Genomic DNA, 115343 nt, shown 5'->3' on the forward strand with positions numbered 1-115343 from the left:
ATGATTTCTTCCCCTATAATATGCTTCCTTGTGGCGGCTTTCTGTCATCTATAAAATGAGACTTAAGCTTCCCCTTTTCTCCCACCTTTTTCCATGTACCAATTTTCTTTCTTATTATAAATTATTTATGCACTTTCCTGCAGAGAAATAAGTGCATTTTTTGTTCTCAAAAAAAAATTAGACAGGTGTCTGTCTAATTTTTCATATTGATCGTCTCCTTTGCTATCTTACGATAGGTTTATTAGCAATTTTAAGTTGTATCATCCTATCCAGTTCTTCCTCAGTGATGTCTCTAAAAGTTCTAAATTCATAGCCTTTATTTTGAAGCCTCGTAATAACCTCCGGTAAAATTTCCGCCATTTTTGTGTTGCGGCCCACATCATGAAATAGTATAACAATAAAGTCCCTATTTTGTAGACCGTTAAAAATATTTTGTAGCATTTTATCTTTGCTAGCATAATCAGCACTGGCATCTCCAGAAGACACATTCCAATCGATGTAAGAATATCCTTTTTCTATGATATCCCTTGTAAGCTGAGGCATAAATTCCTCTCCCCCGTAGGCAAAGGAGCTATGATTAGAGGACCCCCCAGGAAAACGAAAAATTTGAGGCAATTGGATTTCTAATATATTTTGGAGGATTTCCTCAGCTTTATAAAAATCATCATAGAAGGTCTCAAAGGTACTATAGATTGCATAATCGTGAGAATAGGAATGAGGCAGTATCATATTTCCTTCAGCATAAGTCCTTCTTACTATCTCAGGGTACCTTTCTGCTAATCTTCCTATAACAAAAAAAGTAGCTTGTACATCATGTTCCTTTAGAATATCTAATACCTTAGGCGTTAAGGAAGTTGGTCCATCATCAAAGGTAAGAAATACCTTCTTGTTACTTACTGTATTATCTTTACCGTTATTACTGTCGCTTTTATCATCTTTTGTTTCTTCTATTTTTTCTACCTCTTTGGTATTGTTTTCATTATTTTCTTCTGAGTTTGCATGCTCTTCTTTACTGTCTACCGCCTCCACCTCAGTCTTATCTGGTACGATTTCCTCCACATCCGCAGCAGCAAGTGTCTCTACTGTAAGAAAAAAGGATATTCCTCCCATTACAATGCCTATAACAACTATTCCTATCACAAATATTAGGGGCACTTTTTTCATCTCAATCCCTCCAGACCACATCATTTTTCTTTTGTTCTATATACCTATAAAAAACAGACTTAAGCCCCTATGGAAGAACTGTTCAATTATTTTAAAGAACTGTTGAGCGACTTAAGCTGTACAATTATTTAACATCCTGCTGAAAATTATTACAGAATTTACACAAGTTCAGTTAATAAATTATGTATCTATTTTTATTGTAACAGTTTCCCACAAATTCTTCTATATTTCTACAAAGTTTCTTACAAAAAAATAAAATTTTTTTATAAAAATTACGCAAAACAGCATGAATTTATACAAAACCCTCCAAAATCGGAATAATAAGCTACAATAACTGATCTCTTGACACATTAGGAGAACCTTGCCATAATATAAATGATAGGATGATTTAAAATTTTCAAAAAAAATATATGTGCTTATAAATTATCCATTCGTTTTTCTACGTATATAAAAGGGGGGGACTTTTATGAACACGGAAATAGACAATTATACAAAAGATTTATGGCAAAATGCAGTGGATATATTTGATGGGTTAGAAAAGATTAAAATGACCTTAGTCAATATCAAAATCAGCGTTGCTAAAATGAACAATTCAGAGGAAGCAAGAGTAATGAATGCCATCGCATCCTATATTGAAAGCTCTATTGACTCAATAGAAGAAAAAACAGAGTATATTAGAAATATTAGCAAAGAAATAGGTATCATTAATAAGTCCAGTCAGGAAAAATGAAGCATAAACTGGTACATAAAAAACCTGTATTGACTTTTTAATACAGGCTTTTCTTTTTATACATTAAGTTATTGGACACTACTCTTTCCAGCAATATAACCGGTAGAAAAGGCTATTTGAAGATTAAATCCCCCTGTTAAGGCATCTACGTCTAACAATTCCCCTGCAAAAAATAGTCCTTGGACTAGTTTGGATGCCATTGTTAAAGGATCTACCTCCTTCACCGCTATACCTCCTGATGTAACAGTAGCATATTTAATATCTCTTAATGCTGTCATCGTAATTTTAAAATATTTTATCCTATCTATGATTCTATTCCTATCTTTCTTGTTTAATTGATTTAAAGTAATCTCACTGGAAATATTTAATCTATTTAACATCTGAGTAAAAAACTTTCTAGGCAAGTAGTCCACCAGTATGGTTGAAACTTGTTTATTGCTCTTTTCAACTGAGATAAATATTTCTTTTAATTCTTCCTGTGAAATCTTAGGTAAAAGATCCACTAGGATTGTATGTTCTTCCAGTGACACCTTATTAAGATGTGCACTTAGCTGAAAAACAGCTGGTCCAGATATTCCATAATGGGTAAATAGTAGATCTCCATAAGCAGTTATTGATTTATTACCTATCTTGCTTTTCATTACGATATCCCTTAAAGAAATTCCCATCATTTCTGTTAACCACTTTTCTTTGGTAACCATAGCTATTAGACTAGGCTTTAAGGGTATAATTGTATGACCTAGCTTTTTACAAATTCTATGTCCTTCTCCTGTACTTCCTGTGTGAGGATAAGATACACCTCCAGTTGCCATAATAACAGCATCACATTGAAATTCCTGCTGATTATTTGTTGTAACACCAATCACCCTCTGATTCTCTATTAAAAGATTTTTTACTTCGCACTGAGAATATACTTTTACATTGTTTTTCTGTAGCAATCGATGAAAGACTTCCATAATATCTTTAGATTTTTCGCTGGCAGGAAATACTTTTTGTTCCTCTTCTATTTTAAGAGGGCATCCATTTTCCTCTATAAGTTCCATAAGTTCTCTACTGGTAAAGCTATGTAAACTTTTGTATAAAAATTTACCATTTGTAACAACATTTTTCATAATTTCTTCAGGAGAAGAATTATTTGTTATATTGCACCTTCCGCCTCCTGTAATCCTTAATTTTTCTCCTATTTTATCATTTTTCTCCATTAAAATTACACCATCACTATACTGAGCTGCAGTGATGGCAGCCATCATACCAGCAGGCCCTCCACCTACGACTATCACCTTTTTATTTTTCATTTCATACATCCTTTACTATACTTATTACAATCATTTTCTTTTATATTATAATCAATATAAAAGAAGGTTTAAACCTTGTAAAAAAATTTATTGTAATCTTAGCGAAATATTTTTTGATATATTGTGTCTAAAACTTTCATGCTTTGTCCATACTATAGTTAATGAGAATATAATGATTCCTAGGTATTTTAGTCCCCCTTTAATCCTAGTAGATCAATATATTCTCATTTTAATTTTTACTATAGTTTTATCTTCAATTTGTTGAAATAAGCTCACTTTGAAATACTGTTTTTATTGTACTAGTTGTAAATCTTGGTACAAATGTTTATAATAAATATAAATTCATATAGGGAGATGATCTTATGCCAGTTATTAATATTGACTGTGGTAAAATAACAAAGGAACAAAAAGAAAAACTTGTTGAAGTTTTAGTATCAAAGGCTAGTGAAATTCTTAATTTACCTGAAGAAGCCTTCCTTACTTTTATTAAAGAAAACGATTTAGATAATATCGGGAAAGGCAGACAACTTTTATCTGAAATACATAAGAATAAATAAAAGCTGGGGAACCCAGCTTTTATTTTAATACTTGAATCTATGTATATTCCGCTGCATTTTTTCAGCTAAAGTTGCTAAAGATTCGCTGGCAGCAGCTATTTGTTCCATAGAAGCAGTTTGCTCTTCTACAGATGCTGAAGCTTCTTGGGTACCGGCTGCATTTTCCTCGGCAATCGCCGCTAAGTTCTGCATGATACTGGCAAGTTCATCCTTTTTGTTATTCATTGTTTGTACTGAACCCATCGACTTATTTACAATAGTTTTTACAACATCTACTTCCCCAGCAATATCATTAAATTTATTTTCTGTAGTTTCTACACTTCCTACCTGAGCCTCAATAATAGATAAAACTTCTTGCATAGTATTTACAGCACTCTGAGAGTTTTTCTGTAATTTTTCTAGCATCTCTTCTATATCTTGTACTGAATGTGTTGACTGCTCAGCTAATTTACGAATTTCTTCTGCCACTACAGCAAATCCCCTGCCCAATTCTCCTGCCCTTGCTGCTTCGATCGCTGCATTTAATGCCAATAAATTTGTTTGTTCTGCAATACCCTGAATAATTTTGCTGGCTTCACCAATTTTTTCTGCGCTTTCATTTGTATCCACAGTGCTTCTATGAATAATTTTTATTGCATCTGCATTGTTTTTACTTTTGACGGTTAATTCTTTTATCAGCCCCATTCCCTGGTCCTTCAAACCTACTAGTTTTTTTACAGCTTCCTCTATTTTATCCATGTCCTTTAAATCTTCATCAATAATTTTACTCAACTCCTCTGTTTTTAAAACCCCGTCTTCTGTATCTTTTGCTTGATCATTAGCACTCTTAGCTATTTCTTCAATGGTTCTAGCTATTTCATCTGCTGCAGTAGCCGATTGCTGACTAGTGGCGGTCAACTCCTGCGAAGATGATGACACCTGCTGGGAGGTCTCGGCTACCTGTTTTATAAAATTTCTAAGATTATCTATAATTGCTTGAAATGCTGTAGCTAAAGCTCCAATTTCATCCTTTCTTTGCAGTAAGTCTTTAGGAAAGTCCTGGGTTATGTCTAGCTTTGCAATCTTTTCCCCATGCTTTACTGCTGTAACAATAGGCTTTGCAATGGCAGTGCCTACTAAAGAACAAAGAAGAATACCTACTGCCAAAATTACAAAGGTTATTAGCATAAGATTTCTTTGCATCGTGAAAAGGGCAGCTAGCACCTCCTTTTCATCGGCAGTAATCACGATCACCCAATCTCTTCCTTCTACAAGAGCGTATGCAGAATAGATCTGATTGCCTTCAAAAGAATAATAACCGACGCCTCGTTTTTCCTCTAGTACCTTTTTATAATGTTCTGCCACCGCCCTAAGGGTAGCGTCAGTTTCCGCTTCCTCGATTGGATTCACCTGACCTATTACCTTTTCCCTATCTGGATGGGCTATAATGGTTCCATAATTGTTGATAATATATGCATAACCAGCCTTTCCAAAACCCATATTATCCGTTAAAGTGCTTAAAAAATTGCCATCTGTTCTGGCAATCAAAGCGCCTATAACTTGTTCGTCATCTACTATCGGTGCTGCAATCATAACAACTGGAGCGTTTGTTACACGACTTATAATCACATCTGATACATTGGATTTACCTGCAAATGCTCTCTGTATATAATCCCTGTCCCCTAGCTCAGCAATACTACCATCTGTATACCTTGCTGTTCCATCTAAAGAAACAATACCTAAATCAAGAAAAGATTGTGCTTGAAACTCTCTTTCTAGTATAAGTTTTTGTATTTCCCAATCCATGCTTCTAATCTCTTCCATTCTTGAAATAGTTTCAAGAATGGCTATATCTACATTAAGCTCACTTGCAACTAACTTTGCACCTTCTTCCGCTAACGCCCTCATGGCTTCTTCTACTTCTCTTGCAACTGCTTTTTCAGTAGCCCGCAAAGAAACAAAACCGAATATAAGAGATATGAATAAGATCAAGACAGAAAAATAAAGAATCAGTTTTGTTTTTATACTCTTCACATTTCATTCCCCCTTTTAATTATTTGAACTCTTTTGTGCCATCTACAATAATTTGCAGCTAATTTTCTCATTTAATTTCACAATAGAATTCCATAAAACAACTGATTCGACAAATAATTGCATATTCCTTCATATTTTGTCAAATAATCTAAATGACAGATAATAAGGATTTAGATATTCCGAGTAAATCTATTTATAAATAAGGCATGAAGCTTTCTTCCAATATACTTTTTCTGTAAAATTAAATGAATTTTAATCCTTAAAACTAAAAAAAGTATGCTATTTTTAAAAAGCATACTTTTTTTATAGTTTTAGTCATTGCTAAGACTTATTAAAAAAATCGCCTATTTTACCAGTTAACATTGTTGCAAAATTTCATTTACAGACTTCAACACTTTCATTATGCAAATTTGCTCATTAAAAAAGATGGATTTATGCTTGATATCCTTCATATAATTCCCTAACAATTTCTTCTATAATAAAGTTTCTAAAAGAAACATCCTTTAGGGTTTTATCAAATATTACCTTGTTAGTCGCTGTTCCAACATACCTACTCAAAGAGTGTATTTATTTCCCTAAGAGGGTAAGGTACACTCTTTTGATCTATTTCTTCCCACTGTTCTGATGATACACTTACAAACCATCTAGGTGGAATAAAAAATGGTTTCTCATAGCATTCATGGTAATAGAGGCCGTTATGTTCATATATACTTCCCAAGTAATTTACACCATCTTTTGGTTGATGTTGATATGGGTTAGTTTTAAAGCGTAATAATTCCATAACAATTTGAGAAACAAAATTTCCTATAGGATGTAAACTAGAATCGATATTATCGACTGCGTTCTCCACTTGCAGACTAAAAGGCATACCTTTTCTCATCAAAGTAGCAAAATGCTCACAATTATTTGAAGCAGGGTGATAACCACCACCAGTTCTACCTAGATTTTCTAAAGAAAATCTTACCACTTCATCTGGGTCTCTATTCTCCATTGAACAGTATTCATCTAATAATTTACGAAACTTATAACGTTTATACATGTATGAGAATGAATTTCGTATTTCTTCATAGTCCACCACTTTGATAGATCCATTTTTGGCAAATGTCCTAATATTTGTTCTAATTACTTTAGCAGTTTGACTTGTAGCACCAGTAAAATGTACCACGGTATTATCTCCTAAGTCTATTCCATGATGTAACATTCCAGCAGCTACCCAACCATGCGGTCTTTCAACAACAATATGATCCCCTTTAGCCATGTTTTACCCCCATTTGTGAATATGTACGCTCTCGAAAACTCTAAGAGCTTTAAATTCTAAGAATTAGCTCTACAGCGTCATTCCTAAACAAGTCTCTCTACAAGACATTGTTAAGTTAAGTATCATACTTTTTAATTTTTATATATCCCGCTAGTAATTTCTCTGAAGTTGCTCCAAAACCTGTAAAAAATCCGGACAGTTCGCTGCCGTTAGCATGTAATTCCAGTAACATTTGTCCAAATTGAACTATTTCATTTTTCCCAATAAAGTAATCAAATTTTAAAATCCTTTCTCTTACAAAACGTTCTTTAACAAATTGACCAGTTGCAATCATGGTTTCTTCAGTTTTTTCATGAGAATCTTCAATCCAAATTTTACTCTCAGCACGAAACTTTCCTTTTATATTCGTTATCTTACATGTTATCAAAAACTCAATAGGGCTTTGACCCATTTCATGAATTTGATACACTTTTCCTCTCCAAAATCCTCTAATTAAATTCGAATTTTTTTTGAAATTGTATAATGCTATACTAGAGTAAAAATACTTAATGATAATAGTAAAGAAAACAATACCAAATCCTGAAAACAACCATTCTTTGTTTCTATAAATCAAATTCAATATGTTTATCATTATTTCCACCTACTATCATAGACTTTAAAATTTCATTTTAAATATATTCTTTTTTACAAATTTACCGCTTCATTTCACCTTTCAACTTTCAACTTTCCATTATAGGCATAATGAACAAATATTTCGATAATAAATCTTTAATAGTTTTTTTAGAAACACACCTTAATATATATCAGTGTTTCTCTTTATTAAAGCTTCCAACAAATACAATATTTCGGTAATTTTTGTAAATTTCCTTTGACTAATTTTGTCGATAATCCATTAATGGCAAATAATTGTTGCATTTATTGTAATTTATTACTACTTTGAATTTTAATACACATAACTCTTGTCATAAAAACTTAAAATGAAACAACTTGTGCTTATTATATAAAAAATACTACAAACGTAAATCAAAACTATAATATAGATAAAAAAAATCTACACTACTCAAAATAACTAGGAAGTATAGAGGAACATAGCAGCAATAAGGAAGCCTTTAGGGCTATATTGAGATTTTCGTTTACAAAATGTTTGCAAATAACCCCTAAACTGCAAACAGCCAAAAAAAGTGAAAAAAGCTGGATACCAGTTCCAGCTTGTCAGCACTTTCAATTTATTGTTTATACTTTTATATGCTAATGTAGTCTTTTTTTTTACTAATCGATATTTCAAGATCTAGTCCATCTAATATTTTTATAAGGTTATCTAAAGTAGGGGCATTTTTTTCATTTTCAAAGCGTGAAATAACTTGTTGAGTCACACCGACTTTATTAGCTAATTCCTTCTGGGTTAATCCCATTTCCTTTCTGGCTTTAATTACTTGCTGAATTAAAGTATATTCTTTTTTAACCTCTTCATAAGTTTTTGCAAACTCTTTATCCTTTTCAATTTTATCCTGAAGCATCTTTTTTGCATCTATTTTTTTAAAAGGCATCTATGCCACCCCCCTTTCCTAATAATCCAGAAGCTCACTTGCTCTTTTTTTAGCTTTATCCAGTTCAAACTTTTCTGCCTTACCCTTTTGTTTTTTACATGCATTATGTTGTATCTTATTATACATCATTTTTGTTGTATTTTTAATTATTTCCTATTGAATTTTTAAATTTTTCTCCGAAGGCATAGGGGGGTAGTTCGTCTGCTTCTGTTAGCTTTGCTTTTACTGGATTTTGCTGAATATATCTTAAACACGTTAATTAAATATTCATCTATTTCAACTACTTCACTATTGTATCTATTTTGAAATAAGTGTCCTGTTCTATCATGCTTAGCATTATGCCACTAAACATATCCCACAGTAATTCGCTTCATACTGGTACCTATCTCTTCCTGCTCTTCTATTAGTATATTTCCACTAACTTATAATCTTCGTTGCATTGTCTTTAACCTCATTGATTATATGAACGAATTTTTTCTGTATCTCAGGATCAAATAACTTGATAAAACTTTGAGGTTTATCAAAGGGTGGTTTGGTTAGCTCTGCTATATTCTCCACATAACCGTTCTGCTCAATATAATCTATTACTTTATTTATAAACACAATTTGATTAGCATTAAGGTTCTGTTCATTTATGAAAGAGGAGAAGGCCTTCATTGCTGCTTCTCTTTCCATCTTTGCAATTCTGCGGACTAATAGACCAAAGGGGGTATCCTTGAAGTTGCTTTCGTAATCCGCTTTTGTACCAAGCTCTCCTGTAAATATCTTTTCTAGGGTCTTGTAGTCAGCTTCATTGAGAGAAATGTTGTTTCTTAGCTTGTGAATAGCTATATTATGCTTGTTTTCCTCAATATATTTATTGACCTTCAGTTTGTAATTCTCAAAGTCATAGCTCATTTCAAATTCCTTGCAAACTGTACGCTCAAGCTCTACATCATGAAGATTGGTATAAACGGTGCTTTGCCCCTCTGTTATTGCGAACTTCATTAAATCCCTAAGCTCTGTACGGATTTTTTCAAAGTTCAGAATACTTGCTGTATCCCAAAACTCATCTTCTACAACCTCTTTTAATATAGGTACTTTAGCCTTCACCTGAGGTATTGTAGTTTTCTTTAAAAGAATGGAGGTCTTAGAAGTGGTACTGTTTTTAAACCTTTTAAAGCTTTTACCACCTTCTAGCTGTGTTAACATCAATCCATACATTAGATTATCAAATTCAACCGCCTTATCATCCTTATCATTCATGGATACAAGGTCTGCTATATGCTCTATTAAATCAGATTTATCTCTTTCAGAAAGACAGGTAAAAGCATCCTTTGCATTATACTTGTCAACATATTTCCTTTTCATCTTAACATCTATTCTATCTGGTGTTAGACTTGTTATCTGCTGGAAAACTTCATCTACCAATGTATTTCTCAATGTCTGGTATTCTTCATCACCAAAAGCTGTATCTTGCATATGAACAATTAATTTTATTCTTTTGGAGAAAATGCTTGCCTGTGTTGAGGTGTTTGCGCTTGCTTCAATACCATTTTTATTTTCTCTAAAATACTCAAAGTTCCCTAAATAATCAAAGATATAAAAATATTCTTTATCCTTTCCTTTACCGAATAGGTCTGGTCTTATTCTTGTACCTCTCCCTATCATCTGCCAGAACTTGATCTTTGAACGAACACGCTTAAAAAATACAAGGTTTACGATTTCCCTAACATCAATTCCTGTATCCAGCATATCTACTGATACCGCTATGTGGGGATCTTTATCAGGACTTTTGAATTGGGTGATTAAATCCTGTGCATAGTCATCATCACATACGATCCTCTTACAGAATTGTCCTTTGTACTCCGGGTATAAAACATTGAAACGGTCAACAATAAATTGAGCATGATTCTTGTTCTGGGCAAAGATAATGGTTTTCCCTAATCTATTTCCACTTGCATCTTTTAAACCACTTGTCATGAGGTCATTAATTACATAGTCCACTGTGTTTTGATTGAAGATGAATTTATTGATTTCTGGTGCAGGGATTTCATCCCTCATCTCTCCATCTTCATCTGTAAAGTCTTCTTCGTACCTTTCTTTATCTTCCGGAGATAGATCATCATAGGTAATACCCTCTGATAAAAACTTAGTACTGACTTCTGTATTATGATAAGGAACCAGCACATGGTCCTTATGGACTGCCGTATCATAGTCATAGGCAAAGGTAGGTACATCCTTTTCAACCTCAAAGAATTCATAGGTGCTACTGTGGACATCTGACCTTGGGGTTGCTGTAAGCCCTACGATATAGGCATCGAAATATTCAAAGATAGCTTTGTATTTTTTGAAAATACTTCTATGACTCTCATCTACAATGATAAGATCAAAATGTGCAGGAGTAAACAATCGGCTACCATCTGCATTTCTAGCACTATCAATGGCATTCAGCATAGTAGGATAGGTTGAAAATACGATCCTAGCATTTTTATCATCCTTATTGGATAAAAGGTTGCATAAAGACATATCTGGAAGATAGTTTTTAAAATCATCCTTTGCCTGGCTTACTAATGCAGTTCTATCGGCTAAAAATAAGGTATTGGTAACATATCCACCTCTAGAAAGGACATCGGTTAAACTGGAGGCGGTTCTTGTCTTTCCTGTTCCCGTTGCCATAACTAGAAGGGAACGCATGTGACCCCTTTCTATGTTATCACAAACAGCCCTGATAGCTTCCTTCTGGTAGTATCTATCGGTAATTTTATCATCAATCTCTATTTCGCTAAGTTTCTTTCTTGAAGATCGCCTATTAAACAATCTTTGTAAATCATCCCTTGAAAATATGCCACTGACCCGTCTTTGGGGTCCTATCCTGTCATCCCAAATATAATAATCGTAACCATTGGTATTAAAGATGATGGGTCTATGGCCTGTCATTTTTTCTATACAGTTGGCATATAACCAAGCTTGATGGGTACCTTTTCTTGCATCCTTGAAGGTTCTCTTAGCTTCAATTAAGGCAATAGACGTGCCGTCTTTTCCCCAAAGAACATAATCTACAAAGCCATTACCTGAACCTGATTCCTTCGGCATACCAACAACAGTCATCTCTTCTTCTACACAATCTTTCCTTGCACTTTGAGAGAATTGCCAGCCTAAGAATTTTAGGTCTACATCAATATATTTCTTTCTAGTTTCATATTCGGATAAATCCTCTGGTGTAAATTCCCTTTCTTCCTTATGCTCATCCTTCAATGCAGTAATTACTTCGCTCTTTTTCTTAAGTTCTGCAATAAGCCTTGCAATCTCTTTATCTTTTTCATCAATGAGCTTGTTGGTTTTTTCTTTAAACGTTTTTAACTCATTGGATAATTTAGCTTGAATTTTCTTAGCTTCCTCTGCATTGTCTCCTACTTCAGGAATCAACTTTTCATTGAATTTTCTTTCCTCATATTCCATGCCATAGCAATAATCAATCCATTCCACAAATTCAAATAAAATGGATAAGGAAAGAACAGCATCGTTATGGGATATGGTCTTCTCTGTGTGCACTGCAATATTCCCGATTTTAATAATGTATTGTAGTTTTCTCCATGTTTCAGGATCTACTGCATATCGAAAGGATTCTTCGTGTACTAAGGCCTGCAGGTTATCCTTATATGGCATCTTCATAGTAGAATCCGCAGAATATACCCATTTAACAGCTAATTCAAACGCCTTCCTACTTCCAATGGCCGACATAGCTGGAGAGGTTGTTAAAACATCTTCTGCATCAATGCAGGCATTAGCAAACAGTTGATATTCACTTATATTTTTCAGAAACGAAAAATTTGTTGCCATAGAATCACCTGCTTTCTTGTTTAATCGAAGTATTTACTCATGAGGCTGTTGAATAGGGTTTCACTTTCTGTGATAGATTGTTTAACTATGGATTTTTGTTCTTCTATGTTTAAAACTATTGAAGTGAATTTCTCTTGTAAATATAATGGTGGAACAATTATTTTTATATTTTTCATGATACTAGTATTTAAATTAGGTTGCGTTCCACTTGGAGCTGTCCTGCGAAAATGTTCAGTCATTTCGTTAAGCTGTTTCAATAAAAAAATATTATTCAATTTATCACTCTTAATATCAAAGGCCAACCAACCATCGTGAATACATCCATCAAAAGTTATAATCCTAGCAAATCCTAAGGATACTCCACAATTTGCGAAGATCATACTTCCAGATTTAATATATCTACTTTTTTTAATTCCATCTTCAATAATGTGCTCTTTGGTTGAAGTCAAATATAGGTCATCACCTTTTGTAGCATCCCCTATTTTAATCCAAGGAATTGTTCCTCCTAAATATTTTTCAATTGGCCTCGGTGAACCTCCTCGAACAATAGTGCACATATCTCCCAATTTATGTTCCTTCCATTCTTTTTTATTCACAATAGGATCACCAAACATATCATAAAAAGTTGCTTTAATCAAATTATCAAGTTCTTCAAGCTGTTTTTTATGACCATTAATTATTTCTTGTGCTTTGTCTAGGGTGTCTGCAATGTGTTTTTGGATATCGAGGGGTGGTAGCGGAATTTCTAAATCTGATATGTTTTTTAAAGATAAATTCAGCTGTGCAACCCCTTGCTTTTGCTTTTGAAATTGTCTATATACAAAGGAAGACTTCAATGTCAATTGAATATATTTATAATCAATATTACCTTTTGAAATCCTAATAATAGCTAGCGCTTGATTAGTGTTTGCTGGTAATATACTTGCATCTACAATAGCTGTTCTTCCTAATGCTCCTGCAATGGAAAACAAGATATCATTTTCACAAAGTATTGAGCGTTTCATTTTATCATTACATTCTGTAGAAATATATTGAAACTTATCTTTAATAAACATACCTGTCTCTGTTATACTTTCAATCTTAACAAAATTAACACCGATATCTTCAAACTGAAATCCGATTGTTGTAGGAGTTGTCCCTTTTGTTATTAGTGATGCAATGTCCCCTAACTTCACCATCTTCCACTTACTCATTTTCCAACAACCCCCTCAATTCCTCCATCTTAGAGCTTAAATCAATAGCCAACTCATCAAGGCGGGTCATAATTACTTCTGGTTTCTCATATTCTACCTTTTCATATTCAATCTCTTTGTATCTATTAATAGACAAGTCATAATCATTGTTCTTGATCTCTTCCTTATCCACTAAGAAGCTCCGCTCTGTTTTCTTTCTGTCTACTTCCTTGTCAAGGCTATGGAATCTATTAATGATATCCGTGATATCTCCATCATTGCCTAAATCTTTTCGCTTATCATCTAGGGAAAAGCCGTCTGATTTCATGTCGTAAAACCATACTTTATCTGTTCCTCCTGCATTAGTCTTTGTGAATATAAGGATTGCAGTAGAAACTCCTGCATAGGGTTTGAATACACCACTAGGCATAGAAATAACAGCCTGCAGGTTATGGCTTTCAACCAATTCTTTTCTAAGGGATTTATGTGCCTTTGTTGTCCCGAATAATACGCCATCTGGCACGATACAAGCACATCTTCCACCTATATTTAGCATACGAATAAACAAGGCTATGAAGAGCAACTCTGTCTTTTTGGTATTACAGATGGCCTTTAGGTTGTCATGTATACTTTCAGCATCTATAGTGCCCGTGAAAGGTGGATTTGCTAGAATGACATCATAGGCATCGGATATGTCATTTTGTTTTGATACACTATCAGCATAGTTGATATCTGGATTTGAAATAGAGTGCAACATCAGATTCATTGCAGATAGTCGAAGCATGGTTCTGTCGGTATCAAATCCTGTAAAGGCATCTCCCTCAAATTTTTCCCATTGCTCTGTAGTCATTTCACTTTCATATTTCTCCCTAATATATTCAGCAGAGGAAACTAAAAATCCAGCAGTCCCACAAGCAGGATCACAAATTCTATCATCTGGTGTAGGAGCTAATAATTTCACCATCATATTTCTAATATGCCTTGGGGTTCTAAATTGACCGTTTTGACCGGCAACAGACAGTTTTCCAAGCATATACTCGTATAAATCCCCCTGCATATCAAGATCCTTAATGTCATGTTCATATAGCTCATCTAAGCCAGTAATGACCTTCTGTAATACCTGCGGAGTTGGCATAAGGAATATGGCATCCTCCATATATCTTGAAAATGCTGAGGTTTTATTGCCATTCATAGATTTGATGAAGGGAAATACCTTTTGACCTATAACCTCAAAAATTTCCCTTGGATCTTTATCTTTAAATTTAGACCAACGCATAGCCTGGCCGTCTGGTGTATCAGGAAAAATCTTATTTGGCACTTCCATCCCTAAAGCTTCTAAACTCTCATTTTCAATTTCTTTTTCATCTAATGAACGAATGAACATTAAATAGGTTAATTGCTCAATTACAGTTAATGGTTGTGTAATTCCTCCTGCCCATATATCTGTCCATATCTTATCAATTTTGTTCTTAACTTCTCCTGTTATCATTTGTTGTATCTCCTCTTATGTATAATTTCTTTAGTACAAATAGCGTATTAATTATTTCATTAACTTTTATATCTTCTCATATTTTATTAAATAGGCTCATTTAGCAACATTATACCACACAAATAGGTCAATTTCCTTCTAAGTTAAGTTTGGATATTTGTTTCCATATATAAAAGGAAATAACTGTATAGCTTCTACAGTAGAAAAGATATGTGCAGGTCTGAATATAGAGGTAAATAAGTACTTTACTATACTAGACAAGAATAAAAAGAATAATGAGCGTAAAAAAGCAAATAGTCTCCAATTTAAAGTTATATAAACTATAGGCAAAAAATAAAAAACTCCTGTACCTTAGTGGATACAAGAGTTTCATCTGTGTCATTAGTACAAAATAGATGCACCCTTTTAGAACAAATAAAATCAAAAGCCACCCGTTTTATAAAGTAGTAAGTATTTCATTATAAACATAATGAGAAGTTAATCTGTCCTATAACTTGGAATTTGTTATTTCCTGTTTGGTTTTCTCGTTAGAAACAATAGTGGAGAGGCAGTCGATTTTATTTACTTCCGCACTGGTCTGATATACTTAAAATACCGTTCCGGATTAAAACAAAAGTAAATTATTCTACCGGGGGAAGTATCAAAGCAGTAACCAGTGCCTGCAAAATCAAAAGTTGTCATTGCCTTTTCAATCTTTTCCTCCACACTACGATTTTCCTGCTCATAATCGAAGGGCCCATGTTCAAAAACAATATACTCGGCTTCGGGAACATCAATCGGTCATTAATGTACGCCATAATCTGACCGCTGCCGCCGTTAGATTCGCTCCCACCATCGTCATCCAATTTGCCCTTGATACTATCGAGTAATCCGCAAATTGTTTCGCAGTCCTGTCCCGGAATAAGACTTTGCTTTTGCCAAAAATCCCAATACCCATTACTCTCATAGTTTTTAATGTGCAAAAATTTGTGTGCGGGAATTGTTACAAAATAAATTTTAACATTATCTGTAGATTTCATCATCCCAATCTCTCCCAATCCTAAAAAGTAGCGGTCGAAAGGGTTTATTTTTGTACGAAGAACGACAGGCTTAGGCTTTTTTCGGTATTCACTTGGAGTTACACCATATGTTCCCTTAAAAGCTCTGGTAAAAGCTTCATGTGATGAAAAACCATAATCAAAAGCAATATCTAAAAGGCTTTTTTCACTATCCCGAACCTCTTTTAGTGCAAAGGCTAATTTTCTATGCCGCAGATAATCCCTAAATTGCATACCCGATATTTCTTTGAATTTTCTCGTTGTATAAAATTCAGAATAACCCAGCCTGCGAGAAAGAAAGCGTAGTGTCAAGGCTTCATCATTATAATTTTTAATACATTTGTCAATTTCATCAACGATTATTTGAATTTGCTTCTGCCATTCGTACATTCGTCCGTTCACCTCGTTTCAACCACCCTACATTTATTATAAAGAAATAGAGAGATTACTGCTTGATTTTACTTGCTGTTATTTCATTTTTCTCTTTTAAGTTCTGCATCTTTGCGTCTGGCCTACAATATGAGGTTTTTAATACCTCTATCAAAGAAATTTTTGTCTGCACCGTTGGGGCCGATCAGCCCCATGATAAACCCCTCCGACAAACGGATGGTGATATTTTCAAGCGTAAGATTCAAATTTGCACATTTACTAAAAAGCTTCGACTCATATTGCTTTGCTAAGTTGCAAACAAGTTATCCCCACCAATATAATGCTTGGTTTGTTTTTGCATATTCCTTTTCTCTATCATATCTGTTGGTTCTTTTTTCCATATCAGAAGACATATCTACTAATACAAACTCAAAATTCTGGTAATTTAAAATCATATCTTTGTATTTATCAATATATCTAGGGTTTCTTTTCCAAGATTTAGTTCTTAGACTACTACTATATGGGCATGATTTGCATTCATGGATATCAAAACTAGCACTATATCCATTATTCCTTCTCCTTGCAGGATATTTATCTGTACAGTCTTTACATTTAGAATCATCTTTTATTAATAGCTTCACTTTTCTGTCTGCTTTCTTCCTGATAAGCCGCTGCTATCATAGTAATGTACTTTTTTACTCGAGAATCATTAGAGCAAATATCCTCAGTTTCAAAGTAGACAACTACATTTAATTTTGATAATTCATCGAGCATAAGCAGCACATCCAATGTATTGCGTCCAAAACGACTTAGAGATTTCATCAAAATCAAATCTACTTTTCCATCTCTGCAGTCTTTCATTAATCGCTGAACTTCATCTCTATTATATACTCTTGTGCCAGATTCCTGTTCAGCGTAAATATCGACAAAATCCCAATCCGGGTTATCGCAAATTTTTTGCGTATAGTAAGCTATTTGTGATTTTAAACTCTGTCTTTGTTCCTCATGCTCAGTACTGACACGGCAATAGGCAGCAACTTTTAACCTTTTATCAGATTGATCTTGTCTTGCAGGAATAGTAGTAATTTGTTTACTCATTTCAAAGCTTCCTTAACGCAAAAATGCAATACCCAAGTAGGTGCTGCATTCTTCAAATATTATTCGAGATTTAGGTATAAAAAAGCTAATCTTCATTGGTTTATTACCAACAAAAATGTAGCTTATAACTTAGTCTGGCTGACAGGACTTGAACCTGCGACCTCCAGACCCCTAGTCCAACAATATGTTAGTAACAAATAATACATCAATATGAATTTTTTCATTTCCTGCTCTTACTGCTTTTTTAGACCTTTTTTTAACAATTTCTTGAACTAGATTAAAATCCGCTTTTGACACAATTGGAGGATAATAATCATAATGTACTATGTGATCTTCTTCATTTGTCAGTTTTTTCTTTCCCTTAATATTAGTTAATTTTGTCTTTCCATTTCTTAATATACATCTATTGCTTTATTCTTCACAAGTGCTTCAATTTCTAATATACCATCACGGTCAAAATTCATACCTGTACAATTATCATCATCAAATATTTCAATAATTTTAAACCCTAATTTTTCAGCATAATCTTCAATGATTCTCTTCTGTCCTAATAAACTTTCCTTTTCATCATCATCATCTCTCGACAATCTAACATAACCATATACTCTCTCTATATTTTCATCCCCTGTTAAGAAATAAATGTGTATGACCTAACATCATTTTATTAGGTTAAAATCATTTCTAACATAAAAAAACTACCTAAATTTTAGATAGTTGAATTTACATGGTCGGAGCGACAGGACTTGAACCTGCGGCCTCATGACCCCCAGTCATGCGTTCTACCAAACTGAACTACGCCCCGAATTAACAAAACATATTTATTGTTTTAAAGTTACTATTAAATAAAATTAACCATAAACTAACGCTACCCCAGTCTGGCGCGCTACCAAACTGCGCCACAGCCAGATGAAATTAATACAATTACTTTAACTACCTTATACATATTATGCTAATTCTCAACTCTTGTCAAGTAGTTTGTTCATATTTTTTTCTATATTTAAGTATATGTCTTTCCTTTTCTATTTATACGCAGAAATATAGGGGTATGTACTTACATCCCCTATTTTATGTTAAGCTCTATATTACTTAAGCTATTTATAAAACTTCTAATAGAATTTTCCTGCCAAAGTCTCATAGATTATAAAATAATAGCAATAAAGCCCCCATTTCCTTCATTAATAATTTTTTGCAGAGTCTTTTGCAACTTAATTCTTGTATCATCTGGCATTGTTTGAAGTTTGCTTTGCAATTGTTCTTTTACCATATCATGGAGGGATTTACCAAACATGTTGGTTTCCCATATTTTTTCTGGATTTTGTTCAAACTCCTCCAACAAATATTTTACTAGTTCCTCACTTTGTTTCTCAGTACCTACTACTGGGGAAACCTCTGTCGCTATATCCGCTCTGATAAAGTGTAAGGAAGGTGCATTTGCCCTTAGTTTTACACCAAATTGATTACCATGTTTGAATATTTCTGGTTGTTCTAAAGCCAATTCCTCTAAAGATGGCGGTACAAGGCCATAACCAATGGCTTTGACATCCTGTAATGCTTTTTCTACCCTATCATATTCCCTTTTTGCCTTTGCTAACTCTGTAATCAAACCAATCAATTGATGATCTCCAGCAATATCATAACCGGTTTTTTCACCTAAAATTTTATAAAACAAGTTATCATCTGTAGTTAGTTCAATTAAGGCAGAACCTTCTCCCATTTTAATATTTTCAAGAGAGACCTTTTTAATATTTTCAATATCCTTTAAACTAGCTATCATCGTTTCTACATTTTTTATTCTTCTTGTATGACTGGCAATTTCTCGAATACCCTTCATGATGGTAGATTTTAACCAATGTCCCGATTCGATACTTTCCACCCATCCCGGCAAGTTGAAATTGATCTCTGTGATAGGAAATTCAAATAATACACTTTCTAGGATCTCATGTATATCGTTAATATTCATCGTTGCACAGTCTTTAATCACCACAGAAACCCCGTATTTTTCCTGCAGACTATTTTTTAAAGTCTGTGTTTCTTCCGCATCTGGGGTTTTACTATTTAGGACAATAGCAAAGGGTTTATCAATTTCCTTCAGTTCATTAATAACTCTTTCCTCCGCCTCAATATAGTTCTCTCTCTCGATATCAGTAATGGAACCATCGGTTGTTACCACTAAACCTATGGTAGAATGTTCCTGAATGACTTTTTTGGTACCAATTTCTGCTGCCTCTTCAAAGGGAATTTGCTTTTCAAACCAAGGGGTATTTACTAATCGTGACTGTCCATCCTCTTGATGCCCTAAAGCCCCCTTCACTAAATAACCAACACAGTCAATCATGCGAAGCTTAAAAGATGCATTCTCTTTTAAAACCAGCTCAACTGCTTCATTGGGAACAAATTTAGGCTCCGTCGTAGTAATGGTTTTTCCCGAACCACTTTGAGGAAGCTCATCCTTTGCTCTTTCTTTCTTATAGGTGTTTTCTATATTAGGTAAAACCAACAAATCCATCACTCTTTTTATTAAGGTAGATTTTCCTGTTCTAACAGGTCCTACAACACCTATGTAAATGTCACCTTGTGTACGCTGTGCTATATCTCTGTAAATATGGTACTTTTCCATCCTATCCCTCCTTATTGTATATAGATAAATAGATATATCTCCATACTTTATAACATTATAAATATATGATTCTTCAAAAAAAATATGACAACGCAATCTATCTACTACTTTATATTTTTTATGAGGAGGATTTATGCTTCTTTTTTGATAAAAATTACAAAAAAAGAACCCTCTTATCAGGAGATCACTGAAAAAATATTTTGTCATGATACTATCATAAAAATGATACTTTTTCAGTCTCTCTTTCTCAGGGTTCTTTTTGTGGATGATAAAGTTTTACTGCCAATCGACATTACTGTCGTTTACAATTTCTTCCATTTCATTTTTTCTATCTCTTGTCATAAGATTGATCACAGCATCTTTAGGATTTCTACCTTCATAAAGTACTTTATAGATTTCTTCTGTTATAGGCATTTCTATATTATATTTCATAGCCAATTCATAGGCAACATTGGTAGTAGTAATACCCTCTACTACCATACCAATCTCCTGCAATGTTTCTTTCAAACTTTTTCCTTTGCCAATTAAAATCCCTGCACGACGATTTCTACTGTGCATGCTTGTACAGGTAACAATCAAATCCCCAATGCCAGAAAGCCCCGCAAAAGTGGAGATATCTGCTCCCATAGCCTTTCCTAGTCTAGCAATTTCTCTGATCCCTCTTGTCATTAAAGCCGCTCTCACATTATCACCAAAACCTAAACCATCGGCTATACCTGCCCCAAAGGCGATGACATTTTTAAGCGCACCACCCAATTCTACCCCTGCTACATCAGGATTTGTGTATACTCTAAACTTTGATGTCATAAAAGCATGTTGTACAAATTCCGCAGTATCCTTTTTAAGAGAAGCTGCTACGATAGCTGTAGGCATATTGGTAGCTACTTCTTCTGCATGGGAAGGTCCTGACAACATTGCATAAGGCTGTTGTGGCAACTCCGCCTCCACTACTTCTGAAATTCTTAACTGGCTTTTTTGTTCAATTCCCTTAGCAGCGTTTACAATAATCTGGTGAGGCTCTACATAAGATTTAATAGATTTTAATACCTCTCGTACTTTTTGCGTAGGTACCGCCAACAAAATAATATCTGTACCCTTTATGGCAGCTATACTATCAGTAAATAGATGAATATTCGAGGGTATCTTTACCTCCGGCAAATACTTTCTATTTTCTCTGGTTTCTAGCATTTGATGATATTGTTCTTCCCTACGCATCCATAGGTTCACAACATGATTGTTGCTGTTAAGCACAAGACTTAAAGCAGTTCCCCAACTTCCAGCACCTAAAACAGCTATAGAAAGCTTTTTCATAATCTTCCCCCCTATTTAACTTTTAATTTTTCCGTAATTTTACTTTCTGTCCCCTGTAATAAACGTTGAATATTTTGTCTATGTCTATAAACTGCCAATAAACATAACACTAGACCAAAAACAAAATAATTCCACCCTTGGAAGATTAAGAAAATAGGCAATAGGGTGATGGCGATCATGGCTGCTAAGGAAACATACTTAAATAAAATAAGAATAATAATTCCAATGAAAATACATATCAATGCAGTGTTAAAATGAATGCTAAGAGCTACCCCTATTGTTGTAGCGATTCCTTTACCTCCCTTAAAATCCAATAACGCAGGCCAATTATGTCCTACAACCACAGCAACACCTGCCATCATAGCAAGGTTCTCTGAACCAAATTTTCTTGCTATATAGACAGCTAAGACCCCTTTTAAACAATCTATTAGAAGCGTAAAAATTGCAGCTTTATAGCCTAATGTCCTCATAACATTGGTTGTACCAGCATTTCCACTACCATATTTCCTTATGTCAATATCAGCAGACAGCTTCCCAATCACGTAGGAAGCTGAAAAGTTCCCCAGCATATAGGCTATTACTAAAACAAGTAATTGCACCTATTTGTCACCTCCTGTTTTCTCTCTATTGATAAATCTTATAGGGGTTCCTTCAAAACCAAAGTTTTCCCTAATCCTATTCTCTATATATCTTTGATAAGAAAAATGCATTAATTCCTTGTCATTAATAAATAGTATAAATGTTGGTGGTTTTACGGAAGCTTGTGTGGCATAAAATATCTTAAGTCGTTTACCTTTATCAGAAGGCGGTTGATTCAATAGCATCGCTTCGCCGATTACCTCGTTGAGTGTTCCAGTAGGTACCCTCATGGCATGTTGATTGGATACGAACTTTATCTTTTCTAAGATTTTTATCACCCTCTGTCCTGTTACAGCAGATACAAATAGTACTGGAGCATATTCGCAGAAGGATAGTTCCTCTCGAATATTCTTTAGAAAATGATTCATTGTATTGGTCTCTTTTTCAATTAAATCCCACTTGTTAATGACAATAATAAGACCTTTTCCATTTTCATGGCTAAAGCCGGCAATTCTTTTATCTTGTTCTGTAATACCTTCTTCTGCATCCACCACTAATAAGCATACATCAGCTCTTTCAATAGCAGCCAAAGATCTTATCACGCTGTAGCGTTCCACATGTTCTGTTATTTTGCTTTTTCTTCTTATGCCTGCGGTATCAATGAAAACATACTGATCTTCACCGTCGCTAAAAGGTGTATCTATAGCATCCCGCGTGGTTCCCGCCACGTCGCTTACAATTACTCGATTTTCCCCTAGTATTTTATTGATGATGGAGGACTTCCCTACATTAGGTTTGCCTATAATAGCTACCTTCATTACCTCTTCATCATAATCTTCTACTCCTTCTTCAGGGAAATGCTGCACAATTTGGTCTAATAAATCCCCCATATTTAAGCCTAATGCAGAGGAAATCTCTAGAGGATCTCCTATACCCAACTCATAAAAATCATAATAATGGGGAGATTGTTCCTTCGTATCTACTTTATTTACAACCAACAAAATCGGCTTTTTAGACCTTCTAAGCATATCTGCAATTTCACGATCTGAAGAAATCAGTCCTTGTCGACCATCCACCATGAATACAATAACATCTGCCGTCTCGATAGCTAGTTCTGCCTGTCTACGCATTTGGGCAGGAATAATTTCTTCTGATTCTGGTTCAATACCGCCAGTATCAATTAACGTGAACTTGTGGTTTAACCATTCCACTTCTGTGTAAATCCTATCTCTTGTAACACCAGGTTCATCCTCTACAATAGCGATTCTCTTTCCAGCAATTTTATTAAAAAGTGTTGATTTTCCTACATTAGGTCTTCCAACAACTGCTACAATAGGTTTTGCCATACCCCTTCACCTCATACTTTCTTATGATTTAAAATCTAAAATCTTATCAATTAAGTTACTTCCTTCTACTTCACAAACCTGTACTTTGGTCTGCAATTTTTTTTCTATATCACTTATTGTGATATCATCTAAAAATATTTCTTCCTCTGACTTTAACATGGATTCAGGAAGAATTAACTTTGCTCCTAAATCTTTTCCCTGTAAGTTTTTTAATAAATCAGTGGCAGTAATTAATCCTGTTACCGACACTTGACCACCAAAAAATTCATTTTTTACTGCTTCTACTTGTATGGTAAGGTTCTTTATCTTTTTCATTAAAGCTTCACAAAGAGCACTTATTTTTTCATGAACTAATGTTCCTGTAACCAAAGTTACTTTTTGTGGTGTTTCTAGTGTCATCTCTTTTATTTGCTGTAAATGCTGATAAAATTCCTGTTGAAATTTTACCACCATACCCACACCATTTTCCAACTGTGGAAAACCATCATAGGCCTCATAGGAAGGAAATGCTTTCTTTGCTAAGAGATAAAACTCATCTGATAAATAGACAAAATTTCTATCTAGCTTTTTTATGAGTTTTTTCTGCCAAACCTCTATTTGTTCTATTGTCTTTAAGGCAGTTGCTGCATTAAATGCTTCTAAAGGATAAAGTTTCTCTCTATACCTTGTTAATCCCACCGGTACCACCGCAACACTATTAACGGCGTAACTTAGTTCCTGTAAATCTTTAATAGTAGCATCTAATACTTCTCCGTCATTGACGCCGCGACATAAAACAATTTGACAATTCATTTCTATATGATGCTCAGCTAACTTTTTTAATATTTCCAAAATATTTCCTGCTCTTGGATTACTAAGCATTTTTTTTCTTAAGTCGCCATCTGTAGTATGCACTGATATATTTATGGGGCTAATTCTATACTGAATAATTTTGCCTATATCTTCATCCTTCATGTTGGTCAAAGTAATATAATTACCATGCAAAAAAGACAATCTAGAATCATCATCTTTAAAATACAAGCTTTTTCTCATATTATTAGGTAACTGGTCAATAAAGCAGAACATACATTTATTCTTACAGCTCTTGGCCTCATCTATTATAGGGTTCTCAAATTCTATTCCTAAATCCTCATCATAATCCTTATCTACTTCAATAATCCATTGCTCTCCATCAGGTTTTTGGATTTCCAGCTCCAAGTATTCATCAGATAAGTAAAATTTATACTCAATAATATCCTCTATCTTTTCACCATTAATACTTAACAGAATATCCCCTACTTCAATCTCCACCTCTTCTGCAATACTTCCAGGAGCAACTTTACTAATGACATTTTTACTATTTGATTCCTTCAAAAAAACACCTACTTTAAGTTTTTTAGTACCTGCTACTAATATTATATCATAAATATATAATTTTACCATCAAATTATATTATCATTTTGACTTCAAGAAGGTCAAGCATCTTTTACGGAATTGTTTCCTGCACGTTTTTCACTAACTCTGTAAAATAGTGATAATTTTTTCGAATGCCATAGACAGTTAAAGGTCTTCCTACACCTACAACATTTAAACGTCTAGATAGAAAACCACCGAGTCTTGTAGCGTTGTTGAGTAAAGAAGTTACATTGATAATCACCAAATCCTTTTTATAGGTAGTCATCCACTGACTGTAAAGCTCATAAGCCATTTTTGTATAATAGTCTCGGGAATGCCCCATTCCCATTACATAAATCCTATGACTTTTCTTATCTACCCCCATATGTAGAGGTTTACCTATTTCTTCATTTTGTGCTTTGTCATAAAAAGGTATTGACAGTATTTCTTCTTTCGTTGGCTGCCGATCTATGGGTAAATAACCCATATGAATGGATGCCGTAACAACAGAGGAATGTGCTCCACCAAAACAGCTGTATATAATATTCATCGCCAAACCCTCCTCCTTTTCGCCCTTATTTTATGTCAATAATCTTTATCTCTTCACCATAAATAGAAGCTAAGCCCTCTATAACATTTTTATAGATGGTTAAATTTCTGCCGCCGTCAGCTACATATACCTCATTTAAATCCTCATCTACACCTAAGTAATAGGGCTTTACTTCCCTATTTGCTTTCTTTAACACCTCTTGCGATAGAGCATTTGCATCCAATTTTAAATGAAGATATGCAGCTTTGTAGGCTGCATACACATTTTTTTTATAGACATATACTATTTTCATATAAATCACCTAATGTTTCACAATGATATAAGTGCCTCCCTCTAAGTCGTGCACCATACCTCTTGTGGTTTTTGAAATCAGTAAAGCCATTCTTTCCAGTTCTTCCTCATTCTCCACGTAAAATATAGGGGCAGAGCCACCTACCTTATCTTTATGCATTGTAACGACTGCTATAATCAACTCTGTAATGCCAATTTCCATTGTTCTTCCTCCCCGCTGCGCCACGGGGACAGTTCCATCGTTTTCCCCTCAAACCGTCCCCATGACTCCGCTCCTTTGTGCTCGATTATAGTATGCTTAGTGTTATCCATATAGCCTGATTTTTCCCTTGAGCATAGGTTTTCACCAACTTTAAGCGCTAGCGTAGACAGAACCTTTCATTTAATCCTTCATACTAACCTTTTTACCAACATAAGAATCTAATGGTTTTCGTTTAGATGATTCTATGATGGGGGTTCTTCTTACTGCTTCAATAAGATATTCAATATTAGGCTCCATCGCTACAATTGCCATAACAATATTACCATTTTCAGGATTTCTTCTAGCTATAGGTGTAAAATCAGGCTCATCTACATCCTTTCTAATACCCAGTTGAATTGCCGCATTATGCTGTATTGCTTGACGTTGTCCTATATTCGATAAAATTGCTATAGCATTCTCATCTTTAGGAACAATTTCCACTGCAATGCCATTTTTCATAAAAACTTCTCTTGCATCCTTTAGCCCTATGTTCATAATAATTACCCCTGCTATGGCTAATAGAGGACCTTCAAAGGTAATTTTCGCTTCCTTCACTTCAGCTATATCATCAATCAATTTTGTCTCTAACATTTTATTTAATGCATTGATAACAATAGCGCCTATAACAATCCCGAAGATTGCTCTAATGAAGATAGAAAGCTGTAATAGCTCCCCTATATACATAACCGTTCCAGTAGCAGTTGCTGTGATAATTGCCATATAATTTCTAGCTTCAAAGGTCTTCGCTATATCTTCGATATAAGCAGTTCCCTTTGGAACTAATTCGGTAGGCTCAATATTATCTAAACTCTCCCTCTCCATACTTCTAACATCCCTAAAGTGTTGGGCAGCAATAGCTAAAAATGTAACCGCCACATACTCTTTTTCTGTAATAGCTGGAATAACAACAGCTCCTAAGCCCGCTGCTATGACACCTAATGTGAAATGAGATAAATAGGCTTGTGGGTAAGTAGGATACTGCCTATAGTCTATTTTCATCATGTATGTTCTAGCGATTACACCCATGATCATTGAAATAATTATTGTAATAAAGTGTTTATCCAATTATAGCACCCACCTATTTTCTCTTTCTTCTTCCTAAAAAGTTAGCAAACTCCTGTTTAAAATTAGAAAACTTTGATTTCCATTCTTTTCCTCCACTACTTAAAAATAGAAAGGCAAAACCTCCTATGGCTATTACAGCAATAAGACCAATAATTCCTGTGCCAGAACCTGTATTACTCTCTTCCACTCCCCCAGTCCGCTGAGGTCCTGGAGCAACCCCTTCCTCATCAGCAGCCTCTTCTTCTATAATGCCTCCAAACAATGCTGTTGTCACTACTTCAGCTAAATAATCTGCCGCTTTTTCTGCTCTTTGTCTTGTATGCTGATAAGTGCCCATTTCTACTAACATAGCTCTTGGCGTCAAATCCTGATTATAATCACCCTTTGCATAGAAAATATCTTTAATTAATCCTGGACGACTTTCATCTGCTACTGCCTTTACCTGCATAGCTAGTTCCTCATTAGCTTTAAAGTTTTGATTACGCCTGCCTATAACCAACCTTACCTTAGAAGCAGGCTCCCCTTCTATTTCTGTCAGATATGCCTCTGCCGGTACGGCATCCCTATGAACGTCGATTAAGGTATTAATTCCCTGATCCCGCATCAATTGTACCGCAGTCCTTCGAGATCTCTTATAAGCTCCTGCATCATGGGGCTCATGAGAGGTATTATCAAATACGCCTTCAACACCATAATTATCAAAGCTGTTTTTTAATATCTCAGCTACCTTTAATATACCACCTCCACCTTCAATACTTTCGCTGCCATCGGTAGGTGTATAGGACTCAGCACTATGGGTTGCATAGATTCCGACGCGTCTATCCTGCTCTTCCTCTCCTCCACCTTCTTCACCTTCTTGTGCCAAAATCAATGCGGCTAATCCCCCCTCTTTTAAGGCTAGTTGCACTTTTTGAAGGGCTTCCTTATTCACTTTTGGTAATTGCACCTCTTCAACAAACTCCGCATAAGCTAAATGACTTTTGGTGTTTACCCTTACGATGTGGTACATTTTGTTATCACCACTTAAATATTGGTCACCTCGTGAAACCTCTCGAGCTGTTTCAAACAATAATTGATTATTTTCAGCGTCATAAACTCTGTAATATTTACCATACTCTCCATACCAGTCATCTCCATGAACCACTGGAACACTAAATACCATTAGGATTAAGATTATAACAAGACATAGACTTAATCTATTTTTCATCTTTGTCACCTCTTTTTTCTTCATCATCCTTTTGTGATTTTTTTTCACTTTCACCTAGTGTACTAACGAAATGCCCTTTTTCAAAGTGCATTTCTTTTTTTTCTGTCCCTCCCTGTAATCTTTCCCTAATTTCTCCTATAATTTCAGCCAATAAAACAGCCAAAACTCCAGCAATCACCGTAGTATCTACTCCGCCAGCGCCGCCAAACCTAGTGGGTGCTGGTATATTATTGATGGCGTTTATAACCATCTGTATTATATCCGTAATCACTACCCCCATGACCCCAGCGATAAAAGCGGCTCTTCTAGACCGTCCAAGAACATAAGCAATGATTCCTGCTATTATTGCATAAACATAGTTAGGTTCGATATTTTGTGCCTCAGGTTCTGCAGGAAGTATGTATCTTTGCGTTGCATAAATAACCCCTCCTGCCACAACCGCTGCTATAACAGCCCTCCATCTTTCTTTTCCTGTCTCAGCTTTAATAAATAAATAAATTGCTAAAGCAACGGGAATAACAAAGCCTCCTACGTTAAAGGATACGTTCTCGGTGACATTAATATCTGGTAAAAAAATAGTAGATACAACAATTGCAATAATAATTGCTATTGCTGCCTTATCGCTTAATCTCAGTCGGTCCAATACTCTTTCTGCTAAGCCTGCAAAAATCAATATGGATACAACGATTAGTAAAATCATTCCTATGGCCATTATTTTTCCTCCTTGTTAAAATGAAAATAATATTACTTTGCCTTATTTTTATAATTCCCTTGACAGTATGAAACTATACAGAAGGTTTATTATTGCTTGATATGATAAAAAAAAGGAAGATATCTTATGATAAAATATCTTCCTTTTTTATTGAAACAAACTTTCACTATGCATTTATAATAACATTTTTTCACTTTTTTATAGGAAGGATTACCGTGAATTCAGTACCTTTTCCCTCTTCACTATTTACTTTAACTCTTCCTTTAAAAGATAATACAATATGTTTTACAATGGCTAAACCCAGTCCAGTTCCCCCAACCTTTCTACTTCTAGCTTTGTCCACCCGATAAAATCGCTCAAAGAGCCTTGGTAAATCCTTTTTTGGGATACCAATCCCAGTATCCTTCACCGTGATAACAATATTATGGTGCTTTTTATAGCCAGTTAAAAGAACCTTTCCTCCATGAGGGGTGTACTTAATAGCATTATCTGCTAAGTTAATCAACATCTGCTTAAACCAGTCCTTATTGCCATAAATGTTGGGTAGATTCATATCTATTTTTGATGATAATGCGATTCCCTTGTTGGCGGCAATAGGATGCATCATTTCCTCTACTTCCTTCATAACATTTGTTGGAAAAATCTCCTCTTGCAAAACCCGATGTTGAGAACTTTCTATTTCAGACAACGTCAAGATATCTTCAATGAGACGTGTTAATCTTTCTGTCTCTATGTCTATAATATCTAAAAAACGTTTTTTCGTTTTCTCATCCTCTATCGTATTTGATTTTAAGGTTTCCACAAACCCACTGATAGAGGTTAAGGGGGTTTTTAGTTCATGGGATACATTGGTAACAAAGTTTGAACGCATTTTTTCTAGTTTTCTTATTTCAGTAACATCTTCAATCACAGTGACTAATCCTATTGTTTTGGTGGGATCATTTTCTAGCTTTATAGGGTTTGTATAGACTTTTAAAATTTTTTCCTGAGGATTCTTCACATTGATCTCTATTTGTGTATCTATATTCTCTTTTAAAACTCTCTTAATTTCCTCATCCAATTGATTATTTCTAATCACCTCTAAAATATGCTTGCCTATTGCATCTTTTCTCTCAATACCAAATAACTGCTCGGCAGCAGTATTTAACAAAATAATGTTTTTCTTATGATCCACCGCTATAATAGGATTGGTAATACTGGTTAATAAAGCTTTAAATTTTGTATTACTATCCGAAAGCTCTGCTATTGTATCTTCTAGTCTATCTGCCATATGGTTAAAATGATCTGCCAGCTCACCGATTTCATCCTTAGAAGGAACGCAAGCCCTCATGCCCAATCGTCCTGCTGCCATTTTTTTTGATACTTCTGTAATCTCCTTAATAGGTTCCATAATCTTATCAATAAAACGATAACCTATCAAAGTAGCTATGATGAGACCACTGCCAATAGAGATAACAATATAATAAAATAAAGTTTGATTGATTTTTTTAATTTCTAAAAGGTTCACAGCTAACCTAACAACAATACTGCCTAAATCTGTATCCAGCGGCAATGCAATATATAACATATCTAAGTCTACTGTATTGCTATAACGAATAGCTTTACCAACTTCTCCCCTATAGGCGGCTTGTATTTCTGGACGATTTCTATGATTTTCAATAATTCCTTCTTTTTTAAAGGTTTCCACTAAAACATTACCCGCTTCATCAATAATGGTTATCCTAATACCAATTTTTTCACCTAAATCCTGCATCTTTTCTTGAAATACTTTAGAACTTAATGCATGATGATCTTCCTTTATAAACTCTTGGATAAGCACTGCATTTGAAATTAGTTTTTCTTCTAATTGATCCATATAACTAGAGCGAATAAGACTTAAAGACAAAAAACTTGTCAATAGTATCCCCACTAACAAAATAACAAAAAACACTAGGAAAATTTTTTTTTGCATTTTTTCCACCTACTTCATCTTATATCCCACACCTCTGATGGTTTCTATATATTTTCCTGTTTCATCATCCCCTATTTTTTTTCTCAAATGACGAATATGTACATCTACAGTTCTGGTTTCTCCAAAATAATCATAACCCCAGACTTCATCTAAAAGAACATTTCTTGACATAACTTTATTCTTATTTTCTAGCAACATCTTCAATAGTTCAAATTCTTTCAAGGTCAACTCTACTTTTTTTCCGCTTACTACTACCTCATGCTTTTCTAAATCCATCACGATATCTCTTAATTGTAATACTTTTATCTCCTGCTTTTTTATATCTTCACTTCTTCTTAAAACTGCTTTAACTCTAGCTACCAGTTCTCTCACACTAAAAGGTTTTGTAACATAATCATCAGCTCCCAGCTCTAAACCTAAAATACGATCAGTTTCTTCACTTTTTGCTGTTAACATAATGATAGGCAATTTACTAAAACCTTCTATTTTTCTTATTTCTTTGCATACCTCTAGGCCATCTATACCTGGTAGCATTAAATCCAATATAACTAAATCTACTGCATTACTATGGAGTAGTTCTATACAATCCTCACCATTATCACTGGTAAAAACATAGAAACCACTTTTTTCTAAGTTAAATTTGATTAACTCTAAAATATGCTCTTCATCATCTACTACTAAGACCCTTCTCTTATCCATCACTTGCCTCCTTATTCAGTTAGTTCAATCACAGAAGCCATCCTTCCAGTCAATCCCTTCTCTTTACGATGAGAATAAAACAAATCTGTGTTGCAGGCAGTGCACATATTTGCTATGAATATATTTCTATCTAATACGCCTATTTCCTTTAAGGATATTCGGTTAGCCTCCCATAAATCTAACATATATTTCCCTTCAGTATTTGGAAATGCAATGTTTGAAGTATATGTAAAATTTGTGTTAAATTCTTTAACAACCTCATTAGACACTTCATAACAACACTTTCCTATGGAAGGGCCTATAGCAACAGTGATATCTTCTACCCTGCATTCAAACTTCTTTATCATCTTTTCCACTGTTTTTTGTCCTATCTTCAACGCTGTCCCCCTCCATCCGGCATGAGAAGCAGCGATAACCTTCTTTATAGGATCAACAAATAACAGGGGTACACAATCAGCATGATAAGTCATAAGGGCTATTCCTGATACATTCGTAATTAGTCCATCAACACCGCTATAATCTTTTTCACAAAAAATGCCTTTTCCTCTATCTTCTATCGTAACGAGCTTTATTTCATCTCTATGTATTTGATCTGCAAGCACTAAGTTTTCAACTTTTATATCTATGGCCTCACAAAACCTCTGTAGATTCGTCATTACGTGAGCTTTATGATCTTTTGTTTTAAAACTTAAATTTAAACTGCTATTATGAGCTGTGCTCACTCCTCCTATTCTTGTACTAAATCCATGTTTCACCATGCCTAGTTGTTGAAACTCTTCTACAATGATAATCTTAGTTTCTTTTTCTTCGATTATTTTAAAACTCAACCCCTTCACTCCTTTACATTAATTTATTAGTTTATATACTCATTATTTCCATTCTTATTTTGCTTTATCAAAACCAAATAGGTCTTCTTCAGTCTATAAGCACAAAAAACCCAGCCAAGACAGCATATAAAACATGCAACTGTGCAAGCTGGGTCTTTGAAGTAATTGAAAAATCCTAATTCGTCTTTTCTTTTAGTAATTTTCTTAATTCACCCATAAAGGTATTAATATCCTTAAACTCCCTGTAAACAGAAGCAAATCGAACATAGGCAACCTCATCTAATTTTTTTATATGATCCATCACCAATTCTCCAATAAACTCTGTTTTTATTTCTTTCTCCATAGAATTATAAAGCTGTTTTTCTATTTCATTCACGATGCTCTCTATATCATTTAATGCTACGGGTCTTTTTTCACAAGCCTTAATCATACCTTTTAAAATTTTATTGCGATTAAAGGATTCTCGATTTCCAGTTTTTTTGATAACCATCAAAGGTATTTCTTCAATTTTTTCATAAGTAGTAAATCTTCTACTACAGGAAATACATTCTCTTCTTCTACGAATTGACTGACCTTCCTCCGTAGGTCTTGAATCCACAACTTTTGATTCACCATCACCACAAAAAGGACAATTCATCCTATGCTCACCCCCCAAATGTTACACTGCTAAGTTCATTATAATATACAGATTACAGTATGTCTAACGAAATCCCATCTATTTTTTGTTTTTGCCTTCTTTTGAAAAAAAGTCCTCGTCTTCTTCATAATGCCTTAGATGAGGTTCAATATTGTTTTTAACCTCTACCAATATAACATCAATGCCTATTTTTTTAATTTCTACCCACGTAATTTCATTCTCCAATTCCTTCCCAAACAAACCAAAAAATTTTTCACTGTTTGGAACAATAATAGCATTGATTTTCCCCTTTTCTAAATTTACATCAATATCAGAAATTAAACCTAATCTTCTGCCATCGGTTATATTAATTACTTCTTTTTCTGTTAAATCTGATGCTCGAATCATCTTTTCACCTCCATAAAATCTACAAATATACGTTTATAACTCTTCCTCTAGTCCTTTTAGACGAGACCCTAGCCATTAAAGCCCTAAGTATCCAGCGCATATTTAGAGCAAATACCAATACTATGTAATATATTTATGGACTTGCTTTTTACTTTATGCCTAAAAAATAAAAATCACCCAAAGGGTGATTTTTATATGTATTTCTTCATATGTTTTACTGCTGTTTTTTCCAATCTAGAAACCTGTGCCTGTGAAATACCTATTTCCTCTGCTACCTCCATCTGTGTCCTACCTTCAAAAAATCTCAAGGTTAAAATTAATTTTTCTCGATCATTTAACTTTCTCATTGCTTCTCTTATGGCAATACCATCAATCCATGTCTCATCTTCGCTTTTTTCGTCACTCACTTGATCCATTACAAATATAGCATCACCACTATCATGATAAATCGGTTCAAATAGAGATACAGGATCCTGAATAGCATCAAGGGCAAAAACTACCTCTGCTCTAGGTAAATTTAACTGCTCAGCAATTTCTGATATTACTGGTTCCTTTGCATTTTTATTAATGAGCTGGTCCCTTACTTGTAATGCTTTATAAGCAGTATCTCTTAAGGATCTGCTTACCCTAATAGAATTATTGTCCCTTAAATATCTTCTGATCTCTCCAATAATCATTGGAACAGCATAGGTAGAAAATTTTACATTATGACTTAAATCAAAGTTGTCAATTGCTTTAATCAATCCAATACAACCTACTTGAAACAAATCATCCACATGTTCTCCTCTATTGTTAAATCTCTGAATGACACTTAGCACTAATCTTAAGTTCCCTCTTATAAATTGTTCTCTAGCAGCATAATCTCCCTCTTTAATGCGACCAAATAGTTTATACATTTCATCATTCGTCAACACTGGTAATTCTGATGTGTTTACTCCGCAAATTTCTACTTTGTTGATATGCATTGTAAAATCTCAGTCCTTTCACTTTGAATTACCCCTTTAATATTTAGATTATTGACTGAATGATTATTTTTATGCAGTAGTTATGCTATGAAAAATAAAATTCGAAGATATAGTGCTTGATCTCCCACTTGCATAAATAGCTAATCCAAATCTTTGATTTGGTGTTAGTCACTTAGTTTGTTCACCTAGAAGTGGAGGTCTTAGCAATACACCGAAGGATAAAAAAGCACCACATGTCACTGTGACAAGTACCTCTTTATATCATTCTATTAATTTCCTTTTTAAGTCTTGATACGATTCTTTTTTCTAGCCTTGATATGTAAGATTGAGAAATCCCTAGGATATCTGCCACTTCTTTTTGCGTTCTTTCTTTACCGCTATTTAACCCAAACCTCAGTTCCATAATCTTTTTTTCTCTCTTTGAAAGTTTATCTAAAGCTACCTTCAAGAGTTCCTTATCTACCTCTTCCTCTAAAAAACGATAAATAATATCGTTATCGGTTCCTAAAATGTCTGATAATAACAGTTCATTACCATCCCAATCAATGTTAAGAGGTTCATCGAAGGAAACCTCCATTTTGATTTTACTATTTCTTCTTAAGTACATTAAAATTTCATTTTCTATACATCGTGAAGCGTAGGTGGCTAACTTAATGTTTTTTTCTGGGTTAAAAGTATTTACTGCTTTAATTAACCCTATTGTTCCTATGGATATTAAATCCTCCACACCTATACCTGTGTTTTCAAACTTTCTTGCAATATATACCACTAAACGCAGATTTCTTTCAATTAAAATCGTCCTCACTGTACTCTGGTCATCTTTTAATTTCTCTATGAGGAAACTCTCTTCATCATTTGATAAGGGGGGCGGCAAAGTTTCACTACCCCCAATATAGTAGATACTTTCCTCTTGATAAAGCTTAAAGTACTTTAATAATTTAATATAATAATAACGGTATAATAATTTCATTTTCAATAGTGATTGTCTCATTTTTCTACCTCCTAAGTTTCGTTAAAAAGCTTACATTGTTTATATCTTATATTAAATCTGGATGTAAAAGGGCTCTATATTCTCCTGCCTTCGATAGTTTTCTGTCATAAATAGCAACAATAATTTCTTGAATACTTTTACTATCTGCTTCTTTTTGTATAGACACAAAATCAGGTTTAAAGCCAATCAACATACCATTTTCTGTTCCTAATGCATTATAAGGAATCATTCTGAACCGCGTTATCCAGCTGCTGCCATGCAAAAGCAAAGCCATTTGTGTAAAATTTGGTTTTCCTGTACAACTAAAAAATCTTTGCACCTCTAAAGGTAATAAATCTATAATAGCATCATACTCTACAATGATTACAGGATACTTGCTAATAGGATCTACCAATGAGTTACCGGTATCTACTATACCCATTACCTCAACTGTAGCGCCATCGATCTCTATCTTTATATTGATAAGGATTTTTTCTTTAGATAACTGCTTTTGCAGATAACCCCAACAAAAGTTGATAAGCATGTAACCTACACCTACAGCAATAAAAATATTTTTTGCAGAAATGTTCGTGATATAAAAAATACCATTGCTTATGATGCCATTAAAGTTCGTAAAATAAAATATAGCAAAACCTGCTCCTCCAAATACCAAAGTAATTAAATAAAATATCCCTAAAAGCCGAAAAAACTCTTTAAATTTGTAGGGAGTAAAGGCCAAAATAATAATCATCATAGAGCAGGCCAACTTCATAACAATAGAAAATAAAAAATGCAGTGAAGGAAAAAAAATAATAAACGCATATAGAGCACTAATAGCTGAAGCCAATAATATCTTTCTCTTTTTTGCAGGATTTTTTCCAAATTTAGCTGTTAAAGACAATATAACGAAATTCATAATAAAGTTTTCCAAAAAAACATATTCCGCATAGACAATCATTTATTTTCCCTCCCGAGGGACATATCCTTCTTATTATACAAATATTCATTAGAAAGACGTTTTATGTATATTATATAGAATAGAGAATCGCTTTTTTGTCATTTTCTGAAGTCGAAAGACTAGTTTGTTCTTCTCATTTTAAAGAATATTGTAAACAGCTTATAAAATCCCAAAATGTAGTGCTTGATCTTCTCACTTTAAGAAGTGGGCATCTTAGCAATAACCGAAGGATAAAAATATTTTTTTATATAAATAGAAAAAGACTTGCTGGCAGCAAGTCTTAAGTGTTGAACGCCTATAGATTTATATGTTTGTTTCAAATAGAATATTTATTTTTTTCTTCTTAAAAAGATAGGAATATCTAATTCGTCTACTTGTTTTACCTGATCTTCTGCAGCTGCCGCCACTTCTTTATGAACGGCAGTTACACTAGCCTTCTTTTGCGGTTCTATAGGTTTTGTTAAATCATGTTCAAAACCTGTAGCTATTACTGTAATTCTAATTTCATCCTTTAGCTCTTCATTGATTACAGCACCAAAAATAATATTCGCATCCTGGTCTGCTGCCTCAGTGACTAATTCCGCGGCTTCATTCACCTCAAACAACCCTAAACTAGATCCTCCAGTAATATTTAATAATACGCCCTTTGCTCCTTGAATAGAGGTCTCCAACAGCGGACTTTGAATAGCTTGTTTTGCTGCTTCTGCAGCACGATTTTCACCACTAGCTCGTCCTATACCCATATGTGCTAAGCCTTGTTCTACCATAATCGTTTTAACATCAGCAAAGTCTAGATTTACTAGACCAGGTACCGCAATTAAATCGGATATACCTTGTACACCTTGCTTTAATACATCATCAGCCATTCTAAATGCATCTAACATGGTTGTCTTCTTTTCTATTACCTGAAGCAAACGATCATTTGGAATCGTTACTAAAGTGTCCACTCTACCCTTTAATTCTTGAACACCTTGTTCAGCATGTAACATTCTTCTTTTACCTTCAAATGTAAAGGGTTTTGTTACAACACCTACAGTTAAAATCCCTAGTTCCTTTGCCACCTCTGCAACAATTGGCGCTGCTCCTGTGCCTGTGCCGCCTCCCATACCAGCAGTAATGAAGACCATATCAGCTCCCTGTAGTAACTTATAGATGTCTTCCCTGCTTTCTTCAGCAGCTTTTCTACCAATTTCAGGATTTGCACCAGCACCTAATCCCCTTGTCAGCTTCTCACCTATTTGTATCTTATGTTCAGCCTTAGAAGTAAATAAAGCTTGTTTATCTGTGTTAACGGCAATAAACTCCACACCTTTTAATTCCGATTCAATCATACGATTTACAGCGTTGTTTCCACCTCCGCCCACACCGATTACTTTGATCTGAGCAAATTGATCCATATCCACATCAAATTCTAACACACTATTACCCCCTTAATTATATGAATGCCATGTTTTGATTTTAAGTTTTTAAAAGTCTCCAATTTTCTCTACATTATCATAATTCCATTGAGTTATCTATAGGACATAGGGCTATGATTATGATAAAATTTATGTATCCTCTATATCACACTGAATCTTATAGATCAAATATTGTGAATATAGAGATTCATAGTTTTTTATGGTCACAAGTAAACCCATACATATTATTATAAATTCAACATAAATTTAATTTTTCCTTTTTTTCAATTTCAATTTATAACATAAAAATTTTGGAAAAAATTAATAAACTTTTTATTAAAAACGTATTTTTTCTAGTAAATGCCTTCTTAAGATGGCAAAGTTTTGGAACAATCTTGCACCAAAGGCAAATATTGCTGCATAATATAGGGGAACCCCTAGACGATCGCCTATATAAGCTAAAAACCCTGCCAGTATTGCATTACCAAAAAAGCCTGATACAAAAATCCCTGTGTTAAACTTATTTTCTACACTAGCTCTAAGTGCTCCAAAAACAGAGTCCATTGCTGCCAGTATTGCAACAGAGATATAAAGAGAATAAGTGGCAGGATAAGTTATGGGCAGATATAATCCTAAAAAGATTCCCAGTGCTAAACCAATAATTGCAAATAACATCTTAATCACCTTCCATCATTGAAATATATTTTAAAGAAATATCACCTTGATATTTTGATATTTTCACTCGGTCACTTGTATAGGATTCTATTGTCAAACCAAATACCTCTCTTAAATACCAAGCATAAGAATCAGGCGCCTTTATAGCAGCATCTAAAGTTTGTGGATCTCCTATGGCTCTTATGGTAAAAGGCTGTCCATAGGTATAATTATTAATGGTAATCGTAGGACCGGCGCATTTTATTTCTGATGTATTTAATACCCTCTGACCATTGATAGAAATCACCTCTGCCCCTGCAATTTTTAAGTCATTTAATATGGTTAATACATCTCCATCATGAATAATAAGATCATTAGGGTCCTGCCCTTCGTATAACTCCCGTTCACTATCACTTAATCTTATGATAATTCCTGGCCCTTCTACATCTACAAAGCCACTGGTTAATCGCATTGTATTAATTTCATTAATTAGTACTTCTTTAATACTACCATCTTCTTCTAACGCCCTCTGATACTCACTTAATTTTGCTTCCTTAGAAAGAATCATCTGCTTTTTATTATTTATTTCTTCTTTTTCTGTATCAATGGCTCCCTGCAAATTACTGATAGTTTTTATGCTAATAAAGCTATAATCCTCTAAATCGCTTCTAAACTGCAAGACAATCATAAAGCCTAGTACAAAAAACATAAGTCCAATTGTTATTTTTCCATAGAAAGATCTCATAGTTCTCCCCTCCAATCCTATTGAAGTGGTTCAACGGGTTTAGCATAATCGAATTGAATTACTTTACTATACCTTGGTACTTGAACAACATTTTCTTTTCTCACATTTACCTGCAGGTTATAAACCTGCCGCATTCCCCAGACAACGCCATACCTCATGTTCAACGCTGCTTCCAATGTCTCAGGATTCCCAATAGCCTTAATAACAAAAGGAGGTCTTGTAGGTACAGAATTAATCAGTACCGTATTTGATGTATAATGTATTTCAGTATTGGCAATGTATCTTTGATCATTAACGGCAATCGCCTCTGCTCCTGCAGCGTTTAATTGATTGATTACTTCTAAGAGCACATCGTAATTATACATAATGAAGCTTCCCTCCCCCTCCAAAAAATAATCATTAGGAGGATCATCCACCGTAACAACAACCCCTGGACCCTCACCTTCCTTATAACCTGCTAATAATTGATAGCGTTCTAAATCTCTTTTTAGATTTTTAATCATAAGATTTTCATCAGCTTCAGAAATTTCATATTCCTTCAAACGCTTTTCCAGATTGGTTAGCTCTTCATTTAGCCTTTCCTTCTCAGTTCTTAAGTTTCTTAACTCCATTGCCAGCTGTTGTGCTTTTTGTGTAGATAAAAAGCCCCCTCCAGGCCCACTTTTCACAGTATTAAATTGTATGGATATAGTAAGTCCTAATATACCACAGAGTAAAGCAATGGCAATTTTACCTTTGAAATTCATCAATTTTCCTCCCAATTTTCTCTATTTCTTATAGATATTTGTCCTTTATATCGCATATCAACTATAACACTTTTTATATTCCTTGTATATAAGTTGGTTAATACTTCCTTTAAAGCCAACACAGAATAAGCCATATCTGTTTTATTCCCTATTAAAACCTCTATACCATCAAAGGTAACCAACTTGATATAATCTTCTTGCCCTATATTAATCTCAGAAATGAGTTCTCCAATTGTAACTAACTTAGAGGCCTCAATCAGTTCAATCGCTGCATCTAATAGAGGTTCTTTACTTATGTCCACCTGGTCTCCTAAGTTAAAACTTTGAAATTCAACACCGGTGATTAATATTAAATCCTCTGCTAAATAATTTTCAGAAACCTGCAATACTACTTTATCTTGATCTATATAAATATACGACCCCATATATGGTATTATAGCATATTTTTCTCGCTCTCTCACAGTCACTATGATTCTATTCGGTAACTTTCTTTGGAGGCTTACTTCCTTAATAAAAGGATGAGATAGTAAGTTTTTTTCTATATCTATTAATTTATATTGAAATATATTTCTATTTAAAAATAATTGCCCAGTATCGATGATCTCTTCGGTTGTTAAAATGATGTTTCCCTGAACCTCAATTTTTTTTAGATTTAATAAATCCGATTGTAATAAAAAATATATCCCCCATAAGAAAAAAACGATAATAAAGAAAAAAGCAGTTAAAAACTTTTTTATCTTCCGTTTTCTTATGTTTTTTATCCTTTGCTTCTCTCTCTTTTTTTCTAGATATTCCATTTTTCATCCCTACCTTTAATGGCTTGTACCTTTTTTGGAAATTTTAAGGGCAGCTTATGGCTGCTACTTAAAATTTAAAACAAATACACGTTTTCATAACTATAAATATATCATCCTATGGTGTAATGTGCTATATAAAAAAAGTAAAATTCATCTATCAAGCGTCATAACCTGTTACAACTTATAAATTTCCGCCCCTGCAGCTTTTAAAACTTCTTCAATATGATCATAGCCTCTTTCAATATGTCTTGCATTTTCTATAATCGTAGTGCCTTCGGCAACTAAGCCTGCTAAAATCAAAGCTGCTCCTCCCCGCAGATCATTGGCAGATACAGTAGCTCCAGTTAATTTTGGTACACCCTTTATAATAGCTGTTCTCCCATCTACTTTAATATTTGCTCCCATTCGAACTAGTTCATAAGCATGCTTATATCTATTTTCAAATATATTCTCAGTGATAATACTGGTACCATCGCTAATTGTCATCAATGCCATGATTTGAGATTGCATATCCGTTGGGAATCCTGGGTAAGGCAAGGTTTTCGTAGACTCTATCGCATGCAATTTTTCAGGCGCCATTAACTTTATGCTATCCTGCGTGTACAAAATTCTACAGCCAGCCTCCTTTAGTTTATAAATCGTAGACTGAATATGCTCTGGCACAACATTTTTTAATACAATCTCTCCCCTTGTAATGGCTGCAGCGATTAAGTAGGTTCCCGCAACAATACGATCAGGAATGATGGTATGTTTAACCTCATGAAGTTCCTTTACGCCTTCGATGTAAATTGTAGCACTTCCTGCTCCTGAAACTTTTCCCCCCATGGCGTTGATAAAATCTTGCAAATCTTTAATTTCTGGCTCCCTTGCCGCATTTCTAATGATCGTCGTGCCCTCTGCAAAAACAGCCGCTAGCATAATGTTCTCCGTTGCCCCCACACTAGGGAAATCCAATTGAATTTCACATCCCTTTAGTCCTTCAGTTTTACATATTAAAAATCCATGTTTTTCTTTGATAACTGCCCCCATCTCTCTCAAAGATTTCAAATGCAGATCAATGGGCCGAGGTCCGATTTCACATCCACCGGGATAGCTCATGGTGGTTTCTCTGCATCTTGCCAGCATCGCTCCTAAAAATACAATAGAAGATCGCATCTCCCTTATCAGCTCTTCTGGAATTTTATGATTGTTTAATTTACTAGAATCTACAATGATTGTGTTATTTTCCCGCGTTACTTCACAACCTACAGATTTTAAGATTTTAATCATTACCTCTACATCAGATAACTTAGGAATATCATGAATTACATTTAATTTTCCGTTTAATACAGTCGCAGCTAATATTGGCAATACAGAATTTTTAGCCCCGCTAACCTTCAATTCACCCTCGATTTTATGTCCACCACGAATCACTAGCTTACTCACCTTAGGCCACCTCCAGAACTTAATTAAGTATATTTATATAGAAAATTACGTTTTAAAAATGATTATTTGGCAGAATATACGTTATAAAACAAATATATAACCATATTATGCAAAAGTTCTAAAGGTGTTCCTATAATTTGTCTATTTAATGCCTAAGAGTTTTCTTATTTCCTCATAAATATCTTCCGTAGCAAGTTTTTTAGAAGCATCTAGACTTGCTTTTTCCATAGATTGTAGTTTTTTACTATCATGTAAGACCTCTTTTATCTTATTTAGCAAACGACTGCTCTCTAATTCCTCTTCTTTAATAACAAAGGCTGCACCTCTAGCCTCTAATGCTCTAGCATTATATTCCTGATGATTTTCAGCTGTGTAAGCCTTTGGTATTAAAATAGAAGGTTTCCCTACTGCATTTATTTCTGTAATAGTGATTGCTCCTGCACTACAAATAATTAAATCACAAGCCTTTAAGGCATAGGGCATATCCTCCATATATTCTATAATACGATTATACTTTAACACCTCTTCATGTTGGGAGAGTTTTTCCATAAGTTCTTTATAGTGTTTTTTTCCTGTAACCAATAGGATTTCAAAACTATTTTTAGGATGCTTTACCAACATATCGATTACCGTTTTATTGATGCTAACAGAACCACCACTTCCTCCCACAATTAAAACTAAGGGTCTTTCCGATTTATATCTGGACTTTGCCTCCTGAGAAGTAACTTTAAAAAACTCTTCCCTTATGGGATTTCCTGTAACAACTAACTTGTTTTTCTGCTTAAAATATTTTTGTGCTTCTTCAAAGCTTATCGCTATTTTATCAACATAGTTACCTAATATTTTATTCGTAATGCCTGGAAAAACATTTTGTTCGTGAATGAGGGTTTTTATACCCAGCTTTGATGCCATATAAACAACTGGGCCACACACAAATCCACCTGTACCTATAACAACATCTGGATGAAAGTCCTTAATAATTTTTCGTGCCTGCCATAATCCTTTTAACAACATTCCAGCACTTTTTAAATTATGGAGAGATATTTTTCGTCTTAGGTAACTGACGGTTATGGTCTTGATTTCATAGCCTGCTTTAGGCACAATATCACTTTCTAATCCCGCAGATGTACCTATAAATAAAATCTGACACTTGGGATGTTTTTCTTTTATTTTATTTGCAATAGCTATCGCAGGGTAGATATGACCTCCTGTTCCACCGCCACTTATGATCACTTTCATGTTTTCAGCTCCTGTTCATATTCGTATATTTTGAAATGTTTAATAAAATCCCCATAGATGCCATAAATACCACTAAGGCGTTTCCCCCAAAGCTAATAAAGGGCAATGGCATCCCAGTAACTGGCATAGAGGAAGTCGCCACTGCAATGTTAATAACCACCTGAACAATGAGCATGGTGGTAATTCCTGTTGCCATTAAGCAACTTAAAAGGTCTGGTGCATTAATAGCAATACGAATACCACGCCAAATCAAAATCATAAAGAGCAACATGATGGCAACGCCCCCTATAAACCCCAGTTCTTCTCCTATAATAGCAAAAATGAAATCATTTTGGGGCTCAGGTAAGTAAAAATGTTTCTGCACACTTCTTCCCAGTCCTCTTCCAAAAAGCCCCCCAGAACCTAGCGCTAACAGAGACTGTACTGCCTGAAAACCGCTATCACTGGGATCCGCCCAAGGGTCTAAAAAGGCTGTAATTCTCTTAGCCTTATAGCCTTTACCACTAATGAAGATGTAACCAATCATAGAAGCCAATCCTATAAAACCACTTGCCGCTAATCCAATAAAGTGGGAGAGTTTCATGCCTCCAACAAATACCATAGAAATAATCACGACTGTCACCACAAAGGCTGTACTAAAGTCTGGCTGCTTGTAAATTAGACCAAAAAACATCCCTGCAATGAGCAAGTAGGGTAGAACCCCATAGGTAAAAGTTTGCATGCTTTCTTTTTTTCTTGTTACACTTGTGGCTATAAAAATGATAGCAGCAAACTTTGCAACTTCAGAGGGCATCACCGTAATAGAACCTACCCCAATCCATCTTTTCGCACCGTTAACTTCTTTGCCTAAAGGTGTTAGAACTAAAACCAATAGAAGGATACTTCCCACCAAAATGATATTGGCATATTTTGACCATTTCCAATATTTTACTCTGGCACAAAAATTCATAGCAACAGTTCCTATTGCCGCCCAAGCCAATATCCTTTTCAAAAAATAATACCCATCACCCATGACCACCATAGCATAAGAAAAGCTGGAACTAAATACCATAACGATACCAGTCGTCACCAAAAGTGCTACAGTGACAATAATCGTAAAGTCATAGGGATTTTTTTTTCCCATCTTTTAAGACCTCCTTAAATTTGCTACTATTTTTTTAAAATGATCTCCTCTTTCTTCAAAGTTCCTATACATATCCCAACTGGCGCAGGCAGGAGAAAGCAAGATAGTATCTTCTTCTTTTGCTATAGCATATGCATCGCTTGCAGCTTCTTCCAAATCTTTTACGATGGTTACATGATGAAAAGCTAATTTTTCTGCTGTAGCATAAATTTTTTCTGCAGTTTCTCCGTAGGCAAATACATGCTTTACCTTCTGATTAAATGCCTGAATGAAATCTTCAAACTCACTGGCCTTATCTAAGCCTCCTGCTAACAAAATAATAGGAGGGTTTACAGCTTCAATTGCCTTAATAGCTGCATCTGTATTGGTAGCCTTTGAATCATTAATAAAGTGAACACCCTTGATGGTATCTACATATTCAATGCGGTGAACTACACCTTTAAAATGCATTAACGCAGTCCGAATTACTTCAATTTCTACCCCCATTAAAAAGGCCATTGCTGTAGCTGCTAATGCATTTTCTAGATTATGTAGACCTGGGATTTTTATATCTTCTATGTTGATAACAACTTCTTTTCTATCATCATATGAAATCACAATGTGGTTGTTTTCTACAAATACCCCCTCTGACAACTGTACCTTTCTACTAAAGTACAGCTTTTTACTTGAAAGGCCTTCACTGGCCTTTCTGCAAATGCTGTCATCATAATTAATAACAGCATAATCATTTGGCCCCTGATTTTTGAATAGATTAAATTTAGCACTTTGATAATTTTCCATAGTTTTATGACGATTTAAATGATCTGGCGTTAAGTTTAATATCGCCGCTACCTTCGGACGAAATTCTTTGACACTTTCTAGTTGAAAACTGCTAACCTCCATCACCATAACATCTTTTTCAGTTGTCTCCAGCGCCTTAGATATAGCAGCTACACCAATATTGCCTACAACAAAGGTGTTTTTTTTCGCCCTTCTAAATATTTCTCCTGTTAAAGCTGTGGTTGTGGTTTTTCCATTGGTTCCAGTAATGGCAACAATGGGCGCTTTATTTAGTCGATAAGCTAGCTCTATCTCCCCAATGATTTCAATATCTGTTTCCTTTAGCTTCTTGATAAATGGTATATCTAAAGGCACACCAGGGGAAACCACCGCTAAATCCAAGTTGCCCAGCTCTTCTATACTTTCAGGATGCTTTCCTAAAATAGCCTGAAACTTTAGCCCCTCCAACTCCTTTAAACTCTCTGCTAGCGTTTCTTCTGGCTTAAGATCATTCACAATTACTGTGGCCCCTAAGCTTAATAATGTCTTTACTAATGGTACGCCTGTTATAGCTAATCCTATGACTAAAACCTTTTTATTTTTTAAATTCATACTGCACCTTCTTTCTTAGTGTAAAGCTAAAATACCTATTAAACATAAAATAACTGTCACAATCCAAAAGACCGTAACAACTTTTGTTTCTGCCCAACCGCTAAGCTCAAAGTGGTGGTGCAAGGGACTCATTTTAAAAATCCGCTTTCCAGTAGTTTTAAAAGAAATCACCTGTAAAATAACAGATACGGACTCTGCAAAATAAATACCTCCTACAATCGGTATGATTAAAGGAACATTCATCAGTATGGCCATTGTAGCCACTGCCCCCCCTAAGGCCAAAGAGCCAGTATCCCCCATAAACACTTGAGCAGGGTGGGTATTGTATCTTAAAAAACCTAAACAAGCTCCTGTTACAGCACTTGCAAAAATCGCCAAACTAGTATAACCCCAACTCATGGCTAATAGACTGAAGAAACCAGTAATGATTAAGGTCACTCCTGCTGCTAAGCCGTCTAAACCATCTGTTAGATTTGCACTATTTACTGTTGCTACTACGACAAATACAATAAAAGGAATATACAAAATACCTAAATCTAAATATTGAGGTATAACAATATTACCTATCTGCACACTTCCCTCAATAAAAGGAATAATAATTTTTGTCTGTACAATCGATGTATTGGATTGATAAACCGCTAATAGTACCGCCACAATGATCTGTAGCAAAAGTTTTTGATATGCCCTCAATCCAAGATTTCGTTTTAAAACCACCTTAATAAAATCATCAATAAATCCTATAAATCCAAAGGCCACGGTGGCTCCTAATGCCACCAATAAATCTGTATTCATCATTCCCGAAGTAAGGGATGTCATTAAAACAGATGCGATAATAATAACACCACCAATCGTCGGTGTCCCGCTTTTGGACATATGGCTTTGGGGTCCCTCTTCTCTAATGGTTTGACCTACCTTTAGCCTTTTTAAAAAGGGAATAATTAATGGTCCTAGTATTAGTGTAATGAAAAAACCGATAATTATTGTATAAATAAGCTGGTTTTGCTGTAACATCTAATTAACTCCTCTCTTGTAAACGATCAACAATTTCCTCCATTGCCATTCCTCTTGATCCCTTCACCAAAATAACATCATTGTTTTTTATTATATTATTTAATATTTCTATTGCTTCTTGATTTGTAGTAGTAATATACACTTGCTTTTTAAATCCCTGGCTTACTGCTTCCTCGGCAATCCACTTAGCATGCTTTCCAACAGTAATAAGGATATCCGTTTTATCAACCGCACAAGCGCCAACAATCCTATGGCCTTTTTCCGAAAACTCTCCCATTTCAAACATATCTCCTAAAACAGCTATTTTTCGATCCCCTTTCATATTGACCAGCACAGATAAGGCAGCCTCCATAGAGTCTGGACTAGCATTATAAGCGTCATTAATAATTTTTATATGCTGATGCTCTATTACTTCCATTCTCATCTTAGAAGGCGTATAGTTTAATAAACTTTTAGCAATAGCTTCTACTTCAATTTTATTTTGGCGTCCTATCCCTATAGCTACTAATGCATTGTAAACATTATGTATTCCAGGCTGTTTTATCCTAAAGCTACAGTCCTTTCCATCGATGTTGATATCAAAGGTAAAACCTTCTTCCCTTAAATTTATCAAATTCTTAGGGTAAATATCGTTGGTGGGTTCTAAACCAAAAAAGATCTTTTTGTAGTTACTCTTTTGAAATTTTAATGTCTTTAAAAGATCATTATCTCCATTTAAAATCAAGTAATCGTCACTATCTAAATCGTTGGCTATCTCCATTTTTGCCTTCATAATATTTTCTCTACTACCCAGATGTTCAATATGAGCTAAGCCTATATTGGTAATAACAGCAAGGGTAGGTCTAGCGATTTCTGTCAACTTCAGTATTTCTCCAAATCCAGACATCCCCATCTCTAAAACAGCCATTTCATGGTGGGTGTCTAAATTAAATAAAGTTAAAGGCAGCCCAATATGGTTATTTAAATTACCAATATTTTTTAATACATTGTATTTACTAGACAATACACTGCTGACCATATCTTTTGTTGAGGTTTTACCTGTACTTCCTGTAATAGCAACAATAGGAATATCAAATAGATTTCTATAATACTTGCTAATATCCTGTAAAGCCGCTAAAGTATTTTCCACTTCTATTATATAAATATCCTTGAAAGTTTCCCTAACTATATTTTTTCCTTTTTCATAAAGAATAGCAGATACTCCATTCTTTACAGCGGTCTCAAGAAAATCATGTCCATCAAATCGCTCACCTATCAAGGGTATAAAAAGACTATTTTTTTCAATGCTTCGAGAGTCTGTAGATATTCCCTTGACCCACTCTTCTAAACCCCTTTGTATCATTTTCCCACCGCACGCCTTTGTAATATCTTCAATAGACTGCCTGATCATATTATCCCATCCTCCTTAGCTATTTCCAAAGCCACTTTTCTATCATCAAATTCAAACACACTATCACCAATAATTTGATAGGTTTCATGACCTTTGCCGGCAATCAGAATAATATCGCCTTTTGTTGCACTTTTTAATGCAAAAACGATGGCTTCTCTACGGTCTTCTATCACATGATATTTTCCCTTGGTCTTATTCATTCCCTCTTCGATCATTTTTAAAATTTTCATTGAATCTTCTGTTCTTGGGTTGTCGGAGGTAATGATTGTTAAATCACTGTATATACCAGCAATTTCTCCCATCACTGGTCTTTTTGTCTGATCTCTATCACCACCACAGCCAAAAACAGTGATGAGTTTATTATTTGTGAAATCTTTTACTGACTTCAGCACATTCTCTAAAGCATCTGGAGTATGGGCATAATCAACAATTACAGCAAAATCTTTAAATTCTTCTACAGCTTCTAACCTTCCTGCCACCCCTCTGAGATTTTTTAATCCTTTTTTTATATTCTTTATATCTATATTCATGCTATAGCAGGCAGCAATAGCCGCAAGTCCATTATATACAGTAAACATGCCTGGAATGTTTAGTTCTATCTTTTCTGTATACTTTGGTGTAATTAAATCAAAAGAAACAGATGTCATAGTCATTACAATATTTCGTGCTGTAATCTCCGCCTGTTCCCTAATCCCATAAGTTAACAATGGCGTTGATAAATCTTTCATTTCCTCGGCAATTTTTCTACCATCCAGATCGTCTATATTGATGACATTGCATAGAGAAGTTTTATAAAATAGCTTTTTCTTAGCATTTCTATAGTCCTCTAACGTTTTGTGAAAATCTAAATGTTCAGGCGTCAAATTAGTAAAAACCCCTACCTTGAATTCGCATTCCTCTACTCTCTGCAGTTCTAATGAATGAGAGGAAACCTCCATAACACAACTATCTGCTTCAACTTCTAACATATTTTTAAATAATCTCTGCAAATCTAAAGCCTCTGGGGTGGTCCTACTGGCATCCATTTTTTCCTCACCAATCCAGTTAGAAATGGTACCAATCAAGCCAGTCTTTTTTCCACAGGTTTCCAATATTTTTTTGATCATATAGGTTGTAGAGGTTTTTCCATTGGTACCAGTTACCCCTATTAGATTAAGGGATCTGCTGGGATGGCCATAAAATCGACTTGCTATGGCTGCCATTGCTTTTCTTGTATCCTTTACCCTTATCACTGTTACACCTTCAACCTCCACAGTTCTTTCCACCATAACAGCAGTAGCTCCCCTTCGTATAGCATCCTTTATGTATAAATGTCCATCTGTCTTGAATCCTTTGATACACAGAAATAGACTGTTTTTCTTTAGATTCCTTGAATCATACCCTATATCATCAATATTTATTTTATCATTTCCTACAATTTCTTCAATCACCATTCCCTTTAATAATTCTGTTAGTAGCATGGATATCCTCCTGTCCCATCATATTCTTTTCCATAAAAATTTACCTTCTATTTATGTTGTATTTCCATTTACGAGACTTTTTAAAAGGCAACTTGAAATTAAAGTTTAAAATCTTTAACTTCAGTTGCCCTTTTCATTATTGAAGAAGTATGAAAAAGTATCTAGCGTACTAGGACACTATTTTTAATCGGGCCTAAACTCTACACTTACTATTGTTCCAAGCTCTACTTCGGTTCCAACTTCTGGCATTTGACTATAGGCTAAACCACTTCCTGCAATTTTAAGCTTCAAGCCTATTGCATTTAAGATGGTGTTAACTTCTCTTATGGTTTTTCCCTTTAAGTCTGGAACAATCACAGCAGAAGGAAGATGCTCGTTCACCTTTGTATACAACATAATCACTGATTTTTCTGGTACCTTTGCACTTGGTTTTGGAAACATATCTACAACAACACTGCTTGGATCGACAATGAATTCCGGTCCAGTAGCATATTCTAGTTTGTTTTCCAAAAGAATTTTTGATGCCTCGCTTATGCTTAAACCTCTTACTTCTGGTACGATTACCTCTTCCTGAATCAATGTTTTTGCTTCTTCTTCTGTATATTTAGGTTTAACATCTAAATATCTTAAGCTCTCTTCTAATATCTCCTTTGCAATAGGGGTACCTACTACACTACCAAAATGACTATATCCTCCAGGTTCATCTACAATAGCTAGCACTGCCAGTCTAGGATCATCACTGGGGGCAATCGCTACAAAAGAAGATACATATACTCCTTGAGCATATTTTCCGTCTACAACTTTTTGCGCTGTCCCTGTTTTTCCTCCTACTCTGTAGCCTGGTATATAAGCACTTTTTCCTGACCCCTCCGACACAACAGATTCCATAATTTCCCTCATGTCCTCTGAAGTTTTTTGAGAAACTACCTGCCTCACCATAGTTTCCTCAAAACGGTGAACAATTTTACCATCAGCGTCGATAAGTTCTTTTACAATTCGAGGCTTCATTAGCTTACCATCATTAGCAATGGCGGATACAGCAGTAATCAACTGAATAGGTGTAACGGAAATACTCTGCCCAAAGGAAATCGTAGCCAATTCTACAGGACCTACGTTATTTAAGCTATACATAATAGATCTTCTTTCCCCTGGCAAGTCTATCCCTGTAACATCTGAAAATCCAAAACCATCTATGTAATGATAAAAGGTTTCTGCCCCCATTTTTTGTCCTAATTCCACAAAAACAGGGTTACAGGAATTTTGTACAGCCTCCGTTAAAGTTTGCTGTCCATGGGGATTATACCATCTCCAGCATCTTATCGTTTGTCCTGCAACTTTAATTGTTCCACTAGAATAAAATTGACTAGTAGGCGTAGCAACAGCCTCTTCAATAGCGGCAGCCGTAGTAATTAGTTTAAAGGTAGAACCTGGTTCATAGGTATCATTAATCACTGGATTTCTCCACATACTAAACCAAGCTTCTAATTTCTCCTCATTATCCATTGCTTCTATCTGCTGTCTTAAAGTTTCATCTAAAGGAATTCTAGGTTCATTTGGATCATAATCTGGCTTAGCAGCCATGGCTAAAATATCCCCTGTTTTTATATCCATCACAATCGCCATGACTCTCTTTGCCTGATTCACCTTTAAAGCATTTTCAACAGCCTTTTCTGCAAAGTGCTGTATCACTTCATCAATGGTTAACACAATACTTAGTCCATCTTCTGGAGGATAATATCTTTCTACACTAAAGGCCAACTGTCTTCCTGCACCATCAGTATTCTTAATCCATCTTCCTGGCAACCCGCTTAAATACTTTTCGTATTCTAACTCAATTCCTGCCATCCCTGCATTATCATCAGTAGTATGTCCTAGAATATAAGCCGCAAAGTTTCCATAGGGGTAATATCGTTTATTGTCCTCTGCAATCCAAACCCCCTTTAATTTCTTCGAACGAATTTCATCTGCTAAATCATCCTGAATCCATCGGGCGATTCTTACTAATCCTTGGGTAGTGTTACTCAATTTTTTCACCGTATCTTCTACCTCTAAGGCTAAAACTTCCGCTAAAACCCCTCCTACTGCTTCAGGATTTTCAATTTCTCTAGGTCTTGCCCAAACAGTATTCGTGCTGGCACTGATAGCTAACTCTTTGCCATTGCGATCATAAATGGTTCCTCGTTTTGCCGGAATCGGAATATCTCTTGTCTGTTGTGCGTTTGCTAATTCTTTATACCTTTCTCCCTGTACAATTTGTATCCATCCTAGCCTGATAATTAGACCAAACATAGACAAACATACAATCGTAAAAATAAATATAAGTCGTTTCTTGCTAGAAATACTAGGTTGTGACACTAGATTTTTCCCCCTTTAAATTCTAAACAAACCAAGGAATCGGTTCAATGTTTCACCGAAGATATTACCAGAACCGTTTTGAGCATCAAGCTGTTCTTCACCATATTGAAGTTGATGGGAAAGTTTGGCAATTTCAGTAGGATCCACATGAATATATACAACCTGCTCTGGCAAAGGATACTGCATGCTCAGTCTTTCCATTGCTTCCCTTTCAATCCATCGGGACTTGGATACCTTCTCTACTTCAATTCTTAAATGTTCCTTCTGCGTCTCTAATTGCTCTAGCTGTTTATTGAGATGATTCACTCTATGTCGTACCTCCGTAACGGTGGCAAACCTTGTTAGCAACATTAAACTTAAAGATAACACCGTAATAATTCCCATGCTTAATACAATTTTTTCAAACCTATAACTTCTTTTTAATTTTTTCTTTTTTATCGTTTTTTCCTGCTGCTGTCCATGGTTTTCAATAGGGTTATACTTTTTTCTTGCTACTACCAAATTTATTCATCCCCCCTTCCCTTTAGAACAAATGGATTCTTAGACTTTTTCGGCTACTCTTAACTTAGCGCTTCTTGATCTAGGATTTATTTTTAATTCTTCATTGCTTGGCACAATGGGCTTTCGTGTAACAATATGTACTTCTTTCTTTCCCCCACACTGACATACTGGAAATTGTGGCGGGCACACACAAGGATCATTTAATGCTTTAAAAACGTTTTTTACAATTCTATCTTCTAAAGAGTGGAAAGTAATCACACATATTCGTCCTCCTACGTTTAGATAATGATTCGCTGTTTTGATTGTGTCTTCGATGATATCCAACTCTTCGTTCACTTCAATTCTAATAGCTTGGAAAGTTCTTTTGGCGGGATGAGAACCTTCCCTTCTTGCTGCCATAGGTATGGCTTTTTTTATAATATCTACCAATTCATAGGTAGTATGAATTTCTTTTGTTTTTCTATGTTCCACAATAAAAGCAGCAATTCTTTTCGCCCATTTTTCTTCTCCATATTGCCAGATAATTTTTGTTAACGCTTCTTGACTATATTTATTTATAACTTCTTTGGCAGTTAAAGGATTTCTAATATCCATTCTCATATCTAACTCGGCATTATGCATATAAGAAAATCCTCTTTCAGCCTCATCTAACTGATGAGAAGATACCCCCAAGTCCAGCAAAATCCCATCAATTTTATTAATGTTCAGTTCTTTTAAAACGCCTTCTAAATTTCTAAAGTTATTGTGTACAAGTTTCACTTGACAAGTACTGTCCTTTAATCTTTCACCAGCAGCCTTAAGAGCATTGGTATCTTGGTCAATCCCTATTAATAGGCCTTCTTTACTTAATCGTTTTGTTATTTCCTTTGAATGTCCAGCCCCACCTAGTGTGCCATCTACATAAATGCCATGACTTTTTATATTTAGGTTATCTATACATTCCTGCAATAATACTGATACATGTTGGAAGTCCATTTCATCACCTTCCTATTTAGATTCCTAGTTCTTCCATTTTTACGGCGATTTCATCATAACTCAAATTGGCATCATCGTTATATTGCTGCCATTGTCCGGTACTCCAAATCTCTATACGGGTGGCAACACCAATAATAACAGCTTCTTTATCTAAAAGCGCATGTTCTCTTAAATTGTTGGGTATTCTTATTCTTCCCTGATTATCCAGTTCGCATTCTGTTGCTCCAGCAAAGAAAAATCTCACAAAGGCTCTAGCATCTTTATTGGTTATAGGAAGCTTTTTTAACTTATCCTCCATAACCTTCCATTCTTCAAGAGGATAAAGAAATAAACAGTTATCTAAGCCCTTTGTAACAATAAAGTGCTCTCCCAATTCCTCTCTGAATTTTGACGGAATACTCAGTCTGCCCTTTGAATCTATAGAATGATTATACTCACCAATAAACATTTTCTCTTCCCACCTTAGGGATTGCTTCCCACTTTGTGCCACTTTGTGCCACTTTAATATTATTTCTATAGGATTTTATAAAATCCTTCTAAATCTACTAAAATTATTTTTTATAGGGCTAAAGTTTTATAGTGTTTTTTTGACACACATAAAAACTGTCGTCATTAGACGACAGTTTTTGATTTCTATTATTTCATCATCACATATTTTTTGCTTCTTGATACAAAAAGATAAGCTCATCAAGCTCCCTACTCAATTTCAAGATACTCTTTATATCCTCTGGCTCCTCAATCATCCTAAAATCCCGTAATATTTGCTGTAAATCTTTCATTTCTTCTCTTGTCATTTCCTTCACCCCAAATAATCCTTAGTAGTTTTCTTGTCTCTTTTTTTATTCCTGTATACTAATTTAAATGAAAATAGGTTAATTTGTCAAAGTATACTTATAGTAGTTTTTTACATCTTAGTAGAATTTTTCTAATTTTTTCTCTACTATCCTTCATATTCTATCAATATTTTCTGTTTCATGTCAATATCTTGTTATTTTGTCTAAAGTGTTACGTTATTCACTACAATATATTGTAGTATTCCATAACCTTTTAGCCTATTACCTTATGACTTCTAGCCTTTAATACCTGCATAACAGCCAAAGCTCCTATAACCGTAACAACACTAATCACCTGTGCTGTTCTTAAAGGACCTATCATTAAACTATCAATGCGAAGCCCCTCTACGAAAAATCTTCCAACAGAATATAGAATCAGATAGAGTAAGAAAATTTGTCCATCCATTTTTTTTCTCTTGGTATAGTAAAGTAAAAAGATAAATACACCAAAGTTCCATAGGGACTCATATAAAAATGTAGGATGTACCATAACACCATCTACTTCAATAGCCCATGGCAAATCTGTGGGTGTACCATAAGCCTCTTGATTAAAATAGTTACCCCATCTACCGATAGCTTGACCTAGAATGATACTAGGAGCACAGATATCTGCCATTTGCCAAAAACCAATTCCTTTATATCTGCAAAATAAATATCCCGCTAATACACCGAAAATAATAGCGCCATGAATAGCCAGCCCTCCTTGACGTATTCGAAGAATGCTTATAGGGTTTTGTCCATAATAATCCCACTTAAAAACGACATAGTACAGTCTAGCCCCTATCACTGCAGCAGGCACTGCAATAAGGGATAAATCCAAAACAGCATCTTCGTATAAACCTTCTTTTTTTGCTCTAATCATAGCAACAAAAATACCTAAAAAAATTCCAATCGAGATAACAATACCATACCAAGCTACCTCCACACCAAATATCCTAAAGGCTATTGGGTTCATTTGTAATCATCCTTTACTTTTAAATTTTACGCTAATAATCTGCAATAAATTATAGTGAATTTTTGCATAAATGTCAAATTTATAGGTTTCTTAGCAAAATTCTACGGCATAATTCCTTTGCAATAGCATCATTAAATCTCCAAGGATCTACCTTATGAATGTTTACACTATAAGGTACCTCTAGTCCTTCAATGATTTTTTCTACTGTTAAATAATGCCTCATTTGCTGTAAATCCGTCGTGGCTAGAAACAAGATAATCTCTCCAACGCCATATTCCATTAGACCTTCTATGGCAGCATGAATATCCCTTTTTTGTAAGAAAGTCAACTTAATTTTATTGTTATTATATCCTTCCTTAATCAAATAATCCTTTATTTTTTCTCGAAAAAGTATATCTTGCTTTATATGAGGGAAACTTACTTCCCTCTTTTCCACGCTGGGACCAATTAGAAGGATACCTACATTTTGTTTATGTGGACTAACAGTAGATTGAATCGTTTGATTTACAAAGGACTTGGCAATAAATTCACTGTTCCATAAAGCTTCTACCATCCGAGGTTCCACGTTATACTGTTGAAGATTTAGTCTCTTTACTTGGTTTACTATCCCTATAAAATCCCTACACTCTGTCAACAAAAAGGGACTTACAATAATTCTTTGGTTTCCCTCCTGCACTGCCCTGTCTATGGTTTCAATAAGATAAGGGGTATTGGCTAAATATGCAGGATATATATTGTAGTCTTCCCCCAGTTCTTCTCTAAGTTGATTGACGAATCTCCTACTACTATCATGCACACTAGCAGCTACTTCTATCTTCTCATAGGTCAACTTTTCCTTAAATAATATAAAGGGTAAAATAGATACCTTCCAGAAGCTATTGTTCTCGATAAAATTTTTTGTTGCCAGCGATGTATTATAAGTAGTTGGCTCCCCTTGAAATACTAAAATAATAGCAGTTTTTTGATTAGAAACATAATTTGTTGCTATATAGTTTGCTTTAGGAATGTATCGAAAATATATCAATGAGACGATAATAATAAGATAGCCACAAGCAGCTCCCATGAAGATATTTTTATAATTTATTTTGCTCTGATGTACATTTTTTTTGTTTTTTATATATTGAATTCCTATTAGAAGAAAAAAAAAGCCCAGCAATCCTCTTTCTACCATACCCTTTGTAATTAACGCAAAGCCAAGTATAAGTGTTAATAGCAATGATTTTACGAAAATATTCATGGTATTTTCTCCTTTAGATAAGTATAAAACATGAGATTTAACATACTGGGAACTATATTTTCCATCCTTAGCTAGGTCTTTTAATAAAATAGGTTATCTATATAAAACCTTTCTTATAAATACTATGATGTTTTTCTTAATAAAATGAATAAAGATGGAGTCAACCTCCATCTTTATTCATTTTATGCTCCAGGCACAATTCTTCTGAAGATTTCTTCTATTTCTCTACCAAAACCACTTAATGGTCTGCCTTCTCCAGCTTCTCTTGAAATATCTCTAATTCTTTGAAACAAATCAGGATCTGCTGTTACTGCTACTCTCTCAATGCTTCGGTCTGCTTGTCTAGCCGTATCTTCAATCTTTTTTTCAATGTCTCTGTTTATTTCTCCATCTGTATCATCTGTTAATGTAACTCCTACTAAAGCTGTATTTTCAAAAATCACCACTGAAGCACTGCGTACTTCTTCCATTCTAACAACTTCATTTACAATTCTGTCAGCCCTCACCATCAAGTCCTGTTCCATTTCTGCTGGCTGCATGTTTCTAGGTGCAGTTCTGGCATCTTCAGGTGTTCTGGCGTCTCTAATTATACCATCATCAGCTTGCTCTCCTGGTACCCTTTGTCCTGGGCCTGGCACACCTGCGCCTGGAGTTGGTGCTACACCTTCTTCACCTGGCACTACTGGTGCTCCTGGCGCCGCTGTTCCTGGACCTGGTACAGTTTGTTCTGGTGCTGTTTGTTCTTCTGGTAAAGGCCTTCTAGCAGGTCTACAACCAGTTATAGCCATTGCTACAATAACAAAAATACAAATCGTTAATAGTAATTTTTTATTTTTCAAATTATCACCTCCTATCATATATTTTCTCACCAGTTAAGCTTTTTATTTAACTACTTTTTTCATTTATTCACATACTTTGACAATCGTTTGTTAAAAAGAAAGTCCTATATTCTAAATTTTAGAATATAGGACTTTCTTTTTAATATCTATCCTTTGGAGACGCAATACCTCTAACAATATTTACAGAAGCACTGGCACCAATCCTAGTAGCTCCTGCTTCAAGCATTTTTTTAGCTTTTTCAACATCTCTTATGCCTCCAGATGCCTTAACCCCCATGCTGATACCAACAGTTTGTCTCATTAATTGAATATCTTCCACTGTTGCTCCAGCTGTACTAAAACCTGTAGAGGTTTTTACAAAGTGAGCTCCCGCAGCTTTAGCAATTTTACAGGCCAGTATCTTCTCATCATCCTGTAATAAAGATGTTTCAATAATTACTTTAACAATAGCATCCTCACCAACTGCCTTTACAACCGCCTCTATATCTCTAAATACATAGTCTTGGGCTTTGCTTTTCAAAGCACCTATATTCATCACCATATCAATCTCATGAGCACCCTGAACAACAGCATTTTGAGCCTCAAAAGCTTTCGCTTCTATAGAAGAAGCTCCCAAAGGAAAACCTATCACAGAGGTGACTTTTACATGACTATGCTTTAGCTCAGTGGCTACAAAAGCTACATGACAGCTATTAACACAGACAGAATAAAAGTGATATTGTTTTGCTTCATCACATACCTTTTTTATATCTTCTTGTGTAGCATCCGCATTTAAAATTGTGTGATCTATATATTGTGCTATGTTCATTTATAGTATTCACCTATCTTACATTGTTTTACTGAATCCAGATCCTTACCTTCAGCTTTCATTAGGCTAGTCGCATTTTTATTCAACAATTAGCTCAACCATTTCTCCATTTTTAACACCAGCAGCATTTCCTTCATCAACATCCACATGCATTTCTAGAGCAAAAGTTTGATGCGCCCTTACTAGTACATTTTCAAAAACTACTGCCCTTTCTCCACTTGTCTTTACCTTTACCCTTTGCTTGTCCACCACACCAAATTTAGCTGCATCATCCGTATGCATATGTATATGTCTAGCAGCAGCAATGACACCCTCTTTTAGTTCTACTTCTCCTTGTGGACCTACAATCTTAACACCAGGACTTCCTGCAACATCTCCAGAATCTCTTACAGGTGGTGTTACACCTAAAGCAAATCCATCTGCTAAAGATACTTCGATTTGTGTACTAGGTCTAGCTGGTCCTAAAACACGTACACCTTTTATGGTGCCTTTAGGGCCTACTAAATCAACTTTTTCAACAGCAGCATATTGTCCAGGTTGAGATAAATCCTTAAATTTATTTAACTCATATCCCTTACCAAATAATGTTTCAATATCTTCTTGACTTAAATGAAGATGACGATTAGATAACGCAATTGGTAACATTTTTTCACTCATTATAACTCCTCCTTACAAAATATTGTTAATTTTTTATTTATTTCCTATCCAATCATATTATACGATTTTTATTAAGAAAAATCAAATCTTTAATAAGTATATGACTACCAATTCATAAAAGTACATCGCCACACATTCATCCTTATAAATGTCGAAACAAATTTTCTATATCTTTCCACTCCCCTTGTTTTTGCCTTTTTTCCTTAAAATATACAAATATAGTTGTCAAGGTTAAAAATAGCAAAATACTAACGATAATCATATAGTACTTCGTATAAGGGATATATACAGCAATAATCGCTAGATAAACGCTTAGTAAAAGATAGCCTTTTATTTTTTTATTGTTTAAGACTGCTAACTTATACTTCTCCCAACTCTTTTTTGATTTACTAATCTTATTTTCAATCATTTCATCAATTTCTTCCTCAGAAGGAAACATATCACTTGCTTCTATTACATCCAAAAACTTATCTTTATTTACCAAAACCATCGTATATTTTTCATTTAACTGGTCTAAGAAACTATGACAATCCTGTGTAAAATCAGAGGTGGTAATAAAAATTCCTCGTTTTGTATTGCTGTTGATTAACTGACAGAGAAATTCCTTTAAATCTTTTAAATCTACATCAAAATTATTTTTATACATATAACATAAAATCATTACTTTATTATGATGATAAAGTGCCTCTAGGCGTATGAAGTTGTGGCTATGATCTAAACACTTTATTTCATCAAAACCTCTTTTATTAAATATCTCTGCAAGATACTCCTTCATCTCATCTACAGTTTTATTTAATATTTCTTTATAAATTTTTTCGTTAGCGATTGCTTTTCTTTTTTCCTTTTTAAAATGAGTTAATTTTTCTTTGCGAATATTTATTGAAAAAATATGATAAATGGTTAAAAAAACAGCAGCTATTACTGTTGATGCATAAATATAGCCTATTTTAAGATATGCTATTAAAAATACTGCAAAAAAAATAAACATTCTTCCCAATAGGTAATCTATAATTTTGGCCAGTCCACCTCTTTTATCCTCTTTACTACTACTATAAAAAGCTCTAAATCTCCTACTATTGGATCTGTTTTTTCTGTAATTAAAATACTTTTCTTTCATATCTTTTAACATGGTTTCTATTACATTCATTTTACAACCCTCCTTCTTTAAAGGATTACCAAAAAAATCCATAATATACCATGGATTTTTTGATAAGCTATTCTAATTCTTTAAGAAAAGTTGCTATATTTTCTATGCCTATCTCATCAATATTCACCATTTTTACAAATTGATTGTAGGAGGGGATATTGATTTTACCTGTCATATTATGGGCTAAATAATGCCGAGAATGATTTGAGTAAATAATGGCATCAATCGGCTCCTCTGCTTCGTCTATTGTTGTTACTTTGTATCCTTTTCTTCTTAAAACCTCTGCTACTTCATGAAGACCCTCTTGCACAGCTACTAATTTATTTTGCATTTTTTCAACCTCCAGATTATGTTTAAAAACAAAAACCTCCTTAACAAAATATAAGAAGGTTTTTAAGTCTTTTTATTAAGCCATTGCTCTTTCTAACTTATCAAGATGCTGTAATGGAAAATGTTTTAGTAGTTCTTTAAATTGTTCTACTGTAAGCCCCTGTGTTGTTGTATAGATTGTAATTTTCTCATCTATATCAGCTTGAATAAAACGTTGTTTTATTTCTTGGAAGTCTACCACTGCATTCATTATTAAAAATCCTCCCATACTATAGATTTAATTATAGTATGGGAAATACTTTAGATAACTATACAAATTTTTTATACTATTCATATACTTCTTTTTTTAATGTAGCAATAAATGGCAAATTCCTATACTTTTCTGCAAAATCAATACCATAACCTACAATAAATTCATCCGGAATTTCAAAACCAACATAATCAATATTTAAATCACACTTTCTTCTCAGTGGTTTATCTAGCAAAGTACAAATTTTAAGACTGGCTGCCTTTCTAGATTTCAAGTTTTCGGTTAGATACTTTAAAGTCAGTCCTGTATCTACGATATCTTCAATAATCAATACATGTTTATTCTCTATCTCTAAATCTAGATCCTTTAATATTCTTACCACACCAGAGCTTTCAGTGGAAAAACCATAACTAGATACCGCCATAAAATCAATGGATAGAGGGATGTTTATCTCCCTTACCAAGTCACCTAAAAAAATATTTGCTCCCTTTAGTACGCCAATAACAATAACTTCCTTCGAAACATATTCTTCACTAATTTTTCTTCCTAATTCCTTTACTTTTTCTTGTATCGCTTCCTTGGTAAATAAAACTTCTTTGATATCCTTTTCCATGATGTTTTCAACTCCTCTAATCAAACTATTACTTTTTAAATACTACATATTTTAATTCTTTTTCTAAATACCTTGCAATGGCATAAATAAGATCAGATAATCGATTAATATACTTTATCAAGATCGGGCTAACATCTGCTTCTGTACTTAGAGTCAATACTCTTCTTTCAGCTCTTCTACATACAGTACGTGCCACATGTAAACTAGCAGAAGCTTTACCTGTTCCAGGAATAATAAAAGCATTTATCTCGTCTATCTTTTCTAAATATTCATCTATCGTCTTCTCTAAAAAGTTTATATGTTCTTCTCGGATTTTCTGCGAAAACTTATCTTTATTCACTGTAGCCAGTTCCCCTGCTACATCAAATAGTTCTGCTTGAATTCTATATATAATTTCAATAATTTTTTCATCCTCTATGTAATTTCTTGCAAAACCCAGAGAAGCATTTAACTCATCAATCGTACCATAACTTTCTACTCTAATATCATCTTTTCTAACTCTTTTTCCATCATACAAACTAGTTTCTCCATAATCTCCTGTTTTTGTATATATCTTCATATTTTCCCTCCTTTTTTAAGTCTCATTTTTATATTTTCGACATACTTCATCTTTTTCCTCCATCATCATCAAATCTAGTTTCTATTTTATCTTTTATAGAGACAAGCTATGTATGTTCTATTCTCGAATGATATAGTGATTGAATACCATGCTAAAAATTGTACAAGTTAAATTTCATTAATATTTTGTATCTCTACTATAAATATGATACGCTAATCATAGTTTCGGAAATATTTTATTATAATACTAATAGAGGTGGATATAAATATGAACTATGAAAAAATTATAAAATCCTTCCAAATCAATAACAAAAAACACGCTTCTGCCCTACTAAAATCATCGGTTTTAGTCCCTATTATTACTGTTAAGAATGAGCTGCATATATTATTCGAAGTTCGTTCTCATCAGTTAAAGAGCCAACCAGGAGAAATCTGTTTTCCTGGTGGAAAAGTAGAAAACAATGAAACCCTTCAAACCTCTGCTTTAAGAGAAACTGTTGAAGAATTAAATATTGATACAAATAACATACAGATTATAGGAAAGCTTGACCCTGTTATTACAATGTTTAATATGATTATCTATCCCTATTGTGGCATCCTCCATAATATAAGACCAGAAGACATTTGCTACAATAAAACAGAAGTAGCCTCTATCTTCACCGTACCTATAAAAAAACTACTACAACAAACCCCCTTAAGCCATAAAATTAAAATCAATATCTCCCCTAATGAAGATTTTCCTTTTCATTTAATACAAGAGGGAAAAAAATACAATTGGAAAATTAGTGATTATGACGTATACTTTTATCAACATCAACAGTATGTCATTTGGGGCATTACTGCAAAAATATTAAAAAACTTTTTGGAAATTATACAAGCATAAACACACCAGCACCTGTTACTCTCCGGCAACAGGTGCTGGTGCTGTATTTGTTTTAAAAAAGTTTTGTAGCTCTTGGGACTTTTTATTATTAATAAAAAAGTAGTAACCTTCAATGTAAATATATTCATTATTCATCAGCCCGTAGATGTCTTCATTATCGGCAAAATAGAAGTTAATAGGTCCTACCACTTGTCCTTGCTTATTGGTGGTGTAGTCCTCTTCGACTTTGTATGTAAACAACCCTTCCACAAAATTTGCTATCTTTTCTTTTTCCCTTAGCATCCCTATGGTATGATTGTCTACATCTTTTAATTCTATTGCTGCTGATTCTAGTAGCCTTTCCTTTAGTTCATCACTTTCTATAAACTGATTTGTTTCTACCCCTTTATAATGAATATCTTCGTCATTGTTTATAAAGTCTGCATAATTCTCCGGCTCACTTGACTTGTCTGTAGAACAGCTCATTAAAGAAAGGGTCATTGCTATAAGTATTAGTATCGTCCATTTTTTCATCTTCATCTATTTCACCTTCCTCTGTCATTTCCTTTATTATATCATAGATTTATAGCATTATGCATAGGAATGATACCCAGACAAGACTGTATTCACCCCAATATAGGTAAATAATATCGCCAAAAATCCCAATATCGCAAACCAAGCTGCTTTTTTATTTTTCCATCCCTTAGATAGTCTAACATGGAGATAGATAGCGTAAATAATCCAAGTGATAAAAGACCAGGTTTCCTTTGGATCCCACTGCCAATATCTTCCCCATGCCTTTTCTGCCCATATAGCACCACTAATGATCACTACTGTCAACATGATAAAACCTAATGCGATGGCTCTGTAACTTATGCTATCCAAAATTTCAGAGGTTGGCATATATTTTGTGATAAAAGGATCTTCCTTTAGCCTATCACGAATTAAGTACATCATAGAAACGCCGCAACCAATAGCAAAGGCACCATAACTAAAAATAGCTGTACTCACGTGAATCGTAATCCAATTACTTTGTAGTGCTGGCATCAAGGGTCTTATCTCCTTGGATTGTAGTGCTGCGTAAAAAGCAACCAATACAATCAAAGGAGTAACAAAGGTACCCAATGCTTTAAACTTATACTTCCATTCAAAACCTACAAAACTTACAGCAATTCCCCATGCAAAAGTTGTAGCAAATTCATATTGATTCGATAGCGGTAATCTACTAGCTTCCACGCTCCTAGAAGCTAAGGCTACCGTATGAAAAATCACACCTAATTTCACCAATAAACTTCCATAATTAGAAAATTTTTCGTTACGAAACATAAAAAAAACGAAATAAGCCAATACAGATAAACCATAGAATATTAATGTAGCTATAAAGCTATAATCCTCATTCAACATATAAATTTACCTCCCTAAACAACTTATTGTTTGTATCAAGATTCTTTCCAAAAATATGTACTTCTTTTCCCTGCTGAACAATCATTAACTCTTTAGGCTTCTTATAAAAACATAGTATCAACCCAAGGAGGATGAACAAAGCACCTATAGCAGCTCCAGTCTTACCCTTCATTTTGTTTACTTGAAGATACGTATACATTTGAGGATCATCAAATACAAAGGTAAAATCCTGCCAATGGATAGCTTCCCCTATAGCAGCCACATTCATAGAAATCCTCTGTCCCATAAAAAATAGAGAGTACAGCACTTTAGGATTATTAGGCTGATTAGAGACACTTAGTATGCCATTTTCTGTTGCCATAAAGTCAGGATAAAATTTTTGAAATTCTATCGCAAGTATACCATTTTGATCCGCTATTCCAGTTGTTTCATAAAGTATATCCTCCTGAATCAATTCATCCCTTCGATATACTTTTATACTGGTTGCCCATCCAGCTGCTGATTGATAGAAAGCATATCCCTTATGCCTCATAGGATGATTTACATAAATATTTGATGACTTTAATGGGTCCCCCTTTTGGTTTTTCAAATCTATATGAGAGACATATTGCTTTATTGACCCATCTTCCCTATAATCTATATCAAAGTCATGAATATCTATCCTATACTCTGTTCCCTGTACTTCCTTACTCTCTCCAGGCAGACCATAGACAGAGGTGGTAAAATAAGTAAATTGACCATAGGCATAAAATACGATGGTAAGCAATACCCCTAAGTGAATAAACCATGAACCTAAATAACCCATTTGACTTTTCTTGCTATAGTACATTATTTTATTATTGTCTTTCTTGATTTTGCTAAACCCATTAAACCCATAGGTTTGAAAAATCTCTTTAAACACAATTTTATGATCCACTTTATTTTGCATTTCACCTGAAGATATTTTATCCATTATGCTGGGATTAGGAACTGCTCTAACTCTTTCTATGATCTTACTGAATCTAGAGATGCTGCATAAAAATAGATTTAAACACAAAGCACCGAGTAATACAATAAAATAAGGTGAATGATACAAATCATCTATCTTAAACATTAAAATTCCCTTTGCTATTGCCTGAGAATAACTATGCTCATAAAAGTTTACTTCTCTACCCTGTGGTACTAGAGAACCCACTACAGAAAAACCTCCGAGGATTCCCAACAACATTAAACCAAATTTCATGGACTTTAGGAAATCTACAATACCTCTAATCCTCTTTTTTCTTTTCATCTCATCACATCCTTAAACTTTATAAAAAATTCATAGGCGTTAACTTAACCCTATTATTTTCAAAATTCCCTCGCGAACTATCATCCTGAGCATAGCGAAGGATCTTGGAATGATGACAAATTATGGTCTAAGTTAACGCTAATGATAAAAAATTATAAAATAAGACTTAATTCAGTGGGCGCCTTAGCAATACACCGAAGGAGCAATTATCTTAATAGAAAACTACCACTATCTAAAAATTTCTTGATAGTGGTAGATAATTAAGTCTCATTTTATCTACTGCTGCTCTGCTAAAATATCTAACGCCTGCTGAGCAAAGTCTTTAGCCTGCTCTAAGGCTTCTCTAGCCTTCGCCGCATGATGGAACCCAGTAGAGTTTTCCACCATGACAAAATCCCAACGATACTGTGCTTTCCTATGTAAATCCCAAAGCTTTTCTACTGTATCCTCATCTAAATTTCTCTCATCTAGTGCAGTGGCAAAATCTTCTATAAGCTGCACAATCATGCCGCTGACCTCTACCTGCATTGCATCTATTTCTCTTTGAATTTCTTCTGTTTCAGCGATAATGGCCTCAGTATCTGTATGACATCTTCCGCAGGATTCTTCAACGGTTTTTAGTGGACTCTTTGCCCAGTGAGAAGTATAGGTTTCACCTTCTTCTTCTACCGTTGGCATATGGCAATCGGCACAACTTATCCCCATTCTATCATGTACACTACCTGTATACATTTCAAACTCTGGATGTTGTACTTTAATGAGTGGTGTTCCTGTTCTAGGATGCTTCCAATCATAAAAATCTCTTTCATCAAAATAAGCTTCTATCTCTTCAATCCCTATACCATTATCCCAAGGTAAAACAACTTCTCTCGTTTCTGGATCAAAGTAATATTCTACATGACATTGGGCACAGGCCATAGTTCCTGGTGATGGCTCCTGCTGCAATTTGGTTAAACCTACCGTAAGATGTGGCGCAGTTACCTGTATATTTTCTCCTGGTTCATTTCTATGACAATTATAACAGCTAATCGCATTTTCTATCCCCTGTACGGTTTCATGAAAATCTAATGTAAATAAGTCTTGTCCATGCTCTACAAATAACTTTTCATAATCAGCTGTTTTACAAGCTAGACAAGAGGCACCTGGTTTAGGTCGAGCAGTGTTGATTACATCCTCTAAAGAATAATAGTGTCCTCTAGCTACAAAATATTCTTTAGAAAATCCTATCCCATCATAAAGTATCTTTATGTTAGGATATTTTTCCAAGTAATCAACAGGGTGTAGTCCACCTAGTGTACTATCTTCCACTGTATTGTCTCCCATTCTAGAAGTTCTTAAAAAAGACTCATAAATCATAGGATACTCCTCCTGCCAATGGGCTGCTTCTAAAATCATATCCTCTGGCGCTGGCACTTCCCCTAGCGGTCTTTGAGGTACTTCTTCAGGAGTTTCTTCTGGCGTCTCCTCCTGCTGTCTTGCACAACCTATGTTGGTGAGCACTAATGTTAACACCATCACAAAAACCAACAGTGTATTGATATATCGTTTCATTTTATTTTCTCCCTTCTTGTAATCTTTAGCTTACACTTTATTATTCGCTATATTAAGAAATTCTATGATGATTTTTATATTTTTTTATACAAATATTCATAAGAAGCAAGTCATATATATTAATATTACTCATTTACTACAAATAAAGGAGGAAATAAAATGGTAATGCTCCCGCTGCAACCCCCTAATCCCACCACAGAAGAACGCTATGAAATGGTGCGCTTTGCGCTGGAAATGGAAAATCGTCCTGAGGATTTCAAAAATGTTATTTCTCTGCTAAACCCTCCCCCTGATATTACTACAATTCGCCCTCCCGGCTCTTGTAAACACATAAAGGTGGCCATTTTAGGAGCAGGGACGGCAGGCTTATCAGCTGCCTTTGAACTAAGGAAGCTCGGGGTTCATACTACTGTATTTGAAGCACAAGAAAAAAGAATTGGGGGTAGAATTTACACCCATTACTTTGACAAAGCAAAATGTTTTTATGGAGAGCTTGGGGCGATGCGTTTTGCTGCCAGTCATAATGTTATGTGGCATTATATCAACCTTTTTAAGTTAGATACTCGCCCCTTTATACAGACCAACGAAAATGCCTTTATCTATGTACGGGGCGTGCGAGTTAGAAATGACCCTGAAGGTAGAAACGTACAAAGATATATTTACCCAAAGTTTGATATGACGGAGCAGGAAAGGCTCCTGACATGGCAACAGTTAGAAGCCATTGCCTTTGAAGAACCCCTGCTTTCCATTCCTCCGGAAATCAGAAAAGAAATTCTACAAATAAGAGCCTTCTATAGTCCTCAGATAAATGTTGCGGACTTTTTCAATATTCGACAAAGTATGGAGAAGGCTGGGTTAAGCGATGGTGCTATAGCAATGCTAAGTAATGTGAATCCATCGACTGGAGGATTTCTCTATAAAAGCTTTTTCGAAATATTGATGGAGATATACGGGGTGAATTTTTCTTTTATGTATGAAATTCCCGGTGGTATGGCAAAGTTTCCCGAAGCCTTTCAACACTCTCTCCTGCAAGAATATCCTCAATATCACTATCCTACGATCTCCCCTGATGACTTAGGAAAAGTTCATTTAAAGCTTGGGCATAAAATTATGGGACTTAGTCAGTGTAGATTGGATGGAAGTGTAACCCTTCAGTATAAAGTAAAGGATAACCCCTCTATCCAGCAGGAGGACTTTGATTTTGTTATTTGTACCCTCCCCTTCTCTAGTGTCAGACAATTGAAGTTAGAACCTCTATTCAGCAGCAATAAAATGCAAGCCATTAGAATTTTAACCTATATAGCTGCTCAAAAAACTGCTTGTTTCTTTAAAAGCCGTTTTTGGGAAATGGGAGAAAAGAAGATCGTTGGAGGCAGTTCCTCAACGGATTTACCTATTAATACCATCTGGTATCCTTCTGATGATGCCCTTAGGTTGGAAGAAGAAGTAGAAAAGGACCGTAAAAAAAGCTATCATGACGCCTACGGTTGTAAATGGGACACTACATCACCTCAAGCTCCCAAGGGTCCTGGCGTTTTACTGGCTTCCTATAATTGGGGCCAAGACGCTGTAAGATTAGGAAATGTACCTGAACCCTTCCGAATTTATTTTATAAAGAGACAGGTAGAAGAGGTGCATGGCCTCTATCCCGGAAGTCTGGATCCCTTGCTGATCGATCATAAAACTGTCCATTGGAATACAGAACCATGGTTTTGGGGAGCTTATTCCTTCTATTCCCCTAGTGAAAATAGGGTGTTCTCTAAGGTAGCTATAACACCAGAATATAACAATAGGGTGTTTTTCGCTGGCGAACATGTTTCTGTATCTAGGGCATGGATTCAAGGCGCTTTGCAAACTGGTATGATGGCAGCTAACGATGTAGCAAAAGCTTGCAATAGAATTCTCTAGAAAGAAGTCTTCAAGTTGACATTTTAGAAGTGTTAATGCTATACTAAAATCAAAATAGTAAATCTATTAGAGATGTGCCCTTTAGAGGGTGAGAAAGGATTTTATACACCTCCCATTAAAGCTGGGTGGTGTTTTTATTTCAAAGGAGGAAAAGTTGGATGACTATAGATTATAGCTTATATTTAATTACAGACCGCTATTTAGTAGGAAACAAAAACTTTTTTGATGCTGTTGCAAAAGCACTAAAGGGGGGAGTTACACTACTGCAGGTAAGAGAGAAGAATGTTAGTTCCAGGGAATTTTATGCTATTAGTTCAAAACTTAAAGAAATCACAAGACAGTTTGATGTGCCTCTTATTATCAATGATCGACTAGACATTGCCTTAGCGGTAGATGCTGATGGTCTACATATAGGTGAAGATGATTTGCCGATTGAAATAGCAAGAAAATTATTGGGTAATAATAAAATCTTAGGCTACTCTGCATCTACTGTAGAAGAAGCCCGTTATGCTGAAAAAATGGGGGCAAATTATTTAGGCACTGGAGCCGTATTTCCTACCGATAGTAAAAAAGATGCAGGAGCTGCCATAGGTTTGGATAAACTTAGAGAGGTTGTAGAGAGTGTTAATATTCCCGTAGTAGGCATTGGAGGTATTTCTCCCCAAAACATAGATGCGGTAAAATCAGCCGGAGCTAATGGTATAGCCCTCATATCCGCCATATTATCCCAGGAAGATACTTATAAAGCTGCTAAGGAGCTACTTACCCGATGGAAAAGATAAGCTATGTTTTTTTTGTGGACTTTGATGGTACCATTACAAAAACGGATGTGTGTGAAACGATTATAGCAAAACTAGCAGGTCCTGGTTGGAAAGAAATCAATAAAAAGTGGGAAAGAAAAGAATTATCTACATTAGCCTGTGCTAAAGAAACCTTTAAGCTATTTACAAGAAAAGATCCCGAAGCCTTTCAGGAAATCGTGGAGACTGTAGAAGTCAATGAAGGCTTCAAAGCTTTTGTGGCCTATTGTCAAACGAAAGGTTATCCTATTTATATTTTAAGTGATGGTTATGACTACTATATTGAGTATATTTTAAATAGAGAGGGTTTAACTTTACCTTATTACTCTAATAAGTTGACTTTCTCTGCAGATCTTGAAGTAGCAACACCTCACCACTCAAAAGATTGTGGCTTATGTGGTGTATGCAAAACAGCCTTAATACAGCAGTTGAGAAAAAAAGCTGAAAAAAGCATCTATATTGGTGATGGTTCTTCCGATTTTTGCCCAGCGGAAAAAGTGGATTATGTATTTGCAAAAAAAAGGCTTCTTAATCACTGTTTAAGCTTAGGAAGACAGGTTTATAGTTTTAACAACTTTAAAGACATATTAAATCAAATGCAGCGTTTAGAGGAGGGACAATGATGAAACGTTTGTTAACAATTGCTGGCTCCGATTGCAGTGGAGGAGCTGGTATTCAGGCAGATTTAAAAACCTTTTCGGCCTTAGGAACCTATGGCATGAGTGTTATCACAGCCATCACTGCGCAAAATACACAAGGAGTAGATGCTGTTGTCGATATTGATAAAACTATGGTGAAGGCGCAGATTGATGCCATTTTTGAAGATATTGTGGTGGACGCAGTCAAGGTGGGTATGGTTTCTAGTAGTGAAATCATCCTTCAAATTACTAATTCTTTATTGGAGTGGCTTCCCCCTTTTCTTGTAGTAGACCCTGTGATGGTTTCCACAAGTGGTCGTCGCTTGCTGAAGCCAGAAGCAAAAAATACCCTTATCAAAGAACTATTCCCTATCACAACATTAGTGACACCTAATATTCCTGAGGCAGAAACAATACTAGATACAAAAATTGTTGGCATCGAGGACATGGAGCGAGCAGCTAAAGCAATCTATGCTCTAGGACCTAAAGGTGTATTGGTAAAGGGAGGACATTTACTAGGAGATGCTGTTGATATATTCTATGATGGTACAACAATAACAAAATTTACTTCTCCAAGAATATACAAAAAGAACACCCATGGCACTGGATGTACGCTTTCTTCCGCTATTGCTACTCACCTAGCACTTGGCTTTGATTTAGTAACCGCTATTAGTAAATCAAAGGATTATGTCACAAAAGCTATTGATTGCGGAATAGCGATCGGCAAAGGAGTAGGCCCCCTGCACCATTTTCACCAATTCTATCCTTCTACCGTCAGTGATTAAAATAAATCAGTAAATCCTTCTTAATTTATCATCTTAAGAAGGATTTACTTATAAAATACTCTTTTTTATAATGTAGCTATCCGCCTATGCATCTTAATACATGAAAGGCCGCATTCCCGATCATTCACTATATTTTTTATCCAAAATCTATATCGTGTATATAAAAATAATTATTTCTTTTTACTTTTCTTATAGATTGAATAAAGTTTTTGAATGATATCTAAGGGATTATCCCACTGAGTTATATGATTAGCACCATCAGTAGTGACAGCTTTTTCTATCTCATTATCTATATGATTTTCTAGAATTTCTTCCTTGCTTATAGAAGCCTCTTCTTTATTAATTTCTTTCTCTATAGGAAATGTTTCAAATATTTCGAGTGCTTCAGCTTTTTCTTCACTTATGCTCTCACTTTCTTGATGTACACGATCTTTAAAGTAATTATCCTCTTCACTTAACAATTCCTGATTTTCTGCTATGCTATCTTTAAAATCACTTGCTTGTTTATAAGGAGCATTACTTTTTTCTTCTGTTTCCTGAGCGGAGCAAACCTCCTCTATATACGCTTCGTTATCAAAGTTTTTTTGAAAACTACTTTTGTCTTCATCGCTATTCTTTTCATAGGTTTTTATCGTGTTGTTGTACATCACCCATCGTGATGTGTACATATCACTGTTTTTGGATTTTGATGAATGATTTTTCATATTGCAAAATTCTCCTTACTTTAAGTTTGACGCTACTTTTCAACTTTATTATTAAACTTTGTTATCTTTTTAAATAATCTGTAAATTTCTTCTTGATTAAACTTGCATTTTTCAGTTAAATAGTTTATTACCTTTTCAGGGTTAGAGGAAATAAAAAAGTTTTGATTTTTTGCTATTTCACTCAAAACCTTTTCATAAAGTATCTTTTCACTAGGAAATAAAATATCCTCCACTTTTATTTTATACGACTTAGGTCTGCGGTGAGAGCCTCCCTTATCTACATATTCTTCCACCCATGTATGTCCTTGCTTACATTGAAACCTAACATGTTCTGGTTTGTTTATTTTTATAACCTCAGTGCTGTTGCATTCTTTACATTTCACGTATATCCCCCCTAATTACGTTTAGAAATACCAAATACCTTAATTCCTGGTTTTACCTCAAAAGTACTAAAAGCCTCACCATTGATGCACACGGTACCTTTGTCATCTATATTTATATTTAGATCAAATCCTTCTAAATTAAATTTTTCAACGTAATAAGGAGAAACCAATACAAAAATAGCATTTGCTTGAAAAGGCGATGTACTATAAGCATTCGTCAGATTTGCTTGGTTCGATAAGTTGGCTAAAAAATTGTAACATCCACTATTTTGTATACTACTTTCTTTAGTACTTTGTTTGTTACTTATGCCATTATTTTCTTTATTAATTTTATCCTCACTGGTTTTCTTGATCTCTTCATTGATTTTTTCGTTATTTTTTTCATTCTTCTCGATATGATCTGTCAAACTTAGTTTACCCCCTTTTCTCTATGATTTAAGACTAATTATTTTCATCTGTTATTTTCTTGTCAGAATAAATGAAAATATTGCTATCATTTATTAAGTCTTCATCAAGACCGTTTATCGTTAATTCCCCTGCTTTATTAATATCTATAGTTATGGGTATAGCCTCTTCCCCACCACCAGTATTTAAATACTCAAGTCCTAAAATTACAAAAAAGTTAAATTGCGATAAATTTGATTTTCTTGATTTATATACATTCGCCTGATTAGAAAAGTTCAATGCCATTGAAGATTTAATATTTTCCAAAACCAATCACTCCATATATTCTTTCATAATTTTTTGTACTTTTTTGTTTTTTTCTTCATTAGATAGAGACTTTTCATTACGTATCCTATATAATTTTTCTAGTAATTCTATGGGATTATTGTACTTTTTACTATAAATCGTAAACTCAGCATCCTCTATCGAAGTAACTTTTATAAAAGTATTTTCTTCTCCCATCGTGCCACCTCCAATACACCTTTAAAATTTAACAGTTGTACTTTCTTTACGATCTGGTCCTTTAACATCTTTAATGGTAACAGAATCTCCTTTTTTCATTTTCTTTCTAGCTTCAATTATTTTTTCAGTCTCTTCACCTACATTGAATCGATTATGGTTTTCTACATCTACGCTTAAAGTTTTATATTTAGAATTCGCTTCATCATATGGTACGCCGTCCATGTACACTGTTCCATCCATATTAATCTGAATTTCTGAGGGTGCATTCCTATGTTTTTTTCTTGTTTTGATTTTTATCCACTGATTAGCAGGATGATCATTTATAGCCATGCTTCTACTCCCTTCTTAGCCAAAATTAATATTTACAGTAGAACAACTTTGTGTTGTAACGCTATAGGCTGAAAGAGCCATATTGGATTGTTGATTTGTGTTTATCTGATTAGAAATTTTAGCTGTCATTCGAACATTATCTTTATGCTGAATTTTAGACAAGTCCTTTGGAATAGCTTTGTTCATAGATATATCCTCTCCTTTACATAGCCTAGACAATTAAAAGTTTTATTGTATAAGTGGGCTTTGAAACAGGTGGAGTAGTGTCTCCACCTGTTTCCCCGATCTTCAGCTTTAGCTGGATGAATTCACTTAGCTCTACAGTTCAGACCTATAATATGATAAGTACTCTGCATTAACATACTATGCAATAAAGAAACTAAATGTTCTTAAGTTTAAGAAAGATCCACCTTATTCCAACGCTAAAAATGAAAGATGACAATACAGCAGAGGGCTATATTGTCATCTTTCTATTTCTTTAGCTATTCATCTTATCCATTGCTTCTTTTAAACCTTTAATTTTATCTAGTTTTGTAGCTTTTTTTGTTTTTATTGAGCTAAGGGCCTCCAATAATTCTACCGCATCTACGGAGTTAATTGCCTCATTAGACTCTATTTCATATCCTTTAATACCCATATTTAATGGATGGAATTTTTTAGAGTTAAAGGTTAATCCCCCTTTAGAGAATCCAATTTTCAATTTTTAGCGCTCCCTTCTGTAAAGATTTCTAATTAAATGATTTCTTTGTTTAACATAGCACTTTTATAGGTCTAGAATATCATCATCAGTTTGTAGTGCAAAACCAATTTGAGCTTCAATAATGTTAGTAACTTGTGCTGCTATTAATGTTAGTACCTGTAATTGTACCTGGGTTACGTTTTTTTGATTTACTACAGAAGCATAAACTCTATCTGCCATTGTATAACCTCCTTCTTGAATAAGTTATTCTTTTTAAAGGAAATTTAAGCGTCTATTACATCATTGTCAGTTTGTAAAGTAAAACCAATCTGAGCTTCGATCAGGTTAGTAACCTGCGCTGCTATTAATGTCAATACTTGTAATTGAATTTGAGATACAGTTTTTTGGTTTACTACAGAAGCATAAATTCTATCTGCCATAGTTGATTCTCCCCCTTTTTTAATTAACTTCAAAATTAGATGTCTATTACATCATCGTCTGTTTGTAAAGTAAAACCGATTTGAGCTTCAATTAAGTTGGTAACTTGTGCTGCTATTAATGTTAAAACTTGTAACTGTACCTGAGATACAGTTTTCTGATTTACTACAGAAGCATAGATACGATCTGCCATTGTGTTTCACCTCCTTTCACGTCCTCCCTTTTTTCTACTACAATATATGAAGATGTACTTATTGCGTGCTATTGAAAAAAAGTTTTTAATTGAATCTTTTTTAGTTCTTCTTTTGGATGTATGGGAATCAATGGCTTCAAATAAGTTCCAAACTATTTTTTGCTTTTAAAAAATTAAAAATGGACACATCGTTATAACACGATGTGTCCAAAGCTTTCCATCCTACTATTTAATTAAGCTTATTTGCTAAGTATCTAAAAGTTCCCCAATCTTGCTTTGGTGTTTTCATTGCTAATGCTATTTCTCTTAGTTAGGTTGTTGTCTTGGATCCTGAAAACTTGGTGGTGTAGGGTTTGGTGCTTCAAATCCATTGGTTGCAGGGGAAGGGTTTGATAAATTGAAGTAAAGTTTAGCATCTGGTGTTACCCCGAAATCTCTATTAGAAGCCGTATCTTGTATCCTATTTAATGCTTCTCTAAACATAGCATTATGCGCTTCTTCTCGATTCAACAAAAAGTCTATTGTTTCCTTTACATACTTATCATTAATCTGTCGATATAAGTATTCATAAACTACTTTAGCTCTTTGTTCTGCTGCTATATTTGATAATAAATCTGCTGCCAAGTCTCCTGTGACATTAACATAATTAGCTGTCCAAGGCTCTCCAGAAGCATTGGTCAACATAGGTGCTAATCCACCTAACACTTGATTCTCAATAACACCTGATGTAACCTGCTCTACCTTTAAATCATGTCCATTTAATAAAGTAATTGTTTGCGCTACCATCTCCATATGACTTAGTTCCTCTGCCCCTATATCCAAAAATAAATCCTTGATATCAGGATCCTTCACACGAAAACTTTGAGAAAGATACTGCATAGCGGCTTTCAGTTCTCCATTAGGCCCCCCCAATTGTTCCTGCAGTAAAGCAGCGTATTGAGGATTAGGCGCTTCGATTTTTACTTCTCGCATCATTTTTTTATCATGATTAAACATAATCATTCACCTCCAATCATTAGTATAATCAAAATTGTCTTTATTATAAGATGAAAATATCAAAAGCTATCCTTTTAAAAAAATTTCTTATAAGGATAGCTTTTTTACCTATAGCTCTTCAAGTGCTGTTTCGTTACATTCTTGAAACCTATTCACTAACTTTCCGTCAACCTCAACCTCCTCTAAAAACATAGCAAGAGGTCTTACCCATATACCTCCTTCTCCATATAACGCTTGATATACAACCAATTCCTCCATCGTTTCAGAATGCTTTGCTATATGTAACACCAAATATTCTTTTCCCTTAAAATGTCTATACTTTTTACCGATTTGGCACATACTATTCCCTCCTTACTGAAAGATATGGACACTACTGGAATCTTGCTCCCATAGTGTCCTAAAAGATTTCTTACATTTAAATTAACATTCCTTCCTTTTGAAATATATTTTTTTTATTTGCACATTCTTTACAAAGTACCTTTTTGGGTCCTCCTTGAGGATCAAGTAACTTTCCACACGTATCACATATGATACAGCAGCAGCTGGCAATCTCTGATGTACTCCTAGTGATAGGTTGCCCCTCATAGTTATATCCTATAACTACTTTTTCTTTTTTCTCTTCCATGTCACATCACCTCCCACATTACCTTTTTTTACTATATTATATGCATTTAGAAATCTTTTTGTTTTTTCTAAAACCTACTATCACTTCATTATATCATGGATAGCAAAATGTATTTCATGAAATAGCACCAACTTTCTGTTACTTCATATGATAACTAGTAGGAAGCTTTTCTTAAAAGAGTTTTAAGAGAAAGGATGGTGTGTATGGTGGCACTAACATTAACTCACTGGATCTATGTTGTGATGGTTTTCGTTGTTTTAGTAGTTATGGTAATGAGAAGAGATACTTTAGTTCCTTGTATCTTAGGAATTTTTCTAATGGGATTAACAGCATCAAAGGGAGTTTTTGGTGCAATAGGAGGAATTTTTGATGCCTTTGTTGTTGCCGGTACCGAACTGTTAGGGATTATATTTGTTATTTCAGTCATTGTATCTATGTCTAGATTGTTGGAGGATTTAGGGGCAAATCAATTGATGGTCAAGCCCTTTACCAAACTGATTAAAACGCCTGATCGCGCTTTTTGGTTTATGGGCTTTGTCATGTTTATCGTATCTTGGTTTTTCTGGCCATCTCCTGCTACAGCCCTTGTTGGTGCTGTATTACTACCAGTAGCTTTGAAGGTAGGTCTTCCGGCTATAGGAGCTGCTATGGCTATTAATTTATTTGGCCATGGCTTAGCGCTTTCTACAGACTTTGTTATCCAAGGGGCTCCCACAATGGCGGCCAATGCAGCACAGGTAGAAGTAACGGATCTAATGATTCAAGGACTTCCCCTCTTTGCTGTAATGGGAATTGTTACTATTATTACTGCCTACATTCTATTAAAAAAAGATATGAAAAAAGGGCTCCTTAAACCTGAAGAAGACTTCATTGAAGAAACCCTCACCGAGGAAAAATTAAAACCTACTGCAAAGGTAGCAGCTATTTTGGTGCCATTGGTTTTTACTATTGATATTATTGCAATGTTTGTTTTTCAACTAAAAGGCGGAGATGCAACAGCTTTAATCGGAGGAACAGCAGTTTTGATTCTACTGGTTTTATGCTTTGCTGAACATAAAAAAAGTGCTTTAGAAGCAGTAACCAAATACATCAAGTCAGGATTTGTATTTGGTATGGAGATTTTTGGTCCCATCATCCCTATTGCTGCCTTCTTTTACATGGGAGATATAAGTACCTTTGCCCAAGTAATGGGAAGAGAAGCTCTGCCTGCTGCCTCTCAAGGAATTTTAGCTGACTTGGGAAATGCCTTAGCCTCCATTGCACCTATGAACAAGCCTACGGCAGCAGTAATGGAGATGACTATAGGCGCTATTACTGGCTTAGATGGTTCTGGCTTTTCAGGCGTACCTTTAGTGGGAGCTTTAGCTAGAGTTTTTGGTACGGCAGTGCGTGGGAGCGTCGCTACCCTTGCAGCTTTAGGGCAAATTGGTGCTATTTGGGTAGGAGGAGGAACCATCGTTCCTTGGGGTTTAATTCCTGCTGCCGCTATTTGTAAAGTAGCCCCTATGGATTTAGCCCGGAGAAATTTTATCCCAGTTATCATTGGATTAATTGTAACTACAATTGTTGCTATGTTTATTATTTAAACAAATTTTATAAACAATGCATTACAGATGAACCTTAAAAGACCTTGAAATAACCTTCAAGGTCTTTTATTTAAAGGATCTATCACGACATATAGTTTTTATCATCTGTTTTTTAAATAAAGCGCAATGCCTCAACTGGATCCAGTTTTGCAGCTTGATAAGCAGGATAAAGACTGGAAAGGATACCAATCACCAGTGCTACAATTATAGAGATCAATAAAAGATCTCCCCTCCAAACTACAGCAATATTCATACCTGCAAAAAAAGGTCCCCCATAGCCAGCAATTAACATACCTACTAAGTAGCCTAAAAATCCTCCTGCTAGACTAATAAAAACGCCTTCTAAAAGAATCATTTTAGCGATATGGGATTTCCGAAAACCTAGTGCACGGAATACCCCAATTTCCCGAGTGCGTTCTCGAACAGAAGCAGACATGGTTAAGCCAACTACTAACATTCCCACAAGGAGTACTAGTAAAGATACGGTCATGCCAAAACGCACTAACCGCGTCAGCATCTCATCCCGCCTCAGCGTTTCTTGACGCAAACTAGTGACCTGAGTGTGGGGAAGTGCTTCATCTATCTCTAGAAGTAAAGCTTCTTCAGATCCAGCCAAGTAATCAACCGACATTTCAATAACGGTTATTTCATCAGGACGATTTAATAGTTTCTGTGCTGTTGGAAGATTCATAAAAACTTGTTGATCTTCTACTGATCCACTTTCCACCAAAATCCCAAAAACCTCCAATACCTGCCCTGAAAGGGTTATTAAATCACCTTCCATTGCCCCCAAAGATGCTGCAGCACTAGATCCAAGCACTATCTGATCATCTGAAGGATTCAATCCTTCCAAATCCTGCCTTGTAAGATCGATGGTTTCAAAATCCATCTTTTTACTATCTCCAACTCCTTTGGTCTCTTGCATCTTCTCTTCTACCTTTGATCGTTGATCCTTGTCTCTGATCCTCAACCAGGGTTTTAATAGAAATTCTTCTTGTAGGTCAGTACCCACCATAATCATCTTTTGTCCATGCTCTAATGTACCTAACCCCAATAACTTTGGCGCCATAACTTTAATCATGTTTCTTGAGGGAAGTCCTTGAATTACATCTATATCAGTTGTGCTTAATTGCGCTACATCATACATTATCTCTGGAAGAGTAATACCCCCATAGGAAAAAGTTAAACCACCAGCCTCCGGTGTAATAACAACATTCACACCAAATTCTGCCACCTGACGGGTCATCTCTATCTTCATAGCTTCTATCACCCCATAGACCGATACTATGGTGGCAATACCAATCATCAGCCCCAAAAGAACAAAAAACATTTTTGCCTTTCGACGGCGGAGGTTGTTGAATGTTATATGATAAAACTGCATTTTATCCCTCCGTTAGTTTTTCTTATTAGAAAGTACTTGAAGGATTTCTTCTTGATCTGATAACAGACTTCCATCCTTCATCATAATGCTACGCCCCATATAACGGGTGTTATCTGGATTATGGGTAACCATAAGAATCGTCAAACCTTCTTTGTTTAATTGTTGAAAAAGTTCCATAATCTCATCACCAGTTTTTGTATCAAGGCTACCAGTAGGCTCATCCGCTAATATAAGTGGAGGCGCATTTACAATAGCTCTTGCAATTGCTACTCTTTCCTGTTCCCCTCCAGAGAGTTGATTAGGAAGTCGCTTCATTTTATTGGCTAAACCCACCCGATGCAGGGCATCCTCTGCCATTTCCCTCTTTTCTTTGTTTGATCGTTTTGTAGTAGTTAAAGGAAGCATAACATTTTCATGTGCCGTTAAATAGGGAATTAATTGAAATTGTTGAAAAACAAACCCTAAATATTCACGCCTAAAATCAGCCCGTCTCTCCTGGGATAGCTTATAAATATCGATACCATCTATTTCAATGATTCCAGAGGTAGGAGGATTCAGCGCTCCTATAATAGATAAGAGGGTACTTTTACCAGATCCAGAATGCCCCATTACGCTGACGGATTCTCCTTTCTCAATATCCAATGTTATAGACTTCAGGGCTTGAACTTCCTCACCCATGGACTTATATACTTTCTTTATATCTCTTAATGAGATCATCGTCTCAGACATATTTATCCTCCTTTAATATTTTTCTTCGATACGCTATTGGCTCTTTTTAAGTCTACTAAATAAAACGCAAGGCTTCAGCCGGATCAAGTTTCACAGCCTTTAGCGCTGGATAGACACTGCTTAAAAGTGCCAATCCTACAGAAAGTACTACAGCAGGTAGAAGTAATTGGAGTTGTAGGGAAAACCCTCCTTGGATTTGTACCAAATACGGGCCAGCATAAATGGCAATAAAACTGCCTAGAAAATATCCAGTTAATCCCCCTAAAAAACTAACGATCCCTGCCTCCAAGAAAATCACCTGCATAATATGAATACGTCGGAAACCAATAGCTCTAAAAATTCCAATTTCTCTCTTTCTCTCATTTACAGAAGAAAGCATGGTGATGAATACAACCAAAGCCGCAACCAGTAATACCGTTCCTGCAAGGGCAAAACCAAAAACTGAAAACTGCTGAATTGTTTCTTCACGGAAAAGCGCTGCCTGTCGCATAGGGATTGCACGACTGTTTGGCAAAGCGTCTTCTAGCCCCATGGCTATTTCTTCTATAGGACAACTATTACAATAAGCTGAAATTTCTATCATCGACAATTCCTGAGGTCTATTCAACAAGTCCTGAACTACCGCTAGATTACCATAAACCAGGCCATCTTCTTCACTTCCCAACTTATTTAGCAGGCCAAATACTTTAAAAGTCTGCTCATTTATCATCAGCAAATCTCCTGTTTTTACTCCTAAAGCTTCAGCAGCAGAACTTCCAACAATTAGCCCATCTTCAGGTATATCCATAAGGGCCAAGTCTCCCACCTTTTCCCCTGGACCAATTCCCATCTGCTGTTGCAGTGAAAACCAAGGTTTTTGGGTAAATTCTTGTCTAGTTTCTACCCCTACCATCAGTGCCTTCTGATCCCCTATTTCCACAGCCCCCACCAATTTAGGTGATACAATGTTGATATACTCTGCTACTGAGGATGAATAGATTTTAGGAACATCCTCCATAGTAAGCTTTTGTACATCAAAGGCCAGGTCAGAAATAACTGTATTACCATAGTGTATCTCCTCGGAGCGTGGAAGAAGGATGGCATTTGCACCAAACTCATCAATCCTATCTCCTAAATCCACATGCATTGCTTCGATAATATTCAAGATCCCCACTACAGTGGCCACGCCTACTACTAGGCCAAGCATTAAAAATAACATCTTTATTTTTCGTCTTTTTAAGTTGTTTAAAGCGATTTGAAAAATATTCATTGCTTCACTCCTTATCCAATCATTGCTAAAGGTAATTCTATCATAGCTCGTATACTTGACCATTCGCATAGGTCACCTTCATCACCAGCTCCCCATCTTTGTAAATATGGATTTCTTGGTGACAACCAAAATTTCGTACAACTGCTCTTACTTCTTGACCGTCATCTCCGTAGTTTTCAACATAGTATTCCAAAGCGATTTGACTAAGCCTACCATCCCGGGGCCCAAATACATCAGCACTTCGTGCAAAGACAAACTTCATACCTATGAGAATGATTAACACTACTAAACCTGTCTGAATATATTTTCCAACATCAGAAAGTTTTTTTCCATCTTGTTTGTATCTATCCACAATTTCATCCTCTCTTCCTTTTTAAAAACAACGATTACCCACGAACTCTCCAGTTTAGAACTTCCTCCAGATCAATCATAATGATTTCATCTTGTATCTCTGGATTCATATTCACAGGAGGATAAGATCCACATGCAGAAGACCCAGAAATAAATTCATGGTTCTCAATATTGTAGGTGGTACGGCATGTATCGCATACAAGGGTATCACCTGCAAGAGAGAATGTCCTGCCTCGGCAAGGCTCACACATACTACTCCCAACAAAAATGCGGCCTGAAGGGGTAATATAAGCCATCAATGGAACTAAATCTCCCTCATTATTTTCCACTTCAAAAAAAACAATATTGTTTTGATCCACATCTTGTAGGGCTATTTTAATTTGTCCATCTTCAACAATAGGCGCTATAGGCGTCATGGAGATAAATTCACCTACATAGGACCGAGAAGCAGCCACTGTATCACCAAAATACTTCTCCTCTTCTTGTTTGCTAGCGCCAAGGACTACAAATAATACGACAACAGCTAGAACAGCACAGCAGGCCGCTATCATTAACGGTAACCTACTTTTTGGAGCCTGCATAAATTGTTCTTTTTTACTAGGTAATTTCTTTGACATTTTTTCTTCCTCCTCATCGATTATAGATATGCTTTTATGAACTTTAGCCCATCAAAAACTACGTTTGTGTCTTTTTCAGCTGAAATAACAATTTCACCCCCTTAAGGTTATTCTTTGTATGTTTTGTCATCTACAGGGTAATTTATACCTTACCCCTTGTAGATTAGGCACTAATAAAAGATAGCACCATAACTACTGTGTCTTTTCCTACACTTAGCTGTAAGTTATCCTACTTTTTTTCACAAATCTCATTGCTATAATAACAACTAAGGTTATGCCAAGGTTAAAGATATCAGCAATGAATATAGGCTCAAAATCATGGGATTTATTGTCGCAGCTTCTTCCCAATACTAGTAGTCTTATGTATCAAATTTTTTATGATAGCTTAAGACATCTTTTTTTATGCAATATTGATGCCAATCTTGAAATAAAATTTCTTTTTATCTAAACATCAATAATAATTTGGAAAAATTGAGATTATTTTATTATATTGTAAAAAAAACGGGTATATAAATCAGTGATTTATCTATCTGCAATAAACATTATAAAAAACATTTAATTTTTTATAATGTCATAACTTAAGAAAGGAGGTGAAAACAAGATATGAAGATTCAACCTAGAAAAAATCAATGGTTTAGTGCTGTGACAATCGTTGCTCTTTCTCTCGTAGCTATTTTAGTTTTTCAGCTAACGATAGACAATTCCCCAGAAGGAATTATCTATGCTGAGGATTGGGCGCAACAATATCCGCTACAATATGAGACTTACTTAAAAAATGCAGAGATGGAAAAAACAACTTTTGGCGGTTCTGAACCCTATGACTATCTAGAAAAGTATCCAAATCTTCTAGTATTATATGATGGTGTAGGATTCAGTAAGGAATATTTAAGAGCTAGGGGGCATGTATACGCTTTAGAAGATGTTATACATACAGCGAGACCAAAGCCAGGTGCTAGTTGTTTAAGCTGTAAAACCCCTGATTATGTAGCTATGATCAATGAACTGGGCAGTGAAGTACATGCAATGAATTTTGATGAGGTTGCCGCGCAGGCTATTAGTCCTATCAGTTGTTATGATTGTCACCAAAATGCACCTGGAGAACCTGTAATTACTAGAAATCATCTAAAGGTAGCACTAGAAAAAGTAGACATGGACTTTAAACAGGGGGATCTTGCCTGTGCACAGTGCCATGTTGAATACTATCTCCATCCTGAATCAAAGGAAGTTATCCTTCCTTGGGAAAATGGTATTACTGTAGCTGGTATTGAGAAAACCTTTGATGACATGGGATACTCTGATTGGATTCATCCTACTACAGGAACACCCCTTCTGAAGGTACAACACCCTGAATTTGAAACCTACCAAGGAAGCCTTCATAGCAACATAGGTTTAAGTTGTATTGACTGTCACATGCCAAATATGAGTACCGATAATGGTGATTTATTTAGTTCTCACCACTGGACTAGTCCGCTAAAAACCATCGAAGCCTCTTGTATGGGATGTCATTCAGAAACCCCTGATGCATTAATAGCACGGGTCGAAACAATTCAAGCAGAAATAGAATCTACCACAAATGAAGTCAGTGATTTAATTGTTGAACTAATTGATGAACTTACTAAAGCTGTTGAGGCTGGTGAACACACTGAGGAGTTTTTAGACTTAGCAAGAGACTATCATCGTAAAGCTCAGTGGAGATGGGATTTTGTGTTTGTAGAAAACGCCACAGGTTTCCACAATCCTCAATTAGCTCGTGATACCTTAACCGAAGCTCGTATGTATGCTGAAAAAGGATTAGAATTATTCAGGCAAGAACTATAAATGTTGGGGCTATTTTATAGCCCCAACGATACAAGATGAAAGGAGCGTAAGAGGATGAAACAGGACAGTGTTTTAAAGGAGTCTTGGCAGGCTCTTCATTCCATGAAGTTTGGAATTATTCTATTGCTTCTTATCGGTATATCCTCTATTGCAGGAACAATCATTCCTCAAAAAAATCCATTGTTATTTTATCAAAGGGAATATAGTTCCCTCGTATATACGTTGATTACTACCTTAAGTTTGCATAATGTATATAACTCATGGTGGTTTATTACAATGACGGTTGTACTTTCCATCAATTTAACTTTGTGTAGCATTATCCGTTTACCCATACTTATAAAACAAATGACGAAAACACCTGAGCTATACAAGGAGTTGAAAAGAGAGAACTATTTAATAAAAAAAGAACTAAACAAAGAGATCAATGTTGAAAAATTTTTCAAGAAGGCAAGGTTCTTTAAAATAAAAAAGCTAGAAACTGAAGAAGGAATGTATTATTGGAGTTGTAAAAATAGATTTGGTATTTTAGGATCTTGGTTGACGCACATTGGATTGTTATTCATCCTTGTATCCTATATGTTTGGACAAATTGCTGGATTTGAAACTTATCTTTATGGCGTACCTGGTATTAAAGAAAAGATAGATAATACGCCATATGAAATACAGATAGATGCTTTTGAAATACAATTTCGTGAAGATCATAGTGTCAGGCAGTATATTAGTGAAATTACTGTTCTTGACGCCGCTACTGGCAATCAGCTTACAAAAGGAGAACTTTCTGTGAATCATCCCTTTAGAATGGACAATTTCAGTATCTATCAAAATGGTACAGGTTGGGCTGTAGATATGACTTTAGAGCGTGATGATCAAGTAATAGCAGAGCGCATTCTATATCAAAATGAAATTCATGTGGATGACAATCAAAAAATTGCCCTCCAGTTTGTAAATTTTTATCCAGATTATCATGTTTCCATGGGTAGACCTTTTACAATCAGTCCTTACCCTAACAATCCACAGTTACTTTATACTGTTTTTTATGAGGGTCAACGGGCAGATATGAATGTAGTTGCTATGGGTGAAACCGTTACATGGGAAGAATATACCTTTACGATAAAAAATCCAAGACAATTTACTTTTCTACAGATAACAAAAGATCCTGGGATCTCTGGGGCAAAGTTAGGCGGATTCCTACTGCTTCTTGGCATTCTTTTTGCTTTTTACTTTCAACCAAGACAACTACAAATCTTAAAAAGAAAAGATGGAAAAGTTTTATTATGGGCAGATACAATAAAAGACCAAGAAAATTATAAACATCAAATAGAACAACTTTTGCAAAAAATATAATGAATGGAGGACGAATGATGGAACTACAAAATTTACTACAACTTGAAAATAGTTTTTTCAATGTGGCTATATCTACCTATATTATTTCGATGGTATTATACTTTTTGTTTTTTGTTATGAAACATGAAAAAGCCGGAATGTATGCTACGTTTTTAATTAAAATCGCCTTTATCCTGCATACTTTAGCGATTATAGTTCGGGGGATTGGCGCAGAACGGATACCTTTAACAAATCAGTATGAGTTTGCAACAAGCTTTGCCTGGGGGATTAGCCTATGTTTTATTATTTTTGAACATAAATATCATTTCAGAGCTATGGGTACCTTCGTTACACCAATTATCTTTATTATCATAGGTTATGCCGCAATGCAGTCAAAGGACGTACGTCCTTTAATGCCAGCTTTACAAAGCTATTGGCTTGCTCTTCATGTGGCTACAGCGGTTATTGGTTATGGTTCCTTTGGTGTGGCTTGTGGTGTTTCCTGCATGTATTTACTAAAAGACAAGTTTAAGGAAGACCAATTTATCCATAAACATATACCTACTTTAGAAAAATTAGATGCAATAAGCTATAGAGCCACTGCTTTAGGCTTCTTATTTCTTACTTTAGTAATTGTCACAGGCGCCATTTGGGCAGAACAGGCTTGGGGAAGATATTGGGCATGGGATCCTAAAGAAACTTGGTCTTTTATTACTTGGATTATCTACTCGGTTTATCTTCATCTTAGATTAACAAAGAGATGGCGGGGAAAAAAGGCTGCTTTATTTAGCATAATAGGTTTTATCTGTGTGCTGTTTACTTATATAGGCGTCAACACATTATTACCAAGTATACATAGTTACGCCTAAAACGACTAAAAAAACAAGTACCCATAACAAATTCATGTTATGGGTACTCAAAGGTATGATAGTAAACCTTTATCAAGGCTTTAAAATCCTTATAGTATAACTTCACTGAAGTTTTATCTAATAACTAAGCAGGTATCATTTGTTTTTTGTTTTGACGAATCCAATGGCGATGTTGAGCCATGCCATTGATAAATTCTTTGGTAAAATTCTTCATATCTGTGACATTTCTTACTGTTATGACACCCATTTCAGTTATTACCTGTGCTTGGGTATCTGCACCAGCCATAGCCACCCCTTGTATAGCAGAAGCCATCAACAAATCTATCCCTTCATTAGTAGCTCCAATTGTCTTTGCATGCTTAAAAGCTTCATTAATGAAGTGCAGCGCATCACCCTGCATCATTAAAGTATTTATGCTTTGCTGACCTCCAGCTATGTAGACTGCATCATACTTGATAGATCCAGTGGTTACGTAGTTTTTTCCAACCTCCAACTGTTGGCCATCAACACTTGTAAGCATACCTAAATTCTTGCTAATGATTTCTGAATGTACGCCAGCAGCGGTTAACGCCTCCATTACTTGACTTACCTCCTGATGATTAAATCCATTTTCTAGTAATATAGCAACCTTCCTAGTCTTTGCATCCTTAACGGTGTTCTCCTGACTTACAGCTGGGGATGAAGCTGTAATACCAGCATTACCCGGATTTGCTGGCGGTGTAGCACCGACTCCAGCAGCAATCTGAGCAGCCAATTGTCCATCTACATTATTAAACATGTCTACCACCCGTTGCTTGATTTGTTTATCCATCACACTTCCTACCTCAAAGTGGAAGGCTTCTATAATGTGCTGCTTTTCTGCAGTAGACATACTGTTCCAGAAAAGCGTAGCCTGGCTATAGTGATCTTGAAAGCTCTGGCTACGTTGACGAACCTTTTTGCCCTCTACTTTCTCTTCGTAATGAACATATCCGCCTTCTGTTTCCGAAGCCGGCATTGGTGCATTCCCCTGAAGAGAGTTTGGAGAATAACTAACAGAGCTTCGATCAATTGTCATACGATGGTAGCCATCCCTTTGGTTATTATGTATTGGTGCTACAGGTCGGTTAATAGGAATCTCATGGAAATTAGGGCCCCCTAATCGGATAAGCTGTGTATCTAAATAAGAAAACAGTCTTCCTTGTAACAGAGGGTCATTGCTAAAATCTATCCCTGGCACCACATGACCAGGATGAAATGCAACCTGCTCTGTTTCAGCAAAGAAATTATCTACGTTGCCATCTAGCGTCATCTTACCTATTCGTCTCACAGGAATAATTTCTTCAGGCCAAATTTTAGTAGGGTCAAGAATATCAAAGTCAAAATTGAACTCTTCTTCTTCTTCTAACATCTGTACCCCTAACTCGTACTCAGGATATGCCCCCATGTTAATGGCATCCCATAGGTCGCGTCTGTGATAGTCAGGATCTTTGCCCGCCAACTTCTGAGCCTCATCCCAAACCAAGGAATGTACACCTAATAAAGGCTTCCAGTGGAATTTAACAAAGCGAGCTTTTCCTTGATGATTAATGAATCTAAAGGTATTGACGCCAAAACCCTCCATCATACGGAAACTCCGTGGAATGGCCCTATCCGATAGGAGCCACATGATCATGTGTGCCGTCTCTGGCGTATTAACGACAAAATCCCAAAAAGTATCATGGGCAGCAGAAGCCTGTGGTATCTCATTATTAGGTTCTGGTTTAATAGCATGAACCACATCAGGAAACTTGATAGCGTCCTGAATAAAAAATACGGGAATATTGTTTGCTACAAGATCATAGTTGCCTTCTTCAGTGTAAAACTTAGTGGCAAAGCCTCGTACATCTCTAACAGTATCAGCTGAACCCCGAGAACCTACCACAGTAGAAAAACGCACAAAAACGGGGGTTTTCACCGATGGATCTTGTAAAAATTTTGCCTTAGTAAATTCAGCCATTGATTCATAGACCTGAAAATAGCCATGTACGCCAAAACCGCGGGCATGAACCACTCGTTCTGGAATTCGTTCATGATCGAAATGGGTGAGCTTCTCTCTGAAATGAAAGTCCTCCATCAGTGTCGGCCCTCGGTCACCCGCCTTCAAAGAATCATCAGTATTGGAGACACGCACCCCTTGATTTGTTGTAAGAAGCTGCTCCCCATGACTTTTACGATAATCTTCTAACTGATGATTTTTTGTATTTTTTTGTATAGAAGTATGACTCTGCTGTTTTTTATCCATTTTTTCCTCCTTCTTAAACTAAAGCGCAAAACATCTTGCTTCAGTGTCTAATAGCGACTTTGGTTAATTTTTACACTATTATTGTTAATTGTATAGTCCTATTCTATACTGGAATTTGTTGGTGAATTAGAGGCTCCATCGTAAAAAAGTCATGATAATATTTTAAAAGACTGTCTGGCAAGACAATCTTTTTTCATTACCTATTCTTTGTTTTAATCATTACAATAACTTTACCAGAATTTAATTTAATTTTAAAGAATGTTATAGATTTCTTTTATATAATGAAGGCAGAGCAAAAAACTTACTCTGTCTAATGCTTACAATCGATAGTTTTATAACTTAAAAGAAAAATTACTGAAAAGATGGGAGGAATAAGCAGTGAAACATTTAAATCTATGTATTGATATTGATGGTACCATTACTGAAGCTTATGATTGGATTCCTCGAGCAAATGATTATTTTTCCAGGAAAATTGCGCCTAAAGATGTAAAGGTCTATGAAATACATGAGGTTTTAGGCGTAAGTAGAAAAGCCTATGATGAATTTTACACATTATATGGAGAAGTACTTCATGAAGAGGCGAAAATCCGAGAAGGAGTAAAAACTATTGTAAATGAATTATATAAACAGCATAAAATCCACTTCGTTACAGCTCGTGAAGAAAAAATGAAAGATGTGACAAATAGATGGTTTATACATCATCAAATCTCCTCCCATTCTTTGTCTCTACTGGGTAGCCATAATAAAGTAACTAAAGCACAGGAATTAGCATGTGATATTTTTATTGAAGATCGATACGAAAATGCTATGCAGCTTTCACTAGCAGGCTTTGAAGTATTACTTATGGACTGCCACTATAATCAAGGAATCTTACCTCCCAAAGTTACTCGAGTCAACAATTGGTATGAAATCAGTGATATTATAGAAAAGCGCCTGCACAAATTATACCCTCTTTTTAAAATTGCCACTTGATCCTTCTCTTTTGCAAAGCAACACCTTCAGTACAACTGAATATTAGAGGTTTAGATGGGCATACTACCTCATCTATAAAAAGTAGTACCTTATAAAAAGCACAAGGCTAAAAGCTAAAGCATAAACATTAAGATAAAAATTCATAGAGGAGCAGTATATTTATGGCAATTGCAATGATTAAAAACAACTTAAAACAGGAATATTTTAATATCCTTAAAAAACAAGAAATTACCACCTATTTTCAGCCAATCATTTCCTTAAAAGATGGTGGCGTTTTAGGTTATGAGGCTTTAAGCCGTGGTCCAGCAAATAGCCACTTTCATTATCCTGATGAACTATTTCATTATGCTAAAAAGGTCAATAAAGTATGGGAGTTAGACCTCCTCTGTCGCTTAAAAGCTATTGAAAAAGCAAAAGAGACTATTTCTGATAAGCTCTTATTTATCAATATAGATTCTGATATTATTAAAGATATTAAATTTAAAAAAGGCTTCACAAAGGAATTTCTAAGACATCATAACATTGATACTAATCATATAATTTTTGAACTTACGGAACATACTGCAGTAAGCGATTATAAGACATTTAACCAAATTATCGAAAACTATCGCCATCAAGGCTATCGCATTGCTATAGATGATGCAGGTGACGGATACTCTGGCCTACGGCTTATGACAGAAATTCGTCCTAATTTCATAAAAATTGATATGGCCCTTATTCGAGATATCGATAAAGATATGATGAAAAAAGAATTATTAAAAAGCTTTCAGCAATTTTCACACATAACAAATATTCAAGTGATTGCTGAAGGGATTGAAACCTCGGAGGAGCTTAAAACCTTGATTGAAATTGGTATTCCCTATGGTCAAGGTTATTATATTCAGCGTCCTTCAGAGGGTTTTGTTGCTATTTCCCCTAAACTAATGGAGGAAATTCAACGACTCAACCAACAGAATAAAAAAATTCAACGACTGCCTACCACCCTGACAATTGGCATGTTACAGCGTCGTGACTCTCCTTTACAACAGGATGATACTTGTGACAAAGCTAACAATATCTTTAGTGAATCCTACAATTTACAAGGTATTGTCGTATTAAAAGAAAAGAAGGTTATAGGACTAATCATGCGTCATAAGTTTTACTATCAAATGCGAAAAGAAGGGAATCAAAATAACTTTTTACTACGTCCTTTAAGCAGTATAATGAATCATGCCCCTTTAGTCCTTGATCATTCAATAAATATTAGAGAGGCTTCAAATATAGCTATGTCTAGGGAAGAAAGCACCGTCTATGACTATATTATCGTAACAAAAGGAGAAGAATATAGCGGTGTGGTTCCCATTGCTTATTTATTAAATGCCTTTGCGCAAGCAGGTGTAATTCATGAAGCTGAAGTATCGAAGAATCAGAATTTACTCCACTTGATGGAGAAACCTGTCTACCTTGATGCTTAGAAATAAATAAAACCTTATGCTAAAATATATAGATCATTTTATCCTTCGGTGTATTTGCTAAGACGTCCACTTCTAGGTGAACAAACTAAGTGACTAACACCAAATCAAAGATTTGGGTGACCTACTTATGCAAGTAGGAGATCAAGCACTACATCCTCGAAGTAAATTCGACTATAATGAAAACTGGTTGACAAAATACATTATTTGTCAACCAGTTTGTCTTGTATTTTAGATTTTATTTCTCTAAGCTAAATTCTAGCTAAAAGGTTAAGTGTTAATTCTTTTCCTTGAGAAATCTTCACATTTTGGAACTTAGAATAATTTACTTGCACACCATCATCTAAATCAATCTCTATTTTTTGATTAGCTATATGTGCAATGATCTGATCATAGATAGCACATTGTGCTATTTGCCTTTCTATATACTCTTTTCTCTTCATTGCAGCAGTCTTTTGCTTTTCAGGCAACTCTGATTTTATAAGTATATTTAGATTTTTCACCTCATCCTCATATCTCTTTTGCAATTTATGAAGATAATCTGTTCTGATTCTATCCACCGTTGAAACATCATAGCGATGCATATAGATCAGGGCTTTAAATCCGTTTTCTTTACCACTATCAAATAACCAATAAATAGGTCGTTTGCTATAGATTTTTAAATGATCGCTATAAAAGTCCTCTAAGAAATATCTTCTTATGGTTTGTCTAGAAGTTTCATTGGTTTTCTTACTTAATAAGCGTGCAATATAATCAAGATTTTCCTCTAACATTTTTTCACCAAAGGTTATTTTTACAAACGTTACAAATCTATTGACAATATCGTCTTCAAAATAATCATCCTCCACTATTGGGATAATATTATCTTTTGCAGGGATAAAGGTCTTGTACCTGTCTATCTTAAACTCTCCACCTGCATAAATCAACCCTTCTTCATCTAAAGAATATCTTCCAAACATGCATCCTACCGCATAGGAGATAAAGGATTGAATATCTCCTCTCCTTCTCATCGTAATCTCTTTCACTTCGGGTGTCAGCTCATTCTCTAGCCCGTAGATTTCAATAAATGTTTTATTTAGTTCTTCCTCATAGGCTTTCATCTGATAAAATTCTTTATGAATAACATCTTCCCATTCCTTAAAAGCAGTTTCTATTTTACTTGCATTAAAATCATTTTTTATTGCTGAGCCTCTTAGTAATGGATGCTGCTTGAAGTTCCATGATGTTTCAAAGGAATCCCAATCTTTTTGCGCCTTTCTAATGCATCTAGAAACCAGGGCCTTAATATTTTCTTCCTTTTCTTTGTCTAAGATTACTGGAATATTTTTAATATCTCCTACCTGGATATTAATGGTGGGGTTCAAAATGTCCATATAGTACTTGGACAACTTAGAGGCCATTAACCCTAAAATATAAAGTAGTTTCTCATCTTCAATAAATATCATAGACCCAGCAACATCAAAAATAAATCCATTTGGTGTAAATCTAGGGCCTACATCCTTACCTATAAATGTATAGGTGATACCTGATTGAAAATAAAACTTTTCATTTTTGATTGTCCTAGAGTAACTACCATATAATTTTTTTGCATATTCTTTGACTTCTTCCCCATTGTTTTGCCAGTTAATTATGAACTCATTATTTCCATACCACTTTCTATAGCCACCCCCCTTGTTGTAAGGTGCCCATTTTAAATGAAAATCTTCTGAAGTTTTGGAAAAAAACTGTATTTTACAGATGTCAACCTCATGCCACAATCTAAGGAACTTATTATTATCTGATGTAGCCATACCTTGACGTGGTTTTGCAATAGCTTCCAGCCTTTTTCCTTTTAAAAATGTTCTGATGGTCTGTTCGGTAGCCCAAAAAGCAATTTTATTATCTGGTATACTCTTAAATAATTCTGTATTTAACACATGGGTATTTTTAGAAAACAACTTAGCTATAGCATCAACTTTTTCTTGTTCCTCAGCTTCGTCAAAATCATTGTCTAACTTTATAAAGGTTGTATGATACTTACCAGCTTCCTTTCTCATAACAAAGGTACTAATTGAAACGGAAGCATCTTTAAAACCATTATCGGCTAACTGTATCAAACTCATCAATTGATAATTATTTATGATAAGTTCTCTCAAATTTCTATAAGATGAAATATATTGCCATACATTTGGCGTCATCAAACCAATAAATCCCGATTTTTTTGTGTAATCAATGTTTTTAGCAAAAAAAACTGAAAAAAGATCATACTTACATGCTTGAAAATTATCTTCTATATACTTTTTCAGCTGATCATTTAATTTTCTTAATCCGCTATAGGGTGGATTTGCTATGACTGCATCATATTTTTGACTCATGATTTTGGCCTGTTTGATTAAGCTAGGTAACTTTTCTAAAATGATTTGTGTATAATGAAGTTGAAACAAGTCTAAAATTTCTTCCTTTTTAAGCTCTTCTAATCTATGTTCAATAACAGCATAATTTATTTTCTTCACATCTAAAATAGCACCATATTCCTTTGCATCCTGAAACACTGCCAATAAATATTCCACATCTTCTTTACTGACAGTTTTTACAATATCGGCACCCTTTGAATTTATTAGATATTCTATTGCCTCTTTCGGAATTTCGTTACTTTCTTGAATAGCACAAACATTTAAATCAATCTTTTCCTTAAAAATTCTTTTATTTTTACTTCTAGCCTTCATCATAAGAGCAAAAACTGTTAACTGCCCTGCCCGATCATCTATATCTAGTCCATATAAGTTTTTTTCTAGTATTAGCTGTGGTATATCTTTTTCCTGGTAATTTGCCTTTAAATAAATAGAATAAAGTACATCAAAAGCATATACTAAGATATGTCCCGATCCCATCGCAGGGTCCAATACTCTTATTTCTTCTGGAGATAAATTAGGATTTTTTAGTTCATCAAGCTTTTTTTGCACTTCTGAATCTTGTTCCGCTTCTTCTAAATAATACTTCCACTGAGCCTTTAATCCTTCATCTGGGTGAGAGGTCAACCAAAGTCTTCCCAAGGTATTTTCCACCATATATCGTACGATCCATTTTGGCGTAAATAGTTGAGTAGCAGCTGGAATATCCTCCTTAGCAATTTTCTTGTTCTTTTTTAAATCTGCAAATATTTTATCTTTTTTTTCTGAGCTATAATATTGATATAACCATCCAATAATCTCTACTTGATCTTTATAGTCATCCTCTTGAATAGACACTACTAGATCTCTAATGACGGAGGTTTTTGACAGCAAACCTTCTGGCAAAAGAAGTTCAGTATAATCAGCTATTTCTTCAAATACCGTAGGCATAATATGCCCTAGCTGGTTACACTGTTTAATGATCAGATATTTATAGAGATCCTCCATATCATTTGCATCTATAAGCTTGCAAACAAGATTTCTATCAATATCTAAATCTACATTTAAAGCTTTTTTTATGATGTCTGGCTCTGTTCTGCCTTCTTCTACAGAAGATAACACCCTCACGCCTATTGGGAGGTAACCATTAACCTCCATAAAACGCAGCGCAATAAAGCGATTAAACCATGTATAGGCTACTTCCTCAATTACCTGTTCAAATCCCTTTTCCCTAATCTCAGATATTAATTTTTCTCTTTGCTTTTTTTCGTACTTTTTATAAATTCTACGATTTTCTACTCCTTTAATTTTAAACCCATTTTCGAGGATCTCAATATCTTTTCTTTCATTCTTCATAATACCAAGCCCATGGGCTTTTTGGGTTATACCTTCTATTAACTTCTTCCTTGCTCTAATAGCAAAGCTTTTAATAGCAGTTTTGTTCATCATTTACGCCTCCTCATCTTTAGATGAGTTTTTATTTCTTATCTTCTCTTAATTTATTCTTCGCTGTATTGCTAAGACTCCCACTTCTAGGTGAACAAACTAAGTGACTAACACCAGATCAAAGATTTGGGTTATCTACTTATCTAAGTGGGAGGTCAAACACTACATCCCCGAAATAAATTCGACTACAATTCAGTAAGAGTAAAAACTCCCCCTGAATTAAGTCTCATTCTATTTTCATCTTTTCTTAGATAATTCTTAACCCTTCAATTGTACCCTATACTTAAGCCTAGATGCAAATGTAGTTTATATTTTAAAATATATATCCTATAATTACGCTAATTATTGTCTTCAACACATTTTTCCTATACTTTACTGTGCTATCTTTAGTATGTTTGTTTTTATTTTTCTACGGTTGTATTTCTATTTGTTAAAGGATCTTGCCCTGTGTATTTCTCTTTTTCTACTTTTTTATTTACATTCTACTGTAGTTCTATTAACGGCCCGCCTTATGGTCCTTACTGCTTCTTTTTTCTCATATTTACATTCTACTGTAGTTCTATTAAAGGGGATATGTCAAAACTGAAATAGATTTACTTATTGGATTTACATTCTACTGTAGTTCTATTAACGGGCGATAGATGAAGTAGCACTGCTTATAATACATCTATTTACATTCTACTGTAGTTCTATTAAAGGATGATAGAAGGTTATAATATTTATGTTCGTGATACATTTACATTCTACTGTAGTTCTATTAAAGGAAATATGCTGTCTCAGCACAATAAGCACCTTCCATCTATTTACATTCTACTGTAGTTCTATTAAAGGTAACTTTAGATATGCTGCTATAATTTTGGCTACCTTATTTACATTCTACTGTAGTTCTATTAAAGGATTCCTCCCTTATTTTATTGTATCGAGGGACAAGTATTTACATTCTACTGTAGTTCTATTAAAGGGATACAGATTATCAATATAGGGAAGAATTTCCTGAATTTACATTCTACTGTAGTTCTATTAAAGGGAGATCATATCTTCTGAAAGGTATCTTGAATCTGTTCTATTTACATTCTACTGTAGTTCTATTAAAGGTTAAAATCACTTCAGGTTTCACAATGTTAATAGTTCTATTTACATTCTACTGTAGTTCTATTAAAGGGCTATACCCCTTGTAAAACACTCTGCTTTTTTATCAATTTACATTCTACTGTAGTTCTATTAAAGGGATTAGCAGCTATTAACGCAAAGACCAATATACAAGCATTTACATTCTACTGTAGTTCTATTAAAGGTTTACCTTTTGCACTCTTTTTTTATTTCTTTAACCAAATTTACATTCTACTGTAGTTCTATTAAAGGAATTTTCAAACGCAAGTGAACTATAATCATGTTTAAATTTACATTCTACTGTAGTTCTATTAAAGGTGTATTTTTGCAGGCTTTGCCTGCAATATGTAACAATATTTACATTCTACTGTAGTTCTATTAAAGGACTATAGTCCGAAAGGGTGGTAGAGATGATCCAAAATTTACATTCTACTGTAGTTCTATTAAAGGGCAGATCTTGCAAAAGAAGATTATTCTTTTCCTGTATTTACATTCTACTGTAGTTCTATTAAAGGGAAGCCAATCAAGTATTTGTTTCACTGTTTTTGGGTTATTTACATTCTACTGTAGTTCTATTAAAGGGCCGCATGAGCATCTTCAAAATCTACAAACAATTGTATTTACATTCTACTGTAGTTCTATTAAAGGTGTGCCAGTAGAAACCGCAACGGAGATTATTAAGAATTTACATTCTACTGTAGTTCTATTAAAGGCTTCTGTTACGTTAAGTGTTCCAGCTGCTTCTATTAAATTTACATTCTACTGTAGTTCTATTAAAGGTAGGGCAACATCAGGGGCTTTGTGTGAAGCCTTATGATTTACATTCTACTGTAGTTCTATTAAAGGCCATATTCATCCCCCTTTTGAATATCTGTCTAATAAATTTACATTCTACTGTAGTTCTATTAAAGGTAGCTTTGTGAACTGAACCCTCTACAATAATATAAGGATTTACATTCTACTGTAGTTCTATTAAAGGCAACTTTTTCGTTTGATATTTTGGGTGTTGCTATTGTTATTTACATTCTACTGTAGTTCTATTAAAGGAAGACAATACAGTATTTTAGACAGCAGGGTTTTAAAAATTTACATTCTACTGTAGTTCTATTAAAGGTTTTAGAAGGGTGTTTTTTTATGCCTTTTAAAAAGGATTTACATTCTACTGTAGTTCTATTAAAGGTCGCTCATTTTAAAGCATTTATACTACTGGCTTGTACACTTACTTTCTGTCCAAGTGTGGTTTAAAAGTCATTTAAAGTTATATTGAGTACATCTTTTTTCTAAAAAATACTTTTTACATAAGATATAAATTGACTTTGTCGATACCGTCTGTTTTTACATTACTAGAGATCGACAGATTGTTATCTAAAAAAAATTAGATGTCTTATCATCTTTTAACCCTAAGAACTCCTTAGCTAGCCATTTTTCATCCCTACTCTTAAATATTACCAGAGAATCTTTATGATCCCTTATATACTGACCTAATTCTTTTTTTAACTTCATTAAATTTAATTCTGTTAAATTCCCCTCAAATACAGATTTTTGTATATGGGTTAAATATCTCTTGCATATTTTAAAGGTATTTCTCTGCACTTTAGCACCATCTTTATCCATCATTATATCATACATTAAAACTACATACATAGCATCACCACCAAATTTTAAATCCACTATATTTCTTTTCTTCAATTATATCTTTTATAAGCTTATAACACTCTAGTCTGATAAGATATCTATAGGATACCTGTCTTCCTAAATCTCTGTGACTAATAGTTTGCTTGAGCCGACGATCATACTCTAAGAGTATTTTCTTTTTACCGCTTTCTTTTAAGTATAAGAAATTAGACTCTTTTTCAAAGTCTTCTTCAGTAATTTGATTTTTATTAAGCAATGAAAATATCATTCTTTCTCCAATTAAAGGTTTAAATATTTCTGATATATCTAAAGATAAGGAAAATCTTTTACTACCTGGTTCATGCAAAAAGCTTATTGTAGGATTTAACTGAGTTTTATATATTTCAGAAAGTACAGTTGTGTATATAAGACTATTTACAAATGAAATCAAGGAATTTATCATGTTATCAGGTGGTCTTTTTACTCTTTTTTCAAAACATATATCTTGTTTTATAATGCTGTTCCAAGTGGCATAATATATTTTTCTTATATTACCTTCTATTCCCATAAGTTGATGTATATCTGTTCCAAAGTCTAGTTTATTCATTAAACTTTCTATTTCTTTCACAGGATTGTCCAAATCAATACCTCTACGGTTATAATATCTCAAATTTCTATATATATTATATGAAGCTGATTTCAATATCTCTTTGGCTATCCTTACTCTTTCCTCTTGATCATCGTATTTTTTCACTTGATTTACCAGCAAATAGCCACTTATATTGCTTTCTCTAGGATAAAAGCTACCACTATAAAAGCCATAATAGTTAAATATATGCATTGTTATCTTCTGTTGAGATAAAAAATTTAGCAGCTTAGTATTCATCTGTACTTCTCCAAATAGGTAAATCTCTTCTGTGACTTCAGCCTTTAAATTTTTCTTTTCTCCTTCTAAGGTTGTTATAATAATGTTATTATCTTTTCTTTTTAAATCACCATCTTTAAAAATATAAAAAGTCTCTCCCATATCCGCCTCCTATATGTAGCAAAGTTCATAGTAAGCACAATTTTTACATATAGCTTTTTTATTGATTGCTGGTGGTAATTTTGATGACCTTATTTTGTCTATCTCCTCCAGAACCTTTTGCAGTTCTTCTTCATCTTGTTTGTCCAAAAATACGTCTTCTCTTTTTCTTAAAAGCGGATAATCTAATATACCTTTTTCTATATCCACACCTTTTTGTTTTAATAGCCATATGTAATATTTTAGCTGCCATTTAGATGCTTCCTCTATTTTTCTTGATTTTTTCACTTCGTGAATAACTTTCCAATCTTTTAGAAAATCTATATTGATGTTTTCATCGATTAGAATATTTTTCTTTTCTCTTTTGTAGGATGTTTCATCTATTAATTTTCCCATGCTTACTAAGTCACTACCTTGTTCCATATTAAGATCATTCATAAAAAACCATAGTTTTCTATCACAAATGAAATAATAATAAATCATAACACCAGTTACTTTTTTCATATTTACCACCCTGCCTAATAGAACAATTTTCTATATAAAGTAATCTATAGAATCTTCTTTAAACCTGTCTTTTTCAATATACTCTACTCCAATTCTACTTGAATACTTACAGTTCAATATGGGAATGGTTTCATACCTGTTCAGTTTTATACTTTTTATAAGATTTTCTTTAGTTTTATGATAGGGAACACTTAAAGTAAAATCCATCAATTTACTTCGAGCTATGACTTTTTTGCCTTTCAGTTCCCCTCTTTCCTTCTTGCTCATGGCTTTATCATATTCTTTCGATAAAATATCAATATAACTACTAATTACTTCGAGATTTTTATTATATACCTCTTTTGGAATAACTGTCATAGAATTAATGTTTCTAAATATTTTTTTCACTTCATTTTTACACTTTTCATGATCCTCTATACTTTTTACATAATCGATATTCGCCTTTATTAGTTTATAATATTTAGTATTCTTTAAGTTTTCAGTAGTATAGAGGTTGCTTACTAGCTTCATCTTGTCTTCTTCTTTTAGTTGACCATCTATATTTCTTAAAGCTTCTTTCGATAGCTGAAAAATATCTTTATCTATAACATAGCCAACACCACTACACTCCTTGTCCCCTCCATCAAAAACATAACAATTATATCCACTTTCATTAAATTGTCTACTTCTATAGCATCTTCCCATCCTCTGAAAAAGCCCATTTAAGTCCGACAACTCTGTAATTAGTATATCAAAGTCAATATCTAGCGATGCCTCCACCACTTGAGTAGTTACCCATATACCATATTCACTTGAGTCTTTGTTTCCTATACTTAGTATGTTATGTTCTTTTTCTTTACGATCTTTTTTTATAAAATTACTATGGAACAAATTTACACATTCAACCTTGTGTTGAATTTTTAGGTTTTTATATACCCGCTGTGCTTCTTTTACAGTATTACAAATAACTAATACTTTATTTTTATTATATAAATTTATAATATAGTCTGTATTCATCTGTTCCCTTATGATTTTTACACTATGTCTTACTCTATCATTATTTGTGAAGGTTTTGGGAGGAATAAAATCTATCCCCTCTTCCTTTAATAAATCAATCACTAAGTTGGGTAATGTGGCTGTTAATATAGCAAACTTTCCACCAATTTTGGTAATATAGGATAAACCAATAATTAAGTATGCCAATAAATCAGAAGAGTACATTTGAACCTCATCAATTACAGTTTTTGAATAAGCTAAAGTAGCAAGCTTTGATTCAAATCCTCTATACCTATACACAAAGTCAAACACTTGATCTAAAGTACAAATTGTAAGAGGGAGAGATAGTTGTTTTGTTTTATTGTAGTATTCATCAATATCTACTTCTTCCAAATCCTTATTTAAATATTCACTGTAAGTATCAGAATGCAGCAAACCTACTTTATCTTCATAACCCTCTTTAATAATTTTTCCTGCTACTCTATCGTACATTGCATTTATAGCTGTTTTTAATGGAAGCGTAAAAAAACCTTTCTGATCTCCTATCCATTGAAGTCCTGCTTCTGTTTTTCCCATACCGGTTTCTGCTATAGCAATGATATTATCTTCTTTATGAGATAACATGTGTTTTTGTAAGTCATTCCAAGTCGCATGGATATCTTTTTCTTGCCATTCTTCCATTAGATTACTTAAACTCTTCATCAGAAAGTCATTTGGCTTTTCAACATCTATATCTCCACTGGCAGCGTAATCAATTCTATTTAATAAACCCTTCACTAAAATATAATTGAAAAACATTTTTTCATTATCTTTTTGGTATATTCTGTCCTTGGCAAAATATTTGGCTCCTAGCTTCTTAACTTGAATATCCTTAATCTTTTCATACATGAAGTTCTCTGCTTCTTTTTCAATAAGTTTTATTTCTTCTTTTAGTTGATGATTATCAAAATTAAATTCTCTTTCATGATGATATGCTACAGCATGTGCTAAAATTTTTATTTCATCATCATTAAATCCTCTATCTTTTAATGCTTTTGCATTTATAAAAGCCAAGCTTAAAATTCCATGAGGTATTTCACCTTCTATTTTTTCTTGACTCTCAATCTTTTGTTGAAATTTAATATTCATCTTTCCAAGATCATGATATAAGCATGCTAGGTATAATATATCCCAATTTATTTCTAAATTAGGATATATGGATTTTAAAATATTATAATTCTTTAGTAAATGATCTGTATGTTGTTGAATTGTTTCCTGCGGATTTGATTTAGCTAAATATCTATTCACATTTTCCCTCCTTTGAGGTTATTCAAGAAGCAAAAACAATATTCTCATCTTCATCTATTAATATAGTTTCATATTCACTGGCAATAATGTTAGAGGTGTACAAAACATCTACTTTATTCCATTTCCTAAAAACTTTAGGTGCTTTTTTAGTTCCATAGTTTACTAACTCATAGTTTTTATTTAATTTATACTTTGTACCTCTACTCCTAATACCAGCATCTGGTCCACTTAATATGATAGCTCCACTATCAATTAATTTTAACGGTATATAGGCTGTATAATTTTCTTCTAACTCAATATCCTCTTCTAATTCTTTTTCTAAAACATCTACTACTTTTACTTCTTGGATAACAACTAAATCTTCTCTTCTTCCTAGTGAAGGATATTCTCTAGGATACAGCAAAGCACTTTCTATCTCAGCAATTAATCTTTGATCATATGGAATGATATGAATTAAAAGCTCTACATCAACCAAAAGCTCCGTTGTAGCAACACCTCTGCTGATGCCAAATTCTTCAACCTTTATTTGGTGTCTAGCACCATCGAATGTCATTCCACTCTTAAACTCATACCTTGTGAATAAATCGTTCACTTTAGAGAAGTATTTACCTTGAACACTGATATCCATCTCTTTATACTCCTTATAATCACACAAAGTATGCACCATTCCTATAACAGTAGAGTATGGTGGTAAGGGATAGCTTTCCTTTAACTGAAAACTTGTAGGTTTTTTATAGTTGGTCATTTCCTGGTATAGTTTTAATCTAATAGCCTTCATAGTAATCCTTTACCTTTCCTTTTAAAGTCTCAAAAAGTTTTGGCATCGATTGAGGATTTAACCTTTCTTTGATTTCTTTATCATTTTCAAATTTACCTTCAATTAACCCACAATAAGTATCTTTTTTAATATTTTCAAATAATACGCCTTCTATCTGTTCAACAATTAACCGCTGGTCTTTTACATCCAAAACATTTTGAAATATTGGATTTTTAATATCATATACTCCACCTATAGCAAATAGAGGTTTTAGATCTTCTCTCCTCCCCCTTATATCTCTATACAATAATGCGATTGTGTCTAACAATTTGTGAACCCTTCTTGCTTTTTCTGTATTATCTATTTCTATCTCATATTCTTCATCGATGCCTATTTGCTCTAAATCCACAGTTACAGTATATCGATAGTAAGACTTATGTATCTCAGCTTGTGCTATGTTCATATTTTCCTTTATTCTATCTGCTAGTCCTTTGTTGGTTAAGAAGTCTAAATCTCCTTTAAAGGTTTCTAAAGATATTGCGTTTGAAAGTCTTACCTTAGCTGATCTCTTCTTTCCTCCTGTCCCCTTCATGGTTTTAAGATAGCCAAAAAAATCTACTTCTGGATAGTCTTTTATGGTTGCATCTGGATGGAATTGTATTACTTTTTTATCGCCACTACCCTCTGCCCTTACTTCTGCACAAGCTTCTCCAAGTTGTTCAACGATGTTATACCTAATGGCTTGTCTTGCTATATAGGTATACTGCTCGCCTTTTCCTCTAGCTACCTTTTTCAATGAAGCTACATTCCCCACAGATTCTCCATAATTTGCACTTTCTGCTTCAAAAACCATAGATAGTGTTAATCCTTTTGGTTTCATATCATTTTTCATTATTCATCTCCCCCGTTCTTTTTAGTACTCTCTTTCCCTTCTATTAATCCTGTAACAAAAGCGTACCCAATAGTTTTATATTTTTCATCGTCTTTTAAAGCTTCTAAAAATATACTAGGTACTGTCTTTTGTGAATATAAATAACAATTTAATAGAGTATCCATAAACATATCTTTATTATTAGTTTTTAAAGCATTAAGCAATCTATAGGAAATCCCATTTAATTTGTCCTGTGCTCCTTTCTCTTTGTATTGCTCCCTCAAATAATACCCTGAGATATTGGCATTTTTTATAATATCTTTATCTGTGTTTTTCATATAATCCATTCCCTCCAAACATCTAAAATTTATATTTAATATACTGACTAGTTGTGAAGTATTGAATCTACAGTCTTTAGGATTAGATAGTTTGTACACTAGAAGCTTTTGTATAAGTGTAAATAAATTATGATTATTTAAAATTCTGTTGATCACAAGCTCATAAATATTAAAATAAGTATTTATTTCCTTAAATCCACTATGGATTATATTATTTAAATCATTTTGAGATTGTCTTATTATGCACAATGCTTTTTTTGATAAAATATTAAATCTATATTGTCCTTCCTCGTATCTGACAACTTGAATATCTGCTAATTCATACTTCACTTTGTCTTGAAATTGGTCTTGAATAGAATTCACCAGCGCTCTATAAGTAAGCAACTTGTCGGCTTTATGTTCTTGCAGAATTTCACTTTTCACTTTATTGTTTATGTTTACTGCCTCTTGAAAGCTATTGTTGTCATTTATGTATATACCTTTATCATATACATAAGTGATGCCAGCAGGAGTACAGGAAAGAACCAACTTGCATATAGGGCACACAGCAATATCATTACTAAAATTCCAAGTATGAGAGGATTTCCTACTGACATCAAACCCTATATTATTTAGAAAGCTCAAGTCATTTTTCAAGTCTTTTATATTTCTACCACAAGTAAAGCAATTGAATTTTTCATTAGTAGCTTTTTTATCTATATATTCTTTAACAGGCTCAATAAAATAGTTCTTGTAATCTAAGTAAATATCTTTTTCCTTTGTTTGCGGATTTAAAAAACAAACTCCATCCCACGAATGTTTTATTATAGTATAGATGACATTTTTTCCTGCTAAATATTTCCTATAATTATCTTTATTACAATAGCTAATTATTACTTTCAATTGTTGAAACATATTTTTTATTTCAGAGTCTTTATCTTTTATTGATTCCTTCTTTCTTATTTTTATTATTTGTAGTTCCTTTGCTAACTCTAAAATATCTACTTCATCATTAATAAGTTCATATGCCGCTCTATAGCTATTACTGTTCAAATAATATTTCACTACATTTTTAATGTAGTTATTTAGTACTTCTAAATCTTCTTCTTCAAAAGTTTCAAAGTTCTTATCCTCATGATACTTGATTGTACTTTCATAAGATACTATTTTAAAGTAGGATAAGTATGCTTGATACTTATTAATAAAATACTTAAAGTATTTCTCTTCAAAGTTTTCTAATAAAGATAAGTCCAACTCCATATACTGTTCTGCATAATCCACCTTATCTCCTGAATGTTTTAGTACATTATATAATCCTACCAACCCAGCATTATACAACCAATCACTCATCTCTAACCTTATCTTCTCCCCCATCTCCTCACCTCCTTACACAATATCCACCATGCCGAATCCACTGCTCCTTTTACTACCAATACCGGCCTTGTATAAATAATCTAAAATGTATGGTTGTCCTTTCATTTTTATGTTGGTTATATTAGAAAGCACTTCAATACCATAGTTTTTTACCTTGACTTCTTTGTTGGTCTGTGCTATTTCTATCTTTACATCTTCAAAGTCCAACAATCCTTTTTCTCCCAATGCATCTTTTATTTGATACTTCAGGTTTTCTATAAAAATAGCTTGTCCTTCTTGATTGCTTAGAGAATGATACCAGGTTTTTTTGTTATTTCCGCTATGTTCTCTAACTACTATAGGACTTAATGGTCTGTAGGTTACCTCGTAACTATGCACCAATTTTTCTCTAATAAGATTAATTTTTTGCAATGTTATAGTATTATTGGTTATAGGATAGCTTTTTCCTTTATTATGTAGAATAGAATTGAAAAACATTATGCCATCTTCATGATGATAAGATGAAAAGTTCAATAAAATTTTCTTACTTGGAACAAGGATTTCTTCTCTTAAAAATTTACAATTACCTAAGTATAAAGAGAAAGTAAAGTCTTTCTTTTTGTTCTGTTCCTCCATATATAGGGCTTTGTAATAATCTTCATTGTATGAACTAAAGCAACTTTTGAGCAGCGATAAAATAATCCTATTTTTATCCTTAGGTATCATCTCGTTTTCTAATAAAATTTCTACACCAAATCGCATAGCTCCACCTCCCAACTCTATTATAATTTATAAATAGGAAATATAATGTACTGTTTCAAAAATTTGGTTGATTAATTTCAAAAAAATAATCTCTAAGAGATTATTTATACAAACTTGCGATTTTATTGATTTCTTCAAATACATCCTCTTTAAGTTTCAGTGGTTCTAGCACCTCCACACTACTTCCCATACTCATAATCCAAGTCTTTATTTCAGTGTAACCTTTGATTTTTGCTTGAAAGTATATCGTATTTTCATCCATTACCGTTATTCTTTGATTCTTAGCAATTTGCTTTTCTTTTACGATCTCACTCATAGGATAGTAGATTTTCAATTTAAGCTCTATAAGCTCATCATTATATATTCCAAAGGATTTTTCTAAAACTTCCTCAAAGTCAAAGGGGATTTTTTCATTAAACTTCTCTTTTAGTATTTCATAGGTTATAATTCTAGATAATTTAAAAAACCTTATACCCTTTGCACTTTCACAGTAACCAAAAAAATAAGTAGCTCCTTTATAATCAAAGATACCGTAAGGGTTCACTAATCTTTCTTTTATCTCTAATCCCTTCTTTTTTAAAGATTTATAGGTTATCTTTACTTTTTTGTTTCGATTAACAGCTAAATTAATATCTATCCATACGATCTTTTCTTTTGCTAGCGTTTCATCAGATTTACGCAAAACCTTATTGTGATAATATATATTATCTGTAGGTTCATGAATGCTTAATATTTTACTGGCCATAATTTCAAATTTTGAACTGTAATGATATTTGCCGCTTTTTATAGCTTCTGTTGCCATTTTTAATGTACTCAGCTCTTCCATAGCAAGATGTATTCCTTCTAAACTTCTTTTATTCTCCAAGTAATACCCCCCATCTCTTCCTAACTTCGAACCTATGTATATTCCTGCCATTTCCAAATCCTGCTTATATTTTTTTACCATTCTAGGCGTTACTTCTAATTTTTCTGCTATTTCTTCAACCTTTACTATATCTTTTACTTGAAGCAAAAAATACATATTCAGTGCATTTGATATTTTAGACATCTTTATCCTCCTTCTACCTAAAGCTGATTTTGATAGACTATTCCGTTATAATAATATTCTTGTTTTATATACCATTTCCTTCCTATGTTGTTCAAATATGTATAAATTAAGGAATCTCTTGAAGCTTATAATAAAAGACCCACCACTTATACTAACACTTAGAAGTAGTAGGTCCTTCATCATTCTTTTATTAATATCACCCTTGCTGGTGATGCTTCAACGTTTTTTATTTTTAATGGTAAAGCAATTAAGGTATATTCCCCCTCCTCTATTTCCTTTAACTGTAGTCCCTCTATAATCATGATGTTTTTACCTAGCAGCGTTCTATGGGTTTCGTATTGAGGTTGTTCTCTTTCGATGCCTAATGAATCAATTCCCACCCCTGCAATACCTATCTCCTCTAGATGTTTAGCACCGCTTTCCTCTAAATATATAAATTCAAAATCAAAGACTTCCGTAAAAGAATTTTTTGTTTTAAATAGAAGGAAATCCCCCTTCTCAATATTTTTCTCTTGCAGTATATTTTTGGTAATCTTATTCTCTACATAGGTGAGATCTAAAACCTTGCACTTTTTTACAAAGTTTTCTATACTGTAATTCTCCATTGTTTGCCCATCCTTCAGCATATGTAAAGGAGCATCGATATGGGTTCCGGTGTGCATTCCCATCCTTATAGAAGATTCGTAAGTTCTACTGTTACTATGATCTGTTTTTACGGTAATTTCAGGCTTATTTTCTTCTTTATTTTTATATACCATCATATTCTGATGAATATCCATTGAAACATCGTAAATTTCCATTGTTATCCTCTCCTATATATTGATCCAGCCCCGCTTATCTTTTTGCAGCAGTAAATCTGTCTCCTTTGGTCCCCAAGTCCCTGCTTCGTAATTTGGAAAAACTGGTTTTTGTTTTTTCCATCCCTCTAAAATACTATCAACAAATCTCCATGAATATTCCACCTCGTCCCATCTTGCAAAAAGGGTAGAATCTCCCCGCATCACATCATATAATAACCTTTCATAGGCTTCTGGGGAATTGATATCCAACTGACAATTTTGACAAAAATCCATTTGCACGGGGATAATTTTTTGCTGGGTTCCTGGTTCCTTTGCATTAAATCGAAAAAACACCCCTTCTCTAGGTTGAATCCTTATCACCAACAAATTCGGCTGTAATATCTTTTCCTTAAAATATAATATATTTTCTATAGATTTAAACTGTATAATGATTTCTGTAGACTTTTGCGGCATTCTTTTTCCCGTTCTTATATAAAATGGGACCCCTGCCCACCTAAAATTTTCTATAAACACCCTTAGCGCAACATAGGTTTCTGTATCAGAGGTCACAGATACACGTTCTTCTTCTCTATAGCCCAAAAAACTTTCACCCCCCAATTGACCGGGTCCATATTGTCCACGGACGGTGTTTTCCTGTACATCCTCTTGTGTAATTTTTTTAAGGGCTTTTAGCACCTTTACCTTTTCATTTCTAATGGACTCCGTATCCAAATCATTGGGAGGTTCCATTCCGATAAGACTCACTAGCTGGAGCATATGGCTCTGTACCATATCCCGCATTGCTCCCGCCTTCTCGTAATACCCCCCTCGATTTTCTACCCCCACCCTCTCACTGGAAGATATCTGTATATTATCAATGTATTTACTATTCCATAGAGGTTCAAAAAACATGTTTGCAAAGCGCAATACCATAATGTTCTGCAACATCTCTTTTCCTAGATAATGATCAATTCTATAGGTGTTTTTTTCTTGAAAGACCTCAACAATTTTGCTATTTAAATACTTTGCTGATTCCAAATCTCTACCGAAGGGTTTTTCTATAACGATTCTACGCCATGATTTCTCTTCCTTATTTATCACATGCTTATGAAGGGCATCAATGATATGCTGAAAATATTCTGGTGCTACCGCCATATAATAGATTTTATTCCCCTTAGTGTGATGCTTTTCATCTATGATTTGCAATCTTTTTTGCAGTTCAATGTATCCTTCCTTCTCCAAAAAATTCATACTTTCATAATAAATTTTATGACTTATATCCTTCCAAACCTCTTCCTCCATAGGAAATCTTGAAAATTTCTTTACTGCCTTGTAGGCTTCTTCCCTATAAGTATTACTGGTTTTATCCTTTCTGCCAATAGCCATAATGGAAAACGCCTCTGGCAACAATCTTTGATACTGCAAATTGTAAATGGCAGGCAATAGTTTTCTATGGGTTAAGTCACCAGTAGCTCCAAATATCACCAAAGTACAAGATAAATCTAAATTAGTATCCACTTTATTCACCTGCTTCCTCAGTATGGTTATTTCTTTTCTACATGGTGTCCTCCAAATTCATTTCTTAAAGCAGCTATCACCTTACCCGTAAAGGTGTCCTGTTGCTGAGATCTATACCTTACAAACAATGAATCTGTAATAACCGGTGCTGGCACCTGAAGTTCCAAAGCTTCCTGCACTGTCCACAAACCTTCCCCAGATGAATGGATTATTCCCTTGATGGTTTCCAACTGTGGGTCCTTTTCAAAGGCCCTTTCCATTAGTTCCATAAGCCAACCTCGAATAACAGAACCATGATTCCATACCCTAGCCAACTCTTTGTAATTAAGATCAAACTGACTCTTTTCTAAAATTTCAAAGCCTTCACCCATTGCCTGTAACATACCATACTCAATACCATTATGAATCATCTTTACAAAATGCCCTGAACCATTTCTGCCGGTATGCAAATATCCCTTTTCTAAACATATATCCTTAATGATGAGCTCAATCCTTTCGAATACTTCCTGCTCAGCCCCAATCATCATACATGCTCCATTTCTTGCACCTTCTACGCCTCCGCTTGTTCCAACATCAACAAAATGCAAACTCTTTGCCTTCAGCATCTCATATCTTCTTAAGGTATCCTTATAATTGGAGTTCCCCCCATCTATAATAATATCTTCCTTATCCAATAGCGGAATCAGGATTTCTATCATGTCATCTACTGGATCACCAGCTGGCACCATAAGCCAAATGATTCTGGGTGCACCTAATTTACTAACCAGCTCTTCAATGCTATAAGCCCCTATCAATCCTTCTGCTTCTCCCTCCTTTGTCTTTTCAGGGGATCTGTTATAGGCTACAACCCTATGATGATGATCCTTTATATTCAGAGCAAGATTATATCCCATTTTTCCTAAACCTATTATTCCTATTTCCATCATAATCACTCCTATTTTCTATAAACTTGAAACTGGTTTTGATTATTATATTTATTATCCTATGGTTATATGCATGAAGATACCTTCCCCCTATAAAACAATAAAACTTTCTAGTAGAAAAGATTTAAAAGTAGCGTTGATAACCGTTTATAAACAAAAAGTGCAAATGAGGGATAAAGAATTATTATTCTCTCCCTCGTCTGCACTAAAATCTAACTATGAAAATCTATGGATAAAAAGAGCACGTAACGATCTACCTTGCACCAATATAGATAACTTATTACCTGCCTATGATCTTTCGACCATAAACAAGCAGATCATTACCTATACTGATGGTTCGTTCGACCCTACAGGATACCTGTATAGCCCTATACAACCTTTCGGCTGTATAGAACCATTAGCTCTATAACACTATTATAAAGCCTGCGGCACCCTGTAGCATCTTAGCTCGACCCTATAGCATAGGTTGGGATCTTATTATAATCAAATTATTAAGAAAGTAATCGACTATAATAAAACCTTTCCCAACACTATAGGATCTTCCCTCCGACTATATATTAGCCAGACCATGACCAATATATAATCTTTGGCCGACCCATATATATCCCTAATGAGGAACATATATAAGTCTGGGCTCAACCGTTACGTACCCTACGCTATTATATTAACCAAATACAAAGTATAATATTCTGTTAATTTCTTCCTTTTTCGCATCCTCATTCTTCCTTATTAGGATTGTTCGTATAAATACTTATGTAGAAGAGTAGTTTCAAGAGGAACTCTAGTTTTTAATAGAAAAAAATTATAATGATAGCGAATTTTGTAGATTGTATTATGTATACAGAGCTATTCTCTGTTAAATGGTTTTTATCGAATTTTGTCGAATTTGATATTTTTATAACAATATTATATGATTGTCTTGTATTAAACATGGTAAAAGACAATATTTTTTCAAAACTTCTTTAACTGTGAAAATTGCAGCTTGCCTTTGTTTCAAGGTGTAAATAAAGGTAAATGAGAAGTTTGGTAATGATAAGCTATTATTGGAAAATTGACAGGAGGATGCGTTAATATGTGTGAAAAACAAAACAAAGACAACGTAATAAAAGATACATTACTTCAGGAATATGCTTCTATCTTTAAAAAGAACAGTGTTCCAGGTAAAGAAAGCAGCTTTGCCCTTGAGAAGTTTCAAGAAGGTTTAAAAACTAGCAACTTTGGATTTATAAGAAAGCCTTTGGAAAAAGAAGAAGGATTAACTGATTTACAAAAACAGTACAGAGATGCTTTTATAAAAAGTAGTGTTCCAGGAAAAGAAAACGGTCTTGCTCTTGAGAAATTTCAAGAAGGTTTAAAAACTGGTAACTTTGGATTTATTCGAAATTCGGTGATAGAGTATCCTATTCGAAATGATATAAAGACCACTGCTAAGGCATCCTAAATATCTATTTAAAGAAAATAATATTTATTATAAGCTGATAACCACATAAAATATGTGGTTATCAGCTTAAGAAGTTTTTTTAACATTATTCTTGCATTAACTTCAGCATCAGTTCCCTACACATTTTTTTCGTTTTCAGATTGCAATGTATCATTTCTATTTCTTCTTCAGGGGAGAATCCTCTTCAATATTCTGGAACCTGATGAACAAACCCACACACAGGACATTTGTAAAATGCCATTTCCATACATATCAACTCTCGTAATAGTGACTGTAAAGTAACCTTTGCCGGTACCGAAAATCTAGATAATAGCATAAAGTATAAGATTCATTTCATTTATAGCTTCCATTCAATAATAAATCTCAATATGTACCCATCAAATGATTTAGCAGCTTCACCGCTTCCACTGCATTTTTGGCATAACCGTCAGCACCGATCTTTTTGGCGAACCCCGGTGAAATAGGCCCTCCACCTACAATTACTTTAACATTGCTACGTAGCCCTTCTTCATCCAATAGTTCCATCACCCTCTGCATACTGCTGGTAGAGGTGGTCATTAGCGTAGAGAGGGCAACCACACTTGCCTCCTCCGCCTTTACCGTATCGATAAAACTTACCGCCGGAACATCACGTCCTAAATCGATCACTTGATACCCAGCTGCTTCTAACATGATCTTCACCAAATTCTTGCCGATATCATGGGTATCCCCTTCCACAACACCAATGACCACTTTGCACTTTTGCTGGGAATCATATTGCTCCAAATGGGGACGTAAAACATTTAGTCCGTTATACATGGCATCCGAGCAAATCATCAGCTCAGGGATGAAATATTCCTCTTTTTCATATAAATCGGCGGCTCTGTTCATGCCATCCACCAAACCATACAAAATTCCATCAATAGCAGGATAGTCATATTTTATGTATTCTTCAGCCATCGGAATGACTTTTTCATCTTCCATCTCCACTACACATTCCGATAATACTTTTAAAAATTCTTCTTTGCTCTTCACCTTTACCTAATCCCTCCTTGTTTGATTTTCATATTGTTTTCTATAATCCTCCAACATCCCTGCCACCCTTTCAGGTTGTACAGGATAACCCACCTCTCGTACAGTATCCATCATCATTTTAATATTTTCAAAAGGAGTTTCAATCGGCAGGCTGCACCCAGACATAACTATGTATCCTTTTGGGGAATCATAGGCATCCAAAATACCCTCCAGCGTTTTAATGCGGACATCCTGCGGGCTTCCCGAATACATGACACCACTGGGATCAACATTGCCTAAAATTTTGGTACGATCCCCAATAGCCAGTTTACAATCCTTTAAGCTGGCTATATTATCAATACTCATGCCGCTAATCCCCAGATCTGCAAGATCCTTCCATATCTTATCAGTCTGTCCGCAGATATGCATAATCACTTTAGTCCCATTATAGTTTTCGATAAAATCAATTAACTCCTTCAAATAGGGCAGTGAAAGTTCGCGAAAAACCTTCGGACTGACAACTGTACAAGAGGACATGGGTTCCGATATGGTAGGGCTTAGACCTATGTCCAGTGCTGCTTTGGCGTATGCTTTACAGGTTTCCAGTGAGATACGGCAAAGCTTGTGAACTGCTTGAGGATTTTTATGAATTAGCTTCAGGGTTCTATTAACACCAAATAGAAAAAATGCGTTAGTAAAGGGCCCAACAATGCCGGCAGAACATTTTATTTCATCCTTAGCAAAGTCCTGCAAATATTTCATTGCTTCCAAGTGTATTGGCAACCGCCCATCCTTATAAGGATCGGCAGGACACAACTTATCAATATCTTCTATACGGGAAATAGCCGGTTTTGCTAAGTCAGCCGTAGCATCGTCAGGTAAGGTGACGGTTGCCCCCATCGCTTCCGCCCATGTGAACAAATCCGTAAAAATACGCATACTATCACAGCCAAATTTACGATAGACCGCCATTTGTGCCTCTGCAATGGCTTTAGGATTGCGATTAAACTCTGAAATTTTGCAACCATAGACCCTAGCAGCTCCATTTGCAATATTGGGGTTGCAGGGTAATCTATCTACTTCCCTCCCGTTAGCAAGAGCCGCTGCTCTTTGTGCTGGAGTCATAGCATCTGTATTCATCATGAATCATTCCTCTTTTCAGATTTATTTATCCTTCGGTGTATTGCTAAGATTGCCACAAAAGTTAAAGTGCAAACTTTTGGGCATCTACTTATGAATTAAGTCTCATTTTATATCTAACATAACCGTTTTTCTCAATAGTTTACAAAACTGGTCATTCCATAAACAACTAGACAAAAAATAGATCAATATAAATCAAACCACCTATACTCTTTTGTGTAGTTCTTTTCTATAGTAATGATCATCTTTCTAACAGAAATAAGACTCTTAATAAAAAACAGCGCTAATTGTTTATGGTCCAGCGTAAAATTCTAGACTTTATTTTATCAAATAAATACATAATTCCAACCAATACAAGCCCCATAAAAATAAATCCAACAATTACGAGATCAAAACGAGCAAAATCAGCGTAGTATTGAACGAAATAGCCCATACCAGAGGTAGCACCAAACATTTCCGCCACTGTAAGTAATACAAAGGAAAATTTAAGTGCAACAGCACATCCGGAAAGTATGGTAGGTGAAGCTGCAGGAAGTATTACTTTGAACAATTTTTCTACTCCAGTTATTTCTAACGTTGCTGCATTTTCTAAATATCTCTTATCAATCGTCATTACCCCATTAACAGTTGTGCCCAGTATAGGCCAAAATGCTCCCAAAAAAATAATAAATATAGAGGCACTTCGGAAGGAAGGAAAAATGTAAATTGCAAAAGGAGTCAAAAGCGTAGCAGGAACAGCACTGAAGGCATTAATATAGGGTGTAATATTTTTCCGCAACAAATTTTTTAGACCAATAACCACCCCAAGAACTATTCCTAAAATCAATGCCATACTATACGCAGGAATAAGCAATTTCAAAGAACTTTTCAATCCTTCCATCAATTGCCTGAAATACGAGATAAACCCTGGCAAGATTTTACTAAGTCCTGGAAACAAAAAAGAATCCAGTATGCCGAAGATATCCGTGGCAAGATAATAGGAGACGATTATTCCGATAAAAATCAGAACCATACCCAGCCTATCGGCAATATATTTTCTTACATCCATACGCCTTAGAGAACGTAAAATATTATATTGAGGTTTTACGGTTTCATGCAAAAAATAGGCTTGTCCCAACCTATCTGTTATATATTTTTTCATGCCATCACTCCTTCAGAAATGCAGGATATTTTATTGTATTTTAAAGTTTCAAAAGGAGACTTGATATGCAGCTGCATACCAAGTCTGTCACAGCTAATTATGTAATGAGAACTATAGATTATGTTCCTCAAACATGACCAGCTTCTTCTGGAAAAAGGGGCTATCGGGATACCTTTCAATCAAAGAATCTAAAGCTGCTTTATAATTGGAGATATTGATATGGTCTTCAATATCAATGGAAGGGTCAACGATATAACCAAAAGACTGCATTTTTTTCCACATTGTTATTACACTGTTTTTATAGGGATCTGTTTCATAAATCATGTGTGGGCTGAGCAAGAAGCTTTTTGCTGTTTCAACAGTCATATCTAAATTTTCAACCGTTAACGCAACAACCCGATCCATATCCTCTTGCATGGCTTCTTCAGCTCTTAGGTATGCCCTCAACAACTTTTGTGCTGCTTCAGGATTCTCCTCGAGCCAGCTTGTTTTTGCAATCATACGACAGCAGGAATGGTTAGGCCAAAGCTCATCTGGCCATAAAACAATTTTCATCCCTGCCTCAGCAATTTGAAGCTCAAAGCCTGTAGATACTGCACCGAAATCTACTTCACCGTTGCGTACCGCTTCCATAACATCTGGATTTCTTTTCATTTCAACAAAGGTAACATCTTTTTCCAGATCGAAGCCTGCATCATATAAGATACCCTTCAGTACGATATCAGGCGTACCACCTCTCATAATAGCAATTTTTTTGCCGCGAAAATCTTCCACACTATTGTATACCGTGTCAGGCATAGCAAAAACAGGCGTTGCACCGATAATCATATAGCCACCAAAAATGGTAAATTCTTGACCGTTTGCAATCTGTATTAAAGGTCCACCTGTACCGTAGGTAGAAATTACATCTACTTGGCCTGAACTTAAAGCTGAAAAAGCATCTGAACCATTGTTGATATAAACAAGTTCAACGTCAATACCTTCTTCCTCCAAGTAACCCTTGTCCTCAGCAAGAAACTGGAACACCTGACCGGAGGTTGCCTGTGCTGCTAATTTAATCTTGGCTTTCTCAGTAGTGGCTATTCCAGAAGTTCCTGTAGAGCAACCCGTTAAAAAGATCATTACTATTACTAAGAGTACAATGTTTTTTTCCATTTTTTTCATCTTCATACCCCTTTGCTTTATTTTATTTATATAATGGCTATGTTAAAGGTTATCGTTAACATAGCCTATATA

Annotated in this window: 118 protein-coding genes, 1 tRNA gene and 1 CRISPR repeat array (1 of these 120 only partly in view); of the genes, 15 read left to right on the forward strand and 104 right to left on the reverse strand. The window is 34.6% G+C overall.

Annotated features, from left to right (window positions below; all coding sequences use genetic code 11):
- Positions 1 to 222: 222 nt before the first annotated feature.
- Positions 223 to 1164, reverse strand: a complete 942-nt coding sequence (locus BJL90_RS16955; protein ID WP_070970767.1) for a polysaccharide deacetylase family protein — start codon at positions 1162 to 1164, stop codon at positions 223 to 225.
- Between the two features lie 466 nt (positions 1165 to 1630).
- Between BJL90_RS16955 and BJL90_RS16960 the strand changes: the two genes are divergently transcribed.
- Positions 1631 to 1894: a hypothetical protein gene (locus BJL90_RS16960; RefSeq protein WP_070970771.1), complete on the forward strand. Its 264-nt coding sequence runs from the start codon at positions 1631 to 1633 to the stop codon at positions 1892 to 1894.
- A 68-nt stretch (positions 1895 to 1962) separates the two neighbouring features.
- Here BJL90_RS16960 and BJL90_RS16965 read toward each other — a convergent pair whose 3' ends face one another.
- Positions 1963 to 3189: a BaiN/RdsA family NAD(P)/FAD-dependent oxidoreductase gene (locus tag BJL90_RS16965; RefSeq protein ID WP_070970774.1), complete on the reverse strand. Its 1227-nt coding sequence runs from the start codon at positions 3187 to 3189 to the stop codon at positions 1963 to 1965.
- Between the two features lie 362 nt (positions 3190 to 3551).
- On the opposite strand from BJL90_RS16965, the gene dmpI reads away from it, so the two are divergent.
- On the forward strand, positions 3552 to 3746 hold the full coding sequence (gene dmpI, locus BJL90_RS16970) for a 4-oxalocrotonate tautomerase DmpI (protein WP_070970777.1): 195 nt from the start codon (positions 3552 to 3554) through the stop codon (positions 3744 to 3746).
- Between the two features lie 24 nt (positions 3747 to 3770).
- Here the strand turns inward: dmpI and BJL90_RS16975 are convergent, their stop codons facing one another.
- The 60 genes from BJL90_RS16975 to BJL90_RS17255 form a co-directional block, all read right to left on the reverse strand.
- A complete protein-coding gene (locus BJL90_RS16975; protein WP_070970780.1) occupies positions 3771 to 5759 on the reverse strand; it encodes a methyl-accepting chemotaxis protein in 1989 nt (662 codons plus the stop codon).
- 432 nt (positions 5760 to 6191) lie between these two features.
- Complete coding sequence (locus BJL90_RS23090; protein ID WP_257786389.1) at positions 6192 to 6317, reverse strand: hypothetical protein; 126 nt, start codon at positions 6315 to 6317, stop codon at positions 6192 to 6194.
- Positions 6310 to 7017, reverse strand: a complete 708-nt coding sequence (locus BJL90_RS16980; protein ID WP_070970784.1) for a lecithin retinol acyltransferase family protein — start codon at positions 7015 to 7017, stop codon at positions 6310 to 6312. Before BJL90_RS16980 ends, BJL90_RS23090 begins: the two co-directional genes overlap by 8 nt.
- Positions 7018 to 7132: 115 nt before the next feature.
- Positions 7133 to 7648, reverse strand: coding sequence for a hypothetical protein (locus tag BJL90_RS16985; RefSeq protein ID WP_070970787.1), 516 nt, complete (start codon positions 7646 to 7648; stop codon positions 7133 to 7135).
- A gap of 610 nt (positions 7649 to 8258) precedes the next feature.
- On the reverse strand, positions 8259 to 8564 hold the full coding sequence (locus BJL90_RS16990) for a helix-turn-helix domain-containing protein (RefSeq protein ID WP_070970790.1): 306 nt from the start codon (positions 8562 to 8564) through the stop codon (positions 8259 to 8261).
- Positions 8565 to 8981: 417 nt separating this feature from the next.
- On the reverse strand, positions 8982 to 12386 hold the full coding sequence (locus BJL90_RS16995) for a DEAD/DEAH box helicase family protein (RefSeq protein ID WP_070970795.1): 3405 nt from the start codon (positions 12384 to 12386) through the stop codon (positions 8982 to 8984).
- A gap of 20 nt (positions 12387 to 12406) precedes the next feature.
- Positions 12407 to 13579 carry a restriction endonuclease subunit S gene (locus tag BJL90_RS17000; RefSeq protein ID WP_070970799.1) on the reverse strand — a complete coding sequence of 391 codons (1173 nt, stop codon included), beginning with the start codon at positions 13577 to 13579 and terminating at the stop codon, positions 12407 to 12409.
- Positions 13572 to 15047: a type I restriction-modification system subunit M gene (locus BJL90_RS17005; protein ID WP_070970802.1), complete on the reverse strand. Its 1476-nt coding sequence runs from the start codon at positions 15045 to 15047 to the stop codon at positions 13572 to 13574. Before BJL90_RS17005 ends, BJL90_RS17000 begins: the two co-directional genes overlap by 8 nt.
- A gap of 677 nt (positions 15048 to 15724) precedes the next feature.
- Positions 15725 to 16474 (reverse strand): helix-turn-helix transcriptional regulator, encoded by a 750-nt coding sequence (locus tag BJL90_RS17010; protein WP_472234795.1) that lies wholly within the window; start codon positions 16472 to 16474, stop codon positions 15725 to 15727.
- Between the two features lie 302 nt (positions 16475 to 16776).
- Positions 16777 to 17094 (reverse strand): hypothetical protein, encoded by a 318-nt coding sequence (locus tag BJL90_RS17015; protein ID WP_070970806.1) that lies wholly within the window; start codon positions 17092 to 17094, stop codon positions 16777 to 16779.
- Positions 17072 to 17551 (reverse strand): recombinase family protein, encoded by a 480-nt coding sequence (locus BJL90_RS17020; protein ID WP_070970809.1) that lies wholly within the window; start codon positions 17549 to 17551, stop codon positions 17072 to 17074. The genes BJL90_RS17015 and BJL90_RS17020 overlap by 23 nt, the downstream gene beginning before the upstream one ends.
- Positions 17552 to 17722: 171 nt before the next feature.
- Entirely contained in the window at positions 17723 to 17950 is a 228-nt protein-coding gene (locus BJL90_RS23095; protein WP_081562069.1) for a recombinase family protein, read from the reverse strand.
- Positions 17944 to 18198 carry a recombinase family protein gene (locus BJL90_RS17030; RefSeq protein ID WP_081562070.1) on the reverse strand — a complete coding sequence of 85 codons (255 nt, stop codon included), beginning with the start codon at positions 18196 to 18198 and terminating at the stop codon, positions 17944 to 17946. Before BJL90_RS17030 ends, BJL90_RS23095 begins: the two co-directional genes overlap by 7 nt.
- Positions 18199 to 18276: 78 nt before the next feature.
- Positions 18277 to 18353: transfer RNA gene (locus tag BJL90_RS17035), tRNA-Pro, on the reverse strand.
- A gap of 336 nt (positions 18354 to 18689) precedes the next feature.
- On the reverse strand, positions 18690 to 20168 hold the full coding sequence (gene spoIVA, locus BJL90_RS17040) for a stage IV sporulation protein A (RefSeq protein WP_070970819.1): 1479 nt from the start codon (positions 20166 to 20168) through the stop codon (positions 18690 to 18692).
- Positions 20169 to 20444: 276 nt separating this feature from the next.
- Positions 20445 to 21479, reverse strand: a complete 1035-nt coding sequence (locus BJL90_RS17045; protein ID WP_070970822.1) for an NAD(P)H-dependent glycerol-3-phosphate dehydrogenase — start codon at positions 21477 to 21479, stop codon at positions 20445 to 20447.
- Positions 21480 to 21490: 11 nt separating this feature from the next.
- On the reverse strand, positions 21491 to 22078 hold the full coding sequence (gene plsY, locus BJL90_RS17050; protein WP_236904943.1) for a glycerol-3-phosphate 1-O-acyltransferase PlsY: 588 nt from the start codon (positions 22076 to 22078) through the stop codon (positions 21491 to 21493).
- A complete protein-coding gene (gene der / locus BJL90_RS17055; RefSeq protein ID WP_070970825.1) occupies positions 22079 to 23404 on the reverse strand; it encodes a ribosome biogenesis GTPase Der in 1326 nt (441 codons plus the stop codon).
- 21 nt (positions 23405 to 23425) lie between these two features.
- Entirely contained in the window at positions 23426 to 24826 is a 1401-nt protein-coding gene (locus BJL90_RS17060; RefSeq protein ID WP_070973365.1) for a DUF512 domain-containing protein, read from the reverse strand.
- A 43-nt stretch (positions 24827 to 24869) separates the two neighbouring features.
- Positions 24870 to 25328: a DUF3189 family protein gene (locus BJL90_RS17065; RefSeq protein ID WP_070970829.1), complete on the reverse strand. Its 459-nt coding sequence runs from the start codon at positions 25326 to 25328 to the stop codon at positions 24870 to 24872.
- 25 nt (positions 25329 to 25353) lie between these two features.
- Complete coding sequence (locus BJL90_RS17070; RefSeq protein ID WP_081562071.1) at positions 25354 to 25620, reverse strand: DUF3189 family protein; 267 nt, start codon at positions 25618 to 25620, stop codon at positions 25354 to 25356.
- 9 nt (positions 25621 to 25629) lie between these two features.
- Positions 25630 to 25821, reverse strand: coding sequence for a capping complex subunit for YIEGIA (locus tag BJL90_RS17075; RefSeq protein WP_070970836.1), 192 nt, complete (start codon positions 25819 to 25821; stop codon positions 25630 to 25632).
- Positions 25822 to 26001: 180 nt separating this feature from the next.
- Positions 26002 to 26925: a YIEGIA family protein gene (locus BJL90_RS17080; protein WP_081562072.1), complete on the reverse strand. Its 924-nt coding sequence runs from the start codon at positions 26923 to 26925 to the stop codon at positions 26002 to 26004.
- Between the two features lie 13 nt (positions 26926 to 26938).
- A complete protein-coding gene (gene spoIIP / locus BJL90_RS17085) occupies positions 26939 to 28132 on the reverse strand; it encodes a stage II sporulation protein P (protein WP_236904944.1) in 1194 nt (397 codons plus the stop codon).
- Positions 28122 to 28844 carry a DUF1614 domain-containing protein gene (locus tag BJL90_RS17090; RefSeq protein ID WP_070970842.1) on the reverse strand — a complete coding sequence of 241 codons (723 nt, stop codon included), beginning with the start codon at positions 28842 to 28844 and terminating at the stop codon, positions 28122 to 28124. The genes spoIIP and BJL90_RS17090 overlap by 11 nt, the downstream gene beginning before the upstream one ends.
- 190 nt (positions 28845 to 29034) lie before the next feature.
- Positions 29035 to 30795 carry a two-component system histidine kinase PnpS gene (gene pnpS, locus BJL90_RS17095; RefSeq protein WP_070970845.1) on the reverse strand — a complete coding sequence of 587 codons (1761 nt, stop codon included), beginning with the start codon at positions 30793 to 30795 and terminating at the stop codon, positions 29035 to 29037.
- Positions 30796 to 30804: 9 nt separating this feature from the next.
- Entirely contained in the window at positions 30805 to 31494 is a 690-nt protein-coding gene (locus BJL90_RS17100) for a response regulator transcription factor (protein WP_070970848.1), read from the reverse strand.
- Between the two features lie 11 nt (positions 31495 to 31505).
- A complete protein-coding gene (gene pgeF, locus BJL90_RS17105; protein WP_070970851.1) occupies positions 31506 to 32321 on the reverse strand; it encodes a peptidoglycan editing factor PgeF in 816 nt (271 codons plus the stop codon).
- A 175-nt stretch (positions 32322 to 32496) separates the two neighbouring features.
- Complete coding sequence (nrdR, locus tag BJL90_RS17110; RefSeq protein ID WP_070970854.1) at positions 32497 to 32958, reverse strand: transcriptional regulator NrdR; 462 nt, start codon at positions 32956 to 32958, stop codon at positions 32497 to 32499.
- A gap of 78 nt (positions 32959 to 33036) precedes the next feature.
- A complete protein-coding gene (locus BJL90_RS17115; RefSeq protein WP_070970856.1) occupies positions 33037 to 33345 on the reverse strand; it encodes a YlmC/YmxH family sporulation protein in 309 nt (102 codons plus the stop codon).
- A gap of 191 nt (positions 33346 to 33536) precedes the next feature.
- On the reverse strand, positions 33537 to 34310 hold the full coding sequence (gene sigG / locus BJL90_RS17120) for an RNA polymerase sporulation sigma factor SigG (RefSeq protein ID WP_070970859.1): 774 nt from the start codon (positions 34308 to 34310) through the stop codon (positions 33537 to 33539).
- A 256-nt stretch (positions 34311 to 34566) separates the two neighbouring features.
- Entirely contained in the window at positions 34567 to 35301 is a 735-nt protein-coding gene (gene sigE, locus BJL90_RS17125; RefSeq protein ID WP_070970862.1) for an RNA polymerase sporulation sigma factor SigE, read from the reverse strand.
- 46 nt (positions 35302 to 35347) lie between these two features.
- On the reverse strand, positions 35348 to 36238 hold the full coding sequence (gene spoIIGA, locus BJL90_RS17130) for a sigma-E processing peptidase SpoIIGA (RefSeq protein WP_070970865.1): 891 nt from the start codon (positions 36236 to 36238) through the stop codon (positions 35348 to 35350).
- 329 nt (positions 36239 to 36567) lie between these two features.
- A complete protein-coding gene (gene ftsZ / locus BJL90_RS17135) occupies positions 36568 to 37656 on the reverse strand; it encodes a cell division protein FtsZ (RefSeq protein ID WP_070970867.1) in 1089 nt (362 codons plus the stop codon).
- Between the two features lie 315 nt (positions 37657 to 37971).
- Positions 37972 to 38310, reverse strand: a complete 339-nt coding sequence (locus BJL90_RS17140) for a small basic family protein (protein ID WP_070970870.1) — start codon at positions 38308 to 38310, stop codon at positions 37972 to 37974.
- Between the two features lies 1 nt (position 38311).
- On the reverse strand, positions 38312 to 39034 hold the full coding sequence (locus BJL90_RS17145) for a DUF881 domain-containing protein (protein ID WP_070970873.1): 723 nt from the start codon (positions 39032 to 39034) through the stop codon (positions 38312 to 38314).
- Positions 39035 to 39051: 17 nt separating this feature from the next.
- Entirely contained in the window at positions 39052 to 39780 is a 729-nt protein-coding gene (locus BJL90_RS17150) for a DUF881 domain-containing protein (protein WP_070970876.1), read from the reverse strand.
- On the reverse strand, positions 39780 to 40577 hold the full coding sequence (locus BJL90_RS17155; protein WP_070970879.1) for a cell division protein FtsQ/DivIB: 798 nt from the start codon (positions 40575 to 40577) through the stop codon (positions 39780 to 39782). Before BJL90_RS17155 ends, BJL90_RS17150 begins: the two co-directional genes overlap by 1 nt.
- Positions 40578 to 40751: 174 nt before the next feature.
- Positions 40752 to 42002, reverse strand: a complete 1251-nt coding sequence (gene murA / locus BJL90_RS17160; RefSeq protein ID WP_070970882.1) for a UDP-N-acetylglucosamine 1-carboxyvinyltransferase — start codon at positions 42000 to 42002, stop codon at positions 40752 to 40754.
- 141 nt (positions 42003 to 42143) lie between these two features.
- Positions 42144 to 43241: an undecaprenyldiphospho-muramoylpentapeptide beta-N-acetylglucosaminyltransferase gene (murG, locus tag BJL90_RS17165; RefSeq protein WP_070970885.1), complete on the reverse strand. Its 1098-nt coding sequence runs from the start codon at positions 43239 to 43241 to the stop codon at positions 42144 to 42146.
- A 4-nt stretch (positions 43242 to 43245) separates the two neighbouring features.
- Complete coding sequence (ftsW, locus tag BJL90_RS17170) at positions 43246 to 44364, reverse strand: putative lipid II flippase FtsW (RefSeq protein WP_070970889.1); 1119 nt, start codon at positions 44362 to 44364, stop codon at positions 43246 to 43248.
- 3 nt (positions 44365 to 44367) lie between these two features.
- A complete protein-coding gene (murD, locus tag BJL90_RS17175; protein ID WP_070970893.1) occupies positions 44368 to 45735 on the reverse strand; it encodes a UDP-N-acetylmuramoyl-L-alanine--D-glutamate ligase in 1368 nt (455 codons plus the stop codon).
- 15 nt (positions 45736 to 45750) lie between these two features.
- Positions 45751 to 46746, reverse strand: a complete 996-nt coding sequence (gene mraY / locus BJL90_RS17180) for a phospho-N-acetylmuramoyl-pentapeptide-transferase (protein WP_070970896.1) — start codon at positions 46744 to 46746, stop codon at positions 45751 to 45753.
- 4 nt (positions 46747 to 46750) lie between these two features.
- Entirely contained in the window at positions 46751 to 48136 is a 1386-nt protein-coding gene (locus BJL90_RS17185) for a UDP-N-acetylmuramoyl-tripeptide--D-alanyl-D-alanine ligase (protein WP_070970898.1), read from the reverse strand.
- Positions 48133 to 49596, reverse strand: coding sequence for a UDP-N-acetylmuramoyl-L-alanyl-D-glutamate--2,6-diaminopimelate ligase (locus tag BJL90_RS17190; RefSeq protein ID WP_070970901.1), 1464 nt, complete (start codon positions 49594 to 49596; stop codon positions 48133 to 48135). Before BJL90_RS17190 ends, BJL90_RS17185 begins: the two co-directional genes overlap by 4 nt.
- Before the next feature lie 183 nt (positions 49597 to 49779).
- Positions 49780 to 51951: a stage V sporulation protein D gene (locus tag BJL90_RS17195; RefSeq protein ID WP_070970904.1), complete on the reverse strand. Its 2172-nt coding sequence runs from the start codon at positions 51949 to 51951 to the stop codon at positions 49780 to 49782.
- A 15-nt stretch (positions 51952 to 51966) separates the two neighbouring features.
- The gene (locus tag BJL90_RS17200; protein ID WP_070970907.1) at positions 51967 to 52452 is read right to left on the reverse strand and encodes a cell division protein FtsL; all 486 of its coding nucleotides are present in this window, start codon (positions 52450 to 52452) and stop codon (positions 51967 to 51969) included.
- A 39-nt stretch (positions 52453 to 52491) separates the two neighbouring features.
- Positions 52492 to 53427, reverse strand: a complete 936-nt coding sequence (gene rsmH, locus BJL90_RS17205) for a 16S rRNA (cytosine(1402)-N(4))-methyltransferase RsmH (RefSeq protein ID WP_070970910.1) — start codon at positions 53425 to 53427, stop codon at positions 52492 to 52494.
- Positions 53428 to 53443: 16 nt separating this feature from the next.
- Complete coding sequence (mraZ, locus tag BJL90_RS17210) at positions 53444 to 53875, reverse strand: division/cell wall cluster transcriptional repressor MraZ (RefSeq protein ID WP_070970913.1); 432 nt, start codon at positions 53873 to 53875, stop codon at positions 53444 to 53446.
- Positions 53876 to 54074: 199 nt separating this feature from the next.
- Positions 54075 to 54221, reverse strand: a complete 147-nt coding sequence (locus BJL90_RS22145) for a hypothetical protein (RefSeq protein WP_156778838.1) — start codon at positions 54219 to 54221, stop codon at positions 54075 to 54077.
- A gap of 253 nt (positions 54222 to 54474) precedes the next feature.
- Positions 54475 to 55215, reverse strand: coding sequence for a prolipoprotein diacylglyceryl transferase (gene lgt, locus BJL90_RS17215; protein ID WP_070970916.1), 741 nt, complete (start codon positions 55213 to 55215; stop codon positions 54475 to 54477).
- A 79-nt stretch (positions 55216 to 55294) separates the two neighbouring features.
- Complete coding sequence (locus BJL90_RS17220; RefSeq protein WP_070970918.1) at positions 55295 to 56452, reverse strand: hypothetical protein; 1158 nt, start codon at positions 56450 to 56452, stop codon at positions 55295 to 55297.
- A 182-nt stretch (positions 56453 to 56634) separates the two neighbouring features.
- Complete coding sequence (locus BJL90_RS17225) at positions 56635 to 57291, reverse strand: YhcN/YlaJ family sporulation lipoprotein (RefSeq protein WP_070970921.1); 657 nt, start codon at positions 57289 to 57291, stop codon at positions 56635 to 56637.
- A 139-nt stretch (positions 57292 to 57430) separates the two neighbouring features.
- A complete protein-coding gene (gene deoC, locus BJL90_RS17230) occupies positions 57431 to 58099 on the reverse strand; it encodes a deoxyribose-phosphate aldolase (RefSeq protein ID WP_070970924.1) in 669 nt (222 codons plus the stop codon).
- 78 nt (positions 58100 to 58177) lie between these two features.
- Positions 58178 to 58756: a phosphate propanoyltransferase gene (pduL, locus tag BJL90_RS17235; RefSeq protein ID WP_070970927.1), complete on the reverse strand. Its 579-nt coding sequence runs from the start codon at positions 58754 to 58756 to the stop codon at positions 58178 to 58180.
- Between the two features lie 142 nt (positions 58757 to 58898).
- Complete coding sequence (locus BJL90_RS17240; protein ID WP_070970930.1) at positions 58899 to 59903, reverse strand: restriction endonuclease; 1005 nt, start codon at positions 59901 to 59903, stop codon at positions 58899 to 58901.
- A gap of 67 nt (positions 59904 to 59970) precedes the next feature.
- Entirely contained in the window at positions 59971 to 60234 is a 264-nt protein-coding gene (locus tag BJL90_RS17245; RefSeq protein ID WP_070970933.1) for a YkuS family protein, read from the reverse strand.
- 75 nt (positions 60235 to 60309) lie between these two features.
- Positions 60310 to 60483, reverse strand: a complete 174-nt coding sequence (locus BJL90_RS22445) for a hypothetical protein (protein ID WP_169824235.1) — start codon at positions 60481 to 60483, stop codon at positions 60310 to 60312.
- Positions 60484 to 60559: 76 nt separating this feature from the next.
- On the reverse strand, positions 60560 to 61096 hold the full coding sequence (gene hpt, locus BJL90_RS17250) for a hypoxanthine phosphoribosyltransferase (RefSeq protein ID WP_070970936.1): 537 nt from the start codon (positions 61094 to 61096) through the stop codon (positions 60560 to 60562).
- 28 nt (positions 61097 to 61124) lie between these two features.
- Entirely contained in the window at positions 61125 to 61655 is a 531-nt protein-coding gene (locus BJL90_RS17255) for a cob(I)yrinic acid a,c-diamide adenosyltransferase (RefSeq protein ID WP_070970939.1), read from the reverse strand.
- 267 nt (positions 61656 to 61922) lie between these two features.
- On the opposite strand from BJL90_RS17255, the gene BJL90_RS17260 reads away from it, so the two are divergent.
- A complete protein-coding gene (locus BJL90_RS17260) occupies positions 61923 to 62537 on the forward strand; it encodes an NUDIX hydrolase (RefSeq protein WP_070970942.1) in 615 nt (204 codons plus the stop codon).
- A 15-nt stretch (positions 62538 to 62552) separates the two neighbouring features.
- On the opposite strand, the gene BJL90_RS17265 is transcribed toward BJL90_RS17260, so the two are convergent.
- The 4 genes from BJL90_RS17265 to BJL90_RS17280 all read right to left on the reverse strand — a co-directional run bounded on the left by BJL90_RS17265 (position 62553) and on the right by BJL90_RS17280 (position 66741).
- Complete coding sequence (locus BJL90_RS17265; protein WP_070970946.1) at positions 62553 to 63056, reverse strand: hypothetical protein; 504 nt, start codon at positions 63054 to 63056, stop codon at positions 62553 to 62555.
- Between the two features lie 51 nt (positions 63057 to 63107).
- On the reverse strand, positions 63108 to 63920 hold the full coding sequence (gene ccsB / locus BJL90_RS17270) for a c-type cytochrome biogenesis protein CcsB (RefSeq protein WP_070970949.1): 813 nt from the start codon (positions 63918 to 63920) through the stop codon (positions 63108 to 63110).
- On the reverse strand, positions 63910 to 65190 hold the full coding sequence (locus BJL90_RS17275) for a cytochrome c biogenesis ResB family protein (RefSeq protein WP_070970952.1): 1281 nt from the start codon (positions 65188 to 65190) through the stop codon (positions 63910 to 63912). Before BJL90_RS17275 ends, ccsB (BJL90_RS17270) begins: the two co-directional genes overlap by 11 nt.
- Before the next feature lie 276 nt (positions 65191 to 65466).
- Positions 65467 to 66741 carry an ammonia-forming cytochrome c nitrite reductase subunit c552 gene (locus tag BJL90_RS17280; protein ID WP_070970954.1) on the reverse strand — a complete coding sequence of 425 codons (1275 nt, stop codon included), beginning with the start codon at positions 66739 to 66741 and terminating at the stop codon, positions 65467 to 65469.
- A 159-nt stretch (positions 66742 to 66900) separates the two neighbouring features.
- On the opposite strand from BJL90_RS17280, the gene BJL90_RS17285 reads away from it, so the two are divergent.
- The 4 genes from BJL90_RS17285 (at position 66901) to thiD (ending at position 70872) form a co-directional block, all read left to right on the forward strand.
- On the forward strand, positions 66901 to 68649 hold the full coding sequence (locus BJL90_RS17285) for a flavin monoamine oxidase family protein (protein WP_070970956.1): 1749 nt from the start codon (positions 66901 to 66903) through the stop codon (positions 68647 to 68649).
- A gap of 158 nt (positions 68650 to 68807) precedes the next feature.
- Entirely contained in the window at positions 68808 to 69431 is a 624-nt protein-coding gene (gene thiE, locus BJL90_RS17290) for a thiamine phosphate synthase (protein ID WP_070970959.1), read from the forward strand.
- Positions 69419 to 70072: an MtnX-like HAD-IB family phosphatase gene (locus BJL90_RS17295; RefSeq protein WP_070970962.1), complete on the forward strand. Its 654-nt coding sequence runs from the start codon at positions 69419 to 69421 to the stop codon at positions 70070 to 70072. Before thiE ends, BJL90_RS17295 begins: the two co-directional genes overlap by 13 nt.
- A complete protein-coding gene (gene thiD / locus BJL90_RS17300; RefSeq protein WP_070970964.1) occupies positions 70072 to 70872 on the forward strand; it encodes a bifunctional hydroxymethylpyrimidine kinase/phosphomethylpyrimidine kinase in 801 nt (266 codons plus the stop codon). The genes BJL90_RS17295 and thiD overlap by 1 nt, the downstream gene beginning before the upstream one ends.
- Before the next feature lie 170 nt (positions 70873 to 71042).
- On the opposite strand, the gene BJL90_RS17305 is transcribed toward thiD, so the two are convergent.
- The 14 genes from BJL90_RS17305 to BJL90_RS17350 all read right to left on the reverse strand — a co-directional run bounded on the left by BJL90_RS17305 (position 71043) and on the right by BJL90_RS17350 (position 76126).
- Positions 71043 to 71576, reverse strand: a complete 534-nt coding sequence (locus tag BJL90_RS17305; protein WP_070970967.1) for a hypothetical protein — start codon at positions 71574 to 71576, stop codon at positions 71043 to 71045.
- Between the two features lie 32 nt (positions 71577 to 71608).
- Positions 71609 to 71959 carry a hypothetical protein gene (locus BJL90_RS17310; RefSeq protein WP_070970970.1) on the reverse strand — a complete coding sequence of 117 codons (351 nt, stop codon included), beginning with the start codon at positions 71957 to 71959 and terminating at the stop codon, positions 71609 to 71611.
- 11 nt (positions 71960 to 71970) lie between these two features.
- On the reverse strand, positions 71971 to 72366 hold the full coding sequence (locus tag BJL90_RS17315; RefSeq protein ID WP_236904945.1) for a hypothetical protein: 396 nt from the start codon (positions 72364 to 72366) through the stop codon (positions 71971 to 71973).
- A gap of 34 nt (positions 72367 to 72400) precedes the next feature.
- Positions 72401 to 72670: a hypothetical protein gene (locus tag BJL90_RS17320; protein ID WP_070970973.1), complete on the reverse strand. Its 270-nt coding sequence runs from the start codon at positions 72668 to 72670 to the stop codon at positions 72401 to 72403.
- A 6-nt stretch (positions 72671 to 72676) separates the two neighbouring features.
- A complete protein-coding gene (locus BJL90_RS17325; protein ID WP_070970976.1) occupies positions 72677 to 72865 on the reverse strand; it encodes a hypothetical protein in 189 nt (62 codons plus the stop codon).
- A gap of 21 nt (positions 72866 to 72886) precedes the next feature.
- A complete protein-coding gene (locus BJL90_RS17330; protein ID WP_070970978.1) occupies positions 72887 to 73195 on the reverse strand; it encodes a hypothetical protein in 309 nt (102 codons plus the stop codon).
- 15 nt (positions 73196 to 73210) lie between these two features.
- Positions 73211 to 73381, reverse strand: a complete 171-nt coding sequence (locus BJL90_RS22150; protein WP_156778839.1) for a hypothetical protein — start codon at positions 73379 to 73381, stop codon at positions 73211 to 73213.
- 292 nt (positions 73382 to 73673) lie between these two features.
- Positions 73674 to 73895 carry a hypothetical protein gene (locus BJL90_RS17335; RefSeq protein WP_070970981.1) on the reverse strand — a complete coding sequence of 74 codons (222 nt, stop codon included), beginning with the start codon at positions 73893 to 73895 and terminating at the stop codon, positions 73674 to 73676.
- Between the two features lie 63 nt (positions 73896 to 73958).
- The gene (locus tag BJL90_RS22450) at positions 73959 to 74114 is read right to left on the reverse strand and encodes a hypothetical protein (protein WP_169824236.1); all 156 of its coding nucleotides are present in this window, start codon (positions 74112 to 74114) and stop codon (positions 73959 to 73961) included.
- A 44-nt stretch (positions 74115 to 74158) separates the two neighbouring features.
- Complete coding sequence (locus tag BJL90_RS22455) at positions 74159 to 74314, reverse strand: hypothetical protein (protein ID WP_169824237.1); 156 nt, start codon at positions 74312 to 74314, stop codon at positions 74159 to 74161.
- Positions 74315 to 74349: 35 nt separating this feature from the next.
- The gene (locus BJL90_RS22460) at positions 74350 to 74505 is read right to left on the reverse strand and encodes a hypothetical protein (RefSeq protein ID WP_169824238.1); all 156 of its coding nucleotides are present in this window, start codon (positions 74503 to 74505) and stop codon (positions 74350 to 74352) included.
- A 306-nt stretch (positions 74506 to 74811) separates the two neighbouring features.
- Positions 74812 to 75501 (reverse strand): manganese catalase family protein, encoded by a 690-nt coding sequence (locus BJL90_RS17340; RefSeq protein ID WP_070970984.1) that lies wholly within the window; start codon positions 75499 to 75501, stop codon positions 74812 to 74814.
- 108 nt (positions 75502 to 75609) lie between these two features.
- Positions 75610 to 75840 carry a DUF1653 domain-containing protein gene (locus BJL90_RS17345; RefSeq protein WP_070970986.1) on the reverse strand — a complete coding sequence of 77 codons (231 nt, stop codon included), beginning with the start codon at positions 75838 to 75840 and terminating at the stop codon, positions 75610 to 75612.
- A gap of 76 nt (positions 75841 to 75916) precedes the next feature.
- Complete coding sequence (locus BJL90_RS17350; protein ID WP_070970988.1) at positions 75917 to 76126, reverse strand: hypothetical protein; 210 nt, start codon at positions 76124 to 76126, stop codon at positions 75917 to 75919.
- Positions 76127 to 76329: 203 nt separating this feature from the next.
- Between BJL90_RS17350 and BJL90_RS17355 the strand changes: the two genes are divergently transcribed.
- On the forward strand, positions 76330 to 77712 hold the full coding sequence (locus BJL90_RS17355) for a hypothetical protein (RefSeq protein ID WP_070970991.1): 1383 nt from the start codon (positions 76330 to 76332) through the stop codon (positions 77710 to 77712).
- A 112-nt stretch (positions 77713 to 77824) separates the two neighbouring features.
- Here the strand turns inward: BJL90_RS17355 and BJL90_RS17360 are convergent, their stop codons facing one another.
- From BJL90_RS17360 to BJL90_RS17380, 5 genes are read right to left on the reverse strand one after another with little or no spacing between them, the layout of a single operon-like run.
- The gene (locus tag BJL90_RS17360; protein WP_070970994.1) at positions 77825 to 79093 is read right to left on the reverse strand and encodes an ABC transporter permease; all 1269 of its coding nucleotides are present in this window, start codon (positions 79091 to 79093) and stop codon (positions 77825 to 77827) included.
- Between the two features lie 12 nt (positions 79094 to 79105).
- Entirely contained in the window at positions 79106 to 79822 is a 717-nt protein-coding gene (locus BJL90_RS17365; protein WP_070970997.1) for an ABC transporter ATP-binding protein, read from the reverse strand.
- Between the two features lie 55 nt (positions 79823 to 79877).
- A complete protein-coding gene (locus tag BJL90_RS17370) occupies positions 79878 to 81134 on the reverse strand; it encodes an ABC transporter permease (RefSeq protein ID WP_236904946.1) in 1257 nt (418 codons plus the stop codon).
- Positions 81112 to 81423 carry a hypothetical protein gene (locus BJL90_RS17375; RefSeq protein ID WP_070970998.1) on the reverse strand — a complete coding sequence of 104 codons (312 nt, stop codon included), beginning with the start codon at positions 81421 to 81423 and terminating at the stop codon, positions 81112 to 81114. Before BJL90_RS17375 ends, BJL90_RS17370 begins: the two co-directional genes overlap by 23 nt.
- 34 nt (positions 81424 to 81457) lie before the next feature.
- A complete protein-coding gene (locus tag BJL90_RS17380) occupies positions 81458 to 82039 on the reverse strand; it encodes a Fe-S-containing protein (protein ID WP_070971001.1) in 582 nt (193 codons plus the stop codon).
- A gap of 603 nt (positions 82040 to 82642) precedes the next feature.
- Between BJL90_RS17380 and BJL90_RS17385 the strand changes: the two genes are divergently transcribed.
- From BJL90_RS17385 to ccsB (BJL90_RS17395), 3 genes are read left to right on the forward strand one after another with little or no spacing between them, the layout of a single operon-like run.
- On the forward strand, positions 82643 to 83857 hold the full coding sequence (locus BJL90_RS17385) for an ammonia-forming cytochrome c nitrite reductase subunit c552 (protein ID WP_070971005.1): 1215 nt from the start codon (positions 82643 to 82645) through the stop codon (positions 83855 to 83857).
- 54 nt (positions 83858 to 83911) lie between these two features.
- Positions 83912 to 85201: a cytochrome c biogenesis ResB family protein gene (locus tag BJL90_RS17390; protein WP_070971008.1), complete on the forward strand. Its 1290-nt coding sequence runs from the start codon at positions 83912 to 83914 to the stop codon at positions 85199 to 85201.
- Between the two features lie 17 nt (positions 85202 to 85218).
- A complete protein-coding gene (ccsB, locus tag BJL90_RS17395) occupies positions 85219 to 86049 on the forward strand; it encodes a c-type cytochrome biogenesis protein CcsB (protein ID WP_070971011.1) in 831 nt (276 codons plus the stop codon).
- A 124-nt stretch (positions 86050 to 86173) separates the two neighbouring features.
- On the opposite strand, the gene BJL90_RS17400 is transcribed toward ccsB (BJL90_RS17395), so the two are convergent.
- The gene (locus tag BJL90_RS17400; RefSeq protein ID WP_070971014.1) at positions 86174 to 88312 is read right to left on the reverse strand and encodes a catalase; all 2139 of its coding nucleotides are present in this window, start codon (positions 88310 to 88312) and stop codon (positions 86174 to 86176) included.
- Positions 88313 to 88690: 378 nt separating this feature from the next.
- Here BJL90_RS17400 and BJL90_RS17405 point away from each other — a divergent pair, with 378 nt between their 5' ends.
- Positions 88691 to 89284, forward strand: a complete 594-nt coding sequence (locus tag BJL90_RS17405) for a 5' nucleotidase, NT5C type (protein ID WP_070971017.1) — start codon at positions 88691 to 88693, stop codon at positions 89282 to 89284.
- A gap of 161 nt (positions 89285 to 89445) precedes the next feature.
- Positions 89446 to 90738, forward strand: a complete 1293-nt coding sequence (locus tag BJL90_RS17410) for an EAL domain-containing protein (RefSeq protein ID WP_070971020.1) — start codon at positions 89446 to 89448, stop codon at positions 90736 to 90738.
- A gap of 248 nt (positions 90739 to 90986) precedes the next feature.
- On the opposite strand, the gene pglX is transcribed toward BJL90_RS17410, so the two are convergent.
- The 13 genes from pglX to gnd all read right to left on the reverse strand — a co-directional run bounded on the left by pglX (position 90987) and on the right by gnd (position 109392).
- Complete coding sequence (gene pglX, locus BJL90_RS17415) at positions 90987 to 94553, reverse strand: BREX-1 system adenine-specific DNA-methyltransferase PglX (RefSeq protein ID WP_335617803.1); 3567 nt, start codon at positions 94551 to 94553, stop codon at positions 90987 to 90989.
- Positions 94554 to 95023: 470 nt separating this feature from the next.
- Positions 95024 to 96840: a CRISPR direct-repeat array (repeat unit 30 nt; unit sequence ATTTACATTCTACTGTAGTTCTATTAAAGG).
- Between the two features lie 185 nt (positions 96841 to 97025).
- Positions 97026 to 97349 carry a CRISPR-associated endonuclease Cas2 gene (gene cas2, locus BJL90_RS17420; protein ID WP_335617804.1) on the reverse strand — a complete coding sequence of 108 codons (324 nt, stop codon included), beginning with the start codon at positions 97347 to 97349 and terminating at the stop codon, positions 97026 to 97028.
- Complete coding sequence (cas1b, locus tag BJL90_RS17425) at positions 97309 to 98301, reverse strand: type I-B CRISPR-associated endonuclease Cas1b (RefSeq protein WP_070971029.1); 993 nt, start codon at positions 98299 to 98301, stop codon at positions 97309 to 97311. Before cas1b ends, cas2 begins: the two co-directional genes overlap by 41 nt.
- A 9-nt stretch (positions 98302 to 98310) precedes the next feature.
- The gene (gene cas4 / locus BJL90_RS17430; RefSeq protein ID WP_070971032.1) at positions 98311 to 98802 is read right to left on the reverse strand and encodes a CRISPR-associated protein Cas4; all 492 of its coding nucleotides are present in this window, start codon (positions 98800 to 98802) and stop codon (positions 98311 to 98313) included.
- 30 nt (positions 98803 to 98832) lie between these two features.
- Positions 98833 to 101064, reverse strand: coding sequence for a CRISPR-associated helicase/endonuclease Cas3 (locus tag BJL90_RS17435; protein ID WP_070971035.1), 2232 nt, complete (start codon positions 101062 to 101064; stop codon positions 98833 to 98835).
- Between the two features lie 22 nt (positions 101065 to 101086).
- Positions 101087 to 101842 carry a type I-B CRISPR-associated protein Cas5b gene (gene cas5b / locus BJL90_RS17440; RefSeq protein ID WP_070971038.1) on the reverse strand — a complete coding sequence of 252 codons (756 nt, stop codon included), beginning with the start codon at positions 101840 to 101842 and terminating at the stop codon, positions 101087 to 101089.
- Positions 101829 to 102713: a type I-B CRISPR-associated protein Cas7/Cst2/DevR gene (gene cas7i, locus BJL90_RS17445; RefSeq protein WP_070971041.1), complete on the reverse strand. Its 885-nt coding sequence runs from the start codon at positions 102711 to 102713 to the stop codon at positions 101829 to 101831. The genes cas5b and cas7i overlap by 14 nt, the downstream gene beginning before the upstream one ends.
- Positions 102713 to 104383 (reverse strand): type I-B CRISPR-associated protein Cas8b1/Cst1, encoded by a 1671-nt coding sequence (cas8a1, locus tag BJL90_RS17450; protein ID WP_070971043.1) that lies wholly within the window; start codon positions 104381 to 104383, stop codon positions 102713 to 102715. Before cas8a1 ends, cas7i begins: the two co-directional genes overlap by 1 nt.
- A 12-nt stretch (positions 104384 to 104395) precedes the next feature.
- Positions 104396 to 105124, reverse strand: a complete 729-nt coding sequence (gene cas6, locus BJL90_RS17455; RefSeq protein WP_070971045.1) for a CRISPR-associated endoribonuclease Cas6 — start codon at positions 105122 to 105124, stop codon at positions 104396 to 104398.
- Between the two features lie 100 nt (positions 105125 to 105224).
- Positions 105225 to 106172 carry a helix-turn-helix transcriptional regulator gene (locus tag BJL90_RS17460; protein ID WP_070971047.1) on the reverse strand — a complete coding sequence of 316 codons (948 nt, stop codon included), beginning with the start codon at positions 106170 to 106172 and terminating at the stop codon, positions 105225 to 105227.
- Between the two features lie 179 nt (positions 106173 to 106351).
- On the reverse strand, positions 106352 to 106972 hold the full coding sequence (locus BJL90_RS17465) for a cyclase family protein (RefSeq protein ID WP_070971050.1): 621 nt from the start codon (positions 106970 to 106972) through the stop codon (positions 106352 to 106354).
- 12 nt (positions 106973 to 106984) lie between these two features.
- Positions 106985 to 108469 (reverse strand): glucose-6-phosphate dehydrogenase, encoded by a 1485-nt coding sequence (gene zwf / locus BJL90_RS17470; protein WP_070971052.1) that lies wholly within the window; start codon positions 108467 to 108469, stop codon positions 106985 to 106987.
- Positions 108470 to 108495: 26 nt separating this feature from the next.
- Positions 108496 to 109392, reverse strand: coding sequence for a phosphogluconate dehydrogenase (NAD(+)-dependent, decarboxylating) (gene gnd, locus BJL90_RS17475; protein WP_070971056.1), 897 nt, complete (start codon positions 109390 to 109392; stop codon positions 108496 to 108498).
- 73 nt (positions 109393 to 109465) lie between these two features.
- On the opposite strand from gnd, the gene BJL90_RS22155 reads away from it, so the two are divergent.
- Positions 109466 to 109801, forward strand: coding sequence for a hypothetical protein (locus BJL90_RS22155; RefSeq protein ID WP_169824239.1), 336 nt, complete (start codon positions 109466 to 109468; stop codon positions 109799 to 109801).
- A 663-nt stretch (positions 109802 to 110464) separates the two neighbouring features.
- The gene (locus tag BJL90_RS17480) at positions 110465 to 110833 is read left to right on the forward strand and encodes a hypothetical protein (protein ID WP_070971059.1); all 369 of its coding nucleotides are present in this window, start codon (positions 110465 to 110467) and stop codon (positions 110831 to 110833) included.
- A 363-nt stretch (positions 110834 to 111196) separates the two neighbouring features.
- Here BJL90_RS17480 and BJL90_RS17485 read toward each other — a convergent pair whose 3' ends face one another.
- The 5 genes from BJL90_RS17485 to BJL90_RS17505 form a co-directional block, all read right to left on the reverse strand.
- Complete coding sequence (locus BJL90_RS17485) at positions 111197 to 111847, reverse strand: corrinoid protein (RefSeq protein ID WP_081562076.1); 651 nt, start codon at positions 111845 to 111847, stop codon at positions 111197 to 111199.
- A 6-nt stretch (positions 111848 to 111853) separates the two neighbouring features.
- Positions 111854 to 112969: a uroporphyrinogen decarboxylase family protein gene (locus tag BJL90_RS17490; protein ID WP_335617805.1), complete on the reverse strand. Its 1116-nt coding sequence runs from the start codon at positions 112967 to 112969 to the stop codon at positions 111854 to 111856.
- Positions 112970 to 113249: 280 nt separating this feature from the next.
- Positions 113250 to 114107, reverse strand: a complete 858-nt coding sequence (locus BJL90_RS17495; RefSeq protein ID WP_236904947.1) for an ABC transporter permease — start codon at positions 114105 to 114107, stop codon at positions 113250 to 113252.
- 111 nt (positions 114108 to 114218) lie between these two features.
- Positions 114219 to 115271, reverse strand: a complete 1053-nt coding sequence (locus BJL90_RS17500) for an ABC transporter substrate-binding protein (protein ID WP_070971062.1) — start codon at positions 115269 to 115271, stop codon at positions 114219 to 114221.
- A 65-nt stretch (positions 115272 to 115336) separates the two neighbouring features.
- Positions 115337 to 115343, reverse strand: partial view of an ABC transporter ATP-binding protein gene (locus BJL90_RS17505; RefSeq protein ID WP_070971064.1) — the end only. 779 nt of this gene lie beyond the right edge of the window; only the last 7 of its 786 coding nucleotides appear in the window; its start codon lies beyond the right edge, outside the window; its stop codon occupies positions 115337 to 115339.

Source organism: Clostridium formicaceticum, from assembly GCF_001854185.1.
Classification (GTDB): domain Bacteria; phylum Bacillota; class Clostridia; order Peptostreptococcales; family Natronincolaceae; genus Andreesenella; species Andreesenella formicacetica.

Coding starts and splice junctions, on each gene's coding strand:
- BJL90_RS22460 (WP_169824238.1), bottom strand. CDS start 74,505: ATGGCAGATCGTATCTATGCTTCTGTAGTAAATCAGAAAACTGTATCT.
- BJL90_RS16965 (WP_070970774.1), bottom strand. CDS start 3,189: ATGAAAAATAAAAAGGTGATAGTCGTAGGTGGAGGGCCTGCTGGTATG.
- BJL90_RS17285 (WP_070970956.1), top strand. CDS start 66,901: ATGGTAATGCTCCCGCTGCAACCCCCTAATCCCACCACAGAAGAACGC.
- BJL90_RS17260 (WP_070970942.1), top strand. CDS start 61,923: ATGAACTATGAAAAAATTATAAAATCCTTCCAAATCAATAACAAAAAA.
- BJL90_RS22445 (WP_169824235.1), bottom strand. CDS start 60,483: ATGAATGCAGTGGTAGACTTCCAAGAAATAAAACAACGTTTTATTCAA.
- cas1b (WP_070971029.1), bottom strand. CDS start 98,301: ATGGGAGAGACTTTTTATATTTTTAAAGATGGTGATTTAAAAAGAAAA.
- BJL90_RS17350 (WP_070970988.1), bottom strand. CDS start 76,126: ATGGAAGAGAAAAAAGAAAAAGTAGTTATAGGATATAACTATGAGGGG.
- BJL90_RS16955 (WP_070970767.1), bottom strand. CDS start 1,164: ATGAAAAAAGTGCCCCTAATATTTGTGATAGGAATAGTTGTTATAGGC.
- cas6 (WP_070971045.1), bottom strand. CDS start 105,124: ATGCGATTTGGTGTAGAAATTTTATTAGAAAACGAGATGATACCTAAG.
- BJL90_RS17325 (WP_070970976.1), bottom strand. CDS start 72,865: ATGGGAGAAGAAAATACTTTTATAAAAGTTACTTCGATAGAGGATGCT.
- BJL90_RS17185 (WP_070970898.1), bottom strand. CDS start 48,136: ATGATCAGGCAGTCTATTGAAGATATTACAAAGGCGTGCGGTGGGAAA.
- BJL90_RS17245 (WP_070970933.1), bottom strand. CDS start 60,234: ATGCAAAATAAATTAGTAGCTGTGCAAGAGGGTCTTCATGAAGTAGCA.
- ccsB (WP_070970949.1), bottom strand. CDS start 63,920: ATGTTGAATGAGGATTATAGCTTTATAGCTACATTAATATTCTATGGT.
- cas8a1 (WP_070971043.1), bottom strand. CDS start 104,383: ATGGGGGAGAAGATAAGGTTAGAGATGAGTGATTGGTTGTATAATGCT.
- rsmH (WP_070970910.1), bottom strand. CDS start 53,427: ATGGACTTCCAACATGTATCAGTATTATTGCAGGAATGTATAGATAAC.
- BJL90_RS17070 (WP_081562071.1), bottom strand. CDS start 25,620: ATGAAAATAGTATATGTCTATAAAAAAAATGTGTATGCAGCCTACAAA.
- hpt (WP_070970936.1), bottom strand. CDS start 61,096: ATGGAAAAGGATATCAAAGAAGTTTTATTTACCAAGGAAGCGATACAA.
- BJL90_RS17220 (WP_070970918.1), bottom strand. CDS start 56,452: ATGAATATTTTCGTAAAATCATTGCTATTAACACTTATACTTGGCTTT.
- murG (WP_070970885.1), bottom strand. CDS start 43,241: ATGAAAGTGATCATAAGTGGCGGTGGAACAGGAGGTCATATCTACCCT.
- BJL90_RS17490 (WP_335617805.1), bottom strand. CDS start 112,969: ATGATGAATACAGATGCTATGACTCCAGCACAAAGAGCAGCGGCTCTT.
- BJL90_RS17495 (WP_236904947.1), bottom strand. CDS start 114,107: ATGAAAAAATATATAACAGATAGGTTGGGACAAGCCTATTTTTTGCAT.
- ccsB (WP_070971011.1), top strand. CDS start 85,219: ATGGAACTACAAAATTTACTACAACTTGAAAATAGTTTTTTCAATGTG.
- BJL90_RS17060 (WP_070973365.1), bottom strand. CDS start 24,826: ATGGTAAAATTATATATTTATGATATAATATTAGTAGCAGGTACTAAA.
- BJL90_RS22455 (WP_169824237.1), bottom strand. CDS start 74,314: ATGGCAGATAGAATTTATGCTTCTGTAGTAAACCAAAAAACTGTATCT.
- BJL90_RS17465 (WP_070971050.1), bottom strand. CDS start 106,972: ATGGAAATTTACGATGTTTCAATGGATATTCATCAGAATATGATGGTA.
- BJL90_RS17390 (WP_070971008.1), top strand. CDS start 83,912: ATGAAACAGGACAGTGTTTTAAAGGAGTCTTGGCAGGCTCTTCATTCC.
- BJL90_RS22145 (WP_156778838.1), bottom strand. CDS start 54,221: ATGACAAGAGAAGAAATGAAAGATTTACAGCAAATATTACGGGATTTT.
- BJL90_RS17280 (WP_070970954.1), bottom strand. CDS start 66,741: ATGAAACGATATATCAATACACTGTTGGTTTTTGTGATGGTGTTAACA.
- sigE (WP_070970862.1), bottom strand. CDS start 35,301: ATGAGACAATCACTATTGAAAATGAAATTATTATACCGTTATTATTAT.
- BJL90_RS17005 (WP_070970802.1), bottom strand. CDS start 15,047: ATGATAACAGGAGAAGTTAAGAACAAAATTGATAAGATATGGACAGAT.
- BJL90_RS17330 (WP_070970978.1), bottom strand. CDS start 73,195: ATGGCTATAAATGATCATCCTGCTAATCAGTGGATAAAAATCAAAACA.
- BJL90_RS22150 (WP_156778839.1), bottom strand. CDS start 73,381: ATGAACAAAGCTATTCCAAAGGACTTGTCTAAAATTCAGCATAAAGAT.
- BJL90_RS17500 (WP_070971062.1), bottom strand. CDS start 115,271: ATGAAAAAAATGGAAAAAAACATTGTACTCTTAGTAATAGTAATGATC.
- BJL90_RS17275 (WP_070970952.1), bottom strand. CDS start 65,190: ATGAAAAGAAAAAAGAGGATTAGAGGTATTGTAGATTTCCTAAAGTCC.
- BJL90_RS17255 (WP_070970939.1), bottom strand. CDS start 61,655: ATGAAGATATATACAAAAACAGGAGATTATGGAGAAACTAGTTTGTAT.
- nrdR (WP_070970854.1), bottom strand. CDS start 32,958: ATGAATTGTCCTTTTTGTGGTGATGGTGAATCAAAAGTTGTGGATTCA.
- BJL90_RS16985 (WP_070970787.1), bottom strand. CDS start 7,648: ATGATAAACATATTGAATTTGATTTATAGAAACAAAGAATGGTTGTTT.
- spoIIGA (WP_070970865.1), bottom strand. CDS start 36,238: ATGATTGTCTATGCGGAATATGTTTTTTTGGAAAACTTTATTATGAAT.
- BJL90_RS17365 (WP_070970997.1), bottom strand. CDS start 79,822: ATGTCTGAGACGATGATCTCATTAAGAGATATAAAGAAAGTATATAAG.
- mraY (WP_070970896.1), bottom strand. CDS start 46,746: ATGTTACAGCAAAACCAGCTTATTTATACAATAATTATCGGTTTTTTC.
- BJL90_RS17305 (WP_070970967.1), bottom strand. CDS start 71,576: ATGAAAAATCATTCATCAAAATCCAAAAACAGTGATATGTACACATCA.
- BJL90_RS17190 (WP_070970901.1), bottom strand. CDS start 49,596: ATGCTACTAACAGAATTATTAAAGGGAATGGTGATTGAAGAAATTGTA.
- cas4 (WP_070971032.1), bottom strand. CDS start 98,802: ATGAAAAAAGTAACTGGTGTTATGATTTATTATTATTTCATTTGTGAT.
- spoIVA (WP_070970819.1), bottom strand. CDS start 20,168: ATGGAAAAGTACCATATTTACAGAGATATAGCACAGCGTACACAAGGT.
- BJL90_RS17045 (WP_070970822.1), bottom strand. CDS start 21,479: ATGAAAAAGCTTTCTATAGCTGTTTTAGGTGCTGGAAGTTGGGGAACT.
- BJL90_RS17355 (WP_070970991.1), top strand. CDS start 76,330: ATGGTGGCACTAACATTAACTCACTGGATCTATGTTGTGATGGTTTTC.
- BJL90_RS17240 (WP_070970930.1), bottom strand. CDS start 59,903: ATGAATGTAATAGAAACCATGTTAAAAGATATGAAAGAAAAGTATTTT.
- BJL90_RS22450 (WP_169824236.1), bottom strand. CDS start 74,114: ATGGCAGATAGAGTTTATGCTTCTGTAGTAAATCAAAAAAACGTAACC.
- BJL90_RS17115 (WP_070970856.1), bottom strand. CDS start 33,345: ATGATTCGAGCATCAGATTTAACAGAAAAAGAAGTAATTAATATAACC.
- BJL90_RS16980 (WP_070970784.1), bottom strand. CDS start 7,017: ATGGCTAAAGGGGATCATATTGTTGTTGAAAGACCGCATGGTTGGGTA.
- BJL90_RS17140 (WP_070970870.1), bottom strand. CDS start 38,310: ATGTTATTTGCAATTATTGGTTTAGCACTGGGAATCTTTTTAGGATTA.
- BJL90_RS17265 (WP_070970946.1), bottom strand. CDS start 63,056: ATGAAGATGAAAAAATGGACGATACTAATACTTATAGCAATGACCCTT.
- BJL90_RS17010 (WP_472234795.1), bottom strand. CDS start 16,474: ATGTACGAATGGCAGAAGCAAATTCAAATAATCGTTGATGAAATTGAC.
- murD (WP_070970893.1), bottom strand. CDS start 45,735: ATGAATTTAAAAAATAAAAAGGTTTTAGTCATAGGATTAGCTATAACA.
- thiD (WP_070970964.1), top strand. CDS start 70,072: ATGAAACGTTTGTTAACAATTGCTGGCTCCGATTGCAGTGGAGGAGCT.
- BJL90_RS17400 (WP_070971014.1), bottom strand. CDS start 88,312: ATGGATAAAAAACAGCAGAGTCATACTTCTATACAAAAAAATACAAAA.
- BJL90_RS16995 (WP_070970795.1), bottom strand. CDS start 12,386: ATGGCAACAAATTTTTCGTTTCTGAAAAATATAAGTGAATATCAACTG.
- der (WP_070970825.1), bottom strand. CDS start 23,404: ATGGCAAAACCTATTGTAGCAGTTGTTGGAAGACCTAATGTAGGAAAA.
- BJL90_RS17370 (WP_236904946.1), bottom strand. CDS start 81,134: ATGGTCAAGTATACGAGCTATGATAGAATTACCTTTAGCAATGATTGG.
- BJL90_RS17340 (WP_070970984.1), bottom strand. CDS start 75,501: ATGTTTAATCATGATAAAAAAATGATGCGAGAAGTAAAAATCGAAGCG.
- BJL90_RS17075 (WP_070970836.1), bottom strand. CDS start 25,821: ATGGAAATTGGCATTACAGAGTTGATTATAGCAGTCGTTACAATGCAT.
- BJL90_RS17020 (WP_070970809.1), bottom strand. CDS start 17,551: ATGAGTAAACAAATTACTACTATTCCTGCAAGACAAGATCAATCTGAT.
- BJL90_RS17145 (WP_070970873.1), bottom strand. CDS start 39,034: ATGAGATCTTTCTATGGAAAAATAACAATTGGACTTATGTTTTTTGTA.
- mraZ (WP_070970913.1), bottom strand. CDS start 53,875: ATGTTTATTGGTGAGTATAATCATTCTATAGATTCAAAGGGCAGACTG.
- BJL90_RS22155 (WP_169824239.1), top strand. CDS start 109,466: ATGAAGATACCTTCCCCCTATAAAACAATAAAACTTTCTAGTAGAAAA.
- BJL90_RS16990 (WP_070970790.1), bottom strand. CDS start 8,564: ATGCCTTTTAAAAAAATAGATGCAAAAAAGATGCTTCAGGATAAAATT.
- BJL90_RS17065 (WP_070970829.1), bottom strand. CDS start 25,328: ATGAATATTATATACAGCTGTTTTGGTGGAGCACATTCCTCTGTTGTT.
- dmpI (WP_070970777.1), top strand. CDS start 3,552: ATGCCAGTTATTAATATTGACTGTGGTAAAATAACAAAGGAACAAAAA.
- thiE (WP_070970959.1), top strand. CDS start 68,808: ATGACTATAGATTATAGCTTATATTTAATTACAGACCGCTATTTAGTA.
- BJL90_RS16960 (WP_070970771.1), top strand. CDS start 1,631: ATGAACACGGAAATAGACAATTATACAAAAGATTTATGGCAAAATGCA.
- BJL90_RS17000 (WP_070970799.1), bottom strand. CDS start 13,579: ATGAGTAAGTGGAAGATGGTGAAGTTAGGGGACATTGCATCACTAATA.
- BJL90_RS17155 (WP_070970879.1), bottom strand. CDS start 40,577: ATGGAATATCTAGAAAAAAAGAGAGAGAAGCAAAGGATAAAAAACATA.
- BJL90_RS17410 (WP_070971020.1), top strand. CDS start 89,446: ATGGCAATTGCAATGATTAAAAACAACTTAAAACAGGAATATTTTAAT.
- BJL90_RS17460 (WP_070971047.1), bottom strand. CDS start 106,172: ATGTCTAAAATATCAAATGCACTGAATATGTATTTTTTGCTTCAAGTA.
- ftsW (WP_070970889.1), bottom strand. CDS start 44,364: ATGGGAAAAAAAAATCCCTATGACTTTACGATTATTGTCACTGTAGCA.
- deoC (WP_070970924.1), bottom strand. CDS start 58,099: ATGAACATAGCACAATATATAGATCACACAATTTTAAATGCGGATGCT.
- BJL90_RS17360 (WP_070970994.1), bottom strand. CDS start 79,093: ATGCAGTTTTATCATATAACATTCAACAACCTCCGCCGTCGAAAGGCA.
- BJL90_RS17480 (WP_070971059.1), top strand. CDS start 110,465: ATGTGTGAAAAACAAAACAAAGACAACGTAATAAAAGATACATTACTT.
- pnpS (WP_070970845.1), bottom strand. CDS start 30,795: ATGCAAAAAAAAATTTTCCTAGTGTTTTTTGTTATTTTGTTAGTGGGG.
- BJL90_RS17090 (WP_070970842.1), bottom strand. CDS start 28,844: ATGGCCATAGGAATGATTTTACTAATCGTTGTATCCATATTGATTTTT.
- BJL90_RS17150 (WP_070970876.1), bottom strand. CDS start 39,780: ATGAATTTCAAAGGTAAAATTGCCATTGCTTTACTCTGTGGTATATTA.
- pglX (WP_335617803.1), bottom strand. CDS start 94,553: ATGATGAACAAAACTGCTATTAAAAGCTTTGCTATTAGAGCAAGGAAG.
- spoIIP (WP_236904944.1), bottom strand. CDS start 28,132: ATGAAAAATAGATTAAGTCTATGTCTTGTTATAATCTTAATCCTAATG.
- BJL90_RS17385 (WP_070971005.1), top strand. CDS start 82,643: ATGAAGATTCAACCTAGAAAAAATCAATGGTTTAGTGCTGTGACAATC.
- cas5b (WP_070971038.1), bottom strand. CDS start 101,842: ATGAAGGCTATTAGATTAAAACTATACCAGGAAATGACCAACTATAAA.
- BJL90_RS17295 (WP_070970962.1), top strand. CDS start 69,419: ATGGAAAAGATAAGCTATGTTTTTTTTGTGGACTTTGATGGTACCATT.
- cas7i (WP_070971041.1), bottom strand. CDS start 102,713: ATGAAAAATGATATGAAACCAAAAGGATTAACACTATCTATGGTTTTT.
- BJL90_RS17380 (WP_070971001.1), bottom strand. CDS start 82,039: ATGTCAAAGAAATTACCTAGTAAAAAAGAACAATTTATGCAGGCTCCA.
- gnd (WP_070971056.1), bottom strand. CDS start 109,392: ATGGAAATAGGAATAATAGGTTTAGGAAAAATGGGATATAATCTTGCT.
- pduL (WP_070970927.1), bottom strand. CDS start 58,756: ATGAGTGAAAAAATGTTACCAATTGCGTTATCTAATCGTCATCTTCAT.
- BJL90_RS17345 (WP_070970986.1), bottom strand. CDS start 75,840: ATGTGCCAAATCGGTAAAAAGTATAGACATTTTAAGGGAAAAGAATAT.
- BJL90_RS17100 (WP_070970848.1), bottom strand. CDS start 31,494: ATGGATAAGAGAAGGGTCTTAGTAGTAGATGATGAAGAGCATATTTTA.
- lgt (WP_070970916.1), bottom strand. CDS start 55,215: ATGAACCCAATAGCCTTTAGGATATTTGGTGTGGAGGTAGCTTGGTAT.
- sigG (WP_070970859.1), bottom strand. CDS start 34,310: ATGCATATCAACAAAGTAGAAATTTGCGGAGTAAACACATCAGAATTA.